Source organism: Myxococcales bacterium, from assembly GCA_016717005.1.
Taxonomy (GTDB): Bacteria; Myxococcota_A; Polyangia; order Haliangiales; family Haliangiaceae; genus UBA2376.
This window is the reverse complement of the sequence record JADJUF010000041.1, coordinates 230,687-344,013: the sequence shown is the minus strand read 5'-3', so window position 1 is coordinate 344,013 and position 113,327 is coordinate 230,687. Positions and strand designations below refer to the sequence as shown.

Annotated in this window: 84 protein-coding genes and 7 pseudogenes (1 of these 91 cut by a window edge); 45 read left to right on the top strand and 46 right to left on the bottom strand. The window is 73.6% G+C overall.

Annotation, left to right across the window (positions count from 1 at the left end):
* The first annotated feature begins 120 nt into the window (after nt 1-120).
* Nucleotides 121-1,752 (top strand): annotated as a pseudogene (locus IPL61_38335) (IS66 family transposase).
* 22 nt (nt 1,753-1,774) lie between these two features.
* Here IPL61_38335 and IPL61_38330 read toward each other — a convergent pair.
* The 7 genes and pseudogenes from IPL61_38330 to IPL61_38300 all read right to left on the bottom strand — a co-directional run bounded on the left by IPL61_38330 (nt 1,775) and on the right by IPL61_38300 (nt 11,326).
* Nucleotides 1,775-1,981, bottom strand: a complete 207-nt coding sequence (locus tag IPL61_38330; protein ID MBK9037046.1) for a hypothetical protein — start codon at nt 1,979-1,981, stop codon at nt 1,775-1,777.
* A 106-nt stretch (nt 1,982-2,087) separates the two neighbouring features.
* Nucleotides 2,088-3,623, bottom strand: a complete 1,536-nt coding sequence (locus IPL61_38325; protein ID MBK9037045.1) for an AAA family ATPase — start codon at nt 3,621-3,623, stop codon at nt 2,088-2,090.
* A gap of 892 nt (nt 3,624-4,515) precedes the next feature.
* Nucleotides 4,516-4,862: pseudogene (locus IPL61_38320) on the bottom strand (lipid-transfer protein).
* Between the two features lie 145 nt (nt 4,863-5,007).
* Nucleotides 5,008-6,190: pseudogene (locus tag IPL61_38315) on the bottom strand (lipid-transfer protein).
* Between the two features lie 31 nt (nt 6,191-6,221).
* Nucleotides 6,222-9,845 (bottom strand): SDR family NAD(P)-dependent oxidoreductase, encoded by a 3,624-nt coding sequence (locus IPL61_38310; GenBank protein MBK9037044.1) that lies wholly within the window; start codon nt 9,843-9,845, stop codon nt 6,222-6,224.
* A gap of 256 nt (nt 9,846-10,101) precedes the next feature.
* The gene (locus IPL61_38305; protein ID MBK9037043.1) at nt 10,102-10,671 is read right to left on the bottom strand and encodes an AgmX/PglI C-terminal domain-containing protein; all 570 of its coding nucleotides are present in this window, start codon (nt 10,669-10,671) and stop codon (nt 10,102-10,104) included.
* Nucleotides 10,672-10,723: 52 nt separating this feature from the next.
* Nucleotides 10,724-11,326 (bottom strand): class I SAM-dependent methyltransferase, encoded by a 603-nt coding sequence (locus IPL61_38300; protein ID MBK9037042.1) that lies wholly within the window; start codon nt 11,324-11,326, stop codon nt 10,724-10,726.
* A 275-nt stretch (nt 11,327-11,601) separates the two neighbouring features.
* Between IPL61_38300 and IPL61_38295 the strand changes: the two genes are divergently transcribed.
* Nucleotides 11,602-12,999 carry an aryl-sulfate sulfotransferase gene (locus tag IPL61_38295; GenBank protein ID MBK9037041.1) on the top strand — a complete coding sequence of 466 codons (1,398 nt, stop codon included), beginning with the start codon at nt 11,602-11,604 and terminating at the stop codon, nt 12,997-12,999.
* A 4-nt stretch (nt 13,000-13,003) separates the two neighbouring features.
* Here IPL61_38295 and IPL61_38290 read toward each other — a convergent pair whose 3' ends face one another.
* Together IPL61_38290 and IPL61_38285 are read right to left on the bottom strand one after the other, a co-directional pair.
* Entirely contained in the window at nt 13,004-13,384 is a 381-nt protein-coding gene (locus IPL61_38290) for a hypothetical protein (protein ID MBK9037040.1), read from the bottom strand.
* Entirely contained in the window at nt 13,381-13,695 is a 315-nt protein-coding gene (locus IPL61_38285; GenBank protein MBK9037039.1) for a hypothetical protein, read from the bottom strand. Before IPL61_38285 ends, IPL61_38290 begins: the two co-directional genes overlap by 4 nt.
* An 85-nt stretch (nt 13,696-13,780) precedes the next feature.
* On the opposite strand from IPL61_38285, the gene IPL61_38280 reads away from it, so the two are divergent.
* The 5 genes from IPL61_38280 (at nt 13,781) to IPL61_38260 (ending at nt 19,097) form a co-directional block, all read left to right on the top strand.
* A complete protein-coding gene (locus tag IPL61_38280) occupies nt 13,781-14,698 on the top strand; it encodes a LysR family transcriptional regulator (protein MBK9037038.1) in 918 nt (305 codons plus the stop codon).
* 103 nt (nt 14,699-14,801) lie between these two features.
* Entirely contained in the window at nt 14,802-15,554 is a 753-nt protein-coding gene (locus IPL61_38275) for a UbiA family prenyltransferase (protein ID MBK9037037.1), read from the top strand.
* The gene (locus IPL61_38270) at nt 15,509-15,727 is read left to right on the top strand and encodes a hypothetical protein (protein ID MBK9037036.1); all 219 of its coding nucleotides are present in this window, start codon (nt 15,509-15,511) and stop codon (nt 15,725-15,727) included. Before IPL61_38275 ends, IPL61_38270 begins: the two co-directional genes overlap by 46 nt.
* A gap of 77 nt (nt 15,728-15,804) precedes the next feature.
* Nucleotides 15,805-17,868 (top strand): glutamate synthase, encoded by a 2,064-nt coding sequence (locus tag IPL61_38265; protein ID MBK9037035.1) that lies wholly within the window; start codon nt 15,805-15,807, stop codon nt 17,866-17,868.
* Nucleotides 17,865-19,097 carry a Zn-dependent hydrolase gene (locus IPL61_38260; GenBank protein MBK9037034.1) on the top strand — a complete coding sequence of 411 codons (1,233 nt, stop codon included), beginning with the start codon at nt 17,865-17,867 and terminating at the stop codon, nt 19,095-19,097. Before IPL61_38265 ends, IPL61_38260 begins: the two co-directional genes overlap by 4 nt.
* Before the next feature lie 7 nt (nt 19,098-19,104).
* Here IPL61_38260 and IPL61_38255 read toward each other — a convergent pair whose 3' ends face one another.
* The 7 genes and pseudogenes from IPL61_38255 to IPL61_38225 form a co-directional block, all read right to left on the bottom strand.
* A complete protein-coding gene (locus IPL61_38255; protein ID MBK9037033.1) occupies nt 19,105-20,676 on the bottom strand; it encodes a cytochrome c in 1,572 nt (523 codons plus the stop codon).
* A 64-nt stretch (nt 20,677-20,740) separates the two neighbouring features.
* Nucleotides 20,741-22,144, bottom strand: coding sequence for a PLP-dependent lyase/thiolase (locus tag IPL61_38250; GenBank protein MBK9037032.1), 1,404 nt, complete (start codon nt 22,142-22,144; stop codon nt 20,741-20,743).
* The gene (locus IPL61_38245; protein MBK9037031.1) at nt 22,141-23,637 is read right to left on the bottom strand and encodes a pyridoxal-phosphate dependent enzyme; all 1,497 of its coding nucleotides are present in this window, start codon (nt 23,635-23,637) and stop codon (nt 22,141-22,143) included. Before IPL61_38245 ends, IPL61_38250 begins: the two co-directional genes overlap by 4 nt.
* Before the next feature lie 340 nt (nt 23,638-23,977).
* A pseudogene (locus IPL61_38240) lies at nt 23,978-24,784 on the bottom strand (amidohydrolase family protein).
* Entirely contained in the window at nt 24,781-27,507 is a 2,727-nt protein-coding gene (xdh, locus tag IPL61_38235) for a selenium-dependent xanthine dehydrogenase (GenBank protein MBK9037030.1), read from the bottom strand. Before xdh ends, IPL61_38240 begins: the two are co-directional and overlap by 4 nt.
* 14 nt (nt 27,508-27,521) lie before the next feature.
* On the bottom strand, nt 27,522-28,331 hold the full coding sequence (locus tag IPL61_38230; protein MBK9037029.1) for a hypothetical protein: 810 nt from the start codon (nt 28,329-28,331) through the stop codon (nt 27,522-27,524).
* A 3-nt stretch (nt 28,332-28,334) separates the two neighbouring features.
* Nucleotides 28,335-28,697 carry a hypothetical protein gene (locus IPL61_38225; GenBank protein MBK9037028.1) on the bottom strand — a complete coding sequence of 121 codons (363 nt, stop codon included), beginning with the start codon at nt 28,695-28,697 and terminating at the stop codon, nt 28,335-28,337.
* 121 nt (nt 28,698-28,818) lie between these two features.
* Between IPL61_38225 and IPL61_38220 the strand changes: the two genes are divergently transcribed.
* Nucleotides 28,819-29,412 carry a polyhydroxyalkanoate synthesis regulator DNA-binding domain-containing protein gene (locus tag IPL61_38220; GenBank protein MBK9037027.1) on the top strand — a complete coding sequence of 198 codons (594 nt, stop codon included), beginning with the start codon at nt 28,819-28,821 and terminating at the stop codon, nt 29,410-29,412.
* Nucleotides 29,413-29,443: 31 nt separating this feature from the next.
* Nucleotides 29,444-30,202 (top strand): hypothetical protein, encoded by a 759-nt coding sequence (locus IPL61_38215; GenBank protein MBK9037026.1) that lies wholly within the window; start codon nt 29,444-29,446, stop codon nt 30,200-30,202.
* 58 nt (nt 30,203-30,260) lie between these two features.
* Here IPL61_38215 and tatA read toward each other — a convergent pair whose 3' ends face one another.
* Nucleotides 30,261-30,518, bottom strand: a complete 258-nt coding sequence (tatA, locus tag IPL61_38210; GenBank protein ID MBK9037025.1) for a twin-arginine translocase TatA/TatE family subunit — start codon at nt 30,516-30,518, stop codon at nt 30,261-30,263.
* Between the two features lie 169 nt (nt 30,519-30,687).
* Here tatA and IPL61_38205 point away from each other — a divergent pair, with 169 nt between their 5' ends.
* A complete protein-coding gene (locus tag IPL61_38205; GenBank protein MBK9037024.1) occupies nt 30,688-33,072 on the top strand; it encodes a transglycosylase SLT domain-containing protein in 2,385 nt (794 codons plus the stop codon).
* A gap of 84 nt (nt 33,073-33,156) precedes the next feature.
* Nucleotides 33,157-34,284, top strand: a complete 1,128-nt coding sequence (locus tag IPL61_38200) for a hypothetical protein (GenBank protein ID MBK9037023.1) — start codon at nt 33,157-33,159, stop codon at nt 34,282-34,284.
* 7 nt (nt 34,285-34,291) lie between these two features.
* Here IPL61_38200 and IPL61_38195 read toward each other — a convergent pair whose 3' ends face one another.
* Entirely contained in the window at nt 34,292-35,254 is a 963-nt protein-coding gene (locus tag IPL61_38195) for a hypothetical protein (protein ID MBK9037022.1), read from the bottom strand.
* 81 nt (nt 35,255-35,335) lie between these two features.
* Entirely contained in the window at nt 35,336-38,131 is a 2,796-nt protein-coding gene (locus tag IPL61_38190; GenBank protein MBK9037021.1) for a M28 family peptidase, read from the bottom strand.
* A gap of 72 nt (nt 38,132-38,203) precedes the next feature.
* Between IPL61_38190 and IPL61_38185 the strand changes: the two are divergent.
* A pseudogene (locus IPL61_38185) lies at nt 38,204-38,521 on the top strand (SIMPL domain-containing protein).
* A gap of 34 nt (nt 38,522-38,555) precedes the next feature.
* Nucleotides 38,556-38,987 carry an SIMPL domain-containing protein gene (locus IPL61_38180; protein MBK9037020.1) on the top strand — a complete coding sequence of 144 codons (432 nt, stop codon included), beginning with the start codon at nt 38,556-38,558 and terminating at the stop codon, nt 38,985-38,987.
* A gap of 117 nt (nt 38,988-39,104) precedes the next feature.
* Here IPL61_38180 and IPL61_38175 read toward each other — a convergent pair whose 3' ends face one another.
* Complete coding sequence (locus tag IPL61_38175) at nt 39,105-39,671, bottom strand: hypothetical protein (GenBank protein MBK9037019.1); 567 nt, start codon at nt 39,669-39,671, stop codon at nt 39,105-39,107.
* Nucleotides 39,672-39,727: 56 nt separating this feature from the next.
* Here IPL61_38175 and IPL61_38170 point away from each other — a divergent pair, with 56 nt between their 5' ends.
* Together IPL61_38170 and IPL61_38165 are read left to right on the top strand one after the other, a co-directional pair.
* Nucleotides 39,728-40,915, top strand: a complete 1,188-nt coding sequence (locus IPL61_38170; GenBank protein ID MBK9037018.1) for a molybdopterin molybdotransferase MoeA — start codon at nt 39,728-39,730, stop codon at nt 40,913-40,915.
* Nucleotides 40,912-41,814 carry an RluA family pseudouridine synthase gene (locus tag IPL61_38165; GenBank protein MBK9037017.1) on the top strand — a complete coding sequence of 301 codons (903 nt, stop codon included), beginning with the start codon at nt 40,912-40,914 and terminating at the stop codon, nt 41,812-41,814. Before IPL61_38170 ends, IPL61_38165 begins: the two co-directional genes overlap by 4 nt.
* A gap of 203 nt (nt 41,815-42,017) precedes the next feature.
* On the opposite strand, the gene IPL61_38160 is transcribed toward IPL61_38165, so the two are convergent.
* Together IPL61_38160 and IPL61_38155 are read right to left on the bottom strand one after the other, a co-directional pair.
* Complete coding sequence (locus IPL61_38160; GenBank protein ID MBK9037016.1) at nt 42,018-44,435, bottom strand: serine/threonine protein kinase; 2,418 nt, start codon at nt 44,433-44,435, stop codon at nt 42,018-42,020.
* Between the two features lie 185 nt (nt 44,436-44,620).
* Nucleotides 44,621-45,448 carry a hypothetical protein gene (locus IPL61_38155; GenBank protein ID MBK9037015.1) on the bottom strand — a complete coding sequence of 276 codons (828 nt, stop codon included), beginning with the start codon at nt 45,446-45,448 and terminating at the stop codon, nt 44,621-44,623.
* A 59-nt stretch (nt 45,449-45,507) separates the two neighbouring features.
* On the opposite strand from IPL61_38155, the gene IPL61_38150 reads away from it, so the two are divergent.
* The 3 genes from IPL61_38150 to IPL61_38140 all read left to right on the top strand — a co-directional run bounded on the left by IPL61_38150 (nt 45,508) and on the right by IPL61_38140 (nt 49,043).
* On the top strand, nt 45,508-46,299 hold the full coding sequence (locus tag IPL61_38150; protein MBK9037014.1) for a serine/threonine-protein phosphatase: 792 nt from the start codon (nt 45,508-45,510) through the stop codon (nt 46,297-46,299).
* Nucleotides 46,300-46,554: 255 nt separating this feature from the next.
* Complete coding sequence (locus IPL61_38145) at nt 46,555-48,435, top strand: carboxypeptidase regulatory-like domain-containing protein (protein ID MBK9037013.1); 1,881 nt, start codon at nt 46,555-46,557, stop codon at nt 48,433-48,435.
* 44 nt (nt 48,436-48,479) lie between these two features.
* Nucleotides 48,480-49,043 carry a hypothetical protein gene (locus tag IPL61_38140; protein ID MBK9037012.1) on the top strand — a complete coding sequence of 188 codons (564 nt, stop codon included), beginning with the start codon at nt 48,480-48,482 and terminating at the stop codon, nt 49,041-49,043.
* 22 nt (nt 49,044-49,065) lie between these two features.
* Here the strand turns inward: IPL61_38140 and IPL61_38135 are convergent, their stop codons facing one another.
* From IPL61_38135 to IPL61_38110, 6 genes and pseudogenes are all read right to left on the bottom strand, one after another.
* The gene (locus IPL61_38135) at nt 49,066-49,626 is read right to left on the bottom strand and encodes a YqgE/AlgH family protein (protein ID MBK9037011.1); all 561 of its coding nucleotides are present in this window, start codon (nt 49,624-49,626) and stop codon (nt 49,066-49,068) included.
* Between the two features lie 76 nt (nt 49,627-49,702).
* On the bottom strand, nt 49,703-50,419 hold the full coding sequence (locus tag IPL61_38130; protein MBK9037010.1) for a YceI family protein: 717 nt from the start codon (nt 50,417-50,419) through the stop codon (nt 49,703-49,705).
* 14 nt (nt 50,420-50,433) lie between these two features.
* Entirely contained in the window at nt 50,434-51,423 is a 990-nt protein-coding gene (locus tag IPL61_38125) for a YceI family protein (protein MBK9037009.1), read from the bottom strand.
* A 164-nt stretch (nt 51,424-51,587) separates the two neighbouring features.
* Nucleotides 51,588-51,737 carry a hypothetical protein gene (locus IPL61_38120; protein ID MBK9037008.1) on the bottom strand — a complete coding sequence of 50 codons (150 nt, stop codon included), beginning with the start codon at nt 51,735-51,737 and terminating at the stop codon, nt 51,588-51,590.
* A 26-nt stretch (nt 51,738-51,763) separates the two neighbouring features.
* Entirely contained in the window at nt 51,764-52,621 is an 858-nt protein-coding gene (gene aguB, locus IPL61_38115) for an N-carbamoylputrescine amidase (protein MBK9037007.1), read from the bottom strand.
* A pseudogene (locus tag IPL61_38110) lies at nt 52,618-53,656 on the bottom strand (agmatine deiminase family protein). The gene aguB and the pseudogene IPL61_38110 overlap by 4 nt, the downstream one beginning before the upstream one ends.
* Before the next feature lie 167 nt (nt 53,657-53,823).
* On the opposite strand from IPL61_38110, the gene IPL61_38105 reads away from it, so the two are divergent.
* The 3 genes from IPL61_38105 (at nt 53,824) to IPL61_38095 (ending at nt 58,870) form a co-directional block, all read left to right on the top strand.
* The gene (locus IPL61_38105; protein ID MBK9037006.1) at nt 53,824-54,837 is read left to right on the top strand and encodes a hypothetical protein; all 1,014 of its coding nucleotides are present in this window, start codon (nt 53,824-53,826) and stop codon (nt 54,835-54,837) included.
* Between the two features lie 398 nt (nt 54,838-55,235).
* Nucleotides 55,236-58,304, top strand: a complete 3,069-nt coding sequence (locus IPL61_38100) for a DUF3427 domain-containing protein (GenBank protein ID MBK9037005.1) — start codon at nt 55,236-55,238, stop codon at nt 58,302-58,304.
* 350 nt (nt 58,305-58,654) lie between these two features.
* Nucleotides 58,655-58,870, top strand: coding sequence for a hypothetical protein (locus IPL61_38095; GenBank protein ID MBK9037004.1), 216 nt, complete (start codon nt 58,655-58,657; stop codon nt 58,868-58,870).
* A gap of 30 nt (nt 58,871-58,900) precedes the next feature.
* Here the strand turns inward: IPL61_38095 and IPL61_38090 are convergent, their stop codons facing one another.
* Entirely contained in the window at nt 58,901-60,013 is a 1,113-nt protein-coding gene (locus IPL61_38090; GenBank protein ID MBK9037003.1) for a DUF1513 domain-containing protein, read from the bottom strand.
* 170 nt (nt 60,014-60,183) lie between these two features.
* Between IPL61_38090 and IPL61_38085 the strand changes: the two genes are divergently transcribed.
* Both IPL61_38085 and IPL61_38080 read left to right on the top strand, forming a co-directional pair.
* Nucleotides 60,184-60,879, top strand: a complete 696-nt coding sequence (locus IPL61_38085) for an SDR family NAD(P)-dependent oxidoreductase (GenBank protein ID MBK9037002.1) — start codon at nt 60,184-60,186, stop codon at nt 60,877-60,879.
* A gap of 171 nt (nt 60,880-61,050) precedes the next feature.
* On the top strand, nt 61,051-63,732 hold the full coding sequence (locus IPL61_38080; protein ID MBK9037001.1) for a serine/threonine protein kinase: 2,682 nt from the start codon (nt 61,051-61,053) through the stop codon (nt 63,730-63,732).
* Nucleotides 63,733-63,748: 16 nt separating this feature from the next.
* Here the strand turns inward: IPL61_38080 and IPL61_38075 are convergent, their stop codons facing one another.
* Nucleotides 63,749-64,318: a hypothetical protein gene (locus IPL61_38075; GenBank protein MBK9037000.1), complete on the bottom strand. Its 570-nt coding sequence runs from the start codon at nt 64,316-64,318 to the stop codon at nt 63,749-63,751.
* Between the two features lie 171 nt (nt 64,319-64,489).
* Between IPL61_38075 and IPL61_38070 the strand changes: the two genes are divergently transcribed.
* From IPL61_38070 to IPL61_38045, 6 genes are all read left to right on the top strand, one after another.
* On the top strand, nt 64,490-67,339 hold the full coding sequence (locus IPL61_38070; protein MBK9036999.1) for a penicillin acylase family protein: 2,850 nt from the start codon (nt 64,490-64,492) through the stop codon (nt 67,337-67,339).
* Nucleotides 67,340-67,494: 155 nt separating this feature from the next.
* Nucleotides 67,495-68,208, top strand: coding sequence for a molybdopterin-dependent oxidoreductase (locus tag IPL61_38065; protein MBK9036998.1), 714 nt, complete (start codon nt 67,495-67,497; stop codon nt 68,206-68,208).
* A 99-nt stretch (nt 68,209-68,307) separates the two neighbouring features.
* A complete protein-coding gene (locus IPL61_38060; protein ID MBK9036997.1) occupies nt 68,308-69,348 on the top strand; it encodes a hypothetical protein in 1,041 nt (346 codons plus the stop codon).
* A gap of 33 nt (nt 69,349-69,381) precedes the next feature.
* Entirely contained in the window at nt 69,382-70,503 is a 1,122-nt protein-coding gene (locus IPL61_38055) for a hypothetical protein (GenBank protein ID MBK9036996.1), read from the top strand.
* A 151-nt stretch (nt 70,504-70,654) separates the two neighbouring features.
* Entirely contained in the window at nt 70,655-71,275 is a 621-nt protein-coding gene (locus tag IPL61_38050) for a TetR/AcrR family transcriptional regulator (protein ID MBK9036995.1), read from the top strand.
* Entirely contained in the window at nt 71,272-72,981 is a 1,710-nt protein-coding gene (locus tag IPL61_38045; GenBank protein MBK9036994.1) for an NAD(P)/FAD-dependent oxidoreductase, read from the top strand. The genes IPL61_38050 and IPL61_38045 overlap by 4 nt, the downstream gene beginning before the upstream one ends.
* 405 nt (nt 72,982-73,386) lie before the next feature.
* Here IPL61_38045 and IPL61_38040 read toward each other — a convergent pair whose 3' ends face one another.
* Genes IPL61_38040 through IPL61_38025 form a run of 4 tightly spaced genes read right to left on the bottom strand, consistent with a single transcriptional unit; the run spans nt 73,387 to nt 77,498 of the window.
* On the bottom strand, nt 73,387-74,016 hold the full coding sequence (locus IPL61_38040; GenBank protein MBK9036993.1) for a hypothetical protein: 630 nt from the start codon (nt 74,014-74,016) through the stop codon (nt 73,387-73,389).
* Nucleotides 74,003-75,016, bottom strand: a complete 1,014-nt coding sequence (locus IPL61_38035) for an esterase (protein MBK9036992.1) — start codon at nt 75,014-75,016, stop codon at nt 74,003-74,005. The genes IPL61_38040 and IPL61_38035 overlap by 14 nt, the downstream gene beginning before the upstream one ends.
* Nucleotides 75,016-76,089, bottom strand: a complete 1,074-nt coding sequence (locus tag IPL61_38030) for a hypothetical protein (protein MBK9036991.1) — start codon at nt 76,087-76,089, stop codon at nt 75,016-75,018. The genes IPL61_38035 and IPL61_38030 overlap by 1 nt, the downstream gene beginning before the upstream one ends.
* 44 nt (nt 76,090-76,133) lie before the next feature.
* Nucleotides 76,134-77,498: a carotenoid oxygenase family protein gene (locus IPL61_38025; protein ID MBK9036990.1), complete on the bottom strand. Its 1,365-nt coding sequence runs from the start codon at nt 77,496-77,498 to the stop codon at nt 76,134-76,136.
* Between the two features lie 164 nt (nt 77,499-77,662).
* Here IPL61_38025 and IPL61_38020 point away from each other — a divergent pair, with 164 nt between their 5' ends.
* Nucleotides 77,663-78,307: a TetR/AcrR family transcriptional regulator gene (locus IPL61_38020; GenBank protein ID MBK9036989.1), complete on the top strand. Its 645-nt coding sequence runs from the start codon at nt 77,663-77,665 to the stop codon at nt 78,305-78,307.
* A gap of 239 nt (nt 78,308-78,546) precedes the next feature.
* Entirely contained in the window at nt 78,547-79,155 is a 609-nt protein-coding gene (locus IPL61_38015; GenBank protein ID MBK9036988.1) for a hypothetical protein, read from the top strand.
* A 90-nt stretch (nt 79,156-79,245) separates the two neighbouring features.
* On the opposite strand, the gene IPL61_38010 is transcribed toward IPL61_38015, so the two are convergent.
* Nucleotides 79,246-80,823 carry a hypothetical protein gene (locus IPL61_38010; GenBank protein MBK9036987.1) on the bottom strand — a complete coding sequence of 526 codons (1,578 nt, stop codon included), beginning with the start codon at nt 80,821-80,823 and terminating at the stop codon, nt 79,246-79,248.
* 375 nt (nt 80,824-81,198) lie between these two features.
* Here IPL61_38010 and IPL61_38005 point away from each other — a divergent pair, with 375 nt between their 5' ends.
* Both IPL61_38005 and IPL61_38000 read left to right on the top strand, forming a co-directional pair.
* A complete protein-coding gene (locus IPL61_38005; GenBank protein MBK9036986.1) occupies nt 81,199-81,837 on the top strand; it encodes an NAD(P)-binding domain-containing protein in 639 nt (212 codons plus the stop codon).
* 58 nt (nt 81,838-81,895) lie between these two features.
* Nucleotides 81,896-82,777, top strand: a pseudogene (locus tag IPL61_38000) (serine/threonine protein kinase).
* Here the strand turns inward: IPL61_38000 and IPL61_37995 are convergent.
* Complete coding sequence (locus IPL61_37995; protein ID MBK9036985.1) at nt 82,753-83,118, bottom strand: hypothetical protein; 366 nt, start codon at nt 83,116-83,118, stop codon at nt 82,753-82,755. The pseudogene IPL61_38000 and the gene IPL61_37995 sit on opposite strands and share 25 nt — an antisense overlap.
* Nucleotides 83,119-83,612: 494 nt before the next feature.
* Between IPL61_37995 and IPL61_37990 the strand changes: the two genes are divergently transcribed.
* Together IPL61_37990 and IPL61_37985 are read left to right on the top strand one after the other, a co-directional pair.
* Entirely contained in the window at nt 83,613-84,530 is a 918-nt protein-coding gene (locus tag IPL61_37990) for a DUF2381 family protein (GenBank protein ID MBK9036984.1), read from the top strand.
* Nucleotides 84,527-85,177: a hypothetical protein gene (locus IPL61_37985; GenBank protein MBK9036983.1), complete on the top strand. Its 651-nt coding sequence runs from the start codon at nt 84,527-84,529 to the stop codon at nt 85,175-85,177. Before IPL61_37990 ends, IPL61_37985 begins: the two co-directional genes overlap by 4 nt.
* A gap of 76 nt (nt 85,178-85,253) precedes the next feature.
* Here the strand turns inward: IPL61_37985 and IPL61_37980 are convergent, their stop codons facing one another.
* From IPL61_37980 to IPL61_37955, 6 genes are all read right to left on the bottom strand, one after another.
* The gene (locus IPL61_37980) at nt 85,254-86,579 is read right to left on the bottom strand and encodes a hypothetical protein (GenBank protein MBK9036982.1); all 1,326 of its coding nucleotides are present in this window, start codon (nt 86,577-86,579) and stop codon (nt 85,254-85,256) included.
* Between the two features lie 35 nt (nt 86,580-86,614).
* Complete coding sequence (locus IPL61_37975) at nt 86,615-87,037, bottom strand: hypothetical protein (protein MBK9036981.1); 423 nt, start codon at nt 87,035-87,037, stop codon at nt 86,615-86,617.
* Entirely contained in the window at nt 87,034-92,832 is a 5,799-nt protein-coding gene (locus IPL61_37970; GenBank protein MBK9036980.1) for a hypothetical protein, read from the bottom strand. The genes IPL61_37975 and IPL61_37970 overlap by 4 nt, the downstream gene beginning before the upstream one ends.
* Nucleotides 92,833-93,111: 279 nt before the next feature.
* Entirely contained in the window at nt 93,112-93,513 is a 402-nt protein-coding gene (locus IPL61_37965; GenBank protein MBK9036979.1) for a hypothetical protein, read from the bottom strand.
* A 100-nt stretch (nt 93,514-93,613) separates the two neighbouring features.
* The gene (locus IPL61_37960; GenBank protein ID MBK9036978.1) at nt 93,614-99,838 is read right to left on the bottom strand and encodes an Ig-like domain repeat protein; all 6,225 of its coding nucleotides are present in this window, start codon (nt 99,836-99,838) and stop codon (nt 93,614-93,616) included.
* A 514-nt stretch (nt 99,839-100,352) separates the two neighbouring features.
* Nucleotides 100,353-100,553, bottom strand: a complete 201-nt coding sequence (locus tag IPL61_37955) for a hypothetical protein (protein ID MBK9036977.1) — start codon at nt 100,551-100,553, stop codon at nt 100,353-100,355.
* Nucleotides 100,554-100,750: 197 nt separating this feature from the next.
* Between IPL61_37955 and IPL61_37950 the strand changes: the two genes are divergently transcribed.
* Together IPL61_37950 and IPL61_37945 are read left to right on the top strand one after the other, a co-directional pair.
* Nucleotides 100,751-101,068, top strand: coding sequence for a hypothetical protein (locus tag IPL61_37950; GenBank protein MBK9036976.1), 318 nt, complete (start codon nt 100,751-100,753; stop codon nt 101,066-101,068).
* 189 nt (nt 101,069-101,257) lie between these two features.
* On the top strand, nt 101,258-101,530 hold the full coding sequence (locus IPL61_37945) for a hypothetical protein (protein ID MBK9036975.1): 273 nt from the start codon (nt 101,258-101,260) through the stop codon (nt 101,528-101,530).
* Between the two features lie 9 nt (nt 101,531-101,539).
* Here IPL61_37945 and IPL61_37940 read toward each other — a convergent pair whose 3' ends face one another.
* Nucleotides 101,540-102,598, bottom strand: a complete 1,059-nt coding sequence (locus IPL61_37940) for a hypothetical protein (GenBank protein MBK9036974.1) — start codon at nt 102,596-102,598, stop codon at nt 101,540-101,542.
* Between the two features lie 85 nt (nt 102,599-102,683).
* Here IPL61_37940 and IPL61_37935 point away from each other — a divergent pair, with 85 nt between their 5' ends.
* The 5 genes from IPL61_37935 to IPL61_37915 all read left to right on the top strand — a co-directional run bounded on the left by IPL61_37935 (nt 102,684) and on the right by IPL61_37915 (nt 106,562).
* On the top strand, nt 102,684-103,523 hold the full coding sequence (locus tag IPL61_37935; GenBank protein MBK9036973.1) for a hypothetical protein: 840 nt from the start codon (nt 102,684-102,686) through the stop codon (nt 103,521-103,523).
* A 198-nt stretch (nt 103,524-103,721) separates the two neighbouring features.
* Nucleotides 103,722-104,075, top strand: coding sequence for a hypothetical protein (locus IPL61_37930; protein ID MBK9036972.1), 354 nt, complete (start codon nt 103,722-103,724; stop codon nt 104,073-104,075).
* A gap of 169 nt (nt 104,076-104,244) precedes the next feature.
* Nucleotides 104,245-104,811: a hypothetical protein gene (locus tag IPL61_37925; protein ID MBK9036971.1), complete on the top strand. Its 567-nt coding sequence runs from the start codon at nt 104,245-104,247 to the stop codon at nt 104,809-104,811.
* A complete protein-coding gene (locus tag IPL61_37920; protein MBK9036970.1) occupies nt 104,808-105,410 on the top strand; it encodes a hypothetical protein in 603 nt (200 codons plus the stop codon). Before IPL61_37925 ends, IPL61_37920 begins: the two co-directional genes overlap by 4 nt.
* A gap of 6 nt (nt 105,411-105,416) precedes the next feature.
* A complete protein-coding gene (locus IPL61_37915) occupies nt 105,417-106,562 on the top strand; it encodes a trypsin-like serine protease (protein ID MBK9036969.1) in 1,146 nt (381 codons plus the stop codon).
* A gap of 16 nt (nt 106,563-106,578) precedes the next feature.
* Here the strand turns inward: IPL61_37915 and IPL61_37910 are convergent, their stop codons facing one another.
* A complete protein-coding gene (locus IPL61_37910) occupies nt 106,579-108,168 on the bottom strand; it encodes a hypothetical protein (protein MBK9036968.1) in 1,590 nt (529 codons plus the stop codon).
* The gene (locus tag IPL61_37905) at nt 108,165-109,754 is read right to left on the bottom strand and encodes an ATP-binding cassette domain-containing protein (GenBank protein ID MBK9036967.1); all 1,590 of its coding nucleotides are present in this window, start codon (nt 109,752-109,754) and stop codon (nt 108,165-108,167) included. Before IPL61_37905 ends, IPL61_37910 begins: the two co-directional genes overlap by 4 nt.
* A 65-nt stretch (nt 109,755-109,819) precedes the next feature.
* Here IPL61_37905 and IPL61_37900 point away from each other — a divergent pair, with 65 nt between their 5' ends.
* Complete coding sequence (locus tag IPL61_37900) at nt 109,820-110,254, top strand: hypothetical protein (GenBank protein MBK9036966.1); 435 nt, start codon at nt 109,820-109,822, stop codon at nt 110,252-110,254.
* 25 nt (nt 110,255-110,279) lie between these two features.
* Here the strand turns inward: IPL61_37900 and IPL61_37895 are convergent, their stop codons facing one another.
* Complete coding sequence (locus tag IPL61_37895) at nt 110,280-110,810, bottom strand: hypothetical protein (GenBank protein ID MBK9036965.1); 531 nt, start codon at nt 110,808-110,810, stop codon at nt 110,280-110,282.
* 164 nt (nt 110,811-110,974) lie between these two features.
* Here IPL61_37895 and IPL61_37890 point away from each other — a divergent pair, with 164 nt between their 5' ends.
* Nucleotides 110,975-112,204 carry an exonuclease SbcCD subunit D C-terminal domain-containing protein gene (locus IPL61_37890; protein ID MBK9036964.1) on the top strand — a complete coding sequence of 410 codons (1,230 nt, stop codon included), beginning with the start codon at nt 110,975-110,977 and terminating at the stop codon, nt 112,202-112,204.
* Nucleotides 112,201-113,327, top strand: the beginning of a protein-coding gene (locus tag IPL61_37885; protein ID MBK9036963.1) for an AAA family ATPase. 2,611 nt of this gene lie beyond the right edge of the window; only the first 1,127 of its 3,738 coding nucleotides appear in the window; the start codon lies at nt 112,201-112,203; the stop codon falls past the right edge of the window. The genes IPL61_37890 and IPL61_37885 overlap by 4 nt, the downstream gene beginning before the upstream one ends.

The window sequence follows — 113,327 nt, the reverse complement described above, 5'->3', positions numbered from 1 at the left end:
TCTCGACAGATCGATCGCGAGTCAGTAGGAGGAGAGTGCGTGCTCGACGACTCGACGTCTCTCGATCAGGTCGCGCTCCGCGAGCGTGTCGTCGCGCTCGAGGCGCAGCTCGGCGCCGCCATGCGCGAGGCCGCCGCGTACCGCGACGAACGCGACCGCCTGCGCGAGGCCTACCGGCACCTGCAACTCGAGCTCGAGCTGCAGCGCCGCCGGCTGTTCGTCGCCAAGGCGGAGCGCATCGACACCGCGCAGCTCGACCTCGAGTTCGCGGCGACGCTCGCCAAGCTCGAGGAGGTCGCCGGCCGACTGAGCGAGGACGAGCCGCCGACCGGCGCCGAGCCGCCGCCGGCCGCCCCCAAGCGCCGGCCGACCGGGCGGCGCACGCTGCGTGACCTCGAGGTGCCCGAGGAACGCATCGTCATCGTCGACCCGCTGCTCGACGGCAAGGCCGCGCGGATCGGCGCCGAGGAGACGTGCCAGATGGTCTGGCGCCGTGGCGGTATGATCCGGCTCGTGACCGTGCGCATCAAGTACCACCCGGCGGGCATGCCCACCGCCGCCGACCGCGACCCGACGATCCGGATCGCGCCGCCGCCGTTGCAGATCCTGCCGCGCTCGATCGCCGGCCCGTCGCTGCTCGCCCACATCGCGAGCGACAAGTTCTGCGATGGCCTGCCGCTCTACCGCCAGGAGGATCGGTTCAAAGCGCCTCGGCGCGCCGATCGATCGCGGCTCGATGAGCCGCTGGCTCGAGGAGCTGGGCGCGATCATGGGCGGCTCGATCGTGCACGCGATGCGCACCGACGCGTTCGCGCACGCCTTCTGCCTGGCGACCGACGCGACCGGCGTGCTGGTCCAGCCGTTGCGCGACGGCGACAAGGTGCGGCGCGCGTGCCGGCGCGCACACTTCTTCGTCCAGCTCGCCGACGCCGATCACGTCTTCTTCGAGTACACGCCGAAGGAGACCTCGGCGGTCGTCGGCGAGCTGTTCCGTGGCTTCGCCGGCTACGTGCAGGCCGACGCCAAGAGCGTCTACGACGTCCTGTTCCGGCCGCCCGACCGACGCGGCCCGCCCGACGACGACGAGGTCGATCGAGCGGTCCGGCTTGAGGTCGGCTGCTGGAGCCACGTCCGGACCAAGTTCTGGGAGGCGGCGATCACCAAGGACGTGGTCGCGCGCGAAGGCCTCGCGCGCATCCGGCGGATCTTCGAGCTCGACCGCAGCTGGCGCGGCCGGCCACCGGCCGAGATCAAGTCGCTCCGCGACCTCCACCTCCGCCCGCACGTCGACGCCTTCTTCGCGTGGGTCGACGTCGAGTACGAGCAGGTCAAGGCACAGCGCGGCTTCCTCCGCACCGCGCTCGGCTACGCCCACCGCCAGCACGGCCCGCTCGTCCAGTTCTTCGACGACGGCCGGCTGCGGCTCGACAACAACGCCGCCGAGCGCGCGCTGCGCCGGATCGCCGTCGGCCGTAAGGCCTGGCTGTTCGTCGGTAGCGACGACCACGGCCAGGCCGCCGGCAACCTCCTGACCCTGGTCGCGTCGGCACGCCTCCACGGCCTCGACCTGAGGCGTACCTGCGCGACGTCTTCCGCGTCTTCCCGCACTGGCCCCGCGACCGCTACCTCGAGCTGTGTCCCCGCGATTGGCCCGCCACCCGCGCTCGCCTCGACGCCGCCCAGCTCGATGCCGAGCTCGGCACGCTCGACGTCCCGCCGCCGCCCTCGTCGGAGCAGCCGGCTACGCGCTGAGCAGGTCGCGGTCGTCACGCCCTCAAGCTGCCACCGCCGGCGTCAGCCGGGAAGGATGCGGTTCGTGCAGCGGATACGTCGTAGTGCCCTGCTCGAGCAGGAGCTCGATGACCTTCCGGAGTCGCCCAGCGTGCTCGCGGAACTCCCGACGGGTCATGGTGCCGTCGCGAACACGATGCCAGCTGTGGAACAGCACGCGCGTCCACAGCAAGAGGTGGTCGCCGAGCACGCGTTCACCGGGATAGTGTGTCCCGGTCGGTTGCGACTCAAGCCTCGGGACCTACGCGGCCTTCAGCACAGCGGGTGCCGCCTTGCACGCAACGGCCGCTCCGCGCCTACTTCTGCGGGAGTCTCGCCAGAATCGGGACTGCGATCTTTGAGGCGATCTCCTGATGTCGCTGTGTCCACACAGAAAGGAACGCACTCCGCACGACCTCCTCAGAAAGGAAGCCTAGTTTTCTGGCGACCTGACTGAATAGAATGTGCGCATCGCGATTGACCCGGCGGACATCCTGTACGACGTCACTTACGTGCGGCTGATCCTCGAATCGCTGGTGCAGGGCCACAGCAAGGAGACCTACATCTCGATCTAGGTTCTCAAGAACGGAGTCGTAGATGTACGCCTCGGGACTTGCGCCTGGCAATCGGAATACTCCGTTCTGCGCCGATTCTTCTTGTCGGGAATCGCCGTCTATCATACAGATTGAGTCCGCCGTATGGCTCGGGTCAAGGTTGTGATGCCTATTGACTGCGACTGCCATTCCGTCGCCGTGCATGCCATGAACTTCCACAAGACCGAGCGAATCAGGGTCAACGAGACGCAGGACCGACTCAACCCACTGCTTAGCAAACGCGTCTTCAACGAACACGACTAGCTGTGAGTCGACTTGACCCGTAATGGCCCGGAGGGCGTGCACGTCCAACTTTCCCTGAAATACTGTCTGGTCGACGGATGCCCAGACAGCCTCGTCTGGCAATGGCTTGAGTGCGTCATTAGAGTGGGTCGTGAATATTGCTTGGGCGTTCTTTCGTTGCGCCACATCAACTAGGTACTCGACCATACGGACAGTGGCGACCGGATGGAGCCCATTTTCGATCTCTTCAATAAGTATGAGGCAATGGTCTTTCGCGTGCTCGATGTGACGTATCATCCGAATGATGCTCGACTCGCCAGCGCCGAAATGAAATTCGGAATACTTGACGCCGTTCGGTGTGTGGGCGGAGAGGAGAGAGATCTTGCCACGCCCATCGATCTTGATGTGCGAGTAGTTTTCGACGTCCTTGCCAAGGATTCTCTGAACGGCCAGAGCAACTTCTGGTTCAAGTCTTGAGACCTGGTCCGCGCCCACTTTGAACTTGCCCGTTGTGCACCTGCGCATGTCTGGGCGCTCCGTCGCTGGTACTGTGCGGCTAACGCCGAAAACTAGGACATCGCGCGACAAGGCCTCTCGTGACCATTTGCTGGAGCGAAAGCTGGCGGTGCGGCGGAGAATTCCTTTGGGATTCTCTTTGCGGTCAAGTATCTCGTATTCAATGGTCCACTCCTTCATGCTCGAATCAAATGGGCCGCTTTTGCTAAAGAACTGCCTTGGTTTTATGACCGAATAGGCGCAGGCGGCTGCGCCCAAGATGGTTGTCTTTCCACCCCCGTTGGGTCCGATTATTGCGGTCACCGGGAAATCGAAGGAGACCTCTTGGCCCGAGAAGCCGCGTACCTTTGTGAGGATTACCTTGTTCAGATACTGACCATAGCCTTGCTTCTTTCGCTTGTCGAGAAGTTGATTGACTTGAGAGGGGCGGATCTGTCCTTGAAACTCGCCAGTTGGAGCGAGGCGCTTGACCGCGGATGGGGTCTTTGTGGAGGCGGTCATGCTTGGCTCCGAGAATGCGGTTTGGGTTCTGGATCGGAGGCGAGCGCTTTCGATGTGAGGCCGGTCTGAAACAACGTCCTCCGACGCGTCCTCGAATCCTCGGGGTACGGCGACAAGCCCGAGTTCCGAGAAGAGGGAGGTTTGAAAAGGGAGTGCTTGTCGACGCCAGGATAGAAGCGTGCCTGCTCGCCGATCTGCGGTACTCGGAGAGAGTCCTGTGAGTTGCGCAATGCGATCGCGCATGAGGTCGCGATCGGGCTCCTCGCGAGCTAATAGCTCAGGGGCAAGCTTTTGCAAAGGGATGCTATCATTAATGCAATTGGCAAGTATGTGCCGGTAGGCCGGCGAGTGAACATTCTCAGCAAGCAATCTAGTTCCTGAGTCTGTGATCGACAAGGAGCTGTCGTCGTGCTTCAGCAGGAGGCCCAAGACCAGCGCCGCGTCGACGTAATAGTCGATGTGGCGACCCGACAGATGAGTGGTTGCGGCCACGAGATCGGGGCTATCACCGTTCTTCAATGACGACAACAGAGAGTGTAACTTGTCGAGACGGTCGGCTTGAGGTGCACTCACGGACGGCAGAATCGTCTTGCGCGATCTCACTGTCATGGGGCGAATAGTACACGAGCTCGGTTCACTGCACCGACATATCAGTACGCCATATTCTGCATGCTCGCGACTGCGCAGCCGACACGACGCCCGGGTGTGGCTCTCATGCTGATCACCGAGGGGCCACGGTCGCGCGCCGGTCGGCTACCGGCCCGTTTCGTGTCGCGACCTTGGACGCCTGCCAGCCCGTTTCTTCATCGGAGTGCCAACGATCTCGATCGGTTGCCGGGCGGCGGTTCTCGCACAGGATGAGATCCACACCCCGGCGCCCGCCGCGCCGCCCTCAATCCCTTCGATACATCGTCACCACACACGCCCCGCCCAATCCCAGATTGTGCAGCAGCGCCAACTTCGCGCCCTCGACCTGGCGCTCCCCGGCCGTCCCCGCAAACGCCACACCAGCTCGGTGCACTGCGCCAGGCCGGTCGCGCCGAGCGGGTGGCCCTTGCTTAGCAAGCCCCCCGACGGGTTCGTCACGAACTTCTCGCCGTAGGTGTTCTGGCCGTCCCAGATGGACTGCTCGGCGCGCCCTCGGCGCAGAGACCGAGCGCCTCGTACGTGAGCAGCTCGTTGGCGGTGAAGCAGTCGTGCAATTTCCACGACCTGGATATCTTCGGGGCGGATCCGAGCAGTTCTCGACGAACCCGACGCGCTGCGCCCGCTGCTGGACGTGGTGCGCGCACACGATCGCGCACCGGCCGCGACCATGACGGTCGCAGGCGACCCACTCATCGCCGTCGTCATCCGCCATGCGCGATGCCTCCGACCTTCGGGGTCAGTCCCGCCGGTACATCGTCACGACACACGCCCCGCCGAGGCCCAGATTGTGCTGCAGCGCGACCTTCGCGCCCTCGACCTGCCGCTCGCCCGCCGTCCCGCGCAGGTGCCACACCAGCTCGGTGCACTGCGCCAGGCCGGTCGCGCCCAGCGGGTGGCCCCTTGCTGAGCAAGCCACCGCTTGGATTCGTCACGAACTTCCCGCCGTAGGTGTTCTGGCCGTCCCAGATGAACTGCTCGGCCTCGCCCTCCTTGCACAGGCCGAGCGCCTCGTACGTCAGCAGCTCGTTGGCGGTGAAGCAGTCGTGGAGCTCGACGACCTGGATGTCCTCGGGGCCGATGCCGGTCTGCTCATAGACCTGCGCGGCCGCGTTCTTGGCCATGTCGTAGCCGATCATCTTGATCATCGACTTCTCCTCGAACGAGGACGGGTAGTCGGTGGTCATGACCTGGCCGGCGATGTAGACGGGGTTCGAGATGTTGTGCTTCTTCGCGAAGTCGTCGCTGCACAGCACCGCCGCCGCCGCGCCGCACGTCGGCGGGCAGCACTGGTAGCGCGTCAGCGGATCGAAGACCTCCGGCGAGGCCATGACCTCCTCGACCGACAGCACGTTCTTGAACAGCGCGTACGGGTTCTTCGACGCGTGCTGCCGCGCCTTCGCGCTGATCTTCGCGAACGTCTCGCGCTTCGTGCCGTACTTCCAGCGGTACTCGCGGCCCGCGCCGCCGAACATCTGCGCGGCGGGCGGGGCCTGGTTGAAGCCCTGCACCTCGCTCATCAGGTTGGCGTGCTTGTCGAGCGGGTTGGTGCGATCGGTCCACTTGGCCGCGAGCGCGCCCTTCTCCATCTGCTCGAAGCCGACCGCCAGCACGCACTCGGCCAGGCCGCCGGCCACCGCCTGCGCGGCCAGCATCAGCGCGCTGCTGCCCGTCGAGCAGTTGTTGTTGACGTTGAAGACCGGGATGCCGGTCAGCCCGATCTCGTAGACGGCGCGCTGGCCGCAGGTCGAGTCGCCGAACACGTAGCCGGCGTAGGCCTGCTGGATCTCGCCGAACGGCACGCCGGCGTCCTCGAGGGCGGTCCGCCCGGCCTTCGAGGCCATGACGTTGTACTCCTCGGACTCGCCGGGCTTGGCGAACGGGACCATGCCGACGCCGATGACGTTCACTTTGCGGGTCATGTGATGCTCCTTGTTCGATCGGGTCGGGTGGTTAGATCAGGCCCTTGAGCAGGCCGAGGCGGTGGGCGACCGAGACGTCGCCGTCGATGCGGATCTTGCCGTGCTGGTAGAGGCCGCGGACGTTGCCGGCCGCGAGCGCCGCCAGGTCCTCATCCTTCAGCGACAGCGTGGTCGTCGCCGTGCCGAAGTCGGCGGGCGAGACCGCGGCGCCCTCGACGGTCCACTCGGACGCCGGGTCGAGCACGCGGAACAGCACGATCGCGCCCAGCTCCTTGGCCAGCTCCGGCTTCTCACCGAGCCGCTTGCCCAGCGCCGCGAAGAACGCCGGCGCCTTCGCCGACGGGCCCGCCGCCGCCGCCGCGGCCTTGCCGGGACCGCCGCCCGCCGCGCGCGCCTTGATCGCCGCCTGCTTGGCCTGCTCGGGATCCATCTTCTGCAGGAAGCTGAGCTTCTGCGACGCCATCACGTTGCCGCTGATCTTCAGCTTGCCGGTGGTGAACAGCTTCATCGGGTCCGACTTGCCGGTCGTCATGTCGATGAAGTCGGCCTCGCTGATCTCGAGCGTGCAGTCGGCGGCGCCGGCGCCCTCGGTGACCGCGCCCTTGCCGGTCTTGAGGTCGATGACCCAGGCCGAGTCCGGGTTCGTCACCTTGAACAGGTAGCTCGCGCCGATCTTGCCGACCAGGTCGGGGTTGCGCTCGACGTGGTCGCGGATCGCGATGAACACGTCCCAGGTCGTCGGCACCATGTCGCCCGCCGGCGCGCCTCCGCCACCGGCCGCCGCCGCCGGCGCCGCGCCGCCGCCCGCGCCCACGCGCTTCTTCATCTCGGCCAGCACCAGGTCCGGCGTGATCTTCTTCAGGAAGCCGAGCTTCTGCGACGCCATCACGTCGCCGGAGATCTTGAGCTTGCCGCTCGAGAACAGCTTCATCGGGTCGGCCTGGCCGGTGGCCATGGCCATGAAGTCGGCGTCGCTGAGCTCGAGCGTGCACTTGGGCGCGGTCCCGGCGCCGGGCGTCACCGAGCCGGGCGGGGTGCCCAGGTCGATCGTCCAGACGCTGTCGGGGGCCGACAGCTTGAACTGGAAGACGGTCTTCACCTTCTCGGCGACATCCGCGTTCGCCTTCACGAAGCCGTTCATCGCGTTGAAGATGTCCGTCGAGATCGGCATCGCGCTGGCGCGCCAGCGGACCGGCCACCCCGCCGCCGCCGCCTTCGGCTTGGCCGCCGGCTTCGGGATCTCCTTCCAGAACTCGACCGCCGCGTTCGAGATCACGACCTCGTTGCGCTCCTTGACCTTGGTCTGGAAGACGATCTTCTGATCGCTCTCCTTCCACATCTCGGTGACCAGCGTGTCGCCCGGCAGCACGGTCTTGGCGAACCGCACGCGGATCGACTTCATGAAGTCGGGGTTGCCCTCGGGCGCGAAGCCGGCGAGGACGTGCCGCCCCGCGTAGCCGAACGAGCACAGGCCGTGGAGGATCGGCTTGTCGAAGCCGAAGGCCTTGGCCATGCCCGGGTCCGCGTGCAGCGGGTTCCAGTCGCCGCTCAGGCGGTACAGCAGCGCCTGGTGCACCGGGACCTGCTCCTCGATGACCTTGTCGGGCGCGCGATCCGGCGGGACGTTGACGTCGGCCGACGGGCCGCGCTCGCCGCCCCAGCCGCCGGCGCCGCGCACCAGCGTGGTGATCTCGTTGCGCACCAGCTCGTTGCCGGCCTCGTCGTACGTGACGATCTCCTGCACGACCAGCGCGTTCTTGCCCTTGTCGAAGATGTCCTTCACGCGGCCGCGGTGCGTGAGCTTGGCCGCGCGCGGCAGCGGGCGCTTGAGCTCGGTGTACTGCTCGCCGTGGAGCACGCGGTCCAGGCCGAACTCCAACCCCGGCGCGCGGTGGCCCTCCTTGCCGAGCTTGAGGATGACGTTGATCGCCGGGATGACGCCGTAGGTCGGCAGGGCCTTCATGCCCTTGCCGTGCATCTCGTAGACCAGCTGCAGGTCCTTGTCGTCGCCGGGGTCGGTGGCGGCGCCGACGCCGAGCGCGTAGATCGCGAGGTCGCGCTCGTCGTAGCTCGACTGCTGCTCGGGGAACTTGTAGCCGAGCGCGGCGTCGACGTCGATGAACTGGTTGCCGCCCTTGGACGGGCCGGCCTCGAGGTTGGCCATGATCGGGCCCATCGACTCGGTGACCGAGCCGGGGTGCTCGGTCTTCTCGAACGACGTGATGTCCTTCCACGCGCCGTCGACGCCCTCGGGCGTGATCGGGCGGCCGAGGCGGAAGGTCTTGCCGCTCGAGCGCTCCCAGCGCAGCTTGCCCATGAAGCCGCCGCCGACCTCGAACAGGCCGCCGGTCTCCTCGGACGACTCGTGGCACAGGCGCGCGACGAGGGGCGACACGAACTCGGGCTTGAGCGCGTCGATCAGGTTCTGCGGCAGCACGGTCTCGGTCATGCGCGAGCCGGCGATCGGCGCGATGGTGTTGACCAGGACGTTCTTCTTCTTGCCCTCGAGCGCGAGGGTCTGGGCGAAGCCGTGGATGCCGAGCTTGGCCATCGAGTAGTTGGCCTGGCCGAAGTTGCCGTAGATGCCGGCGGCCGAGGCGGTCATGACGATGCGGCCGTAGCCCTGGTCGCGCATCAGGCCCCAGACCGCGGCGGTGCACTTGTAGGCGCCGAAGACGTGGACCTTGTAGATGAGGTCCCAGTCGGCCTGGCTCATCTTGCCGAACGAGACGTCGCGGAGGATGCCGGCGTTGTTGATGAGGATGTCGACCTTGCCGAAGGCGTCGACCGCGGTCTTGACGATCGCGTCGCCGAACTCGACCGAGTCGTAGTTGGCGACCGCGGTGCCGCCGGCGGCCTTGATCTCGTCGACGACCTTGTCGGCGGCCGAGCTCGACTTGCCCTCGCCGGTGAAGCTGCCGCCGAGATCGTTGACCACGACCTGGGCGCCGCGCGACGCCAGGAGCAGCGCGTGCGAGCGCCCCAGGCCGCCGCCGGCGCCGGTGACGATCGCGACCTTGCCATCGAACCGCAGTTCCTTGCTCATCGTTTCTTCTCCCGTGCGTTGTCGGTGGTGCGCGTCGGCGGCGCCCGCGGCCGCGGCGACGATCGCCGGAAACATGCGCTGCCAGTGGCTGACCAGCTCGTCGGCGCGGCCCTGCTCGCCGTGCAGGCACGCGGTGGTGGCGGCGCCGATCATCACGTGCAGCGTGAGGTCGAGCGCGACCGCGTAGCCGGGCTCGGCGGCGAGCGCCGGGCCGAGCATGACGCCGGTCTGGTGGATGATGCGGTCGCGCACGAGCTTCTCGATGGGCGTCAGCGCGGCCCGCAGCTCGGCGTCGGTGCGCGCCGCGGCGCGCAGCTCGATCGCCACCTGGAACATCGGCCCGGCGAAGCTCTCCCACAGGAGCTCGAGCACCGCGTCGATGCGGGCCGGGCCGGTGGGCAACGACGTCGAGCGCTGCTTGAGATCGCGGCCGCGGCGCTCGGCCAGGTGCGCGATCGAGGCGACCAGGAGCTGGGCCTTGCTCGGGAAGTGGTGGAGCAGCGCGCCGCGGGAGACGCCGGCGCGGCGCTGGACCTCGAGCGTGGTCGTGCGCGCGAAGCCCTGCTCGACGAGGCTGTCGACCGCGGCCTCGAGCAGCGCGTGGCGCATCTCATCCCGGCGCTGAGCCTGGGTCCGAGGTGCGCGCGCGGCTTGCGGCGTCATCGCGGGGAGGCGTACCCCGCACAAAACAGTCAGTCAAGACTGTTTGTTTGTGGGAGGCCGTAACAGGCTTGAATCGCTGAGGCTTTCTCGCCTTACAACGGCGGGGGCGCCAGGTTGACAGCCCAATTCGGCCGAGCCCGTCGCCGTCAGCGCGATCGGCGGGGCCGGTCGTGGCGGTCGTCGTCAGCGCTGTCGCCTGGCGTTAGCGGTACGAGAACGTGATCGGTTGGGTCACGCGGACCGATCCGCGCGCGGGGCGGGGGAAGACGATCGCGCGGACCGACGCGGCGACGCAGCTCGCGATCTCCTGGTGGAACCCGGCGGCGTCGGCGGCGGTCACCTGACCATCGGGGCCGATCTCGAGCTGGACGGTGAGCTGACCCGCGAGGGTCGGGTCGCCGAGGAGGGACTGCTCGTAGCAGTAGGTGATCCGCCCGAGCGAGCGCTTGATGACGCCGCGGACCGCCGCCTCGCTGAGGCCGCCGACGATCGTCGCCGCGCCGAGCTGCGCCGACGCGACAGGCGCCGGATCGTCCGGATCCGACCCGCCGGTCAGCGACGCGAACTGCCCTGCGCTGGACAGGGTCGAGCTCCCGAGGACGCCCGCGGTCGGCGCGTGCTCGAGGTGCAGCGGGCGCGGGGCGTCCGCGGCGGGCGCGGCGGGGGCGTCGGCGGCGCCCGTCGCCGCAGCGGGCTCGGGCGCGATCGCGTTCGCGGGCGGCTGCGGCGTGGGCGCTGGTCGGGTCGCGCAGGCGCCGACGACGGTGGCCACGAGCGTGAGGTGGCGCGCGCGGGCGCGGGGCAAGATTTCGGGGCGCACCGGCTCAGGCCTTGGTCGCGGTCACGAGGAAGATGTCGTAGCCGTGCTCGTCCTTGACGACGTGCGCGGCGGTGCCGAACTCGACGTCGGTGAAGCCGGCGCCGGCGAGCAGCGCGCCGAGCGCGTCGCGGGCGAACCCGTGGTGGAAGACGCCGACGGCGTCGGCCGGATGGAACGTGCCGTCCTCGGCGTCGAGATCGGCGAGCGCCAGCCGGCCGCCGGGCGCGAGGTGCGCGGCGAACGCCCGGCACGCGGCGTCGGTGTGCTCGACGTGGTGCAGCGCCATCGCGCTGATGATGAGGTCGACCGGGGCGCCGAGCGGCGTCGTCAGGATGTCCTGGCACCGCGCCTCGACCTTGCCGCGCAGCTCGGGCTTGGCCGTGAGCTGCGCGAGCATCGCCGCCGAGATGTCGACGGCGTAGACCGTGGCGACGTGGGGCGCGACCTGGGCGCAGATGAGCCCGGTGCCCGCGCCGAAATCCATGACGCGCAGGTCGGCCGACAGCGGCACCCGGGCGCGCAGCGCGGCGCCGACGCCGGCCGAGATCTGTGCGGGCACGGGCCGCGTGTCCCAGTCCTGGGCCTTGTCCTTGAAGAGGTCGGTCACGGGTGCAGGGTAGGGGCGAACCCCGGTCGTGTCGACCCGCCGTCGTGTGGCGCGTTCGCGCGGCGGGTGGGGGGGTGGGCGCCGGGGCGGGCGCGGGGGCGGCGTGGCCGGCCGGTGGGCGCGGCTGGGCGGTGACGGCGCGGCGATCGGGCGCGCGTGGCGGTCCCCACACCACCGTGTCACCGGCGGGGGGCGGCCTTCCGGAAGCGCTGGGTTCGCGGGTATGTTTGCGCACCAACGATTCCGGCGGGCGGTCCGCCCCCGAGAGAGGTCCGATGTCCACGCGTGCTGTGCTCCTGGCTGGTGTCCTCTCCGTCGCGGCGACGGGGTGCGGTGACGACCTCGACGACGCCCCGCCGGGCGACATCGTCGGGATCGAGCTGTCACCGCTCGCGCTCACGCCGAGCTTCGCGCCCGACGTCCACGACTACTACGTGCGCTGCGCGGCCGGCGCGAACCCGGTGACGCTGACGGTGACCGACACCGTCCGCACCGAGACCAAGCAGCTGGTGCTGCAAGAGGACGAGCTGGTGTCCGTGCGCGACCAGTACTGGGTGCGGTGCCTGCCGGCCGACTTCCCGGTCGTGACGGTCGCCACGCACCCCGAGGTCGGCGCGCCGACGCCGGGCTGGTACCTGGTCAACAGCGTCCTGTTCGCGGCGGTGCTCGACACCCAGGGCACGCCGGTCTGGTACCGGCGCGGCACGCGCGTCGTCAACGTCAGCTCGCCGGCGCCCAACACGATCGCCTCGGTGCCGGACTCGCAGCCGTTCCCCTACGGCACCAGCCCGACGACGGCGTTCGTGGTGCGCGACCTCGCGACCGACGCGACCACGTCGGTCCAGACCGTCGGCCCGCCGACCGACGTCCACGAGCTGGTGCAGCGCCCCAACGGCAACCACGTGTTGCTGAGCTACCCGCTGGTGCCGCACGTCGACCTGACCGGCCTGAGCACGTTCGGCGCCGACGAGACCATCGCCGACTGCGAGGTCCAGGAGGTCGATCCCGCGGGCAACCTGGTCTGGGCGTGGCGCGCCAGCGATCACGTCGACCCGGTCGAGGAGTGCCTCGAGCCCGCGACCAACGACGTCGACGGCACGATGGTGGTCGACGTGTTCCACTGCAACTCGATCGAGGTCGACGCCGCCGGCAACCTGCTGGTGTCGATGCGTCACGCCGACGCGCTGTTCTACGTCGAGCGGACCTCGGGGCAGGTCGCGTGGAAGGTCGGCGGCAGCCCGGTCAACCGCGACGGCGCCGCGTACCTCGCGGTCACGGCCGATCCGCAGACGGCCTTCTACAAGCAGCACGACGCGCGGTTCCTGCCGAGCGGCAACGTCATGCTGTACGACAACCACGGCGTGGCGGTGCCCGGCGTGGCGCGCTGCGCCGAGTACGCGCTCGATCAGGTCGCGGGCACGGCCACGCTGGTGTGGCAGCACCTCGGCGCCGCCCAGAGCGGGCACCAGGGCGGCTGTCGGCGCCACGCCGACGGGACGACCGTGATCGCCTGGGGCTTCGTCGCCGACGATCCGCGCGTGCTCACCGAGCTCGACGCCGACGGCGACGTGGTCCTCGAGGTCGGCCTGGCCGGCGACGTGTCGTACCGCGCGCTCAAGGTGCCGCCGACGCAGTTCGACGCGGCGCTCCTGCGTCAGACCGCCGGCCGCTGACGGCTCACGCCTCAGGTGGACGCGGCGGGGCGCCTTGCCACGCGCTGGCGGCGCCGCCGAGGGCGGCCTCGACGATCGTGCCGGCGCGGATCCGGTCGGCGATCACGACGACGTGGACCTCGGGGTGGTGCTCGGTCAGGAACGCGCGCAGCAGGTGGCCGTCGCGGGCGTCCTCGGCGATGGCCGCGAACACGACGCGGTCGTCGCCGCGGTCGAGGAGATCGATCGCGCCGAGCGGGGTCCAGACGCCGAAGGTCCGGTAGCCGAGCTGATCGAGCGTGGCGGTCATCCGATGCCGGCGCGGGCTGACGCCGTCGACCACCAGCATCCAGGGGGCGCCGAGGTCGGGCCCGTCGAGCGCGGTCGCGCTGTGGGGCGTGCTCACGCGGTCCCGGCGGTCGGCGTCGGCGCGGCCGGTTCGGGCTTGGCGAGCGGCGCGACGACGGGGGCGACGGCGGCCAGGGCCGGCAGCACCTGCCAGCAGAAGCCGCAGCGCTGGGCGTTGGCGCGGCACGGGGCCTGGCACGCCGGGCACGCCCGCATCTCCGGCTCCGGGCCGAGCGCGAGGGCCTCGACCAGGGCCGCGAACGCGCCCTGGAGCGCCGGCGCCGGCGCGGCCTGGGCCAGCTCGTGGTCGACGGAGGCGATGAGGGTGCGGAGGCGGGTGCTGGGATCGACGACCGGCGCGGTGGACATGGCGCGGTGGTACCGCGTCGAGGCATCGTTCGACCAGGAGGAATTGTTACGCTAACCCATCGTAAAAACCGATGTATGGTAGGGCGTGCCGCGCTGGCTGAACTACCACCACCTCCAGTACTTCTGGGCGACGGCCCGGCTGGGGTCGGTCGCCGCGGCCAGCGCCGAGCTGGGCCTGGCGCCGCAGACGATCAGCGCCCAGATCCACCAGCTCGAGCGGGTGATCGGCGTGCGGCTGTTCGCCCGCAAGGGCCGCGGCCTGGTGGTGACCGAGGCCGGGCGCACCGCGCTGCGCTACGCCGAGCAGATCTTCGCGCTCGGGACCGGCCTGCTCGACCGGCTCGACCAGGACGGGCCGCCGCCGCCGCCGTCGCTGGTGATCGGGATCGACGACGCGGTGCCGCGGGCGATGGTGTACCGGATGCTCGAGCCGGCGCTGCGCCTGGAGCCGCCGGTGCGGATCGTCGGCCGCGACGATCGCCCGGCCGCGGACTTCCTGGCCGAGCTGGCGACCGGCGCGGTCGAGGTGGTCCTGGCCGACGGGCCCGCGCCCAGCCCCAGCCCGGTGCGGGTGTGGAGCCACCTGCTCGGCGAGTGCGGCACCGTGCTGGTGGCGGCGCCGAGCCTGGCCCGGCGCCTGACCGGCCGGGCGCCTGCGCGCCTGCGCGGCGCGCCGTTCCTGATGCCGGGGGCGCGGTCGGCGGTGCGGCGCGCCCTCGACGCGTGGGTCGCGGCGGTCGACGTGCGCCCGAAGATCATCGCCGAGCTCGACGACCTCGCGCTGGTCGAGGCGCTGGGCGAGCGCGGCCTGGGCGTGTTCGCGGTGCCGACGGTGATCGAGGCCGAGGTCTGTCGGCGGCAGCGGGTCGAGGTCGTGGCGCGGCTGCCGGCGCTGCGCCAGCGCTTCTACGCCATCTCGACCGAGCGCACGATCCGCCACGCCGCGGTCGCGGCGATCTGCGCGACCGCGCGCCAGGACGTGTTCGCCCGGCGTGGGCGCTGACCGCGGCGCGGGCAGCGCGGCGATCGCGCGCGCGGCGGCGGCGATCGCGCGCGCGGCGGCGCCGACCGACCCATCGCCCGGCCGGGCTTGTACAGTGGCGCCGATGACCCCGCCCGAGAGCCGGCTGCGCGCGGCCGTGGCCGACGCCGCCGCGATCACGCGCTTCCACATCCTCTTGATCGGCGCGGTCGCCGCCGTGGTGTTCGGGTGGCTCATGACCGGGCGGTACCCGTGGGCGATCGGCGCGATCGCCGGCCTCGACTGGTTCCTGATCAACATCATGAACCGGGTGACCGACCTGGCCGAGGACGCCAAGAACGGCATCCGCGGCACGGCCCGGGTCGCGCGCCACCAGCGGCTGATCACGTGGGGCTCGGTGGCGCTGCTGGTGGGCTCGATCGGCGCGACCCACCTGGCGCTGCCGGCGCTGACGCCGTGGCGGATCGCGGTCCAGGTGATCGGGCTCGGCTACAACTACCCGATCGTGCCGTCGCTGCGCGGGCTCACGCGCTTCAAGGAGATGTACTTCTGGAAGAACTTCGGCTCGGCGCTGCTGTTCGTGCTGACGTGCTTCGTCTACCCGCTGGCGGCGGCGATCCACGACGGCACGCCGCTGGTCATCAGCGACGCGGCGATCATCGCGCTGGTGCTGTTCTTCATCCCGTTCGAGCTGACCTACGAGATCCTGTACGACCTGCGCGACCTCGAGGGCGATCGCGCCGAGGGCGTGCCGACCTACCCGGTGGTGCACGGCCCGGCGCGCGCGCGCCAGATCATCGACGCGCTGCTGCTGGGGCGTCGGTCGTGCTGGTGGCCGCGGTCGGGGCCGGCCAGCTCGGGCTGCGCGAGCTCTTGATGCTGGTCGCGCCGCTCGTGCAGCTGGTGCTCTACCGCCGCTGGTGGCGGCGCGGGCTCACGCCGCGGGACTGCATCGTCCTGACCCACGTCGGCACCGCCCAGCTGGTGCTGTTCCTGGTCGGGACGGCGCTGTGGCGCGAGGCCGGCCTGCCGGTCAACGTCTACCTCTGACCGACGGGCCGCGGCGTTCGGTCGCGCCCCCGGCCGCGGCCCGCGCCGCCGAGCCAGGGGCGTACCATCGGCCCAGCATGGCTGACCTCCGCCCGTACCCATTCGCGGCCCTCGTCCGGCGCGCGCTGCGCGAGCTCGACGAGCGTGGTTCGATCTTCGACCTGCCGATCGCCAAGGGCTTCTACGGCAGCCCCGCCCACGATCTGTCGGTGCGCTTCCACGGCCACGCGCCGTCGTCGCCGCTGGGGCCGGCGGCGGGGCCGCAGACCCAGATGGCGCAGAACCTGGTGCTGTCGTGGCTGGCCGGCTGCCGGGTGATGGAGCTCAAGACCGTCCAGATCAAGGACGACCTGGTCATCCCGCGCCCGTGCATCGACATGCAGACCGTCGGCTACAACGTCGAGTGGAGCCAGGAGCTGCGCCTGGCCGAGTCGCTCGACGAGTACGTCAAGGGCGCGATGCTGATCGAGATCCTGCGCGCCAGCGGCAAGGTGCCGATCGTGCCCGGCTTCGAGCGCGTCACCTACGACATGAGCGTCGGCTACGACCTGGCCGGCGTCCAGAGCGCGCCGATCCAGCGCTTCATCGCCGGGCTCAAGGACGCGCGGCCGATCGTCGACCGGCTGCGGGCCGAGCTGCCGGCCGAGTACGCCGCGTACCGCGACCTCGACTACCCGACCCGGCTGGCCGACACGCTGACCCTGTCGACCTTCCACGGCTGCCCGCCCGACGAGATCGAGCGGATCCTGGCGTACCTGCTCGAGCACGACGAGCTCGACTGCAACGTCAAGCTCAACCCGATGCTCCTGGGCCCGGCCCGGCTGCGCGAGCTCTTGCACGACGTGCTGGGCTACCGCGACGTGGTCGTGCCCGACAGCGCGTTCACGCGCGACGCGACGTGGGCGCAGATGCAGGGCTTCGTCGACCGGCTGGGCACGCGCGCGGCCGCGCTCGGGCGGTCGTTCGGGGTCAAGTTCACGAACACGCTGATCGTCGAGAACAACCGCGCGTTCTTCCCCGCGTCCGAGCAGGAGATGTACCTGTCGGGGCCGCCGCTGCACGTGCTGGCGATGAACCTGGTGCAGGCGTTCCGGAAGAGCTTCGGCGGGCGCTTCGCGATCTCGTTCTCGGCCGGGATCGATCGCGGCAACTTCGCCGACGCGGTCGCGCTGGGCCTGGTGCCGGTCACGGTCTGCAGCGATCTGCTGCAGCCGGGCGGGTACGCCCGCGCGGCCCGCTACGCCGAGCCGCTGCTGGCGCGCATGACCGACCTGGGCGTGCGCACGATCGACGGCTACGTCATCCGCGCCTACGGCCTGGGCGCGCTCGGCCTGGCCGACCTGCACGATCTCGACGACGACACCCGGGCCGCGTGCGCCGCGGCGCTGGCGGGCGGCGGCGATCTGCTCGCGGCGGCGGGGCCGGCGTTGCTGGCGCGGTGGGCGGCGGCGACGGCGCTGCACAACACCGCCCACCACGTGCCGGCGGTCACGCGCGACCCGCGCTACGCCCACGCGGCCAACAAGAAGCCGCCGCGCAAGCTCGGCAGCCACCTGGCGCTGTTCGACTGCGTCACCTGCAGCAAGTGCGTGCCGGTGTGCCCCAACGACGCCAACTTCACGTTCACGCTGCCGGCGGTCACGCAGCCGATCGTGTTCGTGCGCCAGGTCGGCGCCGCCTGGGCGGCGCGCACCGACGGCGCGCTGACGATCGAGCGGGCGCTGCAGTTCGCGAACTTCGCCGACTTCTGCAACGAGTGCGGCAACTGCGACGTGTTCTGCCCCGAGGACGGCGGCCCGTACGCGATCAAGCCGCGGTTCTTCGGGACCGCCGCCGACTGGCGCCGGTTCGCGACCCACGACGGCTTCGCGGTCGAGGTGGTCGACGGCGAGCGCCGGGTGCTCGGGCGCATCGACGGCCGCGAGCTGAGCCTGACGCCGCGGGGCGCGCGCGTGCGCTACGTCGGGCCCGGCTTCGACCTGACGCTCGACCCCGACGATCCGGTCGCGACCCTGGCCGGCGTCGCCGACGGCGAGGTCGACCTGACGCCGCTCCAGCTCCTGCGCTGGATCGACGCGGCGGTGTTCAGCGCGCCGACGGTGAACTACCTCAACGCCGGCGTCGCCGAGGTGGCGTCGTGACCGCGGCGGTGCGCGTCGACGGCGACCGGCTGCGGCGTCGGCTGGGCGCGCTGGCCGAGGTCGGCGCCATCGACGGCGGCGGCGTGTGTCGGCTGGCGCTGACCGACGCCGACCGCGCGGGCCGCGAGCTGGTGGTCGGGTGGATGCGCGCGCTCGGGCTGGCGATCACGGTCGACGGCATCGGCAACGTGCTCGGCACCCGCGCCGGCACCGCCGACCTGCCGCCGGTGATCATCGGCTCGCACATCGACACCGTGCGCACCGGCGGCAAGTACGACGGCAACTACGGCGTGCTGGCCGGGCTCGAGGTGATCGAGCGCCTGGCCGAGGCCGGGATCGCGACCCGGCACCCGATCGCGGTCGGGTTCTTCACCAACGAGGAGGGCGCGCGGTTCCAGCCCGACATGATGGGCAGCGCGGTCCACCAGGGCGCGCTGGCGCTCGACGTCGCGCTGGCCACGGTCGGCATCGACGGCGCGAGGGTCGGCGACGAGCTGGCGCGGATCGGCTACGCCGGCGCCGCCCCGGTCGACGCGGTGCGCGCGGCCGCGTACCTCGAGCTGCACATCGAGCAGGGGCCGGTGCTCGAGCGCGAGGGCGTCACGATCGGCGCGGTCACGGGCGTCCAGGGCATCTCGTGGACCGAGCTGACGCTGGGCGGCGTGTCGAACCACGCCGGCACCACGCCGATGGCGATGCGCGCCGACGCCGGCTACGTCGCCGCCGAGATCGCGTGCTTCGTGCGCCGGCTGGCCCGCGACTACGGCGGCGCCCAGGTCGCGACCGTCGGCCACCTGACGGTCCGGCCCAACCTGGTCAACGTCATCCCCAACCAGGTCGTGATGACGATCGATCTGCGCAACACCGACGAGGCCACGCTGCAGCGGGCCGAGCGCGACACGTTCGCGTTCGTCGACCAGATCGCCGCGGCCGAGGGCGTGACCGTGGCGCAGCGGACGCTGGCGCGGTTCGAGCCGGTGGCGTTCGCGCCGGCGATGATCGATCGGGTCGAGCAGGTGGCGCGGGCCCAGGGCCACACCGTCCGGCGGATGCCGAGCGGCGCCGGCCACGACGCCCAGATGTTCGCGCCGCGCTGCCCGACCGGCATGATCTTCGTGCCGTCGGTCGGCGGCATCAGCCACAACGTCCGCGAGCACACCGCGCCGGCGGACCTGATCGCGGGCGCCGACGTGCTGCTCGAGGTCGTGCGCGAGGTGGCGGGCGGGTAGTCGACGGTCAGTGGTGCGCGTGGTCGTCGGCGGGCGCTGGCGCGGTCGTGGGCGCGGCGCTGGTCCGCAGCGTCGGTCGGTAGGTGGCGTGGCAGGTCTGGCAGCCGGCGAGGACGTTGCCGAGCGCGGCCGCGGTGGCGGCGTGGTCCTTGGCCAGCGCGCCCTCGACCAGGGCCTCGAGGCGGGTGTGGAACTCGGCGTCGACCGCCGCGAACGCCTCGACCGTGCCGGTCACGGGCTTCCAGGCGCCGGCCTCGAGCGCCTGCTCGGTGGCGGTGCGGGCTTCGTGGACCGCGTGGATCGCGTGCGGGATCTCGGCGAGCTGATCGCGGCCGACCGCGGTGACCGCTATCCGCACCGCGCGCTCGAGGAGCTGCATCTCGGCCTGGACCGCGTTGGCCGGCGGCGGAAGGGCCGGGACCTCGGGCGCTGGGGCGGCGGCGGGTGTGGGCGTCGGCGCGGCGGGCGCGGCGGGTGCGGCGGGTGCGGCGGGTGCGGCGGTGACCGGCGGGCAATTCGACGGTGCCTGCTTGCACGCAGCGGCGCCGGCGATCATCGCGGCCAGCGTCAGCGTCCAGGCGGCGGGGCGTCCGGTCGGGGTGGTCATCGGTGCCATGTACCAGATCCTCCAGGTCAGTCGTCGGGAGCTGCGGTAGATCGCCGGCCGGCGATCGCGGGCCAGGTCCCAGCCCGACGGATCGGCGCCGGCGAGCGCGTCGAGATCGAGATCGGCGACGATCAGCTCGGGCTGGCTCGGCAGCGGCGGCACCAGGCCGGCGGGGCCGACGACGTGGCTGGCGCCGAAGTACGGCTGGGTCCACGGCAGCTCGACGCCCTTGCGGTTGGAGCCGGCGATGTAGAGGTTGTGGCGCGCGGCGTCGACGGCGAACTCCAGGTCCCACATGCGCCGCGACTTGGCGCCGAAGGTCACCGCCGGCGACAGCACCAGCTCGGCGCCGTTGTCGGCGAGCGCGGCCATGACCCCCTCGAAGTGGCGGTCGTAGCAGATCGCGACGCCGAGCCGGACCCGGCCGGTCTCGAACACCGGGAAGTACGGGTTGGTCGAGCGGTTGGCGGGCCAGGCGCCGAGGTCGCCGTCGGAGGCGTCGTAGTAGAAGGTCTCGCAGAACGCCGCTTGCTCGTTGGCGCCGACCGGGATGTGGGTCTTGCGGTACTTGCCGAGGACCTCGCCGTCGGCGCCGATCACCACCGCGGTGTTGAAGCGGCGTCCGGTGCGCGGGTCGAGCTCGTAGATCGGCGCGACCACGACCTGCGCGGTGGCGCGCGCGACCTCGCGCAGGGTCGACACCGTCGGGCCGGTGACGGCGTCCTCGGCCAGCGCCCGCCACATCGGGTCGCGGCCGAGCGCGAAGTAGGGCCCGGTGAACAGCTCGCCCAGGCCGACGACGTGCGTCCCGAGGGCCGCGGCCGCGCGGATCAGCGCGACGTGGTGATCGACGTTGGCGGCGCGGACGAGGTCGAGGTGCTCGGCCAGGGCCGGCAGCTCCTCGACGGTCGCGGGCATGCCGCGGTAGGCGTTGCAGGTCTCGGTCAGCGCGACGCGGACGGTGCGGGTCATCGCTCGACTCCGGTGAGGAGGTACGCGTTGCAGGTCTCGGTCAGCGCGACGCGGACGGTGCGGGTCATCGCTCGACTCCGGTGAGGAGGACCGCCACGCGCGCGTCGGCGCCGCGCGGCCCGGCGGCCTCGGTGATCGTCGCCACGCCGGCCAGGCCCGCGGCGCCGGTGGCGCTGGCGCGGATCCCGGCGGCGGCGGCGCGGGCCCGGGCGGCGAGCAGCTCGGCCTCGGTGACCACCACCGGCCAGCCGCCGGTCGTGAGCATCGCGCGGACGATCGCCAGCCAGTCGTAGGTCTCGTCGTCGAGGATGCCCGAGGCGACGCTGCGCGGCTCCTGCTCCCACGGCCACATGAACAGCGCGCGGTCGACCGCGGCGGTGGTGATCGCGGCGGCGATCGCCGTCGGCGGCGCGTGCGCGGTCAGCCAGCGGGCGACGGCGGCGTCGGCGTGGGCCCCGTCGGCGTCGGTGGCGTCATCGGCGGCCGGCGCGACCGGCGCCGACAGGGCGATCGCCAGCGCGCGCGCGACCCGGCGCCACGCGCGTACGAGCGGGAAGCAGCCGGCGGTCTGGACCGCGTGGACCGCGGGCACGTGCGCGATCACCCCGCGGTCGTGGGCCCAGCGCAGTCCCTGGGCCACGGCGCTCGCGAGCGCGCCGCCGCCGACCTGGACCACGACCCGATCGAGCGGACCGGCGCCGCGCGCGGCGTCCTGCTCGGCCAGCTCGAGCCCGAGGGTGACGCCGCCGTCGATGGTCAGGCCGTTGTCGCTGCCCTGGCAGGTGAACGGCAGCGCGCCGGCGGCGACCGCGGCGCGGAAGCGGTGGTAGCAAGGATCGCCGGGCGGATCGTCGGGCCGGCGGGGGCACGCCTCGAGCTCGGCGCCGAGCGCGGTCAGGCGCGCGACCACGGCCGGGTCGGCCGACGGCGGCACGAACACCCGCAGCCGCCGCTCGAGCGCGCGCGCCACGACCGCCGCCGCCAGGGCCGCGTTGCCGCAGCTGGCGATCGCCAGGGGGCGGGCGCGATCGTCGTCGGTGACCAGGCCGGTGCGCGCGGCGACCTCGAGCCACAGCGCCAGGCCGAACAGGTGCCGGGCCTTGTGCGAGCCGGCGACGTTGTCGGTCTCGTCCTTGGCCCACAGCCGGTCGTCGTCGAGGCGTCGGTACGGCGTGATCGCGAAGCCGTGGCCGTCGACGGCGGCGACCGCGCGGTCGAGCTGCGCGACCAGCGCGACGTAGGCGTCGTCGGTCAGGCCCCGGGCGCGGGCCACCTGCCACGGGTACGCGAGCGCGCGGTAGCGCACGAACGGGTCGCCGGCGATCGGGCCGGCCGCGACCTGCCAGGCCGGCGCCGCGTCCCGCGCCAGCACGTGATCGCGCCCGTCGCCGGCGTGGGGGCACCGGAACGGCCAGGGCGCGTCGGCGGCGATCTGGAGGTCGCAGCCGGTGCAGCGCAGCGCGGTCACGACGCTGGCGCCACCCCGACGTCGTCGTTGAACCCGCGGATGAGGTCGTCCCAGATCGGCACCGCCGCCCGCAGCCCGCGCCAGAAGTCCTGGCCGCGCCGGCGCTCGAAGTCGGCGAGCGCGACGCCCTGCTGCTCGACCCAGGTGAAGTAGCCGAGGTTGAAGATGCGGTCGCGATCGATCGGCGCCAGGACGAGCGTGTGCTCGGTGGTGGCGCCGGCCAGGTGCAGGTCGAGCGCGCGCTCGGCCGCGGCCCGATCGAAGGTGCCGCCGAACCGCTTGCCGATGGCCTTGTCGACCTCGGTCGCGTACATCGCGGCGCCGTCGGTGGCGACCGTGACCAGCGCGTCGTCGGGGCCGAGCCCGAGCTGCTTCGCGGTCTTGATCGCCGCGAGCACGTTGCAGATCGACGACAGGCCGAAGTGCGCGAGCGCGGTGACCACCTCGGCCGGGACGCCGCGCGCCGCCAGGGCCGCGCGGCCGACGTCGGTGTTGAAGACGACGTTGAGCTCGTCGGTGGCGCGGTCGGACACCGCGACCGCGACGTCGGTGTTGGTGACGTTGTGGATGTACGGGATGTGCTTGTCGCCGATGCCCTGGATGTTGTGCTCGCCGAAGCCGTTGTAGAGCATGGTCGGGCACTCGAGCGCCTCGACCGCGACGATGCGCGCGCCGTGGTGGTCCTTCAGGTAGTCGCCGGCGGCGATCGTGCCGGCCGAGCCGGTGGCCGAGACGAACGCGGCCAGGCGCAGGCCCGGGCGCGTGGCGGCGGCGGCGGTGAACACCCGCGCCAGCGCCGGGCCGGTGACGTGGAGGTGGACGAGGTGGTTCGCGAACTCCGAGAACTGGTTGAAGATCACGTTGTCGGGATCGCGGTCGAGCTCGGCGCAGGTGTCGTAGATCTCCTTGACGTTGCTCTCGGTGCCGACGGTGCGGACGATGTCGCCCGGGTCGGCGACCCAGCGCTCGAGCCAGTGGAACCGCTCGGCGCTCATGCCCTCGGGCAGCACCGCGACGCCGCGGCAGCCGAGGATGCGCGAGATCGCGACGCCGCCGCGGCAGTAGTTGCCGGTCGACGGCCAGACCGCGCGGTGGCGGGTGGGATCGAACTGGCCGGTCATCAGCCGCGGCACCAGGCAGCCGTACGCGGCCAGCACCTTGTGCGCGGTGATCATCGGGAAGTGATCGCCGAACGCCACCACGATCGGGCTGGGGACGCCGGTCAGGGCCGGCGGCAGGACGACGTGCTCGGGCACCGCGATCCGGGCCCGGCGGTCGCCGGCGTTGTGCCAGTGGACCCGGAACAGGTTGGCCGGCGCCGGCGCGTCGGGGTCGGTCGTGGCCAGCGCGGCGTCGTGGCTCGCGGGGATCGTCGTCGGATCGGCCAGCTCGCCCAGCGTCGGCAGGACGATCCGGCGCTCGCGGAACAGGGCCACGGTGCGGTCGCGGGTGGCGCGGTCGACGATCTCGGTCTCGAGGGCGGGTCGGCTCATGGGGTACTCGGTGAGGGTGAGGTCGACGCGCGGCGCGTCGGTGGACGGAGGTTCAGGGCTTGTCGGTACGTCGGTCGGGCCCCCGCCCTGTGGGGCCTGCCCCGCCGGAGGGAGGGTTCGGCGGAGGGTTCGGCGGAGCTCAGGACATCGCGCGCATGCGCGCCCACAGCGCCGGCGCGACCTCGTGGGCGCGGGCGCGGACCTGTTCGAGCGCGGCGGCGGCGGCGGCGACGGTCGCGACGTCGGGTGCGGGCACCGGGTGTCCGAACCGCTCGGCCAGGAGCGCGGCGCCGGCGGTCGGGCGCGCGGCGACCCGCATCGGATCGTCGCCGTGGGCGGCGGACTCGGCCAGGAGCGCGGCCTCCTCGTCGGCCATCACCGCCGGGTAGCCGTCGGTGCCGAGCGCGACCCGCGCCGACGCCGCCAGCGCCGTCGGGTAGCCGACCTGGTTGCCCTTGTTCGAGCGCGGGTTCTGCACCAGCCAGCAGCCGGCGTCGGCGCAGGCCGTGACCTCGGCCGTGGAGAGGTGGACGCCGTGCGCGAAGATCGAGCCGCGCACCAGCGCGCCGTGCCGGGCCAGGCGATCGATCACGCCGAGGTAGCCGCGGGCCCGGGCGTCGGCGACGTCGGCGCCGTCCTCGGCGACGTGGACGTGCAGCACCGTGCCGAGCTCGCGCGCGAGCGCGGCGGCCTCGGCGATCGTCTCGTCGGAGACGGTGAACGACGCGTGCAATCCGACCGCGACCCGGACCAGCGGGCGGGTGTTGGCCCGGGCCAGGCGCGCGCACTCGGCCAGGCCGGCGCGGGCCTCGGCGCGGCCGCCGTTGCGCTCGGTGGCGCCGTAGCACAGGACCGCCGGCATGCCGAAGCGCGCGCACGCGTCGGCCAGCACGTCGAGCGAGCCGTCGATGAACCCCGGCGACTCGTGGTGATCGATGAGCCCGGCGGTGCCCGCGGCCACGGCCTCGGCGACGTAGAGCTCGGCCGCGGCCTGCAGCGAGGCGTGGTCGAGCGCGCGGTCGAGCCGCCACCAGACCCGCTCGAGGATCTCGACGAAGCAGGTCGGCGCCACCGTCGGCGCCGGCAGCCCGTACGGCGCGAGCCCGCTGTACAGGTGGGTGTGGGCGTTGACCAGGCCCGCGGTCATGGCGCGGCCTTGGCCCCGCCGCGCTTGCCGACGCTCATCGCCCGCGCCGCCGGCGCGTCGCGCATCGGCAGGGTGTAGCGCCGCTCGCCGTCGAACGCGGCCAGCGCGCCGGCGACCGCGCCGGCGGTCGGCACCAGGCCGATCTCGCCGACGCCCTTGGCGCCGAACGGGCCCTCGGGCTCGGGATCCTCGACGAGGATCACCTCGACCGTCGGCATGTCGCGGGCCCGCAGCACGCCCAGCTCGCGCAGCTTGTGGGTCGTGGGCCAGCCGCCCTCGCACGCCAGCTCCTCGGTCAGCGCGTAGCCCAGGCCCATGTGGACCGCGCCCTCGAGCTGGCCCTCGCACAGGTCGGGGTTGACCGCGCGGCCGACGTCGTGGGCGGCGACGACCCGCGCGACCCGGCCGGCGTCGTCGAGGATGACCACCTGGGTCGCGAAGCCGAACGAGGTGTGGGTCTTGACCTTGGCGACGTCGGCGCCGGGCGCGGTGGTGTCGTCGATCATCACGTCGGCCGCGAACACCTCGCCGGCCAGCTCGGCCAGCGTGCGACCGGCGTCGAGCGCGGCCCGCAGCTTGGTCGCGGCGCTGACCACGGCGTTGCCGCCGAACAAGGTCGCGCGCGAGCCGGTGGTCTGGCCGCAGCCGAGCGCGAACGTCGAGTCGACCTTGGGCCGGAACACCGACGACGGCAGCCCGCTGACCTCGGCCGCGAACTGGGCCAGCACCGTCAGCAGGCCCTGGCCCATCTCGGTGTAGCCGTTGTAGAGCGACACCGTGCCGTCGGCCTCGACCACCAGCCGGGCCTTGCCCCACTCGACCGCGCCGTTGCCGATGCCGCTGTTCTTGAGGCCGCAGGCGATCCCGACCGCGGCCCCGGCGGCGCGCGCGGCGTCGTAGGCGGGCTTGACCGCCTGCAAGGTCTGCTTCAAGCCGACCGACTTCTCGAACACCTGCCCCGACGCGAACGTGTCGCCGATCTCGACGGCGTTGCGCCAGCGCATCTCCCAGCCGTCGAGGCCGACCTGGGCGGCCAGCAGATCCATGCAGCCCTCGATCGCGAACGCGGCCTGGTTGGCGCCGAACCCGCGCATCGCGCCGCACGGCGGGTTGTTCGTGACCGCGGCGATCGCGTCGACCGAGACGTTGGTCACGCGGTACGGCCCGCAGGCGTGGCCGGCGGCGCGCTCGAGCACCTTGGCGCCGACCGAGGCGTAGGCGCCGGTGTCGCCGATCATCTCGGCCTTGACCGCGGTCAGCGCGCCGGCGGCGTCGCAGCCGACGGTGTACGTCATCGCGATCGGGTGGCGCTTGGGGTGCATGCGCACCGACTGCTCCCGCGTCAGCGTCACGAGCACCGGCCGCTGGGTCAGGTGCGCGAGCAGCGCGGTCTGGGCCTGGACCGACATGTCCTCCTTGCCGCCGAACGCGCCGCCGTTGGGCACCAGCTCGACCGCGAGATCGTCCTCGGGGATGCCGAGGAACGCCGCGCACTGGCGGCGATCGTCGAAGACGCCCTGGCCCTGGCTGTAGAGCTTGTACGTGCCCGGGCGCGGGCCCGGCTCGACCAGCGCGCTCTCGGGCTCGAGGAACAGGTGCTCGATGCGCTGCGTGGTCCAGGTGCCGGTGACGACGTGGGCGCTCGCGGCCAGCGCGGCGTCGACGTCGCCGCGGCGGATGCGCGTGTGCGACAGCACGTTGCCGTAGGTCGGGTTGACCTGGGGCGCGCCGGGCGCCAGCGCCTCGGCCGGCGACGTCACCGGCGGCAGCACCTCGTACTCGACGTCGATCAGCGCGGCGGCGGCCCGGGCGGTGGCCTGATCGATCGCGGCGACCGCGGCCAGCACGTCGCCGACGCAGCGGACCTCCTCGCCCTCGGCGACGAAGGCGGGCCAGTCCTGCTTGATCAGGCCGTACCAGCGCTGGCCCGGGACGTCGCGGTAGGTCGCGACCGCGACCACGCCGGGGTGCGCGGCGGCGCGGGCGGTGTCGATGCGGACCACCCTGGCGCGGGGGTGCGCGGTCAGGTGGAGCGCGCCGAAGAGCATGCCGTCGCGCCGCAGATCGGCGACGTAGGGGCGCACGCCGAGGGCGAGATCGGCGCCGCGGTAGCGCGCGACCCGATCGCCGACGCCGCCGTCGGGGTGGGGCGTCGGCACGACCTCGCCGCGGCGGGCCCGGGCCAGGAGCTGGACCGCGTCGATGATCTTGACGTAGCCGGTGCAGCGGCACAGGTGGACGTCGATGGCCCGGGCGATCTCGTCGCGCGACGGATCGGGCGTGTGATCGAGCAGGTGCTTGGCGCGCACCATGATGCCGGGGATGCAGAAGCCGCACTGCAGGCCGGCGGCGGCGACGAACGCGTCGGCCATCTGCTGGCGCTCGGCGGCCGGGACGCCGTCGAGGGTCACGATCTCCTTGCCCGCGGCCTTGGCGGCCGGCATCGCGCAGGTGACGACCGCGCGGCCGCCGACGATCGCCAGGCAGCAGCCGCACTGGCCCTGGGGCGCGCAGCCGTCCTTGAGCGAGTGGACGCCGCAGCGCTCGCGCAGGGTCTCGAGCAGCGACTCGTCGGGGCGCGGCTCGACCGTGACCGGCGAGCCGTTGAGCGTGAAGGAGAGGGTCACGAGCACCTCCTGCCGGCGCCAGCGCCGACGGTGGCGCCAGCATACGCCCCGCCGGCGGGCGCGGGCGGGCGACCGGCCAGGCTCGCTTGCGGTCATCCGCCGCAGCCGGGTCAGCGCCGCGTCGGCAGCGCGGTCAGCGCCAGGTAGGGCACGGCCACCGCGGCGGTGTGGAGCCACAGGCGGGTGGCGGCGCCGGCGACGACGACCAGCGTGACGACGAACAGGCTGGCGGCGATCATCCGCGGCAGCGCGACGTCGAGCGGCAGCGTGCGCCCGCGCCGGCGCAGCGCGACGGCGACCGGCACCAGCGCGGCGCCCAGCGCGACGACGGCCACCACCGACGCGTCGCCGAGGTCGCCGCGGACGGTCCAGCGGAACAGCGCCCACCACGCGCCGACGATCAGCGCGTGGGTCAGGGCCAGCGCGCCGAGGAGCGCCAGCGGGCGCAGCGACGGTCGCTGGCGCAGCGCGACGTCGGCGCCGCCGGCGAAGAAGCCCCAGCCGAGGACGCCCAGCACCGGGACGTCGAGGTGGCCGGGCTCGGCCCAGCCCCACAGCCCCGCCGCGACCGCGATCACCTCGACCAGCGAGGCGTCGAACGCCACCAGCGCGCCGACCACCAGCGGCCGGCGCCACCCCAGCCCGGGGGCGACCGCGTCGACGACCGCGCGCGCCGACAGGATCACCAGCGGCCAGATGATCGGGATCAGCGCCGGCACGTGGCCGAGGCGGCCGTGCCAGCTCGGCGCGTAGCGGTAGAAGTCGTACCAGGCGATGCAGGTCTGCTCGCCGACCCAGCCGGCGACCGCGAGCGCGGCGTAGTCGAACAGCAGGCCGCGCCACGGCCGCGTGCGCGCCAGCGCCGCCAGCGCCAGCGCCACGATCGCGACGCACGCCAGCTCGAAGCCGGGGAACGGCACGCGCTACTGGACGACGATCGTGCCGGTGAACTGGTGCGGCTCGCAGTGGAAGCCGAACGTGCCCGCGGTGTCGAACCGGAAGCAGCTGTCGCCGCCGAAGTCGACGCGGAACTGGCCCGCGGTGTTCGACACCGCGTTGTGGGTCGCGGGCATCGTGAACCGCACGACCTGGCCCACGCTGATGGTGGTGGCCATCGGCTCGAACGCGAAGCCCGGGGCGGTGACGGTGCCGGCGACGGTGGCCCCGCCGCAGGCGACCGACGTGATCGAGGCCGCGGGGGCGTCGATGGCGGGGCTGCCGCCGTCGTCACCGCCACAGGCGGCCGCGAGGGGGAGGGCGACGGTGAGGACCAGGTGAGCGCGCATCGGACATGGGTAGCGCAGGGCCACGGCTCCTGTCGAGCCCCAGCCTACGCCGCGGTGCGTTGCCGCCGTGCCGCGGCGCGTGATACCTGTAGAGGAGAGGGTCAGCCCTCGAGGAGTCACCATGGCCGAGGCGCGAGTCATCAAGCGGTACGCCAACCGCAAGCTCTACGACACGCAGCACAGCCGCTACGTGACGCTCGACCAGATCTCCGAGATGATCCGCGCCGGCGACGAGGTCAAGATCGTCGACAACAAGACCAAGGAGGATCTCACCTCGGTCACGCTGGCGCAGATCATCTTCGAGGAAGAGAAGAAGCAGCGCAGCTTCATGCCGCTGGGCGCGATGCGCAACATCATCCAGAACGGCGGCGAGTGGTTCGCCGAGGCCCAGCGCCGGGTCACCAGCGTGCTGCCGTTCAAGCGCGACCCCGACGAGCCGGCGCCCGAGGAGGTCGACGACCTCGACGAGAGCGATCCGGCGGGCGCGCCGCGGCGGCGCGAGCTGGTGGTCCTGCGCGAGTTCCGCCACTGGGTCAACGAGCAGCAGCGCGCGCTCGACGAGTGGCAGAAGCGCGTCGACGGCAAGGTCCGGACGGCGATCGGCGGCATCTCGCCGTTCTCGGGCCTGCACAAGGACGTGCGCAACCTGGCCGATCGCATCGCCGAGCTCGAGGCCAAGCTCGAGGAGATGGCCGACGCCGAGGGGCACGAGTGACGGGCCGGGCCGGCCGGCCTTCGCGCCGGGCGTGAGCGACGGCGCCGACGCGCCGATCCTGAGCCGGCTGCGGCGGTTCGCCGATCGGCCGCTGAAGATCCGCCAGCTCGCGACGTTCCTGGGCGCCGAGCCCGCGGTCGCGGTCGCGGCCGTGGTGGCGCTCCTGGCCCGGGCGGCCGTCGGCGATGACGATCCCGAGGTGCTGGCCGCGGTCGGCTGCCTGCCGCAGGCGCTGGCCGAGCTCGAGTACCCGGTCCGGGTCGCGCTCTACGACGCCGGCCACGCCGCGGGCGCGACCGCGTTCCAGCGGCTGATCCTGAACGCGTCGCCGCCGACCGCGAGCGGGCGCGAGCTCGATCGCCAGCTCCGGCCCGAGCGCCCGCTGCGCAACCGCGGGCGCCCGCTGACCCTGGGTGAGCGCAAGGCGCTGGCGCGGCGGCCCCGCGGGGACGCGCTCACCGAGCTGCTGCGCGATCCGCACCCCGACGTGGTCGCGATCCTCCTCGACAACCCCCAGCTCACCGAGCCCGAGGTGGTGCGGGTCGCGGCGACGCGACCGGCGGTGCCGGCGGCGCTGGTCCTGGTCGCCGAGCACCGGCGCTGGTCGACGCGCGCCGGGGTCCGCCGCGCGCTCGCGCTCAACCCGCACACGCCGGTGCACGTCGCGCTGCGCCTGGTGGTGACCCTGGCGCCGGCCGACTGGGCCGCGATCGTCGCGTCGAGCGAGCTGACCGACGCGGTCCGCGCCAGCGCACGCGAGCTGCTGGGCCGGCGACGCGGCCGGCCGTGAGCGCTGGCCTCCGGGCGAGCGAACGCCGTGAGCGTTGGCCGCCGTCCGGCCTTGGCGCTCAGCTCTCTTTCTTCACGCGGCGGCGCACGACGACCTCTTCGAACTCGCCGTCTTCGTCGGCGCCCGCGCCGAGCTCCTTGCTGCTCTTGCCGTCGAGCGCCTTCTTCGAGACCTCGATCTCGTCGTCGCCCGCGGCCGCGCGCTTGAAGTTCTTGATCGCCGAGCCCAGGCCGTGGCCGATCTGGGGCAACTTGCTGGCACCGAAGACGACCAGCACGATTAGAAGGATGATGAGTAGTTCGCCCATGCCGGGCATAGAGGCTCCTGGATCGGCTCGAGCCGACTGGTTGCACCCTAGCACGCACCTTGTGCGCATGGCGACTGCGGCGTATCACCACAGGCCCAGCGGCACGGTCAACTGCGCGCAACCGTTGGCGGATGTCGCAAAAGTGGATCACCGACGCGCGCGCGCCTACAGTCTGGCGATGCTGGCTCGGCGATCGATCATGGCCCTGGTCTGCCTGAGCGCGACCGCGACCTTCGCGCGCGCCGAGGTGCCTCCGGACGCGCGCACGACGGGGCCCCAGGACCAGCGCGCGACGGCGCCGGTGACGACGCGGCCACCGCTGACCGCCCGGACCGATCAGCGGACGGCGGTGCGCGGCTGCCCGGTCGACATGAGCTGCCTGCCGTGGCGTGACGAGCTGCGCGAGTTCGAGCTCGAGGCGTTCTCGACCGCCGCCGGGCCATGGATCGAGTCCACCACCGGGCCGCGGCGGGCCGCGTCGCCGACCGAGCTCCGGCCTGACCTGCCGTGGCTCGCCGACCTGACGATGCCCGATCTGCCGATGACCTGGGACCGGCGGGTGATCGACTACCTGATCTTCTACAAGGACGATCCGCGCGGTCGTCGGATCATGCGCGGCTGGCTCGAGCGGCAGGGCCGCTACCGCGAGGTGATCCTGACCGCGCTGCGCAAGGCCCACCTGCCCGAGGACCTGCTCTACGTGGCGATGATCGAGTCGAGCTACGACTCGAGCGAGCGCTCGCGGGTCGGGGCCAGCGGCCTGTGGCAGTTCATGCCCGGCGGCGGCCGCATCTACGGCCTGACGATCGATCGCTGGGTCGACGAGCGCAACGATCCGGTGCGCGCGACCGAGGCCGCGGTCGGCTTCTGGCTCGACCTGTACCAGCGTTTCGGCAACTGGGACCTGGCGATGGCGGCGTACAACGCCGGCTACGGCGCGGTGCTCAAGGGCATCGCGCGCTTCAACACCAACGACTTCTGGGCGCTGGTCGACTACGAGAACGCGCTGCCGTGGGAGTCGGGGATCTACGTGCCCAAGGCGCTGGCGGCGGCGATCGTCGGCCACAACCGCGCGACGTTCGGGTTCGCCGACGTCGACCTGGGCGCGCCCGAGCGCTGGGACGACGTGACCGTGCCGCAGTCGATCGCGCTGGGCACGATCGCGAAGGCCGCGGGCTGCTCGGTCGCGGACCTGCAGCGCCTCAACCCGCACCTGCGCAAGAACCGCACCCCGGCCGGGCGCGCGTTCGTGATGCGGGTGCCGGCCGGCGGCGGCGTCGCGTTCGCGACCAAGCTCGGGCAGCTGCGCGGCGACTGGGACGACGTCGACACCTACGTCGCGCGCTACGGCGAGCGCTTCGAGGACATCGCCACGCAGTTCGGCATCTCGCGCACGAGGCTGCGCGCGCTCAACGATCTCGATCACGACTCCGAGGTCACCGGCGGCACCGTGCTGGTGGTGCCGCGGGTCGCCGCCGACGTGCGCGCCAAGAACCTGGCGGCCGCGGCCGACGATCTGTACGGCTCGGGGGTCGACCATCGGCCGGGCGAGGCGCTGATCGTCGCCGTGCCCGACAAGGACGTCGAGGTCGCGGGCGCGCGGCGGGTGTTCTACCGGGTGGTCGCCGGCGACGGCCTGCGCGCGGTCGCGTCGGCGCTGAGCGTGCCGGCCGCGGACCTGGCGCGCTGGAACGGCGTCACCGTCGACGCGGCGCTGCAGCCGCGCATGGTGCTGCAGGCGTTCGTGGCGCCGGCCTGGTCAGCGGACGCGGCCAACGTCGCGCTGCTCGACGAGCGGCGCCTGATCGTCGTGAGCCGCGGCTCGAAGGAGCACCTCGAGCTGTCGGAGGGGCGCTCGGGGCGCGAGCGGGTCGAGTACGTCGCGACCAAGCGCGAGACCTACGAGCAGATCGGCAAGCGCTTCGGCCTCGGCAAGCGCGACCTGGCCCGCATCAACCGCAAGTCGCCCGACACGGTCGTCGACAAGGGCGAGATGGTGGTCGTCTACAAGGTGGTCGACCGCACGCGCTCGAACCGCGCCGAGAAGCAGTGGAAGCAGCTCCCGAAGGGCCAGCGCAAGGGTGGCAAGGCGACGGGCGGCAAGGCGACGGGCGGCAAGGGCCCCAAGAAGGTGAGCGCCGCCGCCGACGATGGCGACGATGGCGACGACGACACCGCCGACGCCGTCGCGACCGCGCCGAGCAAGGGGGACGCGCCGGCCGTGGCCCAGGCGCGACCGGGCGACGGTCCGACGACGCGCAAGCGCGGGGCCGACGCCGGGAAGACCGATGCGGCGGCGAAGTCGGCGACGGCGGAGCCTGCTGCGAAGCCGACGGCGAAGGCGGAGCCGGAGCCCGCCGCGAAGCCGACGGCGAAGGCCGAGCCTGCGCCGACGCCGGCCGCGAAGCCGGAGCCGGCCGCGAAGCCGACGGCGAAGGCGGAGCCTGCGCCGACGCCGGCCGCGAAGCCGGAGCCCGCGCCCGCGCCGAACGTCGCCGCGAAGCCGGAGCCCGCGCCCGCGCCGAAGGCCGAGGACGTCGGCCCCGCGACGATGCCCGAGTAGGCGCGCATCGACGCGCGGCCCCGCGCGGCGGCGGCGGAATAGCGATCGGCGGCGGGGCGTTGGCGGGCCATGGGGACCCTACTCGTGCGTGCGGTAGCGCCGACTCGACGACGCACCTCGCGGCGCGGCCTGATCGTGGTGGCCGGCGTCGCGGCGCTGCACGCGGCGGTGCTCCTCGGGCTGGCGCTGGCGCCGTCGGCATCGGTGACCTGGATCGTCACGATCGAGGCGAGCCCACCGCCCGCGGCGCCGCCGTCAGCGATGGCGCCGGTCCCGCGGTCACCGCCCACCCCCGCACCCGTGTCCGCGCCGCTGACGTCCGCGCGCGCCTGTCCGCTGGCGCGCACCGACGCGCCGCGGCTGCGTCCGCCCGTGCTGCCCGAGGACATCGACCACGTCGCGGTCGCGCCCTCGAACGTCGGCTGGGTCGCCGCGTGGAACCCGCGCTCGATCTACGTGTCGACCGACGCCGGCGCCCACTTCGCGCGCGTGCTCGACGGTCCCGGCCGGGTCGTCGACGTCGGCTTCGACTGCTTCGGCACGGTCGTGGCGATCCGCGGGACCCAGCTCGGCCTGCGGTCGGGCGCGCGCGAGGCCTGGCGGTCGGTGCCGGGGCTGCGGATCGAGCCCGAGGCCGGCGACCCCGACCTGGCCGACGACGCCTGGCGCTACCACGCCGCGGTGGTGAGCGGCGGCCCCGAGGTGGTGGTGGTCGGGCTCCAGGCCGACCCCGAGGCCTACTGGAGCCCGCGCATCGCGCGCTCGCACGACCTGGGCGCGACCTGGGGCTACCACGACGTCGACGGCGACTGGGAGCACGCGGTCGTGTACGGGCGCCAGCGCGAGGACGGCACGATCGCGATCGAGCTGCCGTTCGAGGACTGCCGGGCGGCCGGGATCTCGGCGATCACGATCCGCGCGGGCCGGGTCGCCACCGCCGACTACGGCACCTGGCCGTCCGTCGGCGAGGGCGTGTGGCCGGCGACGCCGGGCCTGCCCGCCGACGCGGTCTGGCTCGGCGACGGCCTGGCCCGGGCCGGCGCCGACGTCTACCGCGTGGCCGGCGATCGGGCGCGCAAGCTGCCGGTGATCGTCGAGGGCGACCAGGCGCTGCGCGACGGTGCCGGGCGCGTCTGGACGGTGGTGTGCGGGCAGCCGTGGATCGCGCGCGCGACCGCGAGCGGCCGCACGTGCGACGCCGACGCCGACTGAGCGCGGGCTACAGCGACGAGCAGACCAGATCGCCGCTCGACGCCCGGGCCTTGGCCTTCACGTGCTGGCCGTCCTTGTACTTGCGCCAGGTCGCCTCGGCCACGTCGCAGGTGCGGCGCTTCTTGCCGTCGCTGAACTCGAGCGTGTAGACGCCCTTGCGCTCACCGGCGCGGCGGGCGCCGGGGCCGGTGACGCCGGTGGTGACCGGCGGCTCGGGCCAGGCCACCTCGAGGCCCGCGCCGTCACGCTTGAGCGTCTCGACCGTGGTCCACCGATCGATCCGGTACCCGCACCAGTCGTCGTAGACCGGCTCCTTCTTGGTCTTCGGCGTGCACTGGTTGACCTCCTCGAAGGTCCCGTCGCCCTTGTCGCGCTTGACCTTGGTGCAGGTCTCGCCGTCGGGGACGCTCTTGGTCGACCGCTCCTTGCTGGTGCAGCTGACCGCGCGCGCGCCGCTCGGCACCTCGTTGCGCCACTTGGTCTCCTCGACCTCGCGGAACTCCTCGACCGCGATCGTCGTGGCCCAGCGGTGGCCCGCGACGTCGAGCTCGATGCTCTTCTTGCGGATGCAGCGCCACCAGATCGCGACCGACAGCAGCACGATCGCCGCCAGGATGTACCAGCCCCACGACTTGCCGCGGGGCTTGAGCGGCTGCTTCTCGACGACGAACGGCACCGCCTTGGTGCCGTCGAGCGGCGCGCCGCACCGGCCGCAGTTGTGGGCCTTGGCCGACTGCGCCGCGCCGCACGACCCGCACACGCGGTCGGCGCCGGTGAAGGCGTGGTCCGCGACCGCGACCCGCTCGGCGTCGCTGGGGAAGTACCGCTTGGTCGCGTCCTGGGGCGCGCCGCAGTTGGGGCAGTGCCGGTGCGTGACGCCGAGGTTCTTCTTGGTGTCGCAGTGCGGGCAATCCCACAGCATCTCGTAGCTGCCGAGGGACTCCTCACGTGGGGTCGTCGGGGTCGTCATCGCTCGCGATCATCCCACGATCTGCCCGGCCGCGATCGGGTGACGCGCCGGGTTTGCGTCCCGGCGCGCGCGGGTCGGCGGTCAGCGGCGGCTGCGCGGCGCGCCGAACGTGGCCTTGACGCTCTGCTGCGCGCCGTCGCGGAGGAACACGATCGTGGCCTGCTGGCCGGGGGCGGCCTCGCCGAGGACCAGCATCAGGTCCTCGACCGAGCGCACCTCGGTGACGCCGATCTTGATCAGGCGATCGCCCTTGCGCAGGCCGGCCTTGGCGGCGGGCCCGTCGGGCACGACGTCCGACAGCAGCACGCCGGGGATCTTGCCGTCGTCGCCGTAGGCCGGGATCGTGCCGAGCGAGCCGCCGCGCATCGGGATGTCGCCGCCCGACGGCGGCGGCGCGACCTTCTGGTAGGTGAGCTGCGGCGCGGCGTCGAGCGCGAGCGCGACGTCGGCCACGACCGCGGCCACCCGGGCGATGCCGGCGGCGTTGATCAGCGGCGCGTCGTCGGTGACGCGGTGGTAGTCGAGGTGGCCGCCGGTGAAGAAGTGCAGCACCGGCGCGCCGCCCGAGTAGAACGCCATGTGATCGGACGGGCCGTAGCCCGAGCCGGCGAGCTGGCAGCTGACGCGCTCGCCCGCGCACAGCGGCGGCACCAGCGCGCCCCACTCCGCCGCCGACTCGGCGCCGAGCACCTGCACGAGGTTGTCGCGCATGCGCCCGATCATGTCCATGTTCAGCATCGCCACAGGCGCGCCGGCGTAGGGCGGGTGCTTGACGAGGTGCTGCGAGCCGAGGATGCCCATCTCCTCGGCCGAGAAGCCGATCAGGTAGACGTCGCGGTGGAGCGTCGCGGCCTTCGGCGCCAGGCGCCGCGCCACCTCGATCAGGCCGGCGATGCCCGAGGCGTTGTCGTCGGCGCCGTTGTGGACCGCGAGGTCGGTGTCGAGCGCGCCGGTCTGGGGCCCGCCCATGCCGAGGTGATCGAGGTGGGCGCCGACCACCAGCGGCGGCGCGCCCGCGGCCGCGGCGCCGCCGCGCAGGACCGCGACGACGTTGTGGGTCGTGGCCTTGACCGCGTCGAGCTGCACCGTCACGTCGACCTTGTGCGTGCCCTTGGTGAGCGCGGTCCCGACCGCGGTCTGGACGACCACGACCGGCAGGCCGGCGTCGGCGCCGTCGCGCGGCAGGAGCGTCGGCAGCGGCGCCTCGCTCTTGCCCGGGGCCGGCTGATCGACGACGAGCAGGCCGATCGCGCCGTGCTGGCGCGCCTGCACGGCCTTGTAGTTGAGGTCGCCGTAGCGGGCGACGTCGGGCTTGCTGAAGCCGTCGGGCGTGAACCGCCGGACCACGACGACCTTGCCCTTGACCGACTTGCCCTTGTAGTCGTCGATCGCCTTGACGTCCTTGCCCTTCTTGCGGACGATCCCGTAGCCGACGTAGACGGTGCCGCCCACGACGTGGGTCGACGCCGACACCGGCGACGGCGCGAACGCGTCGGCCGCGACCGCGGCGCCGTCGATCGCCAGCGCGGTCGAGCTGCCGCGCGCGACCGCGACCGTGACCTCGAACGGCTGCAGGAACTCGCCCCCGGCGAGGCCGCCGACCGCGCCGAGGTCGCGCAGCTGGCCGGTCAGCCACTTCTGCGCGTCGTCGAGGCCGAGCGTGCCGACGCCGCGGCCCTCGCGGGCGTCGTCGGCCAGGTAGGTCACGGCCTGGGCCGCGTCGTCGGCCGGGCCGGCGGTGGTCACCCGCGGCGGGTGCTCGATCCAGTCGGCGACGAAGACGTTGGTGTCGCTGTTGTGGCTGCCCGGCGCCGGCGGCGGCGAGCCGCGGTTCGACGAGAACGCCAGGTGGCGGCCGTCGGGCGAGAACATCGGGAAGCCGTCGAAGCCCTCGGCGTAGGTGATGCGCTCGAGGTCGGTGCCGTCGGTGTCGATCGCCCAGATGTCGAACTCGCGGCCCTTGGGGTCGCCGGCGTTGGACGAGAACAGGATGCGCTCGCCGCTGGGGTGGAAGAACGGCGCGAACGACGCGGCGTCGAGGTAGGTCACCTGCCGGGCGTCGGAGCCGTCGGCGTCGGCGACCCAGATCTCGAGCTTGGTCGGGCGCACGAGGTGCTCGGCCAGGAGCGCCTGGTAGTCGGTCAGCTCGGTCCCGGTCGGGCGCGACGCCCGCCACACGATCTTCGAGCAGTCGGGCGAGAAGAACGCGCCGCCGTCGTAGCCGGGGCTGTTGGTCAGGCGCTTGACGTTGCCGCCGTCCTGGTCCATCCGGTACAGCTCGAGGTCGCCGTCCTTGTCGGACGTGAAGATGATCGAGCCGTCCTTGCCGCAGATCGTGGCCTCGGCGTCGTAGGCGCCGGGCGCGCCGAACAGCTTGCGCGGGTTCGCGCGGTTCCCGTCGACGGTGTTGACGTAGATGTCGAAGTCGTAGAGCGCCCAGACGTAGCCCTTGCTGCGGTCGGGCGGCGCCGGACACGCCGGGCCCAGGGCGTGGGTCGAGGCGTAGAGGTACTCCTGGTCGCCGGGGAAGTAGTACGAGCAGGTCGTGCGGCCGGTGCCGGTCGACAGCAGCAGCGGATCGCTGGGCCCGTCGGTGGGCATCGTCATGATCTGATCGCAGGCCACGCCCTCGCGCGTGGTCTGGAAGATCAGGCGGTCGCCGCCGAACGCCCAGTAGGCCTCGGCGTTCTCGCCGCCGTTGGTCAGCTGGACCAGGCGCCCGAGGTGGGTCTCGCGGGCGTCGCGCAGATCGGCCGGCGCGGGCACGGGGTCGGCCGCCGGGGGCGGCCTGGGTGGCTGGGGAGCCTTGGGGGTCGGACAGCAGGCGGCCAGCGCGAGGACGAGCGGGCCGCCGACGAGGCGGGCGAGACGACGCATGCGCGGACTATACGGCAGCGCGTGCAATAGGCGGGGCCGGTGGGGCGTTGTCCGGCGCGAGGAGGTTCGTTCATGTCCGTCACCGACAAGTCGACGTGGTTGCGCGGGAAGACGCTCTTGGCGCTGGCGCTGGTGAGCTTCGCGGCCGCGGCCCCGATCTCGATGTCCATCGCGACCCGGTCGTGGGAGCGGGTCAAGGTCCGCCCGGTCGAGCGCTCGATCCGGGTCACCGGCTCGGCCAAGCAGCGCATCGTCAGCGATCTGATCGAGTGGAGCGCGACGGTGTCGGCCGACGCGCCCGACAAGCTGGCCGCGTACCGCAAGCTCCACGCTGACGTCGAGGCGACCGTCGCCTACCTCAAGGCCCAGGGCGTGCCCGAGGCCGAGATCTTTCCCCGACTCGACCAACATCGACGAGGTCTACGTGACCGTCTACGAGGGGACCGGCGACGACCGGATCGCCAAGCAGGTGCGCACCGGCTACCACGCCCGACAGTTCGTCTCGGTCCGCTCGGCCGACGTGGCCCGGGTCGAGCGGGTCTCGCGCGAGATCACGCAGCTGCTCGAGCAGGACATCGCCGTGACCTCGAACTCGCCCGCGTACTTCTACACCAAGCTCGGCGACCTCAAGATCGAGATGCTGTCGGAGGCGTCCAAGGACGCCCGGACCCGGGCCGAGAACATGCTCAAGAGCGCCGGCGGCGCGTCGCTGTCGAGGCTGCAGGCGGCCGACATGGGCGTGATCAACGTCAACCCGGCCAACTCGTCGGAGACGTCGTGGGAGGGCAACAACGACACCAGCGCGCTCGAGAAGGACGTGATCGCGATCGTCCACGTCACCTACGCGCTGCGCTGAGCGTCAGCGGCGTCGCTGCGGGTCCGTCGCCGAGCCGACCGGGCCCCACCCGAGCCGCGAGGCTCCCGGTGCGCGGACCGGCGCGTGACGGCCGTCCGCGCGCTGACCGCCGGCGCGTCAGTCGGCGCGATCGAGCTCGTCGTCGAGCAGCGCGTCGTGGGCGGTGCGCGGCGGCGGCGGCGGGGGCGGCGTGCGGCCGACGGGCGGCTCGCCCCGGGCGGCGCGGCCGAGGTCGGCCAGGAGCGCGGCGCGGTCGTCGGGCGCGACCAGCAGGGTCGAGAACTTCACACGGCGCGAGCCGCAGCCGATCGTGACCAGCTGGCCGCGGTCGAGCGTGGCCACCGGGATGAGCGCCGCGGTGAGCTGGACGTCGATCTGCTGGGCGGTGACCTGGACGCCGTCGGCGTGGGCGAACCGGCCCGGGCGGCGGCCGCGCCGGACCACGACCGCGTCGTCGGTGAACGTGACGTGGCCACCGGGCCACGCGCGGTAGGCGGCCGTCGCGGCCAGCGCGATCACCGGCACGCCGGCGGTGATCGCGACCACCACCGCGGCGCGCCCACCGCTGGCGAAGCCGCCGGCGCGGTGCAGCGCGTACAGGGCGAACCCGCACAGGCCGACCATGAGCCCGACGATGAGCCCGTAGCTCGTCGGCGTGCGCAGGCGGTAGCGGATCGTGGCCACGGCGCAGTGTACGCGCGCGGCTGGATTTGCGGATCGCGACCGGCGATAGTGCGCGCATGCTGTCGATCGCCGACGCGGCGCTGCGGATCCAGGCGCTGATCGCGCGGGTGCCGACCGAGGTCGTGGCCCTGGCCGAGGCCGACGGCCGGATCCTGGCGACGCCCATCGTCGCCGGCCGGCCGCTGCCGGGCTTCGACAACTCGGCGATGGACGGCTTCGCGGTGCGCGCGGCCGACGTGCCGGGCACGCTGCCGGTCGTGGCCGCGATCGCCGCCGGGGCGCGCGCGCCGGCGCCGCTGCCGCCGGGCGCCGCGGTCCGGATCATGACCGGGGCGCCGCTGCCGCCGGGCGCCGACGCGATCGTGATGTTCGAGGACGCGCGCGATCACGGCGCCACCGTCGAGCTGCCGGCCGCGCCCGCGGGCGATCACGTGCGGCGCCAGGGTGAGGACGTCGCGGTCGGCGACCTCGTGGTCGCGGCCGGCACCCTGCTCGGCTCGGGCGAGGTGACCGTGGCCGCGGCGCTGGGCTGCGCCACCGTGACCGTGGCCCGGCGCCCGCGGGTCGCGATCCTGGCCACCGGCGACGAGCTGCGCGCGATCGACGCGGCGCTGGCGCCGGGCGAGCTGGTCGACTCGAGCTCCTACGGCCTGCGCGCGGCGGTCCGGGCCGCCGGCGGCGCGCCCGACTACCTCGGCGTGGTCGGCGACGACCGCGACGCGACCACCGCGGCGATCGCGCGGGCGCTGGCGGCCGACGTGGTCATCACCACCGGCGGCGTGTCGGTCGGCGATCACGATCACGTGCGCGCGGCGCTCACCGACGCCGGCGTCACGCTCGACTTCTGGAAGGTCGCGATGCGGCCGGGCAAGCCCCTGGCCGTCGGTCAGGCCGGCGCCACGATGGTGTTCGCGCTGCCGGGCAACCCGGTGTCGTCGTGGGTCGGCTTCGAGCTGTTCGTGCGCCCGGCGCTCCTGGCCATGCAGGGCGCGCAGGTCACCACCCGGCCGCGGGCGCCGGTGGTGTTGCCCGACGGCTACCGCAAGCCGGCCGGGCGCGCCCACGTCATCCGGGTCGCGCTGGTCCGCGACGGCGCGCGGCTGATCGCGCGCCCGCACCCCAAGCAGGGCTCGGCGATGCAGTCGTCGCTGGTCGGGTGCGACGCGCTGGTCGAGATCGCCGCCGAGCTGACCGAGGTCGCGCCCGGCGACACCGCGCCGGCCTGGCTCGTGCGCCCGGTATGAGCGACGCGCTGCGGTTCGTGGTCGGCGCCGACGAGGCCGATCGCCTCGACAAGCTGGTCGCGCGGCGCTTCCCCGGCGCCAGCCGGCGGCGCGTGATGGCGATGTTCGACGACGGCGCGGTCCGCGTCGACGGCCGCCGCGGCAAGAAGGGCGAGCGGGTCGGCGCCGGCGCCGAGGTGGTCGTCCGGGGCGCCCCGGTCGACGACGCGGCGCTGCGGGTCACCGCCGATCCGGCCGCGGCCGAGCGCCTGACCGTGCTCCACGTCGACGCCGACCGGGTGATCGTGGCCAAGCCGCCGGGCATGCCCAGCCAGCCGCTGACCCCGGGCGAGCTCGGCACCGCGGCCGGCGGCGTCGTCGCGCGCTTCCCCGAGTGCGCCGACGCCTCGCCCGACCCGCGCGACGGCGGCCTGGTGCACCGCCTCGACGGCGGCACCTCGGGCGTGCTGATCGCCGCCCGCACCCCGGCGGCGTGGGCGACGCTGCGGCGCGCGTTCAGCGCCGGCGCGGTGGCCAAGACCTACCTGGCGCTGTGCGAGGCGTCGCCGGTCAGCCGCGGCTGCGACGCGCCGCTGGCGCAGCGCGGCGCGCGGGTCGTCGTCGATCACACCGACGGCCTGGCCGCGTCGACGACGTGGGAGGTGGTCGAGCGCGTCGGCGCGCGCGCGCTGGTCCGGTGCCACGCGACGACCGGCCGCACCCACCAGATCCGCGTCCACCTCGCCACCTGCGGCGCGCCGCTGGTCGGCGACGCCCGCTACGGCGGCGGCCCGATGCCGGCGCTCGTCGAGTTCTTCCTCCACGCCGAGGCCGTGCAGCTCGACGGCGTCACGGTCGTCGCGCCGCTGCCGCCCGATCGGTGCGCGGTGCTGGTAGCGCTGGGCGCCACGTTCACCTGATCGTCACCCGGGGTCGGGCGGTACTGGCGGCGCTCGGCGCCACGTTCACCTGATCGTCACCCGGGGTCGGGCGGTGCTGGCGGCGCTCGGCGCCACGTGCACCTGATCGTCACCCGGGGTCGGGCGGTGCTGGCGGCGCTCGGCGCCACGTTCACCTGATCGTCACCCCGCGGCCGCGGCGCCGACCGTCCGCGGCCTGCCCGTCACAGCTCCTCGACCACCACCAGCCCGGTCTGGAGCATCAGGATCAGCATGCGCGCGGTCCGGCGCTGGGTCGCGGGATCGAGCGACTCGGTGACCAGCTCGCCGACGGTGTGGGTGCCGTCGATGCGCTCGAACAGCGGCGCCATGCCGACGATCTCGAACCGCTCCGGCGCGACCGCGGGCCGGGCCTGCCGCTGGACCAGCGAGTCGGCCGCGTGCCGGGACATCCACGTCACGACCAGGTCGTCGCGCATCGCCATCGCGCCGGCGCCGAGCACCTCGAACGGGTTGAGGTCGAGCGGGAACGCGTTGCGCTCGATCTGGCGCCCGGCGTACCAGCCGTAGGTGCCCTTGGTCCACGTGCACACGTCGATCAGCTTCTGCCGGACCTGCACCGTCAGGTGCCGGAACACCTCGAGCGGCTTGAGCAGCCCCAGCCCGACCAGCGTGTCGCCGAGCTTGCCGCCGTAGTGCGGCATCATCGCGAGCGCCATCGCCAGCTCGCCCGACGACAGCGCCCCGCACTGGACCAGGTACGCGCCGAGGAGCTCGCTGGCGACGTTCGACGACACGAACTCGGGGATCCCGGCCCGGATGAAGATCTCCTTCTTGATGCCACCGACCGACGCCACCAGCAGGCCGGTCGACTGGGTCGCCGCCAGCCGGAACAGCACGCTGATCGGCGCGACGTTGGTGAAGTCGCCCTCGTCGGTGCACGGCGTGACGATCTCGTCGCCCGTCGGCGGCTCGGCCTGGACCGCGCGCGCGACGATCTCGTCGGGCGTCGGCAGCCGGATCGAGTCGGACCGCGACGCCCGCGGCTCGATCTCGGTCTCGTCGAAGTCGATCGCCGACGGGTCGGCCGAGGTCGGCGACACGGCGGCGATGGCGTCCTCGATCGAGGCGTAGCGCACCGAGGCCTCGACCTCGATCACGCCGGTCGGCGCCGGCACCTGCAGGTGCATCACCGCCGCCTCGATCTCGTTGGCGAGATCGCCGAAGTCGGTGTCGAGGAAGCCGGCCGCCGACACCGCCGCCTGGGTGGCGATCGACACCTTGCCGCTGTCGCCGTCGTCGTGGTGCGCGCCGTGCGCATCGTGCGCGTCGCCGGTCCGGTGGGGGCGGCTGCCGGCCGGGTGGTGGGGCCGGCTGCCGGCCGGGCCCAGGCCGAAGTCGTCGAGGTCGTGGGGCGCGCCCGCGGTCTCGAACGCGAGGTCGAGATCGATCGAGCCGTCGCTGCCGAGCGCCAGCGGCCCCTGCGACGCGTCGGTCGGCTCCGGCAGATCGTCCTCGGCCTCGATCGAGATGATCGGCAGGCTGTCGGTCAGCTTGAGCTCGCCGCGCGGGATGCCGTCCATCGCGGCCAGCGCGCCGGTGTCGGCGAGGAGCGCCTTCGCGTCGAGCCGGGCGCCGCCGCCCTCGCTCGGGGCCCGCCGGCTCGGCCGCGGCGCCGGGACCAGGTTCGGCCCGAGCGTGCTGGGCGCGGCCGCCGCCAGCGCGGCGTTCTCGGCGTCGCTCTGGGCCATCGTCTCGCGCTTGCGCTGCCAGACCTGCTCGTGGATCGACTCGACCAGCTCGCCGATGTGGCGCGGCGTGACGCGCACGCGCTCCTGGAACATCCAGTCCGCCAGCGCGTCGCGCAGATCCGCGGCCGACTGCCAGCGCTCGGCCGGGTCCTTGCGCAGGGCCCGGCGCAGGATCGCGTCGAGGCTGGGCGGCACGTGGCCGCCGAACTGATCGAGCCGCGTCAGCTTGGCGTCGCGCACCATCAGCAGCACGTCGAGCTCGGCCGCCGCGGCGAACAGCCGGCGCCCGCACAGCATCTCGGCCAGGACGACGCCGATCGAGAACAGGTCCGAGCGCGCGTCGACCGACTGCTCGAGCACCTGCTCGGGCGACATGTACCCGTACTTGCCCTTGAGCGTCCCCGACTTGGTGCGGTGGTGGCGGCCGGAGCCGGACGCGCGCGCGATGCCGAAGTCGACCAGCTTGACGTCGCCGCGCCGCGACAGCAGCAGGTTCGACGGCGAGATGTCGCGGTGGACCACGCCCAGCGGCGCGCCGGTCTCGTCGCGCAGGTTGTGGGCGAAGTCGAGGGCGTCGAGGATCTCGTGGCAGATCCACACCGACAGCTCGAGCGGCGGGCGCTTGCGCTGCCACGCGTGCTCGCGCAGGAGCCCGAGCACGTCGATGCCGTCGATGAACTCCATCGCGATGAAGAGCGAGTCGTCGACGCGCCCCAGCTCGTAGGTCTGCGCGATCTTCGGGTGCGACAGCTGCGCGGTCAGCTTCGCCTCGTCGATGAACATCGCCGTGTAGACGGGCTCGCGCGCGAGGTGCGGGAGCAGCCGCTTGATCACGACCTTGCGCTCGAAGCCGTGCTCGCCCGGGGCCGTCGCCAGGAACAGCTCCGCCATCCCGCCGACCGCGATACGCTCGATCAGTGTGTAGCGACCGAACCTGACAGGGAACTCATCGCCCACGGCAGTGTCCCATGTTAGCAGGCCGGCGGCCCCGTGCAGGTCGGCGACGGCGCCCGACCGGTCGGTTTTCGCGATGTCACCCGGCCGTCATGAAGCGGGTGCCAGGCGCGAGTGACCGGTCAGGATCTCCGAACGATCCCGAGGCCGGCGCGCGTCGCCGCGTGGGCGAGCGCGTCATCGAAGCGCTCGAACCACGACGTGGCGACCTTGTGCGACTCCGCCGTACGCCGCCACCGATCAGCTACCCCGGCGCCAGCGCCGACGACCGCCAGCTCGACCTGCCCCATCCGCCGGTGCTCGAACAGCCGGGCCAGCGCCACGGTGACCGGGCGGGCGGTCTCGTCGGCCAGCCCGCTGACGTCGAGCAACAGCGTCGGGGCGCCGACCCGCACCACCAGCAGCATCGCGCGGGCCAGGACGCTGTCGAGCACGTCCTCGGTCGGCGCGCCGACCAGCAGCACCGCCGGCAGCTCCGGGGTGAGCAGCAGCACCGGGGTGCCGGCCTCGAGCTGCTCGGCGGCGCGCTCGGCCACGGACCGGCGGCCGGCGGTCGCGAACGCGTCCAGCGCCAGGATGGACAGCCACTCGAACAGCTCGGTCAGCGACGGGGCCAGCTCCAGGTCGGCGTGCTCGAGCACCGCGTCGCGCAGGGTCGCGACGATGGCCGCGACCTCGAAGCCGGTCGCGCCCTCGGACGACCAGGTCGCGCCGGCGAACACGGTCGCCTTCTCGAGATCGCGCATCGCCGGGTGCCCGGGGGCCAGGGTCACCTGCTCGCCGGCCACGGTCACGGCGAGGGCCTCGAGCAGGCCGCTGACGATGGCGCCGTGCTGCCGGGCCACCCGGGCGCCGGGCCCGCGCTTGGTGCTGCGGTCGTAGCGGTGCGCCCAGCTCGACAGCACGGTCTCCCGGGCGGTCGCCAGCGTGGACGCGAGCGTATAGGCCACGCCCCAAAGGTAGCGTCCCGCACCGCCCGCGGCCACGGGAACCTGCTGCTATCATGACGATGATGGTCGCTGGGCAGTCGCTGATCCGCCGCTCGGTCGGTCGCACGGACGTCGGCCGACGTCGCGCGGTCAACGAGGACTCGTACTTTCGCGATGACCAGATGGGGTTCTACGTCGTCGCCGACGGTGTTGGCGGCCACAACAAGGGCGAGGTCGCGAGCCGCGAGTGCGTCGATCAGCTCGAGATGTGGGTGCGCGGCGCCGCGCGCGAGCTGGCGCGCCTGACCGCGGCGGTGGCCGACGGCGACCACGAGGCCATCTGGGAGATCCGCCGCCTGCTCGAGAGCGGCGTCCAGTCGGCCTGCTACATGGTCTACGGCATGGCCGAGCTCTCGCCCGAGAAGCGCGGGATGTCGACGACGTGCTCGGCGATGCTGGTCGGCGGCGGGCTCGCGTTCGCGGCGCACGTCGGCGACAGCCGCGTCTACCGGATCCGCGGGCCGGTCGCGATGCAGATCACCGAGGACCACACGCTGATCAACTACAAGCTCAAGCACGGCCTGATCACGCCCGAGGAGGCCGAGAAGTCGTCGGCGAAGAACGTGATCACCCGCGCCGTCGGCCACAAGGACTACGTCCAGGTCGACACCGCCGACGTCGACGTCGCGCCCGGCGATCGGTTCATGATGTGCACCGACGGGCTGCACGGGTACCTGCGCAACGATCAGGAGGTGGTCGAGCTGATCCGCGACGACGGGATCGAGGCCTGCGCCGACGCGGCGATCGACCTGGCCAACCAGCGCGGCGGCCGCGACAACATCACCGTGCTCGTGGTCGAGATCCCCTGGTGATCGACGTCGACGGCGACCGCCCGGGGGCCACTCCGGATGCTCGTCGTCGCCCGCCGGGCGTGTCAGCCCGGCCGCCCGTCGTCGTTTCGGCCCATCGGCTCGTCAGCCTGTCGGGCGCCCCGAGGCCCGCGCGGGCCGAGTTCCACGGGGTTGCCGACGGCGACCGGCGGCGGGAATGGCCGCGCCAGGTCGCGGGTTGGTTTGATGAAACTTACGGACGTATCAGGCGTCCCTAACCCATCGATGCCCGCCCCCGTGACCCCCCCGACTCCCGCGTTGCGACGATGGTGGTGGCTGGCGGCGGCGATCGCCGTGGTCGCCCTGGTCGTGCTGTGGCCCCGCGGCGGCGGTCACGGCCGCACGGGCCAGAAGGCGACGGCGTCGGGGCAGCCCGGGTCGCGCCTGCCGTTCACGATCGGGCCGGACGGCTGGCGGGCCCACGGGCGTCGGCTGGGGCCGATCAAGCTCGCGCCCCCGGCCAGCGGGCTCATCCGCGTCACCGGCACGGTGCGCGATCGCCTGAGCCACAAGCCGGTGCCGGACGTCGAGGTCGTGTTCGCCGACGGCGCCACCGAGGCCAGCGTGGTCGCCGACGTCGCCGGGCGCTACAGCATCGACCTGCCGACCGGCATGTACCGGCCGTTCGTGCGTGGCGACGGGGTGATGTCGGCGGCGCCGCCGGTGCGCGAGCGCCTGCCGGCCCGGCCGCGCCCCGAGCAGGTGGCGGCGACCCGGCTCGAGCTGGCGGCCGCGCTCGATCTGCAGGCGTCGACCGACGGCGTCGACCTCGAGGTCGAGCGCTCGGGCAAGGTGCGCGGGCGCGTCGTCGACGGGTCCGGCCGGCCCATCGCCGGGGCGATCGTGCGGGCGTTCGCCACCGACGACTTCGGCACCGCGCGGCCGGTGCTCGGCACCGACGTCGCCGAGACCGACGCCGCCGGCGGCTTCGAGCTCGAGGTGGCCGCGACCACGTACCGCCTCGACGCGTTCCACGATCGCTTCGGCGGGGTCAGCGCCTACACGATCGTGTCGGTCACGGCCGGCGAGACCGCCGACGCCGAGATCACGATGGCCTCGGGCTGCGTCATCTCCGGCCGGGTCGTGCGACGCGACGGCCGCCCGGTCGGCGACGGCGCGCTCGAGCGCGGCGTCGACTCGACCGACGCCGACGGCACGTACTTCCCCGACGGCGAGTTCAGCGCCGACGGCGCGTTCGTCTGGTCGACCAGCGACGAGCTGACCCTGTACCTGCGGGCGTGGCCGTGGAAGTCGGCGCCGTCGAACGCGCGGCGCTTCGAGTGCCGCGACGGCCAGCGCTACCAGGACGTCGTGTTCGAGGTGCCGACCGCGGCGCCCGACATGAGCGGGCGGGTGCTCACCGCCGACGGCCGGCCGGTGCCGTTCGCGTTCGTCGACGTCGGCGGCGAGTCCGAGGGCACGATGAACCAGCAGGAGCGCGCCGACGCCGACGGCAACTGGGCGGTGTTCGCGCTGCCGTCGGGCCAGTACCGGATCAGCGCCACCGCCGAGGGCGTCGGCGCGGTCGTGATCCACGCGTCGTCGCCCAGCCAGGGCGTCGACCTGCACATGTCCGGCACCGGCACGCTCGTCGGCCGGGTGCTGGGCGTCAGCGACGGCGCGGTCGTGCTGACCGCGCGCGGCTGCAGCCTCGGCGACGACGTCGTCGCGATCGACTACCGGCGCGTCGTCAGCATCATCGGCGGCAGCTACCACCTCGACGGCGTGCCCGCGTGCCACCTGATGGTCCAGGTCTCCCACGCCGGCCGCGAGGTGATCATGGACGCCGACGTCCAGGTCGGCCAGACCACCACGCTCGACCTCGATCTGCCCGACGACAAGCCGGTGCTCGTCCGCGGCGTCGTCCGCGATCCCGACCGGCGGCCGGTGGCGGGCGCGATCGTCATCACGTCCGGCTCGACCGCGCCGGCCACCGCCGAGACCGACGCCGACGGCCGGTTCACGCTCGAGGCCCGCGCCGGCGACACGCTCGTCGTCACCGGCGGCGGCGGCTACACCAGCGCCCTGCTCGAGCGCCACGGCTCCTCGACGGTCGACCTCGAGCTCACGCTCGAGTCCTCGATCGACGGCGACGAGCCCAGCTTCGACGACGAGTAGCTGGGGCCCTGGCCTCCGCGCCGCGGTCGCGGCACAGTCGCGCCATGGCGGCGCACCCACGCTACCGGCGCGAGGACGGCGTGCACTGCGTCGACGTGCGCCTGACCAGCGTCGAGCAGATGTTCGACAACCGCGATCCGGCGCCGTACCGCGCCCGCGATCTCGACCCGGACCTCGTCGACTACCTCGTCGGCGCCGCCGAGGATCTGGGCGCGCACGGCGCCTTGCGGATCGTGTGCTGGTTCCCGAGCCCGCCGCCCGCGGCCGCGGTGGTCGACGCCTACCGGGCCCACATCGCCAACGAGCTCGAGCGCCACGATCGCCACCGCCGCCGCCAGCGCCGGATCGGGCAGGTCTCGCTGGTGGTCGCGGTGGTCATGCTGGTGGCGCTGCAGGTCGTCGCCCAGCTGCTGCTGCGCTGGCCCGACTCGAGCCTGCGCCAGGCGGTTCGCGAGGGGCTGGTCATCCTGTCCTGGGTGGTGCTGTGGCGGCCGATCGACGTGCTGATCTACGACTGGATCCCGGCCCGGCGCACCCGGGGCCGGTGGCAGCTGTTGCACGACGCCGCGCTCGACGTGCGCGCCGGCGCCGGCCCGGCCGAGCGGTAGCGCGTCGGAGCGCGGCCCGGCGTCAGTTCACGCCGCGGCCCACGACCACGGCGTCGGGGTTGATCCCGAGGCTCGCGACCGCGGCCCGCCACATCGCGTCGGCGTCGAGGTCGAACACGATCTTGGCGTCGAGGTCGGCGTGCAGCCACGAGCCCTGCGCCATCTCACGGGCGAGCTGGCCCGGGCCCCAGCCGGAGTAGCCGAGCAAGAGCCGCAGCCGCGTCGGCGGGCTGGCCGCCAGCAGGCGCAGGCGCTCGGGCGAGGTCGACAGCGCCACGCCCGGACCGATCGCCGCGGTCCCGTCGTCGGTGGCCAGCGCCGCGAGCGGCTCGTGGAGCACCCAGCCGGTGGTCGGGCTGACCGGGCCGCCCGACCACACGACGGTGTCGTCGTCGCCGCCCCACGCCATCGCCAGGCTGTCGAGCAGCTCGCCGGCCTTGATCGGGCTGGGCTGGTTGATGACGAGGCCGAACGACCCGCTGTCGTTGTGCTCGATCATCAGCACCACCGACCGCGTGAAGTTTGGATCGATGAGCTGCGGCATCGCGATCAGCAGCCCGGGAGCGAGGTTGGTGCCCGTCACGCCCGCCGAGCATCCCAGATGATCGCCCGCCGCGAAAGCGCGACCACCACGCCAGGTCGCCGCGGCGCGCCCCGCGTCACATCTTCTTGAGCGTCAGCTGGGCCTCGAGGGTGACCTCGGGCTTGACCTTGTCCTGGACGCCGCTGATGCCGAAGTCGAGGCGGCTGAACGGCGCCGTGGCCTTGACGGTGACGCTGTCGGCGGTCGAGCTCAGCACCTCGATCGTGGCCGCGAGCTTCTTCTCGACGCCGTGCAGGTTGAGCGTCGCGTCGCCGGTGTAGGTCTTGTCGCCGGACTTCTTGACGTTGTCGACCTTGACGGTGACCTTGCCGAACTTGGCCACGTCGAGGAAGTCGGGCGACTTCAGGTGGTCGTCGCGGTCGGGGTTGCCGCTCGCCAGGCTGGTCACGTCGACGCTGAGCTCGGCGGTGCCCCCCTCGAGGTTGGCCGGATCGAAGCTGGCCTGGGTGATGGCGAAGGTGGCGAAGGTCACGTCGACCTTGCCCTTGTCCGAGACGTGATCGCCGATGGCCTTGATGTAGTCGGCGGTCGCGACCGGGGCCGCGCCCGAGCCGGCGCTGGGATCGACCGCGGCCGAGCCGGTGCCCGCGGCCGAGCCGGTGCCCGCGGCCGAGCCGGTGCCCGCGGCCGAGCCGGTGCCCGCGGCCGAGCCGGTGCCCGCGGCCGAGCCGGTGCCGGCGCCCGCGCCGTTCTGATCCTTCTTCTTGCAGCCGGCGAGCGACAGGCCGACGGCGGCGACAGCGATGACGACGAACGTTCCGAGCTTCTTCATGTGCGGTTCTCTTCCTAGGGGTTCTTGGTCAGGACCAGCGAGACGGTGATCGGGATGCGATCGGCATCGAACGACGCGGCGCTGCCGCGCAGGCCGCTGCCCTTGACCGAGATCTCGAGGTCGGCGCTGACCAGCAAGGTCGGGGTCGCGGCGCCGACGCCGAGGCGTTCGCGCCCGGCCGCGTCGGGGGCGCGCAGGGTGCCGGTGATCTCGACCGGCAGCGGCTCGCCGAGGAGGTCGAGGTGGGCGGCGGCCCGGAACGCGATCTGGGCCGGGCCGTCCTGGCGCGCCGCGATCAGCCGGTCGATGGTCAGCGCGATGCGCGGGAACTTCGCGACCGCGAGGTACTTCTCACGCGCGTGGTCCGAGCGCATGTCGACGCCGGTGTCGACGGTGCTCGCGTCGACCGAGACCGTGGCCGTCGATGGCGCGCGGAGATCGCCGGGGTCGCCGGTCCAGGCGCCGTCGAGGCCGCCGCCGAACCGGGCCTCGAACGTCTCCTCGCCGGCGCTGACCGTCGCGGTGATCGCCGAGCCGGCGTGGGCGATGACCGCGTAGCGACCGGCGGGCAGGGCGAGGCGCCCCTCGATGCCCTCGGTGGGCGCGGCGGCGGTGGCGCCGGCCGGCAGGGTCTCGCGGCCGTTGGCGGGGCCGAAGCCGGTGGTGAACGCGAAGATCGGCAGCGCGATCGGCAGCGCGCCGCCGACGCCGAGCACGACCCGGGCCCAGCGGACCGGCGTGCCGCGCTTGCGCTCCCAGCGGCGGACCAGCCAGGCGGCGGCCAGGACCCCGACGGTGATCGCGGCGAGGATCGCCAGCACCTCGAGGCCGAGCCACAGCGGCCCGCCCGGCACCACGCGCCAGCCCAGGTCAGGATCGGGCTGGTAGAAGCGCTTGTGCGTCGCCGTGTAGACGTTGCCCGAGCCCTGCATCGCCCAGCGCACGCCGCCCGCCGCGAGGGCGGTCGCGGGCGCGAGCGCGAGCAGGAACGGGCTGCGAGGCATGGCGTCCGTTATAGCGACACCCCCCGGCCATGCAATCACCCCGGGCGCGACACACTGTTCGGCGAGCCAGAACAGTGACGATCGGGCGCAAGCTCCGTGCCGTCGCCACACTTGTCATCGCGACGCGACAAGACGCGACCCGCGCGCGACGAACCCGCTGACGCTCAGGTCGCGGGCGCCTCGGCGCCGGCCACGGCCTCGCCGGTGCGCGGCGGCGCGTCCTCGAGCCCGAGCTGCTTCGACACCTTCTTGAACAGGGCGGCTCCGAGCGAGAACGCGAAGCCGGTGACCACGGCGCGGACGAAGATCTGCATCCGAAAAGGATAGCGCGCGATCGGCCCTACTTCACCAGGCGACCGTACAGGTCGGGGCGGCGGTCGCGGAAGAAGCCCATCGACGCCCGGGCCCGGGCCAGGCCGGCCAGGTCGAAGGTCGCGGTGATGACGCCGCGCTCGGTGCGATCGAGCTCGGCCAGCTTGTCGCCGCGGTGGTCGCAGATGAACGAGCTGCCGTGGAACGTGATCGCGCCGCCGCCGTCGCCCTCGACGCCGGCGCGGTTGGACGCGATCACGCCGACCTGGTTGGCGATCGCGTGGCCGATCATCACGCGCTGCCAGCTGTCCCGCGAGTCGAAGTCGGGCTCCTCGGGCTCGGTCCCGATCGCGGTCGGGTAGAACAGCAGGTCGGCGCCGCCCAGCGTCATGGCCCGCGCGCACTCGGGGAACCACTGGTCCCAGCAGATGCCGACGCCGATCGTGGCGTAGCGCGTGGCGAACGTCAAGAAGCCGGTGTTGCCGGGCTTGAAGAAGAACTTCTCCTGGTAGCCCGGCCCGTCGGGGATGTGGCTCTTGCGGTAGGTGCCGAGGTGGCGGCCGTCGGCGTCGAGGATCGCCACCGAGTTGTAGTGCTCGGGGCCGTCCTGCTCGAAGAACGACACCGGGATGACGACGCCGAGCTCCCGCGCCAGCTCCGCCAGCGCGGTGATCGTCGGGTGGCCCGCGAGCGGCCGGGCCCGGGCGAAGTCGTCCTCGCGCTGCGCGCGGCAGAAGTAGTGGCCCTCGAACAGCTCCGACGGCAGCACGATCTGGGCGCCGCGATCGGCCGCGGCCCGGATCAGATCGGTGACGCGCGCCAGGTTGGTGGCGACGTCGTCGGTGAGATCGGTCTGCAGCGCGGCGACGGTGACGGGGCGGGTCATGGGGCCGGCTCCTGCTGGGTGGTGCAGTGGAAGCCGCCGCCGCCGACCAGGATCGGGTAGCAGTCGACCCCGACGGTGCGGCGCCCGGGGAACAGCGCGGCGATCGCGGCGACCGCGGCGTCGTCGCCGGCGGCGCGGTAGGTCGGCACCACCACCGCGGTGTTGCCGATGTAAAAGTTCATGTAGCTGGCCGGCATGATCGCGCCGGTCGGCGTCCTGGACCCGACCCGGCGACGGCACCGTCACGACCTCGAGCGCGCGGCCGCGGGCGTCGGTGGCCGCCCGCAGGTCGGCGATGATGCCCTCGAGCGCGGCCCGGTTGGGATCGTCGTCGGTCGGGGCCATCGCGACCACCACGCCCGGCGCGACGAACCGGGCCAGCGTGTCGATGTGGCCGTCGGTGTGATCGTTGGCGAGGCCGCGATCGAGCCAGATGACGTGGTCGGCGCCGAGCGCGTCCTCGAGCAGCCGGGTGGCCGCGGCCTGATCGAGCCCGGGGTTGCGGCTGCCGCCCAGCAGGCACTGCTTCGTCGTCAGCACCGTGCCCTCGCCGTCGACCTCGACCGCGCCGCCCTCGAGGACGAAGCCCTGGTCCCAGGCCGGCACGCCGGCCGCGCCCGCCACCCAGGTCGACACCGACGCGTCGCCCGGCATGAGGTACTTGCCGCCCCAGCCGTTCCAGTGGAAGCACGCGGCGGCGCGCTCGTGGCCGCGGGTGACGAAGATCGGCCCGGTGTCGCGCAGCCAGACGTCGCCGTAGTACGCGCGGTGGAACCGGACGCCGGCCGCGGCCGGGCCCAGGCGGTGGCGCGCGTCGGCCTCGGCGGCGGCGTCGATGCACAGGAGCTCGACCCGCTCGCCGCGCGGGCCGGCCGGGCCACGGTCGACGATCGCGGCGATCATCTGGGCCAGCGACGCCCGGGGCCCGTCGAGGCCCTCGGCCCACTCGTCGGCCAGGTGGGGCCAGGCGGTCCAGACCGCCAGGTGCCGGGCCCACTCGGCGGGCTGACGAAAGCCGTGTTCCTTCGCGCGCATGGGCCGGTGCTTTAGCACACCGGTCCAGCCGGTCCCAGACAGGTCGTGACAGACGATGTGACCCGCCCGGCGCGACTTTTTTCGCCAGGGCCGCGGGCCGCTGGTCTATGGTCCGCGCGTCGTCGGCTGGGGAGCTCGACGACTCGACCCGCCACCCGGAGATGTCCATGCGCCGTTCGCTCGTCCGCTACCTCGCCCCGTCTCTCTGTGCCGCCGTCGTCGCGTGTGGCCCCGGCGCCACCAGCGGCGACGACGACGACGATGACGTCCCGGCCATCGACGCCGGCTTCGATCCCGACAGCGGCACCACCGCGACCGAGGAGTGCCGGAAGATGGACCTCATCTTCGTCATCGACGACTCCGGGTCGATGCAGGAGGAGCAGACCAACCTCGCGACCAACTTCCCGATGTTCGCGACGCTCCTCAACGACTACACGATCTCGACCGGCGAGACGCTCGACTACCGCGCGGCGATCACCACGACCGGCATCACCGCGACGGCCACGATCGTCCCGCCGGTGATCCCCGGCTTCCCACCGTTCCCGCCGATCTCGCAGCCCCAGACCGGCCTCGACGGCCGCTTCAAGCAGTCGTGCGGCATGACCCGCGGCTGGCTCGAGCGCACCGACCCGAACATGGCGTCGACCTTCGCGTGCAACGCCAACGTCGGCACCAGCGGCCCCGCGATCGAGATGCCGCTGCGCGCGTCGCAGCTGGCCGCGACCCTGGCCACCAACCCCGGCTTCCTCCGCACCGACGCGCTGCTCGGCATCGTGATCCTCACCGACGAGGACGACTGCTCGCGCACCGCCAGCACCTTCGAGACCGCCGGCGACAGCTGCGCCACCAACGGCGACACCGGCCTGCAGATGCCGGCCGAGGTCATCGCCGCGCTCGATCAGATCAAGGGCGACCGCGGCCGCTGGGCCGCCGCCGTGATCGCCGGCCAGACCAGCTGCACGTCGTCGTTCGGCGACGCCGCCGAGGGCATCCGCCTCAAGCAGTTCGCCCAGCAGGCCGGCGCCAACGTCATCTTCGGCGACATCTGCGCCGGCAACCTCGCGCCCGCGCTCCAGCAGGCCCTCGAGTCGTTCCAGGCCGCGTGCGAGAACTTCCCGCCGATCGGCAAGCCGCGCGCGCCGGCGACCGGGGCGGGCGTGTCGGTGCTCGGCGCGGAGTAACGGGCGGGGGGGGAGGGGGGCGGGGGGGGGGGGGGGGGGGGGGGGGGTGCCGGCGCGGCGGGTGCTTCCCCGCGCCGCGTGGTCGGCACGGCACGACGCGCCGCGCGCCCCGCGCCTGGCGCGCCCGCCGCGCGCGGCGCGGGCCTCTTCCCCTGGGCCCCCGGCGCGGGCGCGGGCCTCGGGGTGCCGGCAGCGCCGCCCCCGGGGGGGGGGGGCGGGGGGCCGCCCTGAGGCGCGCCTCGCCGAGTAGGCCGGGGCCGCGGGCAGGGGCAGGGACCTCTGGGGCGCGCATCCGTGCCGCGGCTTCCTAGAAGAACTGCCGGCGCAGCGCGCGCGTCGACGTTCTGACGTGACCGCCGCGTCCCACCGGCCGCCGTGAGCTCGTACACTCGACGGCGATGCCGCTGGCGCCTGGCCTGTACGAGCACCCGCTGACGGCGGCGCTCGCCGACGCGCTGGGCGACGCGGCGGCCGAGGTGCGGGCGCTGCGGCCGGATCAGGTGCCGGCCGAGGCGGCGCGGCTGGTGGCGGCGGAGGTGCGGCGCGCGCTCTTGGCGCTCGGCGACGACGCGCGGCTGACGGCGAGCCCGGTCTTGGTCGAGCGGGTGCTGCACGAGATCGCCGCGGTGCTGGCCGCGGCGCAGGTGGACGCGGCCGGGGTCGTCGAGCAGCGGCTGGTGCCGCCGCCGCGGCAGTTGATGTCGGTCGGCGCGGCGACGCCGGCGCAGCGGCCCGAGTCGACGCTGGCGGGCTCGACCTTGTTCACGCGGTCGCCGCGCGAGCCGGGGCTGGCGTCCGAACTGCGGCGCGAGATCGCGTGCGCCGATCGGGTCGACGTGATCATCGCGTTCATCACCGTCGGCGGCGTGCGGGTGCTGCACGAGGCGCTGGGGCAGCTCGCGCTGCGCGGCGTCGGCGCGCGCCTGCGGGTGCTGACGACGACGTTCACCGGGACCACCGAGGTCGAGGCGGTCGAGCGCCTGGCGCGGCTGCCGGGCGCGGAGGTCAAGGTGTCGTTCGACACGCGGCGCACGCGGCTGCACGCCAAGGCCTGGCTGTTCCATCGCGACAACGACCTCTCGACGGCCTACGTCGGCTCGGCCAACCTGACGTCGACGGCGCTCGGCGCCGGGCACGAGTGGGTGGTGAAGGTGAGCCAGGTCGACCTGCCGCACGTGGTCGATCACTTCGCGGGCACGTTCGAGACGCTGTGGCAGGACCCCGAGTTCGAGCGCTACGACCCCGACGACCCGAGCCATCGCGCGCGCCTGACGGCGGCGCGGGGCGAGGCGCGCCCCGCCGGGACCGAGGGGCCGCTCACGCTGTTCGCGCTCCGGCCGTACCCGTTCCAGGAGGCGATCCTCGATCGCCTCGAGGCCGAGCGCCGCGAGCTGGGCCACCACCGCAACCTGGTGGTCGCGGCGACCGGCACCGGCAAGACCGCGATCGCGGCGTTCGACTATTCGCGGCAGGTGCGCGGGGTGCCGCCGCGCCTGCTGTACCTGGCCCACCGGGTCGAGATCCTGCAGCAGGCCCGCGACACGTTCCGGCAGGTGCTGCTCGACGGCGCGTTCGGTGAGCTGCTCGGCGGCCGCGAGTCGGTGACCCGCGGCGACCACGTGTTCGCGACGGTCCAGAGCGCGCGCGGGCTGATCGACCGCTACGGCGCCGCGCACTTCACGCACGTCGTCTTCGACGAGTGCCACCACCTGCCCGCGGCGTCGTACCAGGCGGTCCTGCGCGCGCTGACGCCGCACATCTTGGTGGGCCTGACCGCGACCCCGGAGCGCAGCGACGGCCAGTCGCTCCTGCCGGACTTCGACGGGCGCGTCGCGGCCGAGCTGCGCTTGTGGCACGCGCTGGCGCAGCAGCTGCTCGCGCCGTTCGAGTACTACGGGCTGTCCGACGGCACCGACCTTACGCACGTGCGCTGGACCCAGACCGGCTACGACCAGGCGGCGCTGGCCGGGGTCTACACCGGCAACGACGCGCGGGCGCGGCTGATCGTCCAGCAGCTGGCGCGGCGGGTCGCCGACGTGCGCGCGGTGCGCGGGCTCGGGTTCTGCGTCAGCGTCGAGCACGCGGTCTATATGGCCGAGCGCGCGACGGCGCTGGGCGTGCCGGCGCTCGCGGTCCACGGCGGCAGCGCCGCCGAACTGCGCGCCGACGTGCCGCGTCGGCTGCGCGATCGCGAGGTCAACCTGGTGTTCACCTGCGACCTCTACAACGAGGGCGTCGACCTGCCGTTCGTCGACGTGCTCCTGCTGCTACGCCCGACGTCGAGCGCGACCCTGTTCATGCAGCAGCTCGGCCGCGGGCTGCGCCTGCACCCCGACAAGCAGGCGTGCCTGGTGCTCGACTTCATCGGCCAGCACCGCGAGGAGTACCGCCACGAGGCGGTGCTGGCGGCGCTGACCGGGCTGCCGCGGGTGCGGCTGCGCGAGGCGGTCGAGCAGGGCTTCCCGCACCTGCCCAGCGGCTGCGCGCTGGCGCTCGACGCGGTCGCGCGCGATCAGATCTTGAGCTCGCTGCGCCGGTCGCTCGGGCGCGGCGCGGGGCGGCTGGGCCGCGAGCTGCGCGAGCTCGGCGGCGGCCAGCCGGTCGCGCTCGGGCAGTTCTTGCGCGAGACCGGCCGCGGCCTCGACGACGTGTACACCGACGACTTCGGCTGGCGGCAGGTGCAGGTCGTCGCCGGGCTGGTGGCGCCCGACGCGTCCGCCGACGAGGACAGCCGGCGGCTCGGGCGGCTGCGCCACGTCGACGAGCCGACCCGGCTGCGCGCCTACCGCACGCTGACCGCTGATGGCGCGGCGCTCGGCGCCGTCGACGCGCGCCGCCTGACGATGCTCGACGCGCAGATCACCGCGCGCGGCGTGCTGCGCGCCGCCGAGGACGTCGCCGCGTACTACCGGGCGCGCCCGACGGTGCGCGCCGAGCTGCACGAGCTGACGGCGGTGCTCGAGGACGCCACCACGCTCGCCGGCGACGTCTACCCCGAGGCCGACTGGCCGCTGGCGCTGCACCGGCGCTACGACCGGTTCGAGATCATCGCGGCGGTCGGGCACCGCGGGCCCGGCGACAAGATCAGCATCCCGCAGGGCGGCATCCTCAAGCTCGCCGACAGCCGGCGCGAGCTCTTGTTCGTCACCCTCGACAAGTCGAGCGGCAACTTCTCGCCGACCACCAGCTACCGCGACCGCGCGATCAGCCGCGCGCGGTTCCACTGGGAGACCCAGGGCGGCGCCTCGGTCGGCAGCGCCGCCGGCCGCCGCTACCTCGAGAGCCCCGGCAACGGCTGGCGCTTCTTCCTGTTCGTGCAGGCGGTCAAGGGCGACCCGTACGTGTTCCTCGGCGGTGGGACCTACGTCAGCCACGACGGCGACCGCCCGATCGGCATCACCTGGGCGCTCGATCACTCGATGCCGGCGGCGCTGTTCGACGAGTTCGCGCTGCTCGCGCCGGGGTAGAGGCGGCGCGGGGCGGCGGATGGCCGGTCGATGTCACCTCACTGCGGTGATTCGACGAGGCTCCGCGCGGGCGGAGCGCTGGAGGACCGGACGCGGCTGTTCGGAACGGTGTTGTCGGGACGTCCCTTGGCAGATGGGGCCCGTCGCGGCGTTGGACGCGGACCGACAGCCCCATCGGCCCAATCAGCTGCGCAGCTCCAGGAGGTTACGAACCAATGCATCGTCGAATGAGGTCGATATCGCTGTTGCTCGTGTTTGCCGCGTTCCCTGCAGCTTGTGGCGGTGACGACGGCGCCAATCAGGCAACGCCCGCACAGGCCTGCCGTGACACCGCCGATCGATTCGGTGACATGTGCGTGCGCTGCGGCGTCGACACCTATCAGAACTGCTACGACGCGCTCGTGCAGTCCTTGAATGGGGACTGCGCCAACGTGGTCCAGGTGCGAGATCTCGACGAGCTGTACATGCAGTGCTTGCCCTGGTTCGACTCGGTCGCGTGTTCCGTGGTGACGGCCCCCGGCTTCATGCTCGACTCATCCTGCAACGGCCAGCTCTTGCACAACTGACGGGCTCACGCGCCCCCTCGCGCCCCCCCGCTACGCCCGCGGGTCCCAAGCGTAGAGGTGCGAGCCGGACAGCTTCGTGCCGGTGATCGTCGCGGCGGGGTCGAGCGCGAGCGTGCCGGGATCGATCCGGTCGAGCTGGCCGCCGGAGTGGCTGACGACGAAGGCGCTGCCGTCGAGGGTGCGGCACAGGCCGCGGGCGAGGGGGAGGGCGTGGTGGGCGCGCAGCGCGCGGGTGCGGAGGTCCCAGAAGGTCAGGAGGCCGGCGCTGGGCGTGGTGACGCCGGCGACCTGGTGGGCGTCGTCGATGGCGACCGAGAGCGACTCGCCGGTGAGGCGGCGGACGACGTCGACGGGGTCGGTCACGAGCAGGAGCGGCGTGGTGCGGGTGCCGATCGAGACGCCGCCGAGGTCGCCGCGGGGGCGGCCGTCGCGGGGCGCGGAGACCGCGACCACCTCGCCGGCGGCGGACATCGCGACGTGGCCGGCGTTCCAGCGCAGGTCGGGGATGGGCTTCTGCTCGAGCAGGCGCTGGCTGGCGACGTCGACGATCGTGACGCACGGCGCCGGGCCGTCGATCGTGCCGCCGCCGTTGGTGATGAGCAGCGCGGCGCCGCCGTCGATGGGCACGCAGTCGTGCGGGTTGTGGCCGTAGCTCGGGAACTCGCCCAGCACGTCGAGGCTGGCGCCGTCGCGCACGACGATCGCGCCGACGCCGCTGCCGAGGGTGGTCTCGACCGCGTAGAGCGCGCGGCCGTCCCGGCTGAAGGTCCCGTGGCCGTAGAACCCGCGGCCCGGCGTCGGCGGCAGCGGGCGCACGACCCGGGGCGCGCGCAGGTCGACCTCGCACGCGCCGGGGCCCTGCTTCTCGAAGCAGACCGCGCGGCGGGCCCGGGTCGGATCGGGCGCGAAGCCGTGGACCGTGAACGCGACGTCGAGCTCGACCCGGCCGCCGCGGTCCAGATCGATCAGCGACAGCGCGTAGCGGGCCTCGGTCGGGCGATCCGAGACGCCATAGGCGCCGCCGCCGATGATCGTGCCCAGCCGGGTCGGCGCGGCGGTGCCGCCGCCGCGACAGCGCACCAGCGGCGCGGCCACGATCGCGGCGCCGACGCCGCACAGCCACTGACGTCGGGTCGAGGCCATCGCGCGGCCGACGGTAGCACGCGCGATCGTCGCGCCGGGGTCGACGGTCGGACGCGCGATCGTCGAAGCGGCGGGGGCCGCGGGCGCACGCGCGATCGTCGCGCCGGCGAGACGGTGTTTCTCGGGCGCGGCCGCTGGCGGCGGGCGCGGGCGCCACTACCATCGCGCCCATGACCTCATCGTTCGCAGATCGTCACGTCGTGATCACCGGGGCCAGCGGCGGGCTGGGCGGCGCGGTGGTCGAGCACCTGGTCGCCGCGGGCGCCACGGTCCACGCGCCGCTGATGGAGGCGGCGCGGCCGCCGGCGGCGACCTGGCTCGACCACGCGCAGGTACAGGTCACGCTCGGCGTCGACGGCAGCAGCGAGGCCGCGATCGTCGCGTACTACGCGGCGCTGCCGCCGCTGTGGGCGTCGATCCACCTGGTCGGCGGCTACGCCGGCGCGGCCCTGATCGACACCAGCGCGGCCGACTTCGACCGCATGATCGCGATGAACGCGCGCACCTGCTTTTTGGCCACGCGCGAGGCGGCGCGGGCGCTGCGCGGGCGCGGCGGCCGGATCGTCAACGTCGCGGCCCGGCCGGCGCTGGTGCCGACCGCGGGGCTGGTCGCGTACGCGGCGTCGAAGGCGGCGGTGGTCGCGATCACCCAGGGCGCCGCCGCCGAGCTGTCGGCCGAGGGCGTGTTCGTCAACGCGATCGTGCCGTCGATCATCGACACGCCGGCCAACCGCGCCGCGATGCCCGACGCCGACTTCGCGCGCTGGCCCAAGCCCAGCGAGCTGGCGGCGGCGATCGGCTACCTGGCGAGCCCGGCCAACGCGCTGACCTCGGGGGCGCTGGTGCCGGTCTACGGGCGGGCCTAGGTCGCGCTCCGGACGCCGCGCCTCGGCCCCGTCGGACGCCGCGCCTCGGCCCCGTCGGACGCCGCGCCTCGGCCCCGTCGGACGCCGCGCCTCGGCCCCGTCGGACCCGTCCGACGCCGCACGCCGGCCTCGTCGGCGGCGGGATGACGGCGGGTGTCGTAAGCTAGCGGGGTGATCGACGATCCGACCGCGCCCGGTGGTGACGGGGCGGCGACCGTGGCGGCCGGCTCGGGCTCGTCGGGCGCGTCGCTCCCGGTCACGGCGGGTGATCGGTTCGGGCGGTTCCGGGTCGACGGCATGCTGGGCGCCGGCGGCATGGGCGTGGTGTTCGCGGCCCACGATCCGGTGCTCGATCGCCCGGTCGCGATCAAGGTGATGGCGCAGCTCGCCGACGACACCGCCGCGGCCGCGGTCGAGGCCCGGCTGGTGCGCGAGGCCAAGGCCATGGCGCGCCTGACCCACCCCAACGTGGTGCGCGTCTACGAGGCCGGCGCGACCCGGGCCGGCGTGTTCCTGGTGATGGAGCTGATCGAGGGCACGACGCTGGCGCGCTGGCTCGACGCGCCGCGGTCGTGGCGCGAGGTGATCGCGCGGTTCGTCGCGGCCGGGCGCGGGCTGGCCGCCGCGCACGCCGCCGGCATGGTCCACCGCGACTTCAAGCCGGCCAACGTGCTGCTCGGCCACGACGGGCGCGTGCTGGTGACCGATTTCGGGCTGGTCAGCGTCGGCACCAGCGTCGACGACACCACCCCCGCGCCGCCGCCGCTCGACGACGGCGGCGATCTGTCGAGCGGGCGCGTGGTCGGCACGCCCCGCTACATGGCGCCCGAGCAGCACCAGCGCGGCGCGATCGATCACCGCACCGACCAGTGGTCGTTCTGCGCGGCGCTGTGGGAGGGGCTCTACGGCGCGCACCCGTTCGCCGCCGAGACGCTCGAGATCCTGACCATGCGGGTGTGCGTCGACGACGTCGCGCCGCCCGCCGACGAGCGCGGCGTGCCGACGCGGATCCGCGCGGCCCTGACCCGCGGCCTCGCGCGCGACGCCGAGGCCCGGTTCCCGTCGATGGCCGCGCTCCTGGCCGAGCTCGAGCGCGATCCGGGGCGGACCACCCGCCGGCTGCTGATGATCGGCGGCGCGGTCGGCCTGGTCGGCCTGGCGGCGTTCGGCTGGCTGCGCGAGCCGGCGCGGCCGGCGCGGCGGGGGCTGTGCGCGGGTCTGACCGCGCCGACCTGGACGCCGGCGGAGCGCGCGGCGATCGCGGCGCAGTTCCGGGCGGTGCGCGGGGCCGCGGGCGACGACGTGTTCGCGCGCGCCGCGGCCCGGCTCGACGGGTACGGCGCGCACTGGCACGAGATCCAGGCGGGCGTGTGCCACACCGACGATCGGCGCTCGGCCGAGTTCCTCGAGCGGATCGGCTGCCTGGCGCGGCTCAAGGCCGAGGGGGCGGCGCTGCTCGCGGTGTTGTCGACCCGGGCCAGCGCGGAGGTAGTCGACGGTGCGGTGGCGGCGGTCGCGAGCCTGCCGGCGGTCGAGACCTGTCTCGATCCGCGCCAGCGCGGCGCCCGCACGGTCGCGCTATCGCCCGAGCAGCGCGTGGCGATGGCGGCGGTCGAGGGCCAGCTCCAGCGGTCGGACGCGCTGTTCCGCGCCGGGCTGTTCGCCGAGGCGCTGACCGAGGCCCGGGCGGCGGCCGCCGCGGCGACGGCGATGGGCGACCCGGGCGTCGAGGCCCAGGCGCGGCTCGCGCTCGGCCGGGCGCTCGATCGCACCGGCGCGCTGGTCGAGAGCGAGCGCGAGCTGCGGGCGGCGGCCCAGCGCGCGGCCAGCGCTGGCGCCGACCCCACGATGGCCGGCGCGTGGGTCGCGCTCATGTGGGTGCTGGCGCAGTCGGAGCGCGCCGCCGAGAGCCTGACCCTGGCGCCGCTGATCGAGGGCGCGATCGAGCGCATCGGCAACCCGCCGCGGCTGCGCGCCGACTACACGTTCTACCAGGCGGTCGCGCTGATCGAGCTGGGCCGGTACGAGGCGGCCGTGCCGGTGCTCGAGCGCGCGCTCGCGATCTGGACCGAGCTCGATCCGTCCGATCTCGCGGTCGCGCGCGTGCTCAACACGATGGCCAACGTGGCCGCGTACCGCGGTCGGTCCGACGACGCGGTGGCGCTGTACACCCGGGCGCTGGCGCAGTCGGAGGCGGCGCTCGGCCCCGACCACCCCGACGTGGCCAAGGTGCTGGCGAACCTCGCGGACGCCGAGCTCGAGCGCGGCGGCGCCGCGTCGTCGCTCGCGCGCTGCCAGCACGCCGTCGCGATCTACCGGGCCACGCCCGGCGCCGATCCGCGCAGCAGCGAGCACGCGGGCCGGTGCGTCGGCGTGGCGCTGCACCAGCTCGGTCGCCTCGACGAGGCCCGCGCGACGCTGGCCGAGGCGGTCGCGGTGGGCGAGCGCGGCCAGCCGCCGTCGGGGTTCTTGCCGTACACGCTGACCGCGCTGGCCGCGGTCGAGGCCGAGCTGGGCGATCCGGCCGCTGCGCTGGCGCTGGCCGACCGTGCGCTCGCGCTGCACAACCCGAGCGATCGTCACAAGGCGACCGCGGTCCGCGGGGGCGCGCTGGTCGACCTCGGGCGCGGGGCGGCCGCGCGCCCGGAGCTCGAGGCCGCGCTCGCGGACTTCACCGGCGGCGCTGACGATCGCGCGGCGCTCGAGTTCGCGCTGGCCCGCGCGCTGTGGACCGATCGCCGCACCCGCCCGCGGGCCCGGGGGCTGGCCGAGGCCGCGCGCCAGCGCTACGCCGACGTGGGGCAGGCCCGGGCCCGCGCCGCGGTCGACGCCTGGCTGCGCGCGCGCCCGTGAGCGCGCGGCGCCCGCGTCACTTGAACCAGTAGCGGATGCCGACCGCGCCGTCGACGTCGACGTACAGGCCGGTGCGGTCGAAGTTGTCGTTGAGGTCGTCGCGGGAGATCAGGAAGTCGCCGACCAGGGCCAGCTCGACGAAGATGTCGAGCGGCACGTTGTTGAAGTCGAACGCGATGCCGAGCGGCACGCGCACGCCGAGCGCGGAGCCGTCGTGGTAGTGGTCGCCGTGCCTCCACTCGTACGAGAAGAAGCGCCCGCCGATGCCGACGTACAGGGGCAGCTCGAACGGCGGCGTCGAGGTCAGGTTGACCGGGTGCCACAGGAAGTCGCCGTGGAGGTGGATGCCGCTACGCCCGCGGCAGCAGCCGATGCCGCCGACGCCGAAGTCGATCGCGGTCGAGGGGCCGACGAAGTACTTGCCCGATAGCCCCGTGGGCGAGCCGAGCATGATGCCGAGGCCGAAGGTCTTGTTGGCCTGGAAGTTTGACTTGCGGTGCACCGGGCGCGGCCGGGCGCCGGCCTCCGGGGCGAGGGTGGCGATGGTCGCGAAGGTGATGGCGGCCAGGGCGAGCGTTCGGAGCATATCGCCAGGGTCATGCAAGCGCGGTTCCGCCGGCAACAACGTGTGATTCCGTTGGGTTGAGTGCTCGCCAGGAGGAGCCGAGCGGTTCCATGGAGCCGTTCGGCTCTGCGCTGACGCCCACCTGTGCGCTGGGCACACAACGATGAGGAGGCCTCGGAGTAGGATGCGCGGATGACGTACTCGACGCGCCTGGTGGGCGCCGCGCTGGCGGCGGCCTTCGTGATCGGCTGTGGTGACGATGGCGGCGGGGGGCCCGACGCCGGGCCCGCGCCCGACGAGATCCTGGCGCTGACCGGCCTCGACGGCGTGGTCCAGGTCACCGTCGACGATCGCGGCGTGCCGCACATCCGCGGCACCACCGTCCACGACGTGCTCATGGCCGAGGGTTACCTGATGGCGCGCGATCGGTTCGCGCAGATGGAGTTCATCCGCCGCAGCGTGACCGGGCGCCTGGCCGAGGTCGCGGGCGGGCTGTCGCCGGGGCTCATCAACGACGATCGCCAGCAGCGCTTCCTCGGCTTCCGCCGGGTCGGGCAGGCGATCTACGACGGCCTGCCAGCCACCGATCCCGCCAAGCTGTCGGCCGACGCGTTCGTGGCCGGCATCAACCAGTACATCGATCGCGTGCTCAACGCCGACGGGTACATCACGACCCGCGGCAACGAGGCGCTCGCGCTGATCCTGTCGAGCCCGTTCGCCGATCACTGGACCGGCGGCGACGTGTTCGCGCTCGCGCGGTACCAGGCGTGGAACCTGTCCTACGACGCCGGCGCCGACGTCTCGCGCAGCCGCGCGCTGGCGGGCGTGCTCGCGGCGTTCCCGGCCAGCGCGGCCGATCCGGCGATCGCCGCGCGCGCTGGCCTGTACGCCGACTTCTGGACCGACAAGCCGGCCCGCGCGGCGTTCACCAGCGACGGCTTCCCCAACACCGGCACCGACACCGGCACGCGCGCCAAGCAGCGCACCCGCGCGGCCCGGTTCGCGCCCGACCCGCGCGCGCTGGCGGGGGCCGAGACGTTCTTCACCCGCATGGACGACAACCGCCTGCTCCACCGCGATCCGCACATCGGCTCGAACTCGTGGGTGGTCAGCGGCGAGCACACCGCCAGCGGCAACCCGATCCTGTCCAACGATCCCCACCTGTCGCTGATCGCGCCGCCGGTGTGGTGGTACGTGCACCTCGACACCGCGACCATGGGCGGCGAGCGCATGCTCGACGTCGAGGGCGTCGCGTTCGCCGGCCTGCCCGGCGTGGTGCTGGGCTTCAACCGCAAGCTGGCGTGGAGCGCGACGACCACCGGCTACGACGTCACCGACGTCTACGACGAGCAGGTGACGTTCCGCAACGACGGCACGGCGATGGCGCCGGCGTGGACGCCCGTGTCGGTGCGGTTCCGCGGCGCCGACGTGGCGCTGCAGGTGATCGATGAGGTGATCAACATCCAGGGCCAGGCGGCCGAGACCTACCAGGTCTACGTCGTGCCGCACCACGGCGCGCTGATCCCCGACTCGATCGTGCCGCCGACCGGCGTCGCCGACCCGACCGGCCGCGCGATGTCGGTGCGCTACACCGGCGACACGCCCACCAACGAGCTGGCGTTCTTCGTCGGCCTGCTGTCGGCCGACGACTTCGCCGCCGCCGAGACCGCGCAGGACAACTTCCGGGTCGGCTCGCAGAACTTCTCGTTCGTGTCGGCCACCGACGGCATCCGCTGGTCGACCGAGTCGCGCATCCCGCAGCGCGATCCGCGCGCGTGCACGTTCGGCTACGACGCCAACGGCGTGCCGACCGGCACCTCGCCGCTGTTCGTGCTCGACGGCGCCAGCGGCGACCAGGAGTGGCTGGGCGATCTCGAGGACCGCTACATCCCGCACGAGGTCAACCCGGCCCGCGGCTACGTCGCGACCTCGAACCAGGACAACGTCGGCGTCACCACCGACGGCAACCCGTGCAACGACGCCTACTACCTCGGCGGCGACTTCGACACCGGCTACCGCCAGGCCCGGATCCGCCAGCGCCTCGACGCGCTGGTGGCCCGCGGCGACATCACGCCCGACGACATGGTCGCGCTCCAGGGCGAGACCACGTCGATCCTGGGCGAGGGCATGCGGGCCGCGGTGATCGCGTCGATCGATCACGCGCTCGCCGACCCGTCCGACGATCCGGCGCTGGCGGCGGCGATGACCGAGCTCGGCGCGAACGGCCGCGCGCAGCTGATGGACGCCCGGGCGCGCCTGATGGCGTGGTCGTTCGCGACCCCGCACGGCGTCGGCGCCACCGCGGCGGCCGAGATCGCCGACAGCGTCGCGACCTCGGTGTGGAACACAACCTTGACCCGGCTGGCCAGCCTGGCGTTCGACGACGAGGGCAACCGGATCGGCCGCCGCCCCGGCACGCTGATCACCGCGCGCGCGCTCGAGTGGGCGCTGACCACGCCGGCGGCGCTCGCCACCTACCGCGCGTCGTACGGCGGCGACGCGACCTGGAACGACAGCGTCCTGTGGGACGACCTCGACACCCCCGCGGTGCTCGAGACGCGCGACGAGCGGGTCGTGCGCGCGGTGATCGCCGGCTACGGCTTCCTGGCCGGCCGGCTCGGCACCGATCGCGACCAGTGGCGCTGGGGCCGGCTGCACGCGGTGCGGTTCGGGCAGGTGGTGCCGGCGCTCGACGGCAACGAGCAGGTCTCGATCCCCGCGGCGATGGACGCGACCTTCCCCGACGGCTTCCCGCGCCACGGCGACCTCGGCGCGGTCGATCCCGGCAACTACGGCATCTACGGCACGACCAACTTCTCGTTCGGCAGCGGCGCGTCGCAGCGCCTCGTGGTCGAGATGACCCCGGCGGGGCCGGTGGCCCGCAACGCGCTGCCCGGCGGCCAGCACGAGGATCCGGACTCGCCGCACCACGCCGACGAGGCCGAGCTGTGGCGGACCAACACCCAGCCGCCGCTGTACTTCGACAAGGGCGACGTCGAGGCCCACGCGCAGCGCCGGCTGCGGTTCGATCCGGCGCCGTAGCCCGGCAGGGGCGGGTCCTTTCGCCTACATGGGGTCGGGTCGGGCCGGTCGGTCGCGTCGCGCGTAACTCCAGGGACGCCGCGACGTAGAAACCGACGAGCCCCAGCCAGCGTCTCGGCTAGGCTCACGAAGGAGAACCCTTGGCCGACCGTCCGCTGTTCGATCGATTCCCTGAGGCCGCGAAGAGCTGGGACCGCCGCCAGTTCCTGAAGACCGCGGCCACCGGCACCGTCGTGGTGGCGCTGGGCAACGTGCTGTGGCGGATCGCCGGTGACGATCTCACGCGCCAGGCCCGGGCCGAGAAGCGCGACGACGGGCGCGCGCGCCTGCCGCCGGGCCAGCGGGTGCTGACCAGGTTCCGCAACATGGGCGGCGACGAGGGCCCCGGCGACGTCAAGAGCTTCGCGCTGCGGGTCCACGGCGCGGTCAAGACGCCGTTCACCCTCGACTACGCCCAGCTGCTGAAGCTGCCGCAGGTCGAGCAGGCCGCCGACGTCCACTGCGTGACCGGGTGGTCGTGCCTGGGCTCGCTGTTCAAGGGTGTGTCGGTGGCGACCCTGGCCGAGCAGGCCGGCGTCAAGGGCACGGTCCGCCACGTCATCTTCGAGGCCGCCCACGGCTACACCACCAACGTGCCGCTGGCCGACGCCACCGCGCCGGCCGCGATGGTCACCTACCGCATGAACGGCAAGCCGTTCGCGATCCAGCACGGCGCGCCGGTGCGCGGGCTGGTGCCCGACCTGTACTTCTGGAAGAGCGCGAAGTGGCTGACCGGCGTGAAGTTCGTCGTCGACGACGAGCCTGGCTACTGGGAGGTGCGCGGGTACCACAACCACGCCGATCCGTGGCGCGAAGAGCGCTACGGCTGAGCGCGCGCGCTACGGTCGAGCCGCGCGCGCCGCCCGAACATCCCTGAAACTGTCGGCGCGAGCGCTGTGCTCGCGTGGGCCGTGTGCCACCCTCGGCGCATGGCCGATCCCAGCTCGCGCGGCGGCGCCGCGCCCGAGGAGTCGCCCGTGTCCAACGTCGCCGCTACCACCGACCAGCCCGCGCGCCGCAGCGTGGGCGCCCTCGTCGCCAAGCGCTGGCGCGGCTGGCTGCGCGCGATCCACCGCGACGTCGGCTACCTGGCGGTCGGGTTCACGCTCATCTACGCGGTGAGCGGCCTGGCCATCAACCACATCAACGACTGGGATCCGAACTTCAAGACCTACGAGCGCGAGCGGGTGATCGCGCCGATCAGCGCGGACGTGCCCGACGACGCCGCCATCGCGGCGGCGCGGGCGGCGCTGGGCGTCGGCGTGCCGCGCTCGACCTACCGCGCCGGCGACGAGATCCACCTCGAGTACGACTACAAGAAGATCGTCGTCTACGGCGACAGCGGCCACGTCGTCGAGCAGGGCCGGCAGGCGCGGTTCCTGCTGCGGGTCGCCAACTGGCTGCACTACAACCGCGGCAAGCAGGCGTGGACGTACTTCGCCGACGCCTACGCGGTGCTGCTCTTGTACCTGGCGGTGTCGGGGCTGTTCATGATCAAGGGCAAGAACGGCCTGCGCTGGCGCGGCGCGATCTTGCTGACGGCTGGGCGTGGGCGTGCCGGTCGGCTACGTGACCTGGTCGGGCGGGCCCGAGGCGTCCAACCGCGCGGCCTTGAAGGCCAGCGCCGACGCGCCGACGCCCGACGTCGCGGACGACGCCGACGACGCGGACGACGCGGACGACGCCGAGTTCGCGCGGCCGCCGGTGCGGCGCGCGCCGCCGCCGGCGGCTGCGCCGGGTGGCGAGCTGGGCGGCAACCCGCTGGCGCCCGCGGCCCACGAGGACGACGCCGGCGTGGACGGGAACGCCGAGCCCGCGCGGCCGGCCGCGCGGCGCGCGCCGTCGCCGGATGGGGACGGGACCGGCGGCGAGCTGGGCGGCAACCCGCTGGCGCCCGCTGCCGCGGACGACGCCGCGCCCGCGCGCCCGCGCGTGCGGCGCGCGCCGCGCCCGGATGGGGATGGCGGTGAGCTGGGCGGTAACCCGCTGGCGCGGCCGCCGCCATGAGCGCCCGCGCGCCGGCCGAGGTGATCGCGGCGGCCGAGCGGGCCGTCGGGCCGGCGCTGCTGTACGACCTGCCGGCGATCGCCGCGCGCCTGGCGGCGGTGCGCGACGCCGCGCGCGCGACCGGCGTGATCGCGCTGGCGGCGGTCAAGGCGATCGCGATCCCCGAGGTCCAGGCGCTGGCGGCGGCGACGCTCGACGGCCTGGATCTGGCCGGCCCCGACGAGGACGCGGTGCTGGCGCGGCACCCGGTGGCGACGGTGTCGGTGACCTATCCTGGCGGCGCGACCGCGGCGCGGCTCGCGGCGCTGGTGACCGCGGGGCGACGGGTGATCGCGTCGTGCGAGACCGCGGCCCAGGTGGCGACCGCGGCGAGCGTGCCCGGCGTCGAGCTCGCGGCGCGGCTGTCGACGAGCGCGCTGGGGGAGGCCGCGCCCGGCGGGCTGCGCGACGCGGTCGGCGATCACGCCAGCCGGTTCGGCGTGGCGATCGACGAGCTGCGGGCGCTCGCGGCGGCGGCGCCCGGGCGGGTGCGTGGGCTGCACGTCCACGGCGGCCCGCTGGCGGTGGCGCCGGCGCGGCTCGCGGCCCGGGCGCTGGCGGCGCTGGCGGCGGCCGACGCCGCGGGGCTGGCGATCACGCGGCTCGATCTGGGCGGCTCGCTGCACGGGTTCGCGCTCGGTCCGCCGACCGCGGGCCAGGCCCGGCTGGTCGACGCGCTGGCCGCGGCGCGGGCGGCGGTGCCGTCGACGATCGAGCTGTGCGTCGAGCCGGGTCGGCTCTTGACCGAGGGCTGCGGCTACGGCGCCGGGCGGGTGCTGGTGGCGCGGCCGGTGGCCGGGCTCGACGGCCGGGTGCTGACGCTGTCGCGGCTGTGCCACCTGCGCTGGTCGACGCCGCGGCTGTGCGCGCCACCGCCGCCGCCGGGCGCGGGCCGTCGGCTGGTGCTGGTCGGCGCGACCTGCTGCGAGGACGACGTGATCGGCGACGCCGTGGTCCCGGCCGACCTCGCGCTGGCCGAGGGCGAGCTGGCGATCGTCGCCGGGGTCAGCGGCTACGCCGCGGCCTGGAACCACGGCTTCGCGGGCGTGCCCGCGGCGACGGTGCGCGCGGTCGAGTAGCGCGCCCACGCCGTGGTCTGGATCGCGGCTTCGCGGGCGTGGCGGCGGCGACGGCGCTCGCGGTCGGGCCCGCGCTCACGCGATCACGCGATCGTGGCCGCCCACACATCAAGTATTTACAACGTAAAGTTTACGTTGTACATGATTGGCCATGGCCCGCGCCGCGCTCCAGCCCGCCGACATCGCCGCGTTCCGCGGCCGGCTGGCCGCCGCCGCGACCCGGCTGTTCGCGCGCCACGGCTACGACGCCGTGACCATGCGCGCGGTCGCGGCCGAGGTCGGGGTCAGCGCGATGACGCCGTACCGGTACCTCGGCGGCAAGGACGAGCTGGTGGCGCTGGTGCGGGCCGAGGCGTTCCGGCGCTTCGGCGACCGCCTGGCCGCGAGCGCGCCCGGCCGCGGCGACACGCTGGCCCGGCTGCAGCGGCTCAAGGCCGCCTACGTCGCGTTCGCGCAGGCCGAGCCCGACGCCTACCGGATCATGTTCGAGCTGCGGACGCCGGTCGACGAGCACCGCTGGCCCGAGCTGGCGCGCGAGGGCGCGCGCGCGTTCGGCTGCCTGCTCGACGCGGTGACCGCCGCGATCGACGCCGGCGCGCTGGTCGGCGACCCGCGGATCGTGGCCCAGCTCCTGTGGGCGTCGACCCACGGCCTGGTCGCGCTGCACCTGTCTGGCAACCTGCCGCCGCGCGCGCTCGCGCGGCTGGCGTCGATCGATCACGAGCTGGCCGGGTTCCGCCCGGCGCCCCCTCGCGCCCGGAGATCAGCATGAGCAACCGCCTCGGACGTTCGTACAAGCAACACGGCCTGCCCGATCCTGGCGCCCGCGGCTGGGACAGCATCGTCATCGGCAGCGGCCTCGGCGGCCTGACCGCCGCCGCGATGCTGGCCCGCCACGCCCACCAGCGCGTGCTCGTGCTCGAGCGCCACTACACCGCCGGCGGCTTCACCCACACGTTCCACCGGCCCGGCTACGAGTGGGACGTCGGCGTGCACTACGTCGGCGACGTCCACCGCGACGGCACGCTCCTGCGGCGCGCGTTCGATCACCTGACCGACGGCGCGCTGGCCTGGGCCGATCAGGGCGAGGTCTACGACACGATCGTGGTCGGCGACGATCGCTACCAGTTCGTCGCGGGCCGCGAGCGCTGGCGCGAACGGATGCACGCGTACTTCCCGCACGCCACCGCCGCGATCGATCGGTACCTGCAGCTCATCCGCGAGACCGTCCACGCGAGCCGCAAGTTCTTCATGGAGAAGGCCCTGCCGTCGACCCTGGGCGCGGTCGCGAGCCCGCTCTTGCGCTGGCCGGCGCTGCGCCACGCCCGGCGGACCGTGCGCGAGGTGCTGGCGACGATCACCGACGATCGTCGGCTGACCGCGGTGCTGGCCGGGCAGTACGGCGACTACGGCCTGCCGCCGGCGCAGGCGAGCTGGTTCATGCACGCGCTCCTGGTCGGGCACTACCTCGGCGGCGGCGCCTACCCGGTCGGCGGCTCGAGCCGGATCGCCGCGACGATCATGCCCGGCATCGAGGACGCCGGCGGCGCGGTCGTCACCTCGGCCGAGGTCGCGCAGATCATCGTCGAGCGCGGCCGCGCGGTCGGCGTGCGCCTGGCCAGCGGCGAGGAGGTGCGGGCGGCCCGGGTCATCAGCGACGCCGGCGTGGCGCTGACGTTCGGGCACCTGCTCGCGCCCGAGGTGGCCGCGGCCCACGACCTGCGCCCGACCGTCGTCGGCGCGCCGCCGTCGTTCGCGCACGTGTCGCTCTACGCCGGGTTCCGCCACGACACCGCCGCGCTCGGCTTCGAGCGCTCGAACCTGTGGGTCTACCAGGACGACGACCACGACCGCGCGGTCGCGCGCTACCTGGCCGATCCCAGCGCGCCGCTGCCGGTGGCGTACCTGTCGTTCCCGTCGGCCAAGGATCCGGACTTCGCGCGCCGGTACCCGGGCCGCGCCACCGTCGAGGTGATCGGCGTGATGCCGCACGCGCGGTTCGCGCGCTGGGCCGGCACCGGCTGGCACAAGCGCGGCGCCGACTACGACGCGCTCAAGGCCGACCTGCGCGCGCGCCTGCTGGGCGAGCTCTACCGGCAGTGCCCGCAGGCCGAGGGCAAGGTCGATCACGCCGAGCTGTCGACGCCGCTGTCGACGACCCACTTCGCCGGCCACCCGCACGGCGAGATCTACGGCCTCGCCCACACGCCCGAGCGGTTCGCCGCGCGCCACCTGCGCCCGCACACGCCGATCACCAACCTGTTCCTGACCGGCGCCGACATCTGCACCGCCGGCGTCGGCGGCGCGCTGATGGGCGGCGTGCTGACCGCGACCGCGATCACCCGCAAGAACATGATCAACGCGCTGCTGGCCGGGCGCGGCGCGGCGCCGCCGTCGGCTTCGACGTCTTCGACGGTGCCTTCGGCCTCGACGCCCGCGCCGCCGGCCGCGGCGCCCGGGCCCTCGGTGCGCGCGTGACCGGCGCGGGCGTGGCCGCGGCGTCGAGCGCCGCGACGCGCTTCTTCGACGCCTGCGCCCGGTAGCTCTCGTCGAGCCAGTCCTTCAGCATCGCCACCGGCACGTCGGGGCCGGCGAACGTCACCGCCACCCAGCCGCTCTTGCCGAGGCCGTAGGCGGCCGGCTTGGCCCCCGGCACCATCAGCGCCAGCGCGTTCGAGCGCGGCAGCTTGCACGAGATCGCCAGCGGCTCGCCCTCGACGCTCAGGTACGCGAAGGTCTTGTCGTCGACCGCGAGGTCGGCGTGGCCGGGCCACGGGCTCTTCGTGTGGGCGCCGGGGTAGGCCAGGCCGAACGCGCGCAGCTCGCGCAGCGCGGCGTCGGTGGGGGGGCGTGGTGCGCGGGCCATGCCGCGATGGTACCGCGCTACCAGCGCCGGCCGACCGCGACGCCGAGCTGCGCGACCGCGCCGCGCACCGGCACGTCGCCGGCCGCGGTCACGTGCAGCGACAGCTCGGGCACGACGGTCCACGCGCCGGCGAACGTGCGCGCGGCGCTGGCGAAGCCGCCGACGAGCAGGCCCTGGGACCAGCCGCCGCCGGCGGGCACGAACACGCCGCCGGTGGCGATCGGCCCGACGGTGAACGCCCAGCGCCGCGACGTGCGCCGGGTCGCCAGCGCGGTCAGGCGCACGTGGCCGTAGACCGCGTCGGTCGAGCCGGCGCCGGCGCGCGTGCGCTCGCCGCCGATCGCCGCGGCCACCGCCCACTGCCACGGGCCGCCGCGCCGCAGCCGGCGCTGGACGCCGAGCTCGACGCCTGGCACGTAGAGCTTCACGGTCGCGTCGGTCTCGGGCGCGATGCCGCGGCGGACGGCCAGCTCGACGTGGACCGCCGGCGTGCGCGAGTCCTGGTCGCGGTCGCGGAACCCGCCGACGTCGACGGCCACGTCGACCTGGGTGCGGCCGCACCCGATCGGCTCCGCGGTGCGGTAGGTCGACAGCGAGCCGCACCCGGCGCTCGCGGCCGCGACGACGACCAGGCTACGGCGCCACATGTGCGGTGAAGAAGTCGAGGATGGTGTCGTTGTCGAGGTCGTGGCCGACGCGGCCGATGCGATCCTCGCCGAGGTACGGCCAGCCGCCGGGCCAGGTGTGGCCGCCGCCGTCCTGGCGGAACAGCTCGGTCGCGACCGCGCACCCGTCCCAGACCCGGTGGACCACGGTGACCCCGTCGGTGGGATCGCGATCGGGCACGGCGGTGTCGACGAAGGTCGCGGCGCAGCCGTTGCGGACGCGCCAGCCCTCCATCGTCGCGGCGACCGAGGTCTTGCGGCCGCCGTCGCCGATGCACGCGGCCGAGCCGCCGTCGTACTGCCAGCACGGATCCTCGGTGCCGTGGATCTGCGCCACCGCGGTCGCGCGCCCGCACGCGCCGCCGCTGTCGGCGAACTGGTTGGCGCCGGCGACCGGCGCGATCGCCGCCAGCGCCTGCGGCAGCTCGCACGCCAGCCGGTGCGAGATCGCGCCGCCGTTGGAGATGCCGGTCGCGTAGCGGCGGCGCGGATCGATCGGCAGCGCCGCGCCGACCTCGGCCAGCACGTCGCCGACGTAGGCGACGTCGTCGACGCCGCTCGCGCAGGCCGCCCCGCTGGTGCAGTCCCAGCCGTCGCTGCCGCCGCCGGCGTTCCAGGTGCGGACGCCGCGCAGCGGCCGGCCGCCGGTGCCGTCGGGCACGACCACGACGAAGCCGCGGGCGGTGGCGCGCGCGGCCAGGCACGCCGGGCTGGCGAGCTCACCCTCGGGGCAGGTGGTGCGGTCGGCGCCGGCGCGGTTGCCGCCGCCGCCGTGGAACAAGAGCACGAGCGGCAGCGGCGTCACGCCGTCCCAGCCGGCCGGCACGTGGACGTCGAACGCCCGATCGGTCCAGCCCGGCGTCACGCACGCGCGCGCGGCGCCCGCGCCCAGGGATCCCGGGCCGCAGCGTTCGGTGACGTCGAGGCACGCCGGCGCCAGCGCGGCGAGCGCCAGCCCGAGCGGCCGCAGCCCGGGCCGCATCAGTTGGGCAGGCCGCCCGGGTTGTTGTGGTCCCAGCGCAGCGTGAACATGTCGCACGGGCCCTCGTGCAGATCCTCGCCGTTGGCCCCGGTGCCGACCAGCAGCCCGTCGCCCTGGTGGACGCTGCCGTCGAAGGCCATGTCGCTGTCGACGAACAGCGCGAACTCGCACATCTCCTGATCGCCGATGCCCCACTGCACCTCCTGGTTGGTGGGGTTCATGAACGAGCACGAGAACCGGAGCCCGGTGGCGCCGGCGGCGGCGACGTCGATCGGCGGCGAGAACGCCTTGCCCGAGACCTCGCCGAAGCCGCTGGTGTGCAGGATCACCTCGCCGTCGCGGGGGCCGCCGACCAGCGCGATCTCGGTCGAGGTGCCGAGCGCGTGGTAGTGCGGCAGCACGTAGTGGATGCGCTCCTTGAGCGGCATGCCGATCTCGGCCTGGTAGTGCTGCGCCAGCTCGCACGTGGTCGAGACCGTCGACGCCCGGCCGGCCGCGAGGTGCAGATCGAAGTAGGTCGCGCGCGACGGCACCAGCTTGACGCGCACGTCCTCGGGCGGCAGCGTGTGGACCGAGATCGCCATCTCGCTCGCGAGCGTGGTGTCGCCGACGTTGAGCAGGTGGGTCGAGCCGATGATCCGGCTGTAGGGCGGGATCCGGATCGCGGCGCCGTCCTTGAAGGTCTGATCCTCGTCGGAGACCTGGGTCGACTGGGCGAACAGGAACCCGCCGGCGACCGCGGCGACCAGCTCGTCGAAGCCGACCGCGTTGCAGTCCCAGCTGCCGTCGGGCTGCTGGTAGAGCGTGTCGGGCACGAAGAACCAGTTGGAGTGGTGGTAGCCGCCGCCGTTGCGCATGGTCACGCTGTCGACCCAGATCTCCTCGGGGTTGTCGAGCGTCCAGCTCTGGCACAGCCCGCTGATCTCCTGGCCTGGCTCGATCATCGTGGTCGACAGCGTCCGCGCCAGCACGCAGGTGTCGTGGGACGGATCGCACGGCCCGGGATCGTCGCCGCCACAGGCAGCGAGCAACGTGGTCGAGAGGGCGAGGGCCAGGGACGCGCGGACGAGCATCCGGCCACGCTATCACCGCCCGGCGGGCGGGGACCTGTCTTTCCTTACGCCGCGCCGGGAGCGGGCAGCCACGAGCCGTGGAACGTGATCGGCACCGGGTGATCGAACCAGGCCCGCGCGATCGGGCCGTCCTCGAGGCGGACGCCGTCGAGGACCGCGAGGTACGACGCGTCGGCGCGGCCGTCGTAGACCAGCGCGACGACCCAGCCGTCGTCCTCGGCGGTGGCGCCGGGCCGCGGCACGAACACCGGCTCGGACACCGCCTCGTGGGCGGCGAACCGGTGCCGGCGGACCCGGCCGTCGGCGTGGTGGGCCACGACCTCGCGCAGCCCGCCCGAGACCAGCCAGGTGACGCCGTGGGCCTGGCCCTCGCGGTCCGGGTGGATGCGCGGGAACTCGACGTCCTCGTCGAGCAGCGCCGCGCTCTCGAACCGGCGGGCGCCGGGCGTGATCACCGCGCGGTGCAGGCGACCGCGGTCGAGGCCGGTGCCGGTGGCGCCGTCGGCGAGGCCGCCGAAGCTGTCGAAGTTCGGGTACCGGACGTAGTCGACGACCAGCTCGTCGCCGCGCTCGAACGCGTTGGCGAAGTGCCACTGGTAGAACGCGTCGACGGTGAAGCGCGTGACCTGGGTCGGCTGGTCGATCGGCATGACGATCACCTCGGTGCCGAGCTCGGGCCGCCAGCCGAACAGCCGGTCGAAGCCGCCGAGCTGCAGCAGCATGCGCGGCACGTTGACCGCCGCCGGCGACAACAGCCACACCAGGTGGCGCTCGGTCGCGATGAAGTCGTGCAGCATCGGCGCGAAGCCCAGCTCGACCTCGCCGACCCGGCGCGCGGCCCCGACGTCGGGCAGCTCGTAGGCGACGATCCGGGTGCGGCGGCCGTACTCGACGCCGAAGTTGAACATGGTCGCGCGCGCGGCGACCCGGTGCGGGTGCGCCGCCAGCGCCGAGCCGACGACGCCGCCGAGGTCGGTCTCGCCGATCGTGCGGACGTCGGCGTCGGTGAGCGCCAGCTCGGTCGGCCGCGCCGCCTCCATCAGCGCCAGCAGCCGGCCCTGCCACGGCACGACGTGGGTGTTGGCGGTGTTCTTGCGGCGCCCGCGCATGGCGTTCGCGAACCGGCGCGGCCACCCCAGCCCGGTGCCGTACAGCACCTTGCCGGCGGCGCGCTCGGCGGTCAGCCCGGCCGACGCGGTCAGCCGGCACGCCCCGTGGGCGCCGGCGCCGTCGAGGCGGACCGCGGTGATCAGGCCGTCGCCCTCGAAGCTGTGGGCGTAGCGCCGGCCGAACTGCCCGAACAGCCCGGGGCCGTTGCGGACCAGCGTGCCGCGCAGCTCGGGCGGGAGCGCGCCGTCGACGCGCAGCGGCGCGAAGCCGTGCTCGCGGGCGAGCGAGCGGGTGAACATGCGGGTGGCGAGGGCGGCCCGATCGGGGTCGGGCGCGGACGAGGAGGGTGGGACCGGCGCGACGACCGGCGGCGGGGCGGCGGGGGCGGCTGATGTGAGCATCGATTACATGTCTAGCCGCTCGCGGCCTTGACCGCAAGCGCGAAAGTAAGCACTGTTTACTCGTGGCCGCGAAGTCCGGAAGAGCGCAGGCCCGCGGGCCGCGGCCGCGGGTGCGGCCCAAGCCGGCGGCCGCGTACCACCACGGCGACCTCGGCCGCGCGCTGATCGACGCGGCGCTGGTGGCGATCGCCAAGGACGGGCTCGAGGGCCTGAACCTGCGCGACCTGGCGCGCCAGCTCGGCGTGTCGCCGGCGGCGCCGTACCGTCACTTCGCCGACAAGGACGCGCTGGTGCGCGCGGTCGCCGGCGACATCGCCGCGCGCTACGCCGCCGAGCTGGCCGAGGCCGCGGCCGAGGCGCCGCCGGATCCGCTGTCGCAGTTCCGCGCCACCGGCATCGCCGCGGTCCGGTTCGCCGTGCGCCACCCCGCGCACTTCCGCGTGGTCTACAGCCGCGGCCTGCACGAGCACCAGCCGGCCGACGCCGATCCGACGCGCGCGGCGCTGGCGGCGGCGCAGGCCGCGGGCGTCATCGCGCCGATCCCGATCGACCTGGTGCTCCTGACCGCGCAGTGCGCCATCTACGGCCTGTCGCGCCTGATCGTCGACGGCCAGCTCCCCGGCGGTGCGGCGACGGCGGCCGAGGCCGACGCGATGGCGCGCGCGGTCACCGACGTGCTCGGCCTCGGGTTCCTGCCGCGGCCGTGATCGCCGTCCTCGGTCGGCCCGTCGGCGGCGCGCCTCGGTCGTCTGGCTCGGCGATGGCGGGGGCGCGGCGGATTGGTCGCGGCGTCGGCCCGTCGCGTCGCGCCACGGTCGTCTGGCTCGGCGATGGCGGGGGGCGCGGCGGATTGGTCGCGGCGGCGACGGAAATCTGAGGTGGCCGCACGTATCTGCGCGGGGTCGCCGCGGCGCGTCCCGGCACAGGGCTTGATGGTCTCAACGCCATGACCAAGCGCATCCTGTGTCCGATCCTGGCGGCGACCCTCCTCGTGGCCTGCGGCGGCGACGACGAGCGGGTGCCCATCGACGCGGCCCCGACCGTCGACGCGACCGCCACGCCGATCGACGCAGCGCCGGACGCGCCCTCGGGCACCGTCTGCGGCGGCCTGGCCGGCGCCGCCTGCGGCCCCACCGAGTACTGCGACTTCGCGGGCAACACCTGCGGGTCCACCGACGAGACCGGCGTGTGCGCGCCGCGGCCGGTCGGCTGTCCCGACCTGCTGATCGCGATCCCCACGTGCGGCTGCGACGGGGTCGTCTACAGCAGCCCGTGTGACGCGCTCGCGGCCGGCGCCGATCTGGACGCGTCCGGCTCGTGCCCGGTGCCGGCCGGCGCCTTCGCCTGTGGCTACGCCCAGTGCGATCTGCGGACCGGCTACTGCCGCCACGATCTGTCCGACGTCGTCGGCGAGCCCGACACGTTCACGTGCGTCGCGGTGCCGTCGTGCCCGTCGGAGTTCCCGACCTGCGCCTGCCTGGCCGGCGAGCCGTGCGGCGACGCCTGCACCGGCGTCGGCGCCACCGGCCTGACGCTGACCTGCCCCGGCGGCTGACCCCGTCGCGGGACCCGCGCTCGCGTCGTCGCGCGCGAGCGTGTCGGACAGCTCGGACAGCTCGGCCAGCGCCGTGGCCGGGCGCCCGGCTCAGTTCGGGCTGCCGACGGCGCTGCCGCCGATCGTCAGGCCCTCGGCGGCCGCGGCGCGCAGGGCGTCGTCGCCGAGATCGAGCGCGTCGGCCGCGCGCGCGGTCGGCGTGGCGCTGCAGCGGGCGTTGATGAACGCCTCGAGCACGGCCCGGCGGTGGGGCAGGAACACCTGGGTCAGCGCCGGCGACAGCCGGTGGTTCTCGTCGATGTGGGTGAACTCGAGGCTCGGCGGCCAGACCATGCCGCCGCCGAGGGGGACGTTGTTCGACTGCTGGTGGCAGCCGGCGCAGGTCTGGGTGGTGGCGCGGTTGAGGACGTCGAACGTGCTGAGCGACGAGCCGAGCGCGCGCAGGCGGGCGTCGACGTCGGTGGTCATCGGCGGGATCGCGAAGTTGTTGTAGACGACCTGGTTGGTCGACGACACGCTCTCGAACTCGTCGAACTGCTCGGCCGGCGCCAGCGACAGCATCGCGGCGCTGGTCACGGTCAGCCGCGGGACCTGGGCCAGGAACTGCGAGCGGAACGAGGCGCTGCGCGCGTGCTGGCCGCTGAACAGCTCCTCGGCCGGGTTGACCTTGACGCGCACGTGCTCGAACGTCAGGCGGCACGTCGACGGCGTGCCCGAGTCGGTGCAGGTGCGGCGGAGCTTGAACTCCCGCAGCTGCCACTCGAGCGAGTCGATGAAGAAGTTGGTGCGGATCTGCCCGGCGCCGTGGGCCGCGGTGGCGCCCAGCGCCAGGCCGTAGCTCTGCGCGGCGACGACCGGCGGGAACCCGGGCACCGCGGTGCCGGTGAAGTAGAACGCCTCGAGCTTCGCGGCCCGGCTCGTCGGCGACGGATCGACCGACAGCGCCTGCCAGAACCGCGCGACCGGCAGGCACGCGCCGATGCCGTCCTCGGGCCGCGGGTTGGGCAGGATGCCCTCGAAGATGATCAGCGCGCGGCCGGCGATGGTCGGCACCCGCGACTGCATCGCGTAGACGATCCGGTACTCGCCGCAGTTGCTGCCGTCGGCCGGCGCCAGGTCGAAGCGATCGAAGAGCCCCAGCGGCAGGAACTCGACGCCGCTGCCGGGCAGGAACGGATCGGCGCTCGCCAGCTTGGCCTCGACCCGCGGGCACGCGAGCCCGTAGTGGTCGGGATCGACCGACGGGTCGTCGCAGTCGCCGCTGGCGGGCGACGCGTCGAACGTGCGCATCCACGCCTGGAACAGCGAGCGCGAGGTCTGGCCGCCGATGCTGGCGGTGGTGCGGATCTGATCGACGACCCGCGCGAACCCGAAGCGCGCGAGGATCGCCGGATCGTTGACCACCAGCGACGGGTTCGTCAGCGTGCCGCTGACCGGGCAGGTCTCGATCGGGCGGCCGTCGGGCGGCGGCGCGTCGGGCGTGTCGATCTCGCGGCCGTCGGGCGGCGGATCGACCGGGATGACGCCCGGATCGCACGCGCCGAGCAGCAGGGCGGCGCCGATCGAGAGCGCAGCGCGGACGGACGGGCGCAGCGCGGCGCGGACGGAGGTGACCGGCGCGGAGCGGGGAGCTGATGACAGCGCGGGGCGGGGGGCGGTGGTGCGCACGGGCGGGCCTCGGGAGCGGTGGGGGCGACAGGATCACGCGATCAGTGGCGGACGGGAAGCAGATCCGTCGAGGACAAGGACCGGACGTGGCCTCGGTCGCACGGTGTCGGAAACCTGATGCCCTGTGTCTGTCGTGACGCGCTGGCGCGCGGGACCGCCTCGTCGAGGATCGCGGCGCCGGACCCGATCGGCCCGCCGGGTCGACGAAAATCTGACGGTGGCGGGGCTCGGGCGAGCGTGGCGCGCCCGTGGTCGCGCGGCCGATCACCGCGGCGCGGTGAGGCGCTGCCCGCGCGCGTGCCAGCGCCGAGGCCGCGTGCGGCCTGACCGTTCGGGCGGGTGACGGCGCGCGCGCGGACGGGTACGGTCGCCGCCATGAAGATCGCAGTGCTCGGTTCTGGAACCGTCGGTGAGGTGCTCGCCAACGGCTTCCTCAAGCATGGTCACGACGTGGTCCGCGCCTCGCGCGATCCGTCCAAGCTCGCGGCGTGGGCGCAGCAGGCCGGGGCGCGCGCCGCCACGTTCGCCGAGGCCGCCGCCGGCGCCGAGGTCGTGGTGCTCGCGGTCAAGGGCGGCGCCGCCGGCGAGGCGATCGCGCTGGCCGGCCTCGACAACCTCGCCGGCAAGGTCGTCATCGACGCGACCAACCCGATCGCCGACGCGCCGCCCCAGGACGGCGTGATCAAGTTCTTCACCAACCTCGACGAGTCGCTGATGGAGCGGCTCCAGGCCCAGGCCCCGGCCGCGCGGTTCGTCAAGGCGTTCTCGTGCGTCGGCAACGCGTTCATGGTGAACCCGACGTTCGCGGGCGGCCCGCCGAGCATGTTCATCTGCGGCAACGACGCCGACGCCAAGGCCACGGTCCGCACGATCCTCACCCAGTTCGGCTGGGACACCGAGGACATGGGCACCGCCGTGGCGGCCCGGGCGATCGAGCCGCTGTGCATGCTGTGGTGCATCCCGGGCATGCGCGGCGGCGGCTGGAACCACGCGTTCAAGCTGATCCGGACCTGAGGTCGCCGCGGAAGCCACCCAAAGGCCCGACCTCCTGCCCCTTCCATCGCCGCGTGCGATGCCGTACGCTCGAGACCAGGTGTCGACGCTCATTGGCAACCCTGGGGGAGCCCCTGCTGGCGGTGGGGGCGTGCGGTTGGGGAAATACGTCCTGGACGCGCCGCTGGGGATGGGCGGGATGGCGGAGGTGTTCCGGGCGCACACGGTGGGCGCGGAGGGCTTCGAGCGGCCGGTGGCGATCAAGCGGGTGTTGCCGGACGCGTCGCGGAACCCGGCGTTCGCGCAGATGTTCGTGAGCGAGGCGAAGCTGTCGTCGCGGATGCAGCACGCGAACATCGTCAGCGTGCTCGACTTCGACCGCGATCACGAGGGCCGGCTGTACCTGGTGATGGAGCTGGTGGAGGGCCGCGACCTCGACGGCATCATCGACTCGGGGCGGCTGCCGTTCTCGATCGTCATCTACACGGTGACCGAGGTGCTGCGCGGCCTGGGCTACGCGCACGACCTGCCGGCGGGCGCCGACGGCGTGCGGGGGCTGGTGCACCGCGATATCTCGCCGCACAACGTGCTGTGCTCGTGGTCGGGCGCGGTGAAGGTGAGCGACTTCGGCATCGCCAAGGCGCGGGCGGCGACGGCGGCGAGCGCGTCGGTGACCATCAAGGGCAAGCCGGCGTACATGAGCCCGGAGCAGATCAACGGCGCACCGCTCGACGGGCGCAGCGACCTGTTCGCGGTGGGCATCATGATGTGGCAGATGCTGACGGGCCAGTACCTGTTCGCGTCGGGCACGACGGCCGAGACCCTGGCGCGGGTGCTGTTCTCGAACGTGCTGCCGCCGAGCCAGGTGGCGCCTGACGTCCCGCCGGATCTCGAGGCGGTGACGATGAAGCTGCTCGCCAAGGATCCGGCGCAGCGCTACCAGACGGCCGAGGACGCGGTCGAGGACCTGCTGCACTGCCAGCACGCGCCGCGCGACGGCCGCCGCGAGCTCGAGAGCCTGATGGTCCAGCGGTTCCCGGGCAAGGCGCCGGTGCGCACCGGCCAGCGCTCGCGCATGGACGCGGTGGCGCAGGGCACGCCGACGGGCAGCGAGGTGCCGGGCCGCTGGACGCCCGAGCAGGCGGCGGCGATGTCCGCGCCGACGCGCACCGCCGGGCCGGCGCCGGGCGTGGCGATGGCGCCGACCGTGGCGGGACATGGCGCGGCCCAGGTCGCGCGACCGAAGCGCACCGGGCTGATCGTCGGGGCCGTGGGCGGCGTGGTGGCGCTGGGCGCGGTCATCGCGCTGGTGGCAGGCGGCGGCGGCGGCGGGGCGCCGAGCGCGCCGACGAGCCCGGGTGCCGCTGCGGCGACGACGATCGACGCGGGGATGCCGACGGTCGATGCGAGCCCGGCTGGCGAACCGAGCGCCACCGCGACCGGCGCAGACGCGGGCGCCGCCGCACCGACGGTGAGCGATGCGGGCGCCACGACCGCGGTGATCGACGCGGCCCCGCCGGTCGATGCGGCGCCGCCGACCGATGCGCGAGGCCGCCGCCCGGGCCGAGGCAGCGGGAGCGGCTCGGCAGCTCCAGCTCGATCAACGAGATCAAGATCCCGGGGCAGTAGGCCGATCAACGAGATTCAGATCCAGCGGCAATCGCTCGGTCAACGAGATCAAGAGCCCAGGGCAGTCGCTCGATCAACGAGATTCAGATCCCGGGGCCGTCGCACATCCAGGGGCGCAACCGCCGCGTCGCGCGGTCGATACCTGGGCCAACCTCATGGAGTACGCCATGCACGATCGTCGCTGGGGGCGCCGCCTCCTTCCTGTGTTCGCCATCGCCGCGGGCCTGGCCGTGGCCACGCCGGTGGCCGTCGCCCAGAACAGCGGCCAGGCCCGGACCATCCTGGTCGACGAGGGCGGCTCGTACGAGGTCCTGGTCCACCCCGACTTCGTGACGGTCGTGTACCTGCCCGACAAGATCGACAAGGCCCTGGCCTCGGACACCGTCAGCTACGAGGTCAAGCCGATCGGCGCGACCAGCCTGGCGATCCGGCCGCTCAAGCCCGACGCCAAGCCGGCCAACCTGGCGCTGTCGACCGCGTCGATGAAGGTGACCGTGGTGCTGCGGCTGGCGGCCGACCGCGACGCGGCGATGACCCAGGTGACGTTCAAGCGCGCCGACGTCGAGGCCGAGCTGGAGCGCCGCATCGCCGAGAAGGTCACGGCGCGCACGGCCGAGCTCGAGGCCAAGATCGCCGCGATGCAGGCGGCCATGGACGCCGAGCTGCCCAAGCTGGCCGACGGCCTGATCGCCGCGCGCATCCTGCAGCGGCGCGAGGTGCGCAAGCTCGACGCGATCGAGCGCAACGACGCCAACGTCGTGGTCGAGACCAAGGACGTGCTCTACCTCGGCGACGACGCGTTCGTGGTGTTCGAGATCGAGAACCGCAACAAGGCGCCGTACCGCCTGGCCACCGTCGCGATGCAGGACGGCGCCCGCGACGTCGCCGGCGTGGTGCGCTTCACCAGCGACGCGGCCGAGACCGCCGGCGCCGGGGTGCTCGGCGTGGTCCGCCCCGGCGGCCGCGGCAAGGGCGTGGTCGTCGTGCGCCGCGCGACCGATCTCAACGGCAAGCGGCTCACGCTGGTGGTCAGCGAGCCCGGTGGCCGCGGCAAGGTCGCCGTCGATCGGATCGTGCTGCGATGAGGCCGCTGGTCGCGCTCGCCGCCGTCGGCGCGATCGTCGGCGCCGCCGCGGGCGCGCGCGCCGATCGCCGCGAGGCGTCGGTCCATGTCCACGCGCTCGGCGGCCTGCTCAGCCTCGGGGACGCCGCGTCGACCGACGCCGGCAGCGGCGCCCTCGGCGGCCTCGCCGCCCGCGCGAGCTTCGCCACCGCCAACAGCTACCAGTACGACGCCCAGCTCACGCTCGGCTACGGCCGCGCGTCGTTCGACCGTGGCGCCTTCATGCTCGGCGGCAGCACCCCCGTCGAGGCGCCGTTCACCGTCGCCGCCCAGGCCGCCCGCCTCGACGGCGGCGTCACGCTCCGCCTCGGCGTCCAGTGGATCCCCACCGTGCGCGTCGCCGTCGGCGTCCAGGGCGTCCGCCGCGCCAGCCCCGTCGTGACCTTCGGCGGCCTCGACTACAGCGGCGAGGCCGAGACCGGCCAGGCCGCCTCGCTCGCGCTCAACCTCGTCGGCTCCGCCACCCTCGGCCTCGACTACCGCGTCAACCGCCGCCTGATCGTCGGCGCCGCCGCCGCCGCGACCGCCTCGGTCCCCGGCGTCGGCGAGCCCTGGCGCGAGGCCGGCGTCACCGTGCACGCGGCGTACTACTGGTATCCGCGGTGGTAGCGGGGCGCGGGCGCGGACGTCGCGGACCGCTGTTTGGCGAAGTAGTAGTGAAATCGCTGAGAGTTGGTCTGCCCCTTCACACCGTCACCGCGCGCAGCGTTGCGACCAGGACGTCGAACGGCAGCGGCGCGCCGCCGAACAACGCGGCCTCGAGAATGTTGCCGAGGCTGGCGGGCCCGGTCCACGGCTGGCGCGTGCGGACGGCCTGGCGGAACTCGCGCCAGGACTCGTCCCAGCGCAGGTTCTGCGGTGCGATCCAGGGATGGCCGCCGGTGATCATGTACCAGAGCGTCATCGCCAGGCCGGTGGCGTCGTCAGAGGTCGCGAACTCGGCGATGAACGGGCGGGGCGGAAACAAGATCGCCTCGCCGCCGTAGTACTGCGATAGGACCGCCGGGCCGCGGTGCGCGATCTGGGTGAGTTCCGCGCCGCCGGCGGCCTCACGCACGTAGATCAGCTCGGGGCGGATGCCGCCGAGCTGGTGCCCGCGGGCGTGGGCCCGCTGCGCGACCGCCGCGACCTCGAGGGCCAGCGCCAACGCGGCGCGCGGTGCCAGCCTCCCCGCTTGCACAACGGCGTCGAGGTCGCGCCCCTCCGGTATCGCCTCGACCACGCCGAGCGCGGCGTACCCGTTGTAGCGGTAGTCGAGGAGTTCGCCCTCGCGGATCCGTGGTGCGATCTGGGGATCCGTGAAGTCGAGGACCGGGTGGACCTCCGGCTTCCAGCCCTTGCTGGTGGCCGTCGTCGCCAGGCCGCGCCGCCAGCTACCACTCTCGCGATCGATCGTGATGAACCGGCCCTGCCACTGGTTCTGCACCAGCGTCTCGATGATGCGCGGCCCGTCGGCGCCGATGGTGCCGCCGCAGGGGAACGGCTCGCCGGCCAGCTCCGGGGCCGGGAACCGGTGGGGGCGGGGCAGGTCCACCGGCTCCGCGCCGGCGCGCTGCTCGCGCTTGCCCACCGCGACACCGAGGTCGACGCACTCGTACGTCCGCGACACCACGAGTCGACCACGCCCGTCACGCTCCTCCTCCGTGAACGGCATCTGTGCCTTGTCGAAGCCCCACGTTCGCACCGCCCGCACGCGGCCCTCGCCATCACACTCGTGCGTCGTCACGCGCCGGTCACCCAGCGCGCTGCGATCGATCACCCAGAATGGCTCGTCGCCGTAACGCTCCTCGTGCCCGGCAAGTAGCGCGGGCGTGACCTGCTCCGCGTACCAGCACACGCGCCGAGCGCCACGCCGCGAACGCCACACACCCGTCACCGGCAGATCTCCGTCGTACTCGACGGTGATCGACCGCGGCAGCCAGTCGACCGCTTCCCCGGGCACCTCCTCGCGCTTGCGCAGCGCAGCGCTGGTGAAGAAGCGAACAAAGGACTTTGGCGCGTTTCCTGTCATCGGATTAATTGGCGAGGAAGTCCGTTATAAGGAGTTCACGCAATCGGTCGCGGCGATATCAACACACGCTCGAAACTCTCCAGCGGTATGCGCTCCGGCTGATCCATCAAGAGGGGCAGCAGGACGTTTTCTTCGACCCACCGCTCATCGAATTCATGCTCGTAGCGCGTGACGTATGCGAAGAGCAGGCCAAGGCGCTCGCCGCCAGAAAGCAAATCGGCGAGCGCCGCCTCGATGCTGTCGGCATCTGAATAGTACGTGGTGCCGGAGAATCGGAGCACCAAGACGTCCAGTCCCACGGGGCTGGGCTTCAAGAGGAGCCGACCACCCGCAACGCTGGGAACATCCCACGCGGCAACGCCTTGGACGGCCTGGAAGCGTCCAGACAAAGCAGCGGCAAGGTCAGCATCAGTGTGCGCGCCGTTGAGTACGCACACGGCAGCCATCGACATGGTCATCGTCTCACCTCCGGAAGCCTAACGCGACGCCCGTCGACGCGTATCCCCATTCCCTCGAGCGCTACCGCCACGTCGGTGCTCACGCCCTTGGCAAACGAATATCGCACCTGGGCGATACCGTGCTCAGCGGCGGCTGCCAGAAGTCGCTCTGCCTGCGGGCGCACCTCATCAAGCCAAGCTGGGTCGCTAGTCGAGAACGGCACCTTGTTCTTCACTTCTGACCAAGTATCCTTCGCCTTGTTGATATTGTCGACGTCGACCTCGCCACCCGAGAATCGGATCTTCACATTGACGGCGCTCGCCTCTTGGGCGGCCGCGTCTTCCACCTCAGCGCGAATCCCGCCGAGGTTATTCTGGAGCCCAACGATCCGTGCGTCGGTTGCTTCGAGGCGCCCTTCTTCCAGCCGACGAAGCTGTTCCTCTTCTCCGCGCAATCGCCGCCGCCAGTCGTTGCTTCCGCGGAGCGCCGGGTCGGTAACGCCGCCAGAAAGTTCCTCGCGCAACGCATCAGCCTGTGTGCGAAGCGCCAGCAGGCGCTGCGTCGCCTCACCAAACGGGGCGCCGGTACGCGACGCCGCCGCACGCGCTGCAACCGACGCGAGCAGCGCGCCCTCGACCCCGTCCCTACTTCGCGCCATGCCCGCAAGCGCCTTGCGGGCACGTTCGATGCCGTGGCGTTCCACGAGGAGATCAAACTCCGCGCGTGCTGCCTCGCTCTCGAGGCCCCGCCGTTGCTCGGCAACGTCCGATGGCAGGGCAAGCGGTGGCCCCACCCCGGACGCACTGGTCTCGTTGTCAGGCTTTGCGTCCGTTTCCGGCGATACCCTCGTGGCGGGCTGTTCGGGGGAACCGTCCGTTGCGTCGTGGACGTCGAGAGGCTTCGGCAGAGTTGGAGACGAATCCGTTTCCTGGAGTGTTGACGCAAGGCCGGCGGCTGGCTCAGGGGACCGCGAGTGTGCCTCAGTGTCGCCATCAGGTGGCGTAGCCGCCTCCGTCTTGGCCGCTTCCGCGACAGGTTGGCCCCCGCGCAGAACAGGCACATTGGGCGCATCGAACTCGAGGTGCCCGTCTTGGCCGTGGGGAATCACCCCATCGATGGTTCCGTGCCAGAACGCTTCGCCGTTCGCTTCGAGTCGCGCATTCGCACGGTAGCGCATCGCGCCATCGCTGATCTGCGTTCCGATAAAGGTCGCGTTCTCGAGGACCAAGGTTACCGGAGGACGTCCCGAGGGCCGGTCGGACGCGAGAACGACCGACGAACCACCGGCGTGCTCGTAAGGGAGCGCAATGTCGTGACGTTGCACCCGCTTCGTAGCGAGGAAGGCAATGTCCGCTGGCGACGAGAAGAACAACGCGGCATCCAGGCTCCTCGCCTTGTCTGGCTTGGCGATCATTGTCTTCACGTCGAGGACCCGGTTGCCCTGAGCGTTGACGCGAAATCGATCCCGGGGGTGCGAGTGCCCGATCGGCTCGACGCCCTCGACGACGCTCCAGTCGACGGTCGAGTGCTCGCCGGCGATGAGGACGTATTTGTTGCCTACCTTGCCCAGGCCCCACTCGCGGCTGGCCGGGTCGAACTTGCCCTCGCGGTGGAAGCCGACCTCGGCCAACGCGCTCGGGTCGCCGCGCATCAGGCGCTGCATCAGCTTGAGGCCGGTGTCGTGGCTGGCAACGTAGCCGACCACCTCGTTGTAGCCCGGCTCTCCCCGCGCGATGGCAGCGGCGTTCTCGGCCAGCCCCTCGGGCGCCCGGGGGTCGCGATTCGGGCTCGTTCGCGGCAGCGGCGCTTGCTCGTCGGCGTCCCCGCCGCGGGTGGCGTGGGTGCGGGCCGTCGCCGCAGCGGCGGCGTAGGCGGGCCCCCGATCCGGCTTCGCCGCGGCGGGCCGGTCCGGCGTGCCGTCGCCCGTCGCGCGGTGGATCGAGTCCTGGGCGAAGTCGCGGATCTGCCCGCTGGCGCGGTTGGCCTCGCGGAGGGCCTTGACGATCTGAGCGCGGCGCTTTTCGTCGCTGTGGTCGACGGCCTCGACCATCTCGTGGTTCAAGAGCCGCGTCTGGTCGCTGAGGAGCTGGACGTAGTGCTCGAGCACGTCGGCGCTGTGGCCGGCGCCCTTGCCGGCGGCGAGCTCGCGCGACTGGCGCGCCAGGCTCGTGGCGCGCTGGTGGAGCTTGGCGCCGGCGCCGGTGGCAGCGAGGTCGAGCGCTTCGAGCGAGTGCGCGATGGCCGCCACGTTGCGGGTCATGTGCTTGCCGACCGCGATCATCGCGCCCTGCATGAGCCACTCGGCGACGGTCTGGTCGGACGGGGGATTGCTGGCGCGACCGACCATCCTGCTGAGCGCGTGATCGACCGCCGCCGCCATGACCATCTCGGCGCCGAGCGTCGCGGCGGCCTTGGCCATCGCCGCGCCCTTGCGCGCGGCGAGTCGGAGCTGGCGCACCTCAGCGACCGCGTCGGCCCCGGCCTGCTCGGCGTGGCGAACCGTGGCGAGCGCGCCGACCAGGCGCTCGAGCGCCGCGCTGGTCCCGATGTTCACGACGACCAGCGACGCCAGCGACGAGTCGTCGCCCTGGAGGTACTTCTGCCCGAGCGCGTTCACGACGCCCTCCGCGGCCAGCCCGGCGGCCCCGCCGATGCGGGCCGCCAGCGTCTCGGCGCGCAGCAGGGTGCCGGCCTGCTCGGCGAGGGCGAGCTGGCGGGCGGTGCCCGCGGCCTCCATCGCGGCGGCCGCGCGCTCCGCGTTGGCGCCGGCGCGCGCCACGACGATGCCGCGCGCCATACCGCTCGTCGCGGCAGCGGCCATGTTCCCGACCATCGTCATCGCGATCAGCTCCGCCAGCATCGCGATCGTGTCGATGATCTGCGCGTCCTCGAGCTTGCTCCGCGCCTCGTCGAGCGTGGCCTGGTAGTGGCCGTCGCGCAGCGCGGCCTTGAGCTGCGCCTCGGCGGCGTCGGCCGCCGCCGTCCGGAGCGCGTGGCCCTTGTCCGGACTGGCGGCGTTGCCCGCCTTGGCGCGCGCCGCGCGGGTGGAGCGCTCGACCTCCGCGAGCGCCGCGACCAGCGCGTCGCACTTGGGCACCACGCCCGCCAGGATGTGCTTCTGCAGCAACCACAGTGGCACACCGCGCGTCGGGTGGAGCGCCTGCAAGTCGGCCGCGGCGCCGCGCACCTTCTTCGCCATCTGGTCGAGCACCTCGAGTCGGTGATCGAACGCCTGCTCCCGAGCGTCGAGCGCCAGATCGTCGAGGGCGGCCGCGGAGACCACGCCGCCGGCGGCGATCTGCTCCTCGTACCGCTCGCGCCGCGCGATCAGCGCGCGCTGCTCCCCGACGGCCGCGCGGCCTTCCTTGGCGTCGAGGTCGCCGACCTGGCCGGCCGCGTCGTTGCCACCCTCGATGTAGGCGGCGGCCACGTCGAGCTTGAGGCGACGCCGCATCCGGCGCGCCCGCTCGAGCGCCGCCGCGCTGTGGCCGGGCGGAAGACACGACTGCCCGAGGACCTCGGCGTACGCGTTGACGGTCGCGGCCCAGGTCACGGTGGGCGGTTCGTTGAAGACGGCGGCGAGCTCCGCGCTGACCGTGGCGGCGAGCTGCTCCTGGAGCCGGATCGCGCTGGCCAGCCGCGTCGCGGCCGCCGCGTCCTCGCCACCATCGAGCTCGGTCAGCCAGTGCCGGGTCGTCTCGATCGCCGGCATGATCGGCTTGGCGAAGATGTACACGCCGGGCACCTGCCCCTGACCATGCTCGATCATCGACCGAGCCGCTTCCAGCATCGCCAGGTTCTCGCGCGCGACCGCCGCCAGGCTGGTCCGCTCGTCCTGCGTGTCGGGCGCATCGGTCGCCTGGTTGGCGCGGGCCGCGTCCCAGACGCGCCCGACCGACTGTGCCAGCGATCTCAACTCGGCGTTACCACCGCCGTAGCGGTCCACGAGCCGGTGTTGCGCTGCCTCGACCTTGGCGCGGGCCGCGTCCAGCTCCCTCACCTCGGCACGATCTTGCCGTGCGTGATCGTGCAGCGTGTCGGCGAGCTCATCGAGCGAGTTGCGCAGCGCGTGGATCTCCTTCGGTGGGACCTGGAGCCCCGCCGGGCCACGCTGCGGGAGCGCCAGCGCCCGGATCACCTGGTCGGCGTTCTCGGCCACCCGCTGGGCGGCGCCGGAAACGGTCGGCTCCGCGGCCGTCGGCTCCGCGGCCTTGTCCTTGGCGAGCGCTGGCTTCGCCGCCAGCGCGGGATCGACGCGCACGAGATCGTCGACCATCACCCGCGCCACGAGCCGATCGATGGCGACCACCGGGCTCAGGTGGGGGTACGCGACCGCGAGGCTGGGGCGAAGCCCGTGGCTCTCGGCGGCGTCGCGGCCATTGCTGTCATGGGCGGCGACGTAGCGCTCGCCAAGGCGGGTGACCGACTCGCTGACGGCGCGGTGGAACCCCGCGGCGATGCCGGTGCCGATGCCGTCGACCCAGCCAGCCCCGCCGCGCTGGCCCGCGGACAGGTCGGTGCTCTCCGGCGGGGCGGCGCCGGCCATGACGTCGCCGTAGGTGCGCGGGGTGGGGGCCTTGCGGTGGGCATCGACGACGGACCACACGTCGACCCCGACCCGCGCGAGGATCTGCGGCAGCGCATAGAACGGATCGCCGCCGTGGACCTCGGTGATGAGTCGCACGGCCTCGGCGCCGACGCCGCGGTCGGAGTCGACGTAGCGAAGGCGCTCGGGCAGCGGGTAGCGCTTGTCGGCGAGGAAGCGGGCGATCGCGGGGAGCACGCGCTCGGTGAGGTGACCGCGCAGGTACACCCGCGACGTGACCGTCTGGCCGTCGCGCGCAGCCGCGGCCAGCGCCGCGTCGACCCGCGCCTCGGCGGCTTCGCTGTGGGGGCCCTGGTCCCGGGCACGCTCGGCGTCGTCGTCGCCGGCGGGCCGCGACAGATCGATGTGCCGGGTGGGGCGCGACAGCCCGCCGCCGCTCGCCGCGGCGCTCGCCAGCTCGTCAGCCTCCAGCTCCGCGGCCTCGCGGCCGGCGTCTTGCTCGGCGGGCAGCTGCGCCTGCGCCTGGTGGAGGTACTCGTGGAGCACGACCTGCTTGCCGGCTGACGTGGTCGCGTCGACATCGGGGTGGATCGCCACGCGGTCGCCGTGCGCGACGCCGCGCGCGCCGTGAGCCTCGGTCGCGGCGCGGCCGGCAGGGCCGGTGTCGAGCGTCGGCGCGACGCCGAGCTGCGCGCCGAGGTCGGCGGCGACCGCGCGCACGGGATCGGGGCGGCCCTCCGGCGCCGATGCTCCGCCGGCGCCGTCAGCGCCCGGATCCAGCTGCGCGAGCCACGCGGCCTTCTCGGCGTCCTCCGCGCCGGTGCCGAGGAGGTCGCCGAGGCCGATGCCCGGCGCCGGCGCGCGCGCAAGCAACGGCGCAACGCGATCCGCCACTGCAGACGCGCGCTGCTCGAGTGCCTCCAGCGCCTCCACCGCCTCCACCGCCTCCACCGCCTCCACCGCCTCCACCGCCGCGGCGGTGCGACGAGCCTCGTGCACGGTCGATCCGAGGCCCGCGCGCAGCATCGTGACTGACTGCGCCTGCCAGCGCGTGCCGTAGAAGTCCCGCGCCTCGATCGCCGCGGCGAGGCCGTCGGCCAGCTCCTCGAGCGCGTTCACCGATCGCTCCGCGCGTTCCAGCGTGACCGTCGCGAGTTCCTTGCCGTCAACCGGGGCCGCCCCGGCGATCTCCGCGGTACGGGTGCGGCCGCCCGGCTCGCGATCGTCGGCCGGCGCGGCCCGCCGAGCGCCGTCGTAGCCGACAGTCACGGTGGCCTCCGGATGAGGGAGCGAGCGGCGCGGCAACGCGGCGTCATGAACAGGCTATCGACCGGGCCGCAGGCCGGTTGCGCATTCCGGGCTGAAATCGTCGTCGAGCACCAGACGCCCGCCACGGCACCGCGAGCGGTGACTCGCGCCACACCGTCGCCTCGATCCCGCTCGCGTCCAGGTTCCTTGCTCTCGGAGCCGGGGGCGATGTCGCGACCTGCCCGCGGCCGCCGGATCCCCGGACGGGAGGCGGTACCTTCGGCGGATGTCGCGGTGGGCTCACTGCGCGGGCATGAGGCAGACTGCTTCGGCGTGGACGGTGGCCGCGCCGGCGTTGTAGTTCTGCCAAACACAGGTCCAAGCATTGGGTTCGGCAGTAGACGCCCCAGCCTTGACGAGCGCCAGCTGCGGCGGCGTCCCCGGCATGTTCTCGAAGTCGCACCAACCCGAGAGCAGCGTTGCCCCGGCGGGGCAGGTCGCGATTCCGCCGCCGATGCCATTGGCTGGCAGGTTGCCGTCGGCACTCCGGATCCTCGCGATGCGACCGGAGATCGGGGGCTCTGCCGAGGGACAATCACAAACCGCCGCATCTGCCTCAGTAGGCGAATCATCGCTGCAAGCCACGATCAAAACGCCAGCGAATGCGGCGCCAGCGAGCAGAGCAACGAGCGTCTTCATCATGGGGGTGTCTCCGATGAGTTCCAAGTGGAGGGGGTGAGGGTTGCGTTTGTTACGGCGGGGCCTTCAAACGAAGTGGCGGTGCTGGCCAGTGACGCGGCGTTCAAGGACACGAAGTCAAGTCGCACCCCGCGCTCGCCAGATACCTGACCGCCTGGAACCGGCGCGTCTGGGTGCAGGTGATGGTTTCATTCCCGGGGTCGCCGGCGATGGGCGTGTACGAGAAGGTCATGCAGGTCCGGTCGATGCCGTCGCCGGTCGCGGTGAACGGGACCAGGGTCGGCAGGCCCGTATACGATATCGAGCGCATCACCGGCGCGATCGGACCCGCGCCATTGAACCAGTAGCTGGTCGTGGCCTCGGCGTAGCCCGACGTCGTCGACGCGTACCGGGCGTCGCGCAGCTCACGGATTCCGACGACGACGTTGTAGGTTGTGTTGGCGGCGTTGCCAGGCAGCTCGACCCGGAAGCGCGTGCACTCACCGCCCATCGCCGGGTCACAGCCAGGCGCGACCGACTCGACCGCCGGGAGCAGCCCCGAGGGGCCCCAGACCCGGACCGCGAGCTGAGGCGTGTAGGTCATGGGCGCGCCGGCGTGGACCTCGGTCGGGGTCGCGGGGCTGCCGGTGAGCTGCTGCGAGCACACGCCGGTGCTGGATGGCGTGTTGGTGGTCCCGCAGTTGATGCTGGCCGAGGTCGCCGCGACGCTCGGCGCGCGCAGGAACGACCAGCTCTCCGAGTACGTCCGGCCGCTGCTGGACGGTGCGAACGTCAGGACGACCGGATCGCCGGTGGGGTTGATGACCGGCACGGTCATCAGCCCCGCGCCGGGGTGGCCGCCGTTCAGGAGCTGCGAGATCGCGCTGTTGCTGGTGAGCTGATAGCCCGTCAGCGCGTCGACGCCGGTGCCGCTGGCGACCACGGGCATGCCGGGCCTCACGGGCACGCCGATCGGCTGGTAGTTCATGCACGTGTAGAGGACCGAGGAGTTGCCGAGGGCGTCGACGGCTCGGAGCTCGACGTCGAAGCGGCCCTCGCGGACCTGGCTGACGCCGTCGACGACCGCGCCGAGCGCCGGGACCGGCTGCGTGCTGTCGCGGCGGAGGTCGGTGGTCGCGTCGTAGGTGTCGCCGATGACGTGCGTGCCGGTGAACGGATACAGGATCGTCGCGACTCCCGACGGCACGTGCGTGACCCGCCACTGGAAGTTCACGTTGGTGCCCGCGCCGCCCAGGATCCCAGGGGCGCTCTCGTCCGTGACTTGCCACTTGAACGCCAGGGGGTTGGGCGTGAGGTCGACGGCCTCGGGCACCATCGCGGTGAGGTAGGCGTACTTGGAGATGCTCGGGCAGGTCGCCGGCGGCGTGGCGCTGCCGTTGCCACCGAGCGACACCGGCGTCCCGACGTGGGTGTGCTTCGCCAGGTTGCCCGGGCCCACGAACGCGATCGTGTCGTTGGCCTCGTTGATGAAATCGTTGGCCACCGACGTGATGCGCGGCCCCGTGACGTCCCGCGCGACCCGCTGCGGGGTCGCGGTCTGCGTGACGTTGCCGGCGGCGTCGGTGACCCGCACGGTGACGTCGAAGCCGGTCGAGACCGGAACGGCGGTCGTGAACGTGGCGGTCCAGGACGAGCCGGTGACGGTGCCGCTGCCGACGACGGCCGCGCCGTTGAGCAACGTCACGATCGCGCCGGGGTTGGCCTCGGTCACCGTTCCGGTGAGCGTCGGGAGCGCGGCGGTGGTCCAGAAGGTGCCGTTGGTCACCACGAAGCTCCCCGGCGACGCTACCACCAGCGCGGTCGGCGCCGTGTTGTCGACGGTCACGTTGATGCTCGGCAGCGTCCGCGCGTTCCCCGAGCGGTCGGTGAGGCTGAACGTCGTGACGAGCGGGCCGTCGGCGGCGGTCGCGAACGTCGCGGTGCGGGTGCGGCTGCCGTCGCCCGAGTTCCAGCCCTCGGTGCCGCCGGGCGCCAGCGGGCTGCCGTTGCTCAGCGCCGAGACATTGATCACGGCCGGGGCCTCGAGCGAACCGGCGAGGCCGGTGAGGCCGGACACCTGGAGGTTGTCGGTGCCGTCGACGACGATCGTGAACGGCGTCTTGACGTAGGCGCCGCCCGGGGTCTGGCTCCGGACGGTCAGCACCGGGCTGGTCGAGTCGACCAGGAACCGGCGGCTGGCGGTGGTGCTGTTGCCGGCGCGGTCGGTCGCGGTCACCAGCAGGGTGTGGCCGGCCGGGACGAAGACGCTGTTGCCGGAGTTGAACCCAGGCACGCCATCGAGCGAGGCCGTGGTCGACAGCAGGTTGGTGTCGCTGCCGCTGTAGAAGGCTTGCACCCCGGCCTGGTAGGCGCCGCCATCGACGACGCCGGTCACCGTGATCGTCGGCGCCGTGTTGTCGACCGTGAACAGCCGCGTGACCGCGGTCGCCATGTTGCCGGCGGCGTCGGTCGCGTTGACGACCAGCGCGTAGGCGTTGTCGCCGCTGAACGTGTGCGGGGAGGTGATCGGGTTGCCGTTGAGGGTCGCGGTCGCGGTCGCGCCGGGGTTGGCGTCGCTGGCCGCGAAGGTGATCGTGACCGGGCCCTGGACGTAGCTGCCCTGGGCCGGCGCGGTCAGAGTGATGGTCGGCGGGGTGTTGTCGACGGTAAAGGTCCGCGTCACGGTCGGGGCGGCGTTGCCGGCGCGGTCGACGGCATTGACGACCAGCGTGTGCGCGACCTCGGTGGTGACCTGGTTGCCGCTGAGGAACGGGTCGCCGTCGAGCGTGGCCGTGATGGTCGCGGGCGGGAAGTTGTCGGTCGCGGAGAACGTGAGCGTGACCGGGCCGCGTACGAAGCCGCTGATGGCGGTGACGGTGAGGACCGGCGGCGTGTTGTCGATCGTGAAGGTGCGGGTGACCGTGGCGGCGGCGTTGCCGGCGGCGTCGGTGGCGTTGACGACGAGGGTGTGCGGGCCCTCGGTCGCGACGACCGCGCCGCTGGCGATCGGGTTGCCGTCGAGGGTCGCGGTCGCGGTCGCGCCGGGGTTGGCGTCGCTGGCCGCGAAGGTGATCGTGACCGGGCCCTGGACGTAGCTGCCCTGGGCCGGCGCGGTCAGGGTGATGGTCGGCGGGGTGTTGTCGACGGTAAAGGTCCGCGTCACGGTCGGGGCGGCGTTGCCGGCGCGGTCGACGGCGTTGACGACCAGCGTGTGCGCGCCCTCGGTGTTGACCTGGTTGCCGCTGAGGAACGGGGTGCCGTCGAGCGTGGCGGTGACGGTCGTGGGCGGGTAGTTGTCGGTCGCGGAGAACGTGAGCGTGACGGGGCCGCGCACGAAGCCGCTGATGGCGGTGACGGTGAGGACCGGCGGCGTGTTGTCGATCGTGAAGCTGCGGGTGACCGTGGCGGCGGTGTTGCCGGCGGCGTCGGTGGCGTTGACGACGAGCGTGTGCGGGCCCTCGGTGGACACGACCGCGCCGCTGGCGATCGGGTTGCCGTCGAGGGTCGCGGTCGCGGTGGCGCCGGGGTTGGCGTCGGTCGTGGCGAAGGTGATCGTGACCGGGCCGCGGACGAAGCTGCCGTCGGCGGGGGCGGTGACCGTGATCGTCGGCGCGACGCTGTCGATCGTGAACGAGCGCGTCGCGGTCGTGACCGCGCCGGCGCGGTCGGTCGCGGTGATCGACAGCGTGTGGGGCCCGTCGGCGGTGACCGCGCCGCCGTTGGCGATGGCCGCCGCGTCGACGGTGGCGGTGGCCGCGGCGAGGTTGAGCTCGGTGAGGGTCCAGGACGCGGTCACCGGCGGGCGGTAGAAGCCGCCGGCGGTCGCGGGCCCGGTGATCGCGATCACCGGCGCGGTGTTGTCGATCGTGAGCACGTCGTCGCGGGTGGCTGGGTTGCCGGAGCGATCGACCGCGCGCAGCGAGATCGTGTGCGGGCCGTCGGCGATCGTCGCGGTGTTGACGGTGGCGTGGGCGTCGGCGTCCATCGGGTCGCCGTCGGTGTCGGTCTCGCCGGTGGTGAACACCAGGCTGGGCGGCGGACCGCCGAGGAGGTTGTCGGTCGCGAGCCAGCTGAGCATCAGCGTGCCACGCACGAACGGCGCGGTCGCCGGCAGACCGCTGGTCAGCGTGATGACCGGCGGCTCACGATCGAACGTGTCGCCGTTGTCATCGAACAGGTGCCCGCTGACGGCGCCGACGCACGAGCCGGGCATGGCGTTGCCGCCGCCGGTGGCGATCGCGTCGAGCAGCGGCAGGACCTCGGCGGGGCCGCTGAAGGCGGTGACGTTGCGGGCGCTGTCGCCGAGGTAGGCGACGATGGCCTGGGCGAGCTGCAGGCGCAGCGCCTCGTCGGTGAGCGGCGCGACGCCGCCGTAGGTGAGCGGCGTGGCGCCGGCCTTGCCGTCGAGGCAGCCGTCGGCGAGGTCGCGGCTCCAGATGTTGGTGACCTTCTGGGCGTTGATCGTCGGGCCGAAGGCGCCGGCGTCGCCGCCGCCGGCGGTCGACGCGGTCCACGCGGTGCGCGACAGGCCGAGCAGCACCAGGCCGTAGCGGTCGGCGGCGGTGAGCGTGTCGACCTGCGCGGGCTCGGACGGCACGACGGTGGTGATGCTGGCGATGCCGAGCATCGCCTCGATCGCCTGGTGGGCGGTGGTCCAGCGCGCGGGCAGATCGGCGCCGCCCTGCGTGTTGGTGACCAGCCAGCCGAGGTACGACACCGCCAGCTCGGTGGCGGGCGTGACCACGACGCCGCTGACCGCGCCGCCGTCGGTGAAGGCCGGGACGACGGTGCGCAGGCGGTCGGTGACGTCGAGGCTGACGACCGTGGCCGGCTGGCTGTCCTCGGCGTAGCTGCCGCCGCCGCCGACCTCGATCAGCAGCGGGCCGCTGGTGCCCTCGGCGACCGTGATGCTGTTGAAGCTGCCGTCGATCTCTGTCGGGCCGGTACCGACCAGCGCGCCACGGACCCCGTCGGCGAACGTGTAGATGGAGACGGTCGCCCCGTGCAGACGGCCCTTGATCGCGGTGCCCGAGATCGTGCCGGCGGCGACCGCGTCGATCACGACCTGGCGATCGGCGGTGGCCGGGTTGTCGTCGGTGTCGCGCGCGCTGGCGGTGAAGGTCAGATCGCCCTCGGGCGTGGTCGCGGTGATCGGGAAGCTGCCGACGAAGCGCTCGGGGCTGGGATCGGTGTCGACGACCTGCACCGGGGTCGAGAGGTTGGCGACGACGGTGAGCGACGCGACGCCGAGGGCGTCGGTGGCGGTGACGTCGAGCATGACCGCGCCGCCGGTGAAGACCTGGCCGGCGGCGGGCGCGGCCCAGGTGACGACCGGGCCGGCGGTGTCGAGGGCCTCGGGCAGATCGGCGCCGAACAGCTCGCTCTGGTTCTGCTGCAGGTGCGTGACCCAGGGCAGGACGTCGGCGCGATCGAGCCCGGTCGTCACACCGTCGGGGGTACGCAGCCACGCCAGCACCGCGGCGCCGGTGCGCGCGCGCAGGGTGTCGGTCTCGACCACGCACAAGGCGAGGCAGCCGGGCCCGCCCTGCGCCGTGCAGCCAGCGGGCAGCTCGCAGTTCGGGCCGAGCTCGAGCATCGCGCCGCTGGCGCGACCGACGCCGTCGAGCGTGGCCTCGGCCGAGCTGGCGTCGTCGACGAGCCGATCGACCAGCGCGCGGGTGTTGAGCGCGACCGCGGTCAGGCCCTGCTCGGCGGCGACGGTCGCCGTCAGGCTGGCGAGGCCGCGCAGGAACACCGCGAGCTTGACCGGCTCGGTCAGCGTGGTCGCCGAGGCCAGCGGCGCCGGCACGAGCGTCAGCGGATCGGCCTCGAGGTGCTCGGTGACCAGGGCGTGGGCGCGCGCCACCGCGGCGGTGAGGTCGGGCTCACGCGTCGCGGCCAGGCGCGCCAGGCCGACGGCGGTGATCAGCTCGGACGCCGGGCTGATCGTGACCGCGCGCTTCTCGGCCGGGACGAAGCCAAGCGCCGGCGCGCGCAGCTCGGCGCCCGCGTCGAGGGTCAGCTCGACGCCGGCGTCGCGGGTCTGGCCGCCGCGGGCGCGCACCAGGAAGTCGCCGAACGACTTCTCGACCGCGCAGTCGAACGCGCCGCTGTCGTCGGTGGTGGTCTCGCAGACCAGCGCGCCGACCTGGCCCGCGTCCCAGCGCAGCACCGCGACCTGGGCGCCGCGAACCGGCTCGGACAGCCAGACCGTGCCGGTGACGTGCCCGAGCTCCGCGGTCGGCGGCCCGCCGTCGTCGGAGCAGGTCACAGCGGCGAGCGCGAAGAACGCGAGCGCGCCGCGGGCGAGGCGAGAGGTAGAAGGCGCAGGCGAGCGGTCAGGGGTCATGGACAACCTCGGGTGGTACCGGAGCTATCGGCCAGCGCGTCGAACGGTTGCGCCGGGAGCCACGCGGAAGGGACACGCCGCGCCGCGAGTCGCCAAAGAAGGGTAAATCGGTGACATCGGATTGGCTACGGACCGACCGCGTCCACCAGACCCGCCGGAGCGCCGCAGTCCTCTGTCGCCACCAGGGTGTGTCCCGGCATCCAGGCCCATCCCGACCAGATCTAGCGCAGGCGCCGCGCCGCGCGCAAGACCTTTGCAATTCCGTGCGGTTCGGTGACGCAGGCTTGTCAGCCTGATCGGGGGATACCCCACGTAATCGGCTGACAAGAATTCCTGTGGGGCGACGCCACGATCGGTAAAATCAAGAGGGATCCGCGTGATCGAAATCACGGGGTCTTGTCAGGCGATTTCGTGGATCGAGCGGCTAGTGGCTGACAAGCGACCCGGCGCCAGCGACCCGTGGGATCGTCCCGGCGATGGTGAGGACCAAGGTGGCGGCGGTTCGTGGGAGCGGTCAGACAACCCCCGCGGCATCGGCGGAGACCCGACCGCCGGCGCGTTCGACTGCGGCCGCACCGGCGTCGAGATCGGCGCCCGCGGTCAGCGCACGGACCCGCACGCTCGACGGGTGGCCGGCGGGCCGGATGGCGCAGCGCGGGCCGATCACCTCGGTGCGGTTCGCCGGGCGGCCGTGGCGCCCGCTGGCGCTCTCCACCGCGCAGGCGTCGTTCTCGATCGGCGCCGAGGCGGATCGGTCGGTTCGGGACCTGGCGCGCCGCGCTGGCCGCCGCCGGTCTTGCCCCTCCACCGCGCGCGCGGATGCGGCCCGGGCAACGGCGGCGATCGCAGCCCGAGGCAGCGCTACCGGTCGGGGTCACCCGGCCGAAGTCTTACCCGCACACCGGGGCGACGTTGTCAGAGCCGTCGATCGACGAGCTGTGGCCCGAGTTCGCCCGCGCCGCGACCGACGCTTCGACCGACGGCCCGGCGCCGGCCGGTGTGCTCACGCTGCCGCTGGCCGCCGCTGCCGCGGGACACCAGGCCTGGCTGCGCGAGCTCGGCCCGGTCCTCCGAGCGCTGCTCGAACGGCAGGTCCAGTGGATCGAGCTGGCGTCGATCGGCCCCACCCACCGCGCGCTCGCCAAGGTGGTCGCGGCGCTGGTCGCGAACGGCGTCGATATCGGGCCGACCTTGACGACTGCCGCGGCCGCCTGGGCGAAGGCCACGTAGCGGGTCGGGCTGAGATCACGTCTATTATTACGGTCACGGGAACTCGTTCGATCGGGGCTGGGGCGGCGACCTGTGATCCGCGGTCGACGATCGGGACCGCGGTCCCCGGGGGCCAGGTCCTTGATCACACACGCGGCGGCGGTGGCACGCGATCTGCTGTGGTCAGGGGGCAGACCCACGGAGGACCCCATGCCCAACGACTTCACCGCCATCGACCCCGACGCCCTCGAGACCGTGACCGGGGGCCGCCGCTCCTCGACGTCGGGCTCGTCCACCGACGACCGCCTGTTCGACGCGCTGAGCGACATCAAGTCGGCGCTCAGCGATCTGGGCAAGAACCAGGCGCAGCCGTCGTCGAGCGGGCTCGATCAGCTGATGCCGATCCTGATGATGCAGATGATGAACCGCGGCACCGGGCCCGGCACCGGCGGCGGCAACGGCTGCGGCGGTGGGTGTCGCTGAGCCTGGCGGCTACTCGCCGGTCGCGTCCTCGGTCGGCTCGGTCGGCTCGGGCGGCTCGGTCGCCGCGCACGGCAGGGCCTTCCAGACCTTGAGCTCGCCGGTGTCGGTCGTGATCACGGCGATGTTGCCGCCGGCGGGGGAGCCCGCGACCACCACCAGCTCGCCGGGGCCGCCGCGCACGAGCGCCGACTCGCCGGGGTTGCCGTTGGCGCGGGTGCCGTCGCTGGCGTCGCCGCCGGCCCACAACGCCAGCAAGTCGATCGTCTTGGCGACGGCGCCGGTGGCGACGTCCTGGATCGCGACCGTCCCGGCGCCCTCCTCGAGGAACGCCCACTGGTCGCCCTCGATCTGGACCGCGCTGGTCCCGTAGGTCCCGAAGTCGCGACCGCCGACATCGGCCAGCTTCTTGCCCTTGAGCGTGTACAGGGCGCCGCGCGCGTCGGGGCCGGCGCACACGCTGGCGCTGACGTAGATCGTGTCGCCGAGCATCGCGACGTCGCCGCACTTGTAGTCGCCCTTGGCGTACTTGATCGTGGCGGTCTTCTTCTTCTTGCCGACGTCCCACACCTCGAGCGTGCCCTTGCCGGCCTCGGCGTCGCCGACCAGCGCGACCACCGTGGTGCCGGCGACGTTGGCGACCGCGCGGATCGGCTCGCTGGCGCCGCGCCCGACCTTGGGCTTGAGCGTGGCGCAGCTGTCGCCGCCATCGACCGCGACGCAGACCTCGATCGTGGTCGGCGTGGTCTGCACGGTCGCCTTGGCGACCTCGAGCGCGGCGTGCTGCTCGGCCGGCGCCTCGGCGAGCTTGGCGAACTTCCCGTCGGCGAGGCCGACCTCGAAGCAGCTCGGATCGCCGGCGTCGTCGGACGTGCAGAACTGCACCTCGGTGCCGGTCGAGGCCGGCGTGACGATCCGGGCCGGCTCGGTCGCGGGCACACACACCGGCGGCGGGGGCGGCGGCGGCTTGGCCACGACCACCGGCGCGGGCTGCGCGACCACGGCCGGCTTGCTCTTGCCCCCGCACGCGACGGCCAGGGTCATGACCGGGATCAGCGTCTGCAGCTTCATGGCGGCGACGCTAGCACGAGCGGGCGCGGCGCCGGCCCGACCGGGCCCGCACTAACCGGCGGGCCCGGCGCGTTACCCTGGCACCATGACCAAGCTCGCCCTGGCGCTGTTCGGAACGACGCTCGTGACCGCCGCGTGCAGCGCGAGCACCCCGGCCCCGACGACGATCGGCACCCAGGGCGGCGGCGTCGCCCGCGGCGCCGCGCTGATCTACGTCGACTGGGGCGACCACGCGGTGTTCGAGGCCGACTGCTGGGCCCCGGACGTCGGCGGCTGCGTGAACCTGCGAGCCAAGGCGCTGGCCGGGGGCGAGCTGGTGACCCCGACCGCGAGGTTCCGCCTGACCAGCGAGCGCACCGAGGAGTGCGGCGCGTCGGGCGAGACCGCCGAGGTGACCGGCTACGCGGTGATCGCCGGCGCCGACGACGCCAGCCCCGGCGTCGCGGTGTTCCCGAGCGACGCGCTGGTCGACCTGCGCCGACACGAGCCCGGCGCGGCCGACGCGGCCCCGTGGATGCGCCCGGCGCTGGCGATCCGGGCCACGCACGATCTGGCGAGCACCGATCACGCGCGCCCGTTCACCGCCGGCGAGATCGTGATCGACCAGGTGGTCACCGGCAACTTCACCGGCACCGCCACGCCCGATCTGCTGATCGCGGCCACCGTGCCGCTGAGCGAGCGCGACGGCCCCGGCTACGCGTGGTCGGCGCTGGTGCTGGTGCCCGACGGCCAGCGCGGCGCGATGACCTCGCTGTGGGTCAGCGACCTCGAGGCCATGGCGATCCGCGCCAGCTACGATCTCGACGGCGACGGCGTGCGCGCGTTCGTCTGGACCGCGGAGTATTACGAGGGCGGCGCGATCGGCGCCGGCGCGATCAAGGGTGGCCAGTTCGAGGTGGCGCGATCCGTCGGCTGCGGCGCGTGAGGTGAGGTCGATCGCGACGTGCGAATGCGCCGCTCGGTCGCGACGTGCGAGTGCGCCGCGCGAATGCGACGTGACGTGCGAATACGACGTGACGTGCGAAGGACGTGACGTGCGAAGGCGACGTGCGAAGGCGACGCACAACGTGCGACGCGACGTGCGAATGCGACGCGCGACGCGACGTGCGAAGGCGACGCGCAGATGCAACGCGCGAAGGCGACGTGCGAAGGCGACGCGCAGATGCAACGCGAAGGCGACGTGCGAAGGCGACGTGCGAAGGCGACGCACAACGTGCGACGCGACGTGCGAATGCGACGCGCGACGCGACGTGCGAAGGCGACGTGCGAAGGCGACGCGCAGATGCAACGCGCGAAGGCGACGTGCGAAGGCGCGCGAAGGCGACGTGCGAAGGCGACGCGCAGATGCAACGCGCGAAGGCGACGCGCGAAGGCGACGTGCGAAGGCGCGCCTCCGAAGATCGCCGATCGCACATCGGCGCCTGCTGCGGGCGTCGATCCGACGTTGGCCTACACCGACGAAGAAACTGTGTTCTAGCGATCTCGGATTTCGCTTTCGCGCTTGACGGATCGCACGTCACTCCGGCAGGGTGAATTTCATCGTCGCGCGTTCTGGGGGGAATCAGGACGCGACGACATCGACGGGCGAGCCGACGCGCGCCCGACGGGATTCGTCCAACCAGCGTCGGTCATGAGGGATGCACCAGATGAAGCACCTGCGCTCGACCTGCGCCCTGCTCGCCCTCTCGCTCGCCGCCATCGGCTGCGCCAGCGAGGCCCCGCCCACGATCGACGAGACGCGTGGCCCGCTCCGGGTCAGCGGCTACGCCACCGAGACCGGCGGTGCCGTCGTCGACATCACCCAGCTCGACGGCGCGCCGGTCGCGACCGTCAGCTGCGACGCGACGCTGCGTCAGCTCACGCTCACCTCGCCGCTCGATCCGGCCCAGGCCGGCGTCTACGATCTGCCGGCCGAGGTGATCGGGTGCGATCTGACCTACACCGCGGAGTTCGCGGTGGTGTCCGGCCGCGGGCTCATGAACGCTCTGAACGAGCAAGCCGCCGTCGGCAGCGACCAGGTCGCGTTCGACGCCGCCGGCTGTGACGGCATCGGCGGTGACAGCATCTGCTGTGCACGCCACGACGCCTGCTACGCCGCCAACGACTGCTCGGCCTGGAGCTGGCTGACCACCGGCCTGGTGTGGTCGTTCACCGCGTGCGGTCGCTGCAACAACGCCGCGGTCTACTGTCTGATCGGGGAGGCGCTCCAGTGAAGGCCCTCCACCTGCTCGGTCTCGCCGCGCTCGGGCTCGGGCTCACGGCCTGTCAGGATCAAGGGCTCACGCGCGAGGTCGCGATCGCGGTGCCCGAGTCGGTCCCGGCCGACACGCTGACCTACACGGTGACCGACGCCGTCGACCAGGGTGACGTCGTCCGCTACCAGGTCGTGACCAGCACCGGCGAGGTCCGGCACCTGCGGTACGGCGAGCACGGGTTGATCGACGTCGCCGCCGCCGACGGCGAGGTGATCGCCGCGCACAACCTCGCCACCGGCAGCGCCGTCGATCGCTTGCTCGGCAAGCTCGAGCTCTGGGCGGATCCGGTGGTGGGGTACGCCGCGCTCGGCTTCGACAACCCGCTGCCGCGACCAGCCGAGGCGCCCGACGCGGTCACGCCCGAGCTGGAGTCGGCCTACAACACCGGGTGCACGCGCACCAGCCTGGGGACGTGGCAGTCCGGCGGGTGCACGCAGGGCGGCTTCATCGATCAGTGTGGCGATACGACTTACCTGCTGTACTACCAGAAGTCGTCGGGGTGCTTCCTCGGCTTCTTCTGCGACTGCGACGCGATCAGCGGCGCGATCGAGTTCTAGCGACACGTGCGCCGGTCGTGGCCACTGCTGGGCGTGCTGGTCGCGCTGGGGTGTGACGGCCCCGCGCTCGGTGAGCGCGCGCCCGCGATCGTCGGCGGCGTGACCACCGCTGGCGATCCGGCGGTGGTCGGCGTGGTGATCGGCGGCGAGGTGGGGTGCAGCGGCGTCGTGATCGATCCGCGCGTCGTGATCACCGCGGCCCACTGCGCGGTGCTGCGGCCGTCGGCGATCGTGATCGGGACCGCGCGTGGCGCCGGGGGTGAGATCGCGGTGGCCACGGCGCTGGCGCATCCCGATTTCGGCTACGCCGGGCTGGTCAACGATCTGGGGCTGCTGATCCTGGCCGACGACGCACCGCCGCCGCTGGTGCCGCGCGCTGGCGAGCCACCGCCGATCGGCGCGATCGTCCGCCTGGTCGGGTTTGGCGCCACGTCGGTCACCGATCTCGGCGGCATCAAGCACGAGGGCCTGGCGCAGGTCACGGCCGTCAGCGCCGACGAGTTGAGCCTCGCGCCCGATCCGGCCTCGGCCTGCCACGGCGACTCCGGCGGCGCGGTCCTGGCGGACCTCGGTGGCGGCGAGGCCCTGGTCGGCGTGATCTCGAGCGGCGACGCCGGGTGCGTCACTGGCCAGGTCACGCGCATCGACGTGCACCGCGCCCTGATCGACGCCGTGATCGTTCGGGCCCACCGCGCGGGTGCGCTGGGCGCGGCGTGCTGGTCGAGCGCGGGTTGCGCCCTCGGGGCGTGCGCGGCGTTCGCCGGCAAGGGCCACGGCGTGTGCGCGCCGACGTGCGCGGAGGGGTGCCCCGACGGCTGGCGCTGCGTCGACAGCGGTCTCGGCGCCGGCCGGTGTCAACCGCCGGGCCCGGTGCCGGGCACGACCGGCGCCGTGTGCGCCGACGATCTCGACTGCGTCGAGCGCGAGTGCCTGCGCGCGGACGGCGACGACCTGCGGTGCTGGCCGACCTGCGTCGGGACCGGCGGCACGTGCACCAACAGCGGCGGCGCCTGCGTCGCGACCGATCGCGTCGACGTCGAGGCGTGCGTGCCGGAAGCCGACGGCGGCTGCGCGACCGGCGGCGGCGGCGACCTCGGCGCGGCGCTCGCGCTGCTCGGGTTGGCGCGGCGGCGGGCCCGGCCGCGCGCCTGACCCGGCGGCTGGCGCGCTACGGCGTCGGCGGCGTGATCCGCGCGGCCAGCTCGAGGCGCACGGCGGTGGCGGCGACGATCGTCTCGGCCCGGGCGCCGTCGATCGCCAGCTCGGCCGGGGCGGCGTCGGCGGCGAGGCGCTGGCCGACGAACAGGTCGGTCAGCACCGTCGACAGCGCCGCGCCCAGCGCCGCGTGGGTGTCGCCGGTGCTGTCGCGGACCGCCGCGACCACGTCGCCGTAGCAGGGCTCGAGGTGCCCGGGCCGCGGCTCGCACGAGAGGTCGAGGCCGGCGATCGCGACGTCGGTGGCGATCTGATCGCCGGGCGCGAACCCGAGCGCGACCTGGCCGACCGCGGTGGCCGGCGTCACCTGCGCGCCGTCGCCGATCGCGACCGCGGCGACCAGCCCCAGGCGCAGGTGGTCGGGCGGGGCCGGCGCCAGCACCGGCGGCAGCGCCAGGCGCAGCGGCGACAGGCGCAAGGTCAGGTAGGTCTCGACCACCGGGTGGTGGTTGAAGCGGCCCGCCAGGTCGAGCTGGTCGAGCTCGCGATCGAGGAAGCCGGTGCGCCAGAGCTGGTAGAGCAGGCCGTTGACGCCGTCGAGATCGAGATCGATCGTGATCGTGGCGTCGGCGCGCGGCGGCGGGAACGCCACCGGCCCGCGCCGGGGCGGGCGGATCGCCGCCTGGCCGGCCGCCGGCGCGACCGGCGCGGTCAGGCGCCAGCGCAGCGCGACCGCCGCGTGGTGATCGGCGACGACCTCGACCGGCACGTCGGGGCAGACCTCGATCGCGAGCTCGCCGCCGCCGGGCAGCGGCAGCGGCGGCGGCGGCCCGAGCGCGGCCAGGAGCGCGGTGTCGAGCTGGCCGCGCGCGAACCGCGTGGCCAGCCGATCGACGCCGAGGCGATCGACCAGCCACGCCAGCGCGCGGTTGTCGACGGCGACGTGGGCGCGCAGGCCGACCGTGAAGCCGAGGGCGCCGCCGTCGGTGCGCGGCAGCGCGCCCAGCACGACGACGATCTTGACGCGCTCGAACACGACCGTCGCCTCGGCCCGCAGGTAGCCGCCCGGCGCCGGCGCCGCCCGGGCCTTGGCCGGGAACATGCCCGCCTCGAACGGCACGTCGTAGAGCCCGACCCAGCGCAGCGCGATGGCGTCGACGCGCTGGAACGCGCCGATCGCGAACACCTCGGTCGTGCGCAGCGCCGCGGTCAGCTCGGCGCGCACGATCGCCGCGACCGAGCCGGCGTCGCCGTCGAGCAGGCGCTGCCCGACCGCGATCCGCCCGGTGCACGGCGGCGCGGACGGATCCTGGAACGGGCCGACCAGCGCCGGCGCCGCGACGGTGCGCGTGATGCCGCCGCGGTAGCGGGCGGTGTAGCGGGTCACGACCAGCCCCGGCGCGGCGCCGTCGCGGGTCACGGTCGCGTCGACGCCGGGCGTGACCGCGCCGACGCCGAGCTCGTCGCTGACCAGGCCGTGGGGCCACTCGACCGCCAGCGTCGGCCGCGCGGTGCGCGCGACCCAGGCCGGCACCAGCGCCACGTGGGCCGCGACCAGCGCGACGCCCAGGCCGATCGCCGCGGCGCCGGTGCGCGCGGTCATCGCGCCAGCACCCAGACCACGGTCGCCAGCTCGAGCGCGACCACCCACAGCGTGCACGCGACCACGCTCGCGGTCATGCCGCGCGTGACCGCGTCGGCGTCGGGCTTGCTCGCGGTGCCCTTGGCGACGACGTCCGACGCGATGCCCCAGCCGTACATCCACACCAGGAACCCGGCCCGGGCCGCGTAGGCCGCGCGCTCGGGCCGCGGATCGATCAGATCGGCGGTGAGCAGGGCCCACGCGTCGGTCATGCCCAGGCCGCGGCACACCAGGTAGCCGCCGACGATCATGCCCAGCGCGAACACCGCCGCGATGACCAGGTACGCCAGCCCCAGCGCCAGCCACGCCGGCGCCCACAGGTACGCCTTCTGATCGATGCCGAGCGCCTCGAGCGCGAGGGTCTGGCGGCCCAGCGCCATCGAGCCCAGCCACGCGTTGGTGGCGCTGCCCGAGGCCGCGACGAACAGGATCGCCGACAGCGCCGGCGCCAGCGCGATCACGTAGCTGCCGCCGATCTGACGGATCAGCGCGTCCGGGCGCACCCCGGCGCCGCCGATGCGGCTGATCACGTACAGCACCGTGTAGCCGATCAGCGTCGAGACGATCGCGTAGAAGATCAGCGGGCGCACGAGCGCCTGGGCGCCGACCCGCCCGGCCACGGTCGCGGCGTCGCGCGGTCGGCCGACCAGCTGGCGCGGCAGGTGGCGCAGCGCCCAGGCCGCCACCGCGAACGGCCGGGTCACCGGCGCGGTCAGCTCGGCCAGCCGGTGGGCGAGGGCTCGGCCGCGGGCCTCGCGCCGGGGCGGCGGTCGATCGCCGTGGGTCTCGAGGTGATCGACCAGCGCGTCCTCGAGCGCCAGCAGCCAGCGGCCGCGGGTGGCGTCGTCGACGCCGTCGCGCTCCACCGGCCCCGGCCAGGTGTCGGGGAACATCCGGGTCAGCGTGCGGTCCTCGAGCGACAGCATGTACAGCGCGTCAGCGACCCCGGCGGCCAGCGCGACGTCGTGCGTCACGACGATCGCCGCCGCGCCCAGGGCCTCGACCTGCTGGCGGATCAGGCGCGCGAGCTGGCGCACGCGGTGCGGGTCGAGGCCGACCGACGGCTCGTCGAGGAAGAGCAGCCGCCGGCCCGACGCCAGGACCCGGGCGACCGCGACCCGCTGGGCCTGCCCGCCCGACAGCGAGCCGACCGTGACGCCGGGCTCGGCGACCTCGGGTCCGAGCCCGACCCGCGCCAGCCAGGTCGCCGGGTCGCCCTCGGGCACCTCGGCGTAGCGCAGCGCCAGCGCGACGTTCCCGGCGACGTCGAGGTGATCGAACAGCGCGCCGCGCTGCGGCACCAGGCCGAGCTGGCTGCGATCGAGCTCGACCGCCTGGGCCTCGACGTGGAAGCCGGCGGCGTCGAGCTCGGCCCGCTCGAACAGCACCCGCGCGAACGTGGACTTGCCGGCGCCCGATCCGCCCAGCAGCACCGCGACCTCGCCGGGGGCGAGCGACAGCGTCAGGTCGTCGATCAGCACGCGGCCGTCGGGCAGCTCGACGCGCAGGCCGCGGACCTCGAGGCGCGCAGAGGCGGGGGCGGTCACCGCGCGACACTACCGCGGGCGCTGGCCTGCCGCTTGCTCACCCGGTCGCCATGCACGCCGCCGCCATGACCCAGCCGCTCGCGACGCCCTGGCGTCGCGTCGCCACCGCCGTGCGTCTGCGGATCTGGCTCGATCGCCGCGCGGCGCTGGTGGTGGAGGATGAACAGGCCCCTGTCTCACGACTCGACGCCCGGGTGTTCGAGGTCGAGCGCCTCGCGCGGCTGGTGCTGGTCGCCGCCGACGGCGCGACGGTCGAGAAGCGCACGGTCGTCATGGGTCCGGACGACGCGCCGGGGTTCGAGCGCCGGGTGCTCGACACGGTCGAGTGGGCGACGTCGCTGTGCGCGGCGCTCCTGATCGAGCTCACCCACGACGGCGACCCTTCCTGGGGCGGGCTCGCGGCCGGCGTCCGCGCGCTGGCGGCCACGGTCGACGAGCACGTCTGCCGCGGCGCGGTGCCGACCGACGTGTGCCTCGACCGCCGGCGCCGGGTCGGTTGAGCCTCGGGCGGGCGTCGGCGGGCGGTCAGCCGCCCAGCACGGGCTCGGGCACGCAGCGGGCGTACGCGAACGTGCACTCGGCGGGATCGTCGGCCACGCCGTCGCCGTTCTGGTCGAGGCCGTCGCTGCAGGCCGCGGCCGGGCGGTAGGTCCCGACGCAGGCCTCGTGGCGCGAGCAGCTCCACGCGTCGAGGCCGGCGCAGCCGGTGGCGTTGTCGAGGTTGAGGTCGGTCGGGTAACAGCCGAGGAACGGGGTCGGGCGCGCGCAGGCGCCGACGCCGAAGAAGCAGTCGTGGTCGTAGGCGCCGCGGCAGCCGGGGGTGGTCAGGCACGCGGCCTCGGGCAGGGCTCGGCACGCGCTGGCGCACTCGCCCCACGACAGGTCCGCCGGCGGTGCGCCGCAGGCCTCGGTCGCCGTGTGGACCTCGCACGCCAGCGTGGCCGGGTTCACGAGCTGGTCCGAGCGCTGGATCGGATCGCAGCCGGTGTCGTCGCTGTACAGGCCGCAGGCGGCGAGCGGCCCGAGGGCGAGGGCACAGATCAGGAGGGCGCGCACGGCGGCGATTAGAGCAAGGGGTGGGCCACGAGCGCCAGCGGCGTGAGGGCCGCCGTGATCGCTCCGACACGGCCTCGACGTCGGGCGTCCCTCAGGTTTTCGAGGGGCCGGGGCGCTCGTCGGGGAGAAATCCGGATCAGATCGCCGTGGTACGGACAGGTTGGATGCGGCTCCTCCACACGTCCGACTGGCACCTCGGCCACGCGCTGCACGACCTGCCGCGTGACCGGGAGCACGCGGCGTTCCTGGCGTGGCTGCTCGACACGATCGAGGCCGAGCAGATCGACGCGGTGTTGCTCAGCGGCGACGTGTTCGACGCGGGCAACCCGTCGGCCCCAGCGCTGGCGGCCTGGTACGGGTTCCTGGCCGAGGCCCACCGGCGGCGGCCGCACCTGACGGTGGTGGCGATCGCCGGTAACCACGACTCGCCGGCGCGGCTGACGGCGCCGGCGGCGCTCCTGGCCGGCGTGCGGGCGCGGGTGATCGGCGCGGTGCCGCGCACCGCCGACGGCGCGGTCGTGACCGCCCCGCTGGTGGTCGCGCTGCCCGACGCCACCGGCGCCGTGGGCGCGATCGTGGCGGCGGTGCCGTACCTGCGGCCGGGGGATCTCGCGGCCGGCGACGGCGATCGCGGCGACGCGGTGCGCGCGGTGTTCGCCGAGGTGCTGGCGGCGGCCCGGGCCCAGCGCCAGCCCGGTCAGGCGCTCGTGGCGATGGGGCACCTGCACCTGGCCGGCGGTCAGGCGTCCGACTCCGAGCGCCGCATCGTCATCGGCGGCGCCGAGGTCATCGGCGGCGCCGCGTTCGCCGACGACGTGGCCTACGTCGCGCTCGGCCACCTGCACCGCGCGCAGCGGGTGGGCGCCGAGCACGTCCGCTACGCCGGGTCGCCGATCCCGCTGGCGATGGGCGAGGCCGACTACCACCACCAGGTGGTCGTGGTCGAGCTGGCCGGCGGCGAGCTGTCCGGAATTCGGACGATTCGCGTGCCGCGCACCGTCGAGCTGGTGCGCGTGCCCCGGCGCGGCGCGGCGGCGCTGCCCGAGGTGCTGGCGCAGCTGGCGAAGCTCCCGGCCTACGATCCCGATGGCGATCCCGACCTGCGCCCGTACCTCGAGGTGCGGGTGCGCCTCGACGCGCCGGCGCCGCGGCTGCGGCTCGAGCTCGAGGCCGCGGTGCGCGAGCGCCACCCGCGCCTGGTCAAGATCACCGTCGAGGCCGGCGGCGACCGCCGGGCCCTGGCCGAGGCCGGGGCGACCGAGGTGCTGGCGCAGCTCGATCCGCGCGAGGTGTTGACCCGGCTGTGGCGACGCGAGCACGGCGGCGACGTGCCGGCGCCGATCGCGGCCGCGTTCGAGGTCCTGCAGCGCGAGATCAGCGAGGCGCCGTCGTGAAGATCCTCGCGATCCGCGGCGCCAACCTGGCCAGCCTCGCCGACGAGTTCGAGCTCGACCTCGCCGCCGAGCCGCTGGCGTCGGCCGGGCTGTTCGCGATCACCGGCGCGACCGGCGCCGGCAAGAGCACGCTGCTCGACGCGATGTGCGCGGCGCTGTTCAACGCCACGCCGCGGCTCGAGGGCCGCAGCACGTTCAAGGTCGGGCACGAGCGCGCGTCCCAGGTCGGCGCCGCCGACGTCCGCTCGCTCTTGCGGCGGACCGCCGGCAGCGGCTGGGCCGAGGTCGACTTCGAGGGCCGCGATCGTCGGCGCTACCGCGCGCGCTGGTCGGTGCGGCGCGCCCACAACCGGCCGACCGGCGCGCTCCAGGATCAGGAGACGTCGCTGGTGCGCCTCGACGACGGCGCCCGGCTCGGCGGCACCCGCCGCGAGACCCAGCGCGCGATCGAGGACGCGCTCGGCCTGACGTTCGATCAGTTCCGTCGGTCGGCGCTGCTGGCGCAGGGCGACTTCGCGGCGTTCCTGCGCGCCGACCCCAGCGAGCGCGCGGCGCTGCTCGAGCGCATGACCGGCACCGCGCTCTACGGCGCGCTGTCGATCGCCGCGCACCGCCGCGGCGTCGCGATCGCCAACGAGCGCCGCGGCCTGGTGGCCGCGGGCGAGCTGGCGCCGGTGCTCGACGACGACGCCCGCGCCGCGCTCGACGCCGAGGCCGCCGCCGCCGACCAGGCCGTGGTCGCGGCCCGCGGCGCCGAGCAGGCGGCGGCGGTCGCCGCGCGCTGGCGCGACAGCGATCGGCAGCTGCGCGCGGCGGTGGCGGTGGCGCGGCAGGCGGCGGCCGACGCGGTCGCCGCCGAGGGCGCGGTGGCGCCGGTCGCGGCCGAGATCGCGCTGATCGATCGCCTGGCGGCCGCGCGCGCGCCGTGGTCGGCGTGGCGGACCAGCGCGACCCGGGCCGAGCAGGCGACGGCGGCCGCGACCAGCGCGCGCGCGACGAGGGCCACGGCGGCGGCGCAGGCCGCGGCGGCGGCGACAGCGCGGATCGGCGCCGACGAGGCCTTGTCCCAGGCGCGCGCCGTCGAGGTGGCGGCGGCGGCGGCGCTGGCCGAGGCGGCGCGGGC

Excerpts from the sequence above, each read along its gene's own strand:
- IPL61_38325 (MBK9037045.1), bottom strand. The coding sequence starts at position 3,623 with ATGACCGCCTCCACAAAGACCCCATCCGCGGTCAAGCGCCTCGCTCCA.
- IPL61_38310 (MBK9037044.1), bottom strand. The coding sequence starts at position 9,845 with ATGCGCCACGCGCTGCTCGAGGCCGCGGTCGACAGCCTCGTCGAGCAG.
- IPL61_38295 (MBK9037041.1), top strand. The coding sequence starts at position 11,602 with ATGTCCACGCGTGCTGTGCTCCTGGCTGGTGTCCTCTCCGTCGCGGCG.
- IPL61_38285 (MBK9037039.1), bottom strand. The coding sequence starts at position 13,695 with ATGTCCACCGCGCCGGTCGTCGATCCCAGCACCCGCCTCCGCACCCTC.
- IPL61_38275 (MBK9037037.1), top strand. The coding sequence starts at position 14,802 with ATGACCCCGCCCGAGAGCCGGCTGCGCGCGGCCGTGGCCGACGCCGCC.
- IPL61_38265 (MBK9037035.1), top strand. The coding sequence starts at position 15,805 with ATGGCTGACCTCCGCCCGTACCCATTCGCGGCCCTCGTCCGGCGCGCG.
- IPL61_38255 (MBK9037033.1), bottom strand. The coding sequence starts at position 20,676 with ATGACCCGCACCGTCCGCGTCGCGCTGACCGAGACCTGCAACGCCTAC.
- IPL61_38245 (MBK9037031.1), bottom strand. The coding sequence starts at position 23,637 with ATGAGCCGACCCGCCCTCGAGACCGAGATCGTCGACCGCGCCACCCGC.
- xdh (MBK9037030.1), bottom strand. The coding sequence starts at position 27,507 with ATGACCGCAAGCGAGCCTGGCCGGTCGCCCGCCCGCGCCCGCCGGCGG.
- IPL61_38225 (MBK9037028.1), bottom strand. The coding sequence starts at position 28,697 with ATGCGCGCTCACCTGGTCCTCACCGTCGCCCTCCCCCTCGCGGCCGCC.
- IPL61_38220 (MBK9037027.1), top strand. The coding sequence starts at position 28,819 with ATGGCCGAGGCGCGAGTCATCAAGCGGTACGCCAACCGCAAGCTCTAC.
- tatA (MBK9037025.1), bottom strand. The coding sequence starts at position 30,518 with ATGCCCGGCATGGGCGAACTACTCATCATCCTTCTAATCGTGCTGGTC.
- IPL61_38205 (MBK9037024.1), top strand. The coding sequence starts at position 30,688 with ATGCTGGCTCGGCGATCGATCATGGCCCTGGTCTGCCTGAGCGCGACC.
- IPL61_38195 (MBK9037022.1), bottom strand. The coding sequence starts at position 35,254 with ATGACGACCCCGACGACCCCACGTGAGGAGTCCCTCGGCAGCTACGAG.
- IPL61_38190 (MBK9037021.1), bottom strand. The coding sequence starts at position 38,131 with ATGCGTCGTCTCGCCCGCCTCGTCGGCGGCCCGCTCGTCCTCGCGCTG.
- IPL61_38170 (MBK9037018.1), top strand. The coding sequence starts at position 39,728 with ATGCTGTCGATCGCCGACGCGGCGCTGCGGATCCAGGCGCTGATCGCG.
- IPL61_38165 (MBK9037017.1), top strand. The coding sequence starts at position 40,912 with ATGAGCGACGCGCTGCGGTTCGTGGTCGGCGCCGACGAGGCCGATCGC.
- IPL61_38160 (MBK9037016.1), bottom strand. The coding sequence starts at position 44,435 with ATGGCGGAGCTGTTCCTGGCGACGGCCCCGGGCGAGCACGGCTTCGAG.
- IPL61_38150 (MBK9037014.1), top strand. The coding sequence starts at position 45,508 with ATGATGGTCGCTGGGCAGTCGCTGATCCGCCGCTCGGTCGGTCGCACG.
- IPL61_38140 (MBK9037012.1), top strand. The coding sequence starts at position 48,480 with ATGGCGGCGCACCCACGCTACCGGCGCGAGGACGGCGTGCACTGCGTC.
- IPL61_38130 (MBK9037010.1), bottom strand. The coding sequence starts at position 50,419 with ATGAAGAAGCTCGGAACGTTCGTCGTCATCGCTGTCGCCGCCGTCGGC.
- IPL61_38125 (MBK9037009.1), bottom strand. The coding sequence starts at position 51,423 with ATGCCTCGCAGCCCGTTCCTGCTCGCGCTCGCGCCCGCGACCGCCCTC.
- IPL61_38120 (MBK9037008.1), bottom strand. The coding sequence starts at position 51,737 with ATGCAGATCTTCGTCCGCGCCGTGGTCACCGGCTTCGCGTTCTCGCTC.
- aguB (MBK9037007.1), bottom strand. The coding sequence starts at position 52,621 with ATGACCCGCCCCGTCACCGTCGCCGCGCTGCAGACCGATCTCACCGAC.
- IPL61_38105 (MBK9037006.1), top strand. The coding sequence starts at position 53,824 with ATGCGCCGTTCGCTCGTCCGCTACCTCGCCCCGTCTCTCTGTGCCGCC.
- IPL61_38100 (MBK9037005.1), top strand. The coding sequence starts at position 55,236 with ATGCCGCTGGCGCCTGGCCTGTACGAGCACCCGCTGACGGCGGCGCTC.
- IPL61_38095 (MBK9037004.1), top strand. The coding sequence starts at position 58,655 with ATGTGCGTGCGCTGCGGCGTCGACACCTATCAGAACTGCTACGACGCG.
- IPL61_38090 (MBK9037003.1), bottom strand. The coding sequence starts at position 60,013 with ATGGCCTCGACCCGACGTCAGTGGCTGTGCGGCGTCGGCGCCGCGATC.
- IPL61_38085 (MBK9037002.1), top strand. The coding sequence starts at position 60,184 with ATGACCTCATCGTTCGCAGATCGTCACGTCGTGATCACCGGGGCCAGC.
- IPL61_38075 (MBK9037000.1), bottom strand. The coding sequence starts at position 64,318 with ATGCTCCGAACGCTCGCCCTGGCCGCCATCACCTTCGCGACCATCGCC.
- IPL61_38070 (MBK9036999.1), top strand. The coding sequence starts at position 64,490 with ATGACGTACTCGACGCGCCTGGTGGGCGCCGCGCTGGCGGCGGCCTTC.
- IPL61_38060 (MBK9036997.1), top strand. The coding sequence starts at position 68,308 with ATGGCCGATCCCAGCTCGCGCGGCGGCGCCGCGCCCGAGGAGTCGCCC.
- IPL61_38055 (MBK9036996.1), top strand. The coding sequence starts at position 69,382 with ATGAGCGCCCGCGCGCCGGCCGAGGTGATCGCGGCGGCCGAGCGGGCC.
- IPL61_38050 (MBK9036995.1), top strand. The coding sequence starts at position 70,655 with ATGGCCCGCGCCGCGCTCCAGCCCGCCGACATCGCCGCGTTCCGCGGC.
- IPL61_38045 (MBK9036994.1), top strand. The coding sequence starts at position 71,272 with ATGAGCAACCGCCTCGGACGTTCGTACAAGCAACACGGCCTGCCCGAT.
- IPL61_38040 (MBK9036993.1), bottom strand. The coding sequence starts at position 74,016 with ATGTGGCGCCGTAGCCTGGTCGTCGTCGCGGCCGCGAGCGCCGGGTGC.
- IPL61_38035 (MBK9036992.1), bottom strand. The coding sequence starts at position 75,016 with ATGCGGCCCGGGCTGCGGCCGCTCGGGCTGGCGCTCGCCGCGCTGGCG.
- IPL61_38030 (MBK9036991.1), bottom strand. The coding sequence starts at position 76,089 with ATGCTCGTCCGCGCGTCCCTGGCCCTCGCCCTCTCGACCACGTTGCTC.
- IPL61_38025 (MBK9036990.1), bottom strand. The coding sequence starts at position 77,498 with ATGTTCACCCGCTCGCTCGCCCGCGAGCACGGCTTCGCGCCGCTGCGC.
- IPL61_38015 (MBK9036988.1), top strand. The coding sequence starts at position 78,547 with ATGACCAAGCGCATCCTGTGTCCGATCCTGGCGGCGACCCTCCTCGTG.
- IPL61_38005 (MBK9036986.1), top strand. The coding sequence starts at position 81,199 with ATGAAGATCGCAGTGCTCGGTTCTGGAACCGTCGGTGAGGTGCTCGCC.
- IPL61_37995 (MBK9036985.1), bottom strand. The coding sequence starts at position 83,118 with ATGACCGCGCCCAGCGCCACCACGCCGCCCACGGCCCCGACGATCAGC.
- IPL61_37990 (MBK9036984.1), top strand. The coding sequence starts at position 83,613 with ATGCACGATCGTCGCTGGGGGCGCCGCCTCCTTCCTGTGTTCGCCATC.
- IPL61_37985 (MBK9036983.1), top strand. The coding sequence starts at position 84,527 with ATGAGGCCGCTGGTCGCGCTCGCCGCCGTCGGCGCGATCGTCGGCGCC.
- IPL61_37980 (MBK9036982.1), bottom strand. The coding sequence starts at position 86,579 with ATGACAGGAAACGCGCCAAAGTCCTTTGTTCGCTTCTTCACCAGCGCT.
- IPL61_37975 (MBK9036981.1), bottom strand. The coding sequence starts at position 87,037 with ATGACCATGTCGATGGCTGCCGTGTGCGTACTCAACGGCGCGCACACT.
- IPL61_37965 (MBK9036979.1), bottom strand. The coding sequence starts at position 93,513 with ATGATGAAGACGCTCGTTGCTCTGCTCGCTGGCGCCGCATTCGCTGGC.
- IPL61_37960 (MBK9036978.1), bottom strand. The coding sequence starts at position 99,838 with ATGACCCCTGACCGCTCGCCTGCGCCTTCTACCTCTCGCCTCGCCCGC.
- IPL61_37945 (MBK9036975.1), top strand. The coding sequence starts at position 101,258 with ATGCCCAACGACTTCACCGCCATCGACCCCGACGCCCTCGAGACCGTG.
- IPL61_37940 (MBK9036974.1), bottom strand. The coding sequence starts at position 102,598 with ATGAAGCTGCAGACGCTGATCCCGGTCATGACCCTGGCCGTCGCGTGC.
- IPL61_37935 (MBK9036973.1), top strand. The coding sequence starts at position 102,684 with ATGACCAAGCTCGCCCTGGCGCTGTTCGGAACGACGCTCGTGACCGCC.
- IPL61_37930 (MBK9036972.1), top strand. The coding sequence starts at position 103,722 with ATGCAACGCGCGAAGGCGACGTGCGAAGGCGACGCGCAGATGCAACGC.
- IPL61_37925 (MBK9036971.1), top strand. The coding sequence starts at position 104,245 with ATGAAGCACCTGCGCTCGACCTGCGCCCTGCTCGCCCTCTCGCTCGCC.
- IPL61_37910 (MBK9036968.1), bottom strand. The coding sequence starts at position 108,168 with ATGACCGCGCGCACCGGCGCCGCGGCGATCGGCCTGGGCGTCGCGCTG.
- IPL61_37900 (MBK9036966.1), top strand. The coding sequence starts at position 109,820 with ATGACCCAGCCGCTCGCGACGCCCTGGCGTCGCGTCGCCACCGCCGTG.
- IPL61_37890 (MBK9036964.1), top strand. The coding sequence starts at position 110,975 with ATGCGGCTCCTCCACACGTCCGACTGGCACCTCGGCCACGCGCTGCAC.